Raw genomic sequence first — 115,343 nt, forward strand, 5'->3', positions numbered from 1 at the left:
TTTTAATGATACGGCGACCACCGAGATCTACACCAATACAATGTCCACCTACTAAACCTGGTTTAAAGGGTAAAAAATTCCATTTTGTACCAGCAGCTTCCAATACAGCTTGCGTATCTATATTTAATAAATTAAATATTTTAGCCAATTCATTTACAAAAGCAATATTGATATCTCTTTGTGAATTTTCTATAACTTTTGCCGCTTCAGCTACTTTAATTGTTGGTGCTAAATGTGTTCCTGCAGTGATTACCGAAGTATATAGATTGTCTACTTTTTTACCAATTTCAGGTGTAGAACCTGAAGTTACTTTTAGTATCTTTTCAACTGTGTGCTCCTTGTCTCCTGGATTTATACGTTCTGGAGAATAGCCTACAAAAAAATTTTTATTGAATTCAAGTCCTGAAATCTCCTCTAAAATTGGTACACAAACTTCTTCTGTGGCACCAGGATATACTGTAGATTCGTAAATAACAATATCGTGAGGTTTTAAAACACCTCCAACTGTTTCACTTGATTTAATAAGGGGCGTTAAATCTGGTTTGTTATTTTTATCTACTGGTGTTGGTACGGTTATAATATAATAATTACAGTCTTTTATGTTTTTAATTTCTGTTGTACAATAAAGTCCCTTTTCGCTTTCAGAATTGGTTACAAGCACTTGTTTTAATAAATGGTCTGAAACTTCTAAAGTATTATCGGTTCCTTTAGTTAATTCAGCAACTCTATATTTATTGATATCGAAACCAATAACATTGTATTTTGTAGCAAATAACCTTGCTAAAGGAAGACCCACATAACCTAAACCTATAATTGCTATTTTAACTTTTTCTTTCATTTTATTGTACAACTCTTCAACTTAATTTTTATACTTTTGAATATACCACTTAACTGTTTTTAATATTCCAGATTCGAAATTCTCGTCAGCATTCCATCCTAATTCATTTTCAATTTTACTGGCATCTATTGCATATCTATAATCGTGACCTGCACGATCTTTTACATAGGTAATCTGATTCTTATAACTAGTTTCTTTTGGTACTAACGTATCTAATAGTTCACATATTTTGGTTGCTATATAATTATTATCTCGTTCATTTTTACCACCAATATTATAAACTTCTCCACTTTTTCCGTAATCGTATACTAAATCAAGACCTTTACAATGGTCTAAAACATACAGCCAATCTCTAATATTTTTTCCATCTCCATAAATAGGAATTTCTTCGCCTGCTAATGCTTTTCTTATAACGGTAGGAATTAATTTTTCATCGTGTTGATGAGGTCCATAATTATTAGAACAATTTGTAATAACGGTATTCATACCATACGTGTGATGGTAACTTCTAACAATCATATCACTACTTGCTTTTGAAGCGCTGTATGGTGAATTTGGCGCATACGGTGTTTTCTCAGTAAACAATCCTGTTTCACCTAAAGAACCATAAACTTCATCTGTTGAAACATGTAAAAATCGTGCATTTTCAAACCCGTGCTTATAAACAAATGGTTTTTCCATCCAATATTTATAGGCAACATCTAACAATGTAAAAGTACCTTTAACATTGGTTTCAATAAAAACATCAGGCTCGCTTATAGAATTATCTACATGAGATTCTGCCGCTAAATGAATAACACCATGTACTATATAATGATGAAAAACACGCTCCATTAAACCACGATCAGAAATAGAACCATGTACAAAAGTGAAGTTTTTTAAATCTTTTACAGCGTTTAAATTCTCTAAATCACCTGCGTACGTTAAAGAATCTACAACTACAATTTTAAAATCAGGATACTTATTTACTAAGTATTCGACTAAATTTGAGCCGATAAATCCAGCTCCGCCAGTAACTAAAATAGAATTCATAATTTATTTATTTTATTTAAACATTGTTTTAAAGAATCTTGCCAAGATAGTATTTCGATATGAAAGGTTTGTTGCATTTTTTCAGTATTTAACAAACTATATTTTGGACGTTTTACTTTTGAATTAAAATCTTTTGATGAAATCGGAACAATATTACATTCACTTTTTGTGATGTTAGCAATTTCTTGTGCAAATTCAAACCAGCTACAAATTCCTTTATTTGAATAATGATATATTTCTACATTTTTATTATTAATATGTGGAATTATTGTAAATAACACATTTGCCAAATCTGTTGCATTTGTTGGTGAACCTTTTTGATCTGAAACAACTTTTACTGTCTTATTGTTTTTAAACAATCTTAACATAGTATTTACAAAATTGTTTCCGTGTAAAGAGTACAACCAAGAAGTTCTAATTATTAAAGCATTAGCAGGATTTATTTTTTGCAAAGCTTCTTCTCCTTTTAATTTCGTAAACCCGTACTTATTTTGTGGGTTTGTAATATCTGTTTCTAAATACGGTTTTTCTGAAGTTCCATCAAAAACATAATCGCTTGAAATATGAATTAATGTCACGTTGTGTTTTTTAGAAATTAGTGCCAAATTTTCTACAGCAACCTTATTAATTTCAGTAGCTAAACCCTCATTATCTTCTGCTTTATCAACATTTGTATAAGCGGCACAATTTATAATAACTTTAATATTATTGGTTGTTATAAATTCTTCAATAGTATTGGGTTTTGTAATATCTAATTGGTTCTTATCTGCAAAATAACAATTGAATTTTGGGTAATTTTGCTCGACATTTTGCAAAGCAAATCCCAATTGACCTTTTGAGCCTGTTATTAATATATTAGTCATTTACGTTTTACATTTATTCAAATAAATCAGCTTTTTTAAAAGGCACTTGGGCTTTATCTTTTTCTGAAATAATTAATTCATTAGCAGGGAAATTCCAATCAATAGCTAAATCAGTATCATTAAATAAAATTCCTCGTTCTGATTTTTGATTGTAATAAGCATCTACTTTATAACAAAAAATAGTGTCATCACTTAAAGTTACATATCCGTGCGCAAATCCTTTTGGAATAAAAAGTTGGTATTTATTTTCTTCACTTAATTCTACAATCACTTTTTCTCCAAATGTTTTCGAGTTTTTCCGAATATCAACCACCACATCTAATACTTTTCCTTTTACAACTCTCACTAATTTAGATTGTGCAAATGGTGGTAACTGATAATGCAACCCACGTAAAACTCCTTTTGAAGATTTTGCTTCATTATCTTGACAAAAATCTACGGCAAACCCAATAAAATCTTCAAAAGTTTCTTTTTTAAAAACTTCATAAAAATAACCTCTATCATCATTAAAAACAGTTGGTTTATAAAGTATTACATCTGGTATGTTTGTTCTTATAAATTTCATTAAAAAATATGTTCCTTTTTAAGTTTTAATAATAACTTAGACTCCGCTCAGCCGCTGTTAAATCTATCGCCTTTTTACTTATAACTATTAGCCCCTTAGTTATTTACCTCTTCACTAACTTTAGCAAATACTGTCCATAACTATTATTTTTATATTCGTTTGCCAATAAAAGCAGTTGTTCTTTCGTAATGTAACCCATTTGATAAGCAATCTCTTCTATACAAGCAATTTTTAAACCTTGTCTTTTTTCTATAGTTTGAATAAAATTAGATGCTTCTAATAAAGAATCTTGTGTGCCGGTATCTAGCCAAGCATAGCCTCTTCCTAATAATTCTAATTTTAAATTTTGTTGATTTAAATAGGTTTGATTTACCGTAGTAATTTCCAATTCCCCACGTTTGCTTGGTTTTATGTTTTTTGCAATTTTCACAACGCTATTTGGATAAAAATACAAGCCTACAACTGCGTAATTACTTTTAGGGTTGTAAGGTTTTTCTTCAATACTTAATACATTTTTATGACTATCAAATTCAGCAACTCCGTACCTTTCAGGATCTTGTACATAATATCCAAAAATTGTTGCTTTTTTATCTTCTTGCACCGTTCTAACAGCGTCATTTAAACGTTTTTCAATACCTGCACCATAAAAAATATTATCTCCTAAAATTAAGCAAACATCATCGTTTCCGATAAATTGTTCACCTAAAATAAAAGCTTGTGCCAAACCATCTGGAGACGGTTGCTCAATATATTCAAACTGCATTCCAATAGCTTTTCCATCGCCTAATAATTTTTTAAAATTTGGTAAATCTTGCGGAGTGGAAATTATTAATACTTCTGTAATTCCGGAAAGCATAAGAATAGAAAGCGGATAATAAACCATTGGCTTGTCGTAAATAGCCAACAATTGTTTGGAAGTACCTTTTGTTATTGGGTACAAGCGTGTTCCTGATCCACCTGCTAATATTATTCCTTTCATCTTTAACTATTTAAATTTTTAAATTTCAATAAAACACCTGTTTTTTATTTATTTTCAATTTAAAAACGAATACTCTAAACTTTAATTATTTAAAATATAGATTTCAACAAAAATAACTAATTAATATTTAAAAACAATTGCTTTTACGGAAAGTATAGTTTAGCATTTATCTGAACCTTTTTTAACAATTAAACAGTAAAAATTTTCCTTCAATATTCAAATTTTTAAAGAGAATGTAAAAAACATCTTAACATTATAAATGGAAAGTTTTTGCATATAAAAGGTGCTTAATACCTAATATTTGTCCTTTTTCTTTGATTTTTATATCTATTTTTGTAACTTTCAAATTCTTTAAAAGGGAAAACACTCTTTAAAGGTATTTAATAACATAATAAAAAACCCCAAATTCTATTATTATGAGTTCGATTTCTTTACAATATTCTTTATCTTCGGAAGGAATAAATCAAACCGCTTTAAAAAATTATAAAACGTATTTAAAACATTATTCTTTTAGAAATTTAAAGCCCATGTCTTTTGATGAATTTTTAAAAAATTACCGTAGTTAAAAATGTAGTTTTTGTGTTTTTAAGTTAGTGTAAATTTAGTTTGTTCAATAGTTTAAATACTTCTTATTTATTTTTAGTCGTTATTTTTTATTTTTTTTCGATACGCAATTTTAAATTCTTATTTATTATTCGCTAAATTTGTAAAAATTTATAAAAAACCTAGATGCTTATAATTGGAATTGCTGGTGGAACAGGAAGTGGTAAAACAACTGTTGTAAATCAAATATTAAACGAATTACCTGCTGATGAAGTTTGTGTTATTTCGCAAGATTCATATTACAACGAAACACATGGCTTAAGTTACGAAGAGCGTACAAAAATAAATTTTGACCATCCAAAAGCTATCGATTTTGAGTTGTTGGTAAGTCATTTAAATGCGCTACGAAAAGGCAAAATTATTGAGCAACCAGTCTATTCTTTTGTAACACATGACCGTACACAAGATGCCTTAATTACACACCCTAGAAAAGTTGTTATTGTTGAAGGGATTTTAATTTTTAATAATAAAGAATTACGCGATATTTTTGATATTAAAATATTTGTGCACGCAGATACCGATGAACGCTTAATTAGAAGAGTTAGGAGAGATATTGAAGAACGTGGAAGGGATATAAATGAAGTGTTAACCAGATATCAAAACACCTTAAAGCCTATGCACCAACAGTTTATTGAGCCAACCAAAAACTATGCGGATATTATTATTCCAAATGACAGGTACAATACTGTAGCTATAGATATCGTTAGAACTGTAATAAGTAATAAATTGTAATTAATGACTTTAAAGCAGTTTCGAAATAAACCTGTTGTAAAAATTATAACCAACAAATATGTGTTAATTCTAGGAACATTTATAGTTTGGATGGTTTTTTTTGATGAAAATTCATGGCTAAATCATAGAGAATTTAATAAAGAAATAGAAAAGCTTCAGAGCGAAAAAGAATACTACAAATCGGAAATTAAAAAAGATGATGCGCTCATTAAAAATCTTGATGATAAGGAGGAGCTGGAAAAATTTGCAAGAGAAGAATATAAAATGAAAAAAGAAAACGAAGATATATATATTATACAATATGATACTTTAGAAAAAAAATAAGGTAATTTTAAATTATCTTTCCTTGAACACTTAAAAATATGTCCGATTTTTTTATAAACGAATTTCCGCCAAGTTCCTCAGCAGCGTGGAAACAAAAAATTCAGTTTGAGTTAGATGGTGCAGATTATAATAAAACACTATTAACCAAAACAAATGAAGGCATAACCATCTCACCATTTTACCATCTAGATACTTTTGAAAAAGTAATTATTCCGCTTCCAAAAGAGGATTGCAAGATTTGTATAAAAATTAATATTTCTACTGAAGAAACGGCAAATATTGAAGCTTTAGCAGCTATAGATAAAGGAATATCTGCTATTTTGTTTGAAGCTTCAAAACCATTTAATGCAACATTATTATTTCATGATTTAGTACATAAAAATGTTGAATTTCATTTTAAATTTAACTTTTTAGAAGAGAGCTTTATCAATAAGTTGGCTTTAATATTAGCAGATGAAACAGTTTATTTTAATATTGATATTATTGGAAAATTAGCAAGAACCGGAAATTGGTATACGTCGATAAAAAAAGATAATAGCATACTTCTAAACCTCATCAAAAAGAATCCTGATTTATTTATTTTAAGTGTTGATGCAACTATTTATCAGAATGCTGGAGCAAATGCAGTTCAACAAGTTGCGTACGCCTTAGCACATGCAAATGAATATTTAACAATATTTGGAGCTGATATTGCTAAAAGAATTCAGTTTAATTTTGCGACAGGCAGTAATTATTTCTTTGAAATTGCAAAAATTAGAGCTTTCCGTTATTTATATAATTTGGTTTTAAGTGAATATAACACAACAGCAATTGCTAAAATTTATGCTGAACCAAGTTTAAGAAATAAAACGTTGTACGGTGCTGCAATAAATACCTTACGCAGAACTGCAGAAAGTATGAGTGCTATTTTAGGTGGTGCAACTACAATTGCAACTAATTTTACGTCTGATAAATTTACTCAGAATCAGCAACCAATTCTAAATGAAACACGTACGTTTAAAAACGCACAACATATTGCAACCGATACGTATTATATAGAATATGTAACAAAACAATTTGCGGAAAAAGCCCTAACTATTTTTAAAGATATTGAAAAAAGTGGTGGTTTTTTAAGTCAGCTTAAGGAAGGAACTATTCAACGAAAAATAAAAGAAAACGCTCAAAAAGAACAACAGCAGTTTGATACAAATGAACTCGTTTTAATAGGAGCTAATAAATATCCTGCTCAATTCGATTCCGAAGAAGATATTCAAGTAAGTACATTTTTAAAAGGAAAATCGTATAAAACTCTAATCATTCCATTACTACCAAAAAGACTTTCTGAAAAAGTGGAACAAAAAAATAGGAGAGATGAAGCGTAAAGATTTTTCAAATTTAGAAATTACGGTTCAAGATAAAAAAGACACAATTTTTGAGCACGAACAATATGTTGCAGGTATTGCTCCAAATTTGAGAGGAATACATGCAACTATGTATTTTCAAATACCGTTAGAAACCAAAATATCAACAAACTCTTTTTCTAAAGCAAATGTAGCTCCCGAAAATGAAATAGCAACTTTTTTAGCTGAATCTTTAAACTTCATTCAAAAAGGAATTAATTCGAACACGAAAATTGACAAAATTGTTTCTGAATTATCATTTGAAACAAAAATTGGAAAAAACCATTTTGATGAAATAGCGAAAATGAGAGCAGTAAGAATGCTTTGGTCAAAACTAATTAAACAATTCAACCCAAAAAATCAATCTTCATTTGCATTAGATATAAATGCAACAATAGAGACTTCTTTTGATGCTTTTCAAGCTATTTTCGGAGGTTGCCAATGTGTTATTTCAGGAGATAAAAAACATTTGTTTTTTCAAGAAGAAACCAGAATTTTAAAAACAATTGACCCTTGGGCAGGATCTACTTATGTTGAGAAAATGACTGAAGAAATTGCAACTAAAGCGTGGTTGTTGTTTGAAAAATAAGATTCAAAAAAACTTACTGAAAATTAGTATTAAAACTTTTGTAAAAAGTACTATTTCAGAGCAACTTTATAAAAATATTTAATTTTAAACAATACTATTTTAAAAACGTAAACAATGTCTGTAAATTATTTTAAAAATTATCCAAATAAAGAGGGTTTTTTTAATGAATATGGTGGTGCATTTATTCCACCGCAATTGGAAGAAGAAATCAAAAAAATAAACGATGCTTATTTTTCAATAAGTAAATCGCATAAATTCATTTCAGAACTGAGAAACATACGTAAACATTTTCAAGGTAGACCTACACCTGTTTATCATTGTCATAGATTGTCTCAAAAATACGGTGGACAGATTTATTTAAAACGTGAAGATTTAAACCACACAGGAGCGCATAAACTTAACCATTGTATGGGAGAGGCTTTATTGGCAAAACATATGGGCAAAAAGAAATTAATTGCAGAAACTGGCGCTGGCCAGCATGGTGTTGCACTGGCAACTGCTGCTGCATATTTCGGATTGGAATGTGAAATTCATATGGGTGAAGTAGATATTGCTAAAGAATATCCGAATGTATTACGAATGAAAATTCTTGGTGCAACTGTTGTTCCTGTAACGCACGGATTAAAAACGTTAAAGGAAGCTGTAGATAGTGCTTTTGGTGCTTATTTAGAAGATCCTATAACTTCAATTTACTGTATTGGTTCTGTTGTGGGACCGCATCCTTTTCCTATGATGGTGCGAGATTTTCAAAGAATTGTTGGAATAGAAGCCAAAGATCAGTTTTTTGATATGACTGGAGAATTACCAGATAATGTTGTTGCTTGTGTTGGTGGAGGAAGTAACGCAATGGGAATTTTTTCAGCATTTTTAGAAGATGAAGAATGTCATTTATTTGGAGTTGAACCTGGGGGAAAATCCTTAGATACCTTAGGAGAACATGCAGCAACTATGACTTTAGGAAAACCGGGAATTATACACGGCTTTAAATGTTATACCTTACAAGATGAAAAGGGAGAACCTGCACCAGTACATTCAATTGCAAGTGGTTTAGATTATCCAGGCGTTGGACCAGAGCACAGTATGTTAAAAGACTTAAATAAAGTATCTTATACTAACGTTTCAGATAAAGAATGCATTGATGCTTTTTTTGAATTGAGTAGATTGGAAGGAATTATTCCTGCACTTGAAAGTGCACATGCAGTGGCTTATGCTTTTAAATTAGCCAAAGAAAACCCAAAACAATCTATTTTAGTAAATTTAAGTGGTCGAGGAGATAAAGATTTAGATTATGTAGTAGAAAATTACGGTATACCAGAACAATCTTAATCATATTTTTTAAATCTTTTGAATATTAATTTTAAACCTGAATTTAGATAACTTGCCTTAAGCTATCCAAATTCAGGTTTATTAATATGTTTTTAAGTTTTTTAATACTTAAAATAAATTATTTATTATTTTCAACTATATATTGCATCATTTTTTCTACCAAATGCACTCTATCCATTCCTCTTACATTATGCTCGTGCATTGGATAGGTGAAAAAGTCTATTTGTGTTTTTTGTTTTATAGCTTCTTGTAATAAACTCATACTATGCTGAGGAACAACTACAGGATCTACACTTCCGTGTATAATCAACATTTTACCATCTAAATTTTTAATATAATTGGTAACTTTTGCTTTTTCGTACCCTTCTGGGTTTTCTTCTGGAGTATCCATATAACGTTCGCCATACATTACTTCGTAATATTTCCAATCAATTACCGGTCCACCAGCAACGGCGGTTGTAAAAATTCCTGGATTACGAAGCATTAAACTAGTTGTCATAAAACCACCGTAACTCCAGCCATTTACGGCAATGCGTTCAGCATCTACATAATTTAACGATTTTAAATATTCAACACCTATTAATTGATCTTCAATTTCTAAATTACCAAGGTTTCTATGAATACTACTTTCAAAAGCAAAACCTCTATTTGCAGACCCTCTATTGTCCAATGTAAAAATGATGTAATTCTCTAAAGTTGCAAAAGCTGGCATCCATAAACTTGCACCGCCAAGCCACGAATTTGTATTCATTTGTGCGTGCGGACCGCCATATACATAAATTAAAACTGGATATTTTTTTGAAGCGTCAAAATTCGCTGGTTTTATAATTCTAGAATATAAATCTGTTCCATCATTTCCTTTTAAAGTTAAAAATTCAGTAGTCCCAATTGCATAATCTTCAAGTGGATTTTTAGCCATATGGACTAAAGTTGATCTTTCTTTTTTTGTATCTATTATGAACGCATTATTTGGAGTCTCTAAATTACTATAACTATCAATTAAATAATTCCCATTTGTGCTTAATTGAGTTCTGTGTGTACCTACTTCGGAAGTTAATCTAATAAATTTACCATTCTTTAAATTTACTTTAAAGGTATGAGATTCTCTGGCATCATTTCCAGTTCCAGTAATAAATACATTTTTTCCTTTTTCATCAAAACCTAAAACTCCAGTAACTACCCAATCAAATTTGGTTAATTGTTTTACTAGTTTTCCTGCAGTTGTATAGTGGTATAAATTCATAAAACCATCACGTTCACTAAACCATAAGAAATTGGTATTGCTGTTTGGTAAAAAGACAGCATCGTGCTCTGGTTCTGTCCATTTATCGTTAGTTTCTTCGAAAAGGGTAGTAACTTTTTTACCAGTTGCTACATCATATTTATTATACCATACGTGATTTTGCCCTTTATTAATCTCTGCAACCAACACATATTTTTCATCTGGAGTCCAAGATAAATTTGTTAAATAATGTTCATCTGAAGTGTCGATATTTAAATAGGTAGTTTTTTTATTTTTCAAATTAAAAATTCCAATTTTTGCTTGTTCACTAGCCTGACCAGCCATCGGATATTTTATATTTTTTAATTTAGCAGGGTAGGAGTTGATATCCACTAAAGGGTAATCACTTACATTACTTTCATCTTTTTGATAAAATGCTAAAAAATTTCCTTTAGGACTCCAAAAAGTACCTTTAGTAATTCCAAATTCACTTCTGTGTATCGCTTGTCCTGATACTATATTTTTGTCTTCAATTTTAGTAACAGCAAGTTTTGGGTTTGAAGCAGTGGCAACGAATAAATTATTATCTAACGTATATGCAACGGCTTTCGCTTTTGAATTATATTCGTTGTTTTGAGCACTGTCATCAAAAGAAATTGAAGTTTCCTTTAAATTTGTTATATAATTAAAAACTTCGATAGTGTTTTTAGTTCTAAATGTTAAAGAACTTGCATCAACTTCTTGAATATAAGGCATTCTTTGTAGTTGGGGATATGCTTTTTGAAGATTTTCTAAATTGCTTTTTTTTACAATCTGCCCTGTTTTAGCAGCTGTAAAAACGAATTCGTTTTCTTTTTGAAAAATATAATTATTGGTGTTTTTCACCCATTGTAAATTTGATAGAGAACTTGGGTACAGTCCTTTATAATAGCCTAAAACGGCATCTTCAAGAGTTAATTCTTTTTGTTGAGAATAACCTAAAATAAACGTGCAAATAAATAAAAACGAAAGTATTTTTTTCATTGGAAAATATGGTATTTGTTATAAAGAGTAAAGTTAATTAATTCAGCTTTTTTTTTACTGAATTTTATCAGTTTGTTTGAAATTAATACGTGCCATTATTGGAAAATGATCTGAGTATTTTACAGGATAGGTTCTGTAATTGTTAACTTCAATGTTTTTATCTGTTAAAATAAAGTCTATTCTAAAAGAAAATTTATTACCGTATGTATTTCCAAAACCTTTTCCTGCTATTTCAAAGGCATCATTTTTTTCTCCTTTTAATGTATGATAAACCCAAGAAAAAGCATTGTTATTAAAATCGCCACAAATAATGGATTTATACTTACTTTTTTCTTGATGTTGCAGTATTAAAGAAGCCTGATTTGCTTGTTTTTTAAATGCATTTTCAACTCTAATTTTAAGTTTTTCAGAATTTTGTTGTGTTAAAATTTCTTTCTCAGGATTTATTTTTAGCGATTCTAAGTGCACATTATATACTCTAATAGTATCTTTTTCTTTAATTAAATCAATAAAAATAGCATTGTTAGTGCTGTTAGAAAAATTTAAAGAACCCGAATTAATAATTTTATATTTCGAAAAAATGGCGTGTCCAAAATTATTTTGATTCGTTCTTATCTTGACATAACTATACGGATATTTTAAATCAAGTTTTTTTGAAGGATGAAATTCTTGAATACATAAAATATCTGGAGATTTTTCATTGATAAAATCATATATTTTTTTATCAATATCTTTTTTATCAATCCAGTTGTACAGATTAAACATCCGTACATTATAGCTCATAATTTTTACATCATTAGTCAATAATACTTTCTTTTCAGAAAAACTGTAAAATTTCGTAATGTATTGGAAGCCTATAAGTAAAATTAAAGTTGAAAGAAGAAATTGTTTTTTAAATTTTAAAATCCAATAGATTATAAAAAGAAAATTTACAATAATTAAAAAGGGAATTACAAGACTTAAAAACGAAAATAGGGAATAGGTGTTTGGTGAAATATAATAGCCCAAATATGAAAAAAGTAATAATGCAGCTAAAAGGGAATTGATAATAAACAGCAATTTATCTAAAATTGATAATTTTTTCATGGCTCCTTTTATTATTTTTTTCCTGCTCTAAATAAAAAATCTTTCTCTTCTTGTGTTAAACTTTCGTAACCAGACTTGCTGATTTTATCTAAGATAGTGTCAATTTTACGCTGTCTAGAAGTTGATACTTCGTTTTCTGAAGCACGTCCTTTTGATTTATGAACTGTTCTTAAAGGAGTGTCTTCTTTTGACTTCATAAAATTAGTGAAATAATTTAAGATGGCTTCAAACCATTTGCCAATATCATTTCCTTTTTCTAATTGTTTTGCATAAATGAATCCAAAAACAGCACCGCTTAAATGTGCTATAGCTCCTCCATTGTCTGGATTTGCTAATTGCAATATACTCATAGCAACCCAAATTGCAGCTAATACCCATAATTCTACACTACCAATAAAACGTAACTTTAATGCATATCTTGGAACTTTAGTAGCAATAGCAACAAATATGGTACTAACAGCTGCTGAAGCACCGCCTAAAGGTGCACCGCTTTTAGCAGCAAAATAATTAAAGCTTAAAAATGCTATTGCACCAACAATAGCACCTAAAAAGTAAAAATTAAGAAATTGTTTTTTTGTAAAAAAATCTAAGAATAGATTACCTATATAATAGAGTACAAGTAAATTGGATAATATATGAAATAGCCTTTCGTGAATAAAAGCGTACGAAATAAGTGTCCAAGGTTTGAATAAAAAGTCATCTAAATTTGATGGTAATGCAAACCATTGTATAATAAATTCACTTTTAAAGGCAATTGAAAGTGCAGTAATTAAAAATAAGAATACATTTACGTAAATTATTTTTTCTACGGTATTTGCTTTGTAAAAAGCGTGTTTTATGTCGTTTATTATATTCAAGTTAATTCCAGCGTTTAAATTGGTTTTGTTTCCAATACCAAGCAATTAAAAATCCGATTAAAGCACCACCAACGTGTGCAAAATGAGCTACATTTCCAATAGAGTATTTTGTCATTCCAAAAAATAAATCTCCTAAGATAATTGCAGGAATAAAATATTTTGCTGCAATTGGAACTGGAAAAAATATCAATGCTAGTTTAGCATTTGGAAAACTCAGTCCAAAAGCAACTAAAATACCATAAACGGCACCCGATGCGCCAACTGCTGGCGTATGGTATGTTGCATAAAATTCATTCAGTTTAGTCTCAGAAAGCGTTTCTAAAATACGGTTATTATAACTTCCTGTATTTAATATATTTTGAATATCTGTACTAGATAATCCCATTCCAATTAGTTGGTCGTACACTCCATTAAATTGATAATAATTTACCAATGTATAAATAACTCCTGCTCCCAAACCTGCAGAAAGATAGAAAAATATAAACTTATTTTTCCCCCACATTTGTTCTAAAGGTGTTCCAAAAGCCCACAAACCGTACATATTAAAAAGAATATGTGCAAATCCACCGTGCATAAACATATGCGTTGCAAATTGCCAAAAGCCAAATTTTTCATTTTCAGGAAAATGAAGTGCAAACATACTTTGTAAATTAAACCCTTGAATAAGTTGAGGTGCAATAAATAAAATAACATTTATTATTATAAGGTGCTTAACGGCTTCAGTAATTCTTCCCATAATTTTAAATTTTTAGCAGCGTATTAGTTGTTAAACTTTCTATCAATTTCATCAATATTTATTGTTACAAAAGTAGTTTTTCCAAAGGGAGATAAATCTGGTTGTTTACAAGAAAATAGCTTATTCACTAATTCTTCTTGTTCTCTTAAGTCTAATTTATTTCCTGTTTTTATAGCTAAAGTTTTCGCTAAACTTTTAGACATAATATCTAGTTGGCTAAAACTTGTTTCTGGAACATCATTTTTTATATCTTCTAATAATTGTTCTATAATTATTGTTATCTGGCTTTCAACAATAGTTACAGGTATTCCTTTAATAATAATAGTATCATCTAATATTCTATCAAAAAGAAAGCCAATATTTTCTAAATCTTCTTTAATATTTTTTATTAATTCAATATCTGATTTATTAAATGAAATTTCTAAAGGAAATAATAATTGTTGACTCATTGCTTCCTTAACGGTAATATTTTCTAAAAATTCTTCATACAAAATACGTTGATGTGCTAGATTCTGATTGATATAAACGATTCCAGATTTTATACTACTTACAATGTATTTATTATGAATTTGATAAGTTTTACTGTTTGATGAAGTTTCAGAAAATAGAGCAGAATTAATGGTTTCAGATTCGACTTCTATATTGTCAACATTTATTCCAGTATACAAACTTTCCCATTTCGAAGTATTTTCTTTTTTATAAGGATATTTTAAAGTGCTTTTTTCTTCAGATTTAAAAGGATTAAAATTTGGATCTACTTGTACTTTTGGAGTGCTAGATTTTTTATTTTTAAACTCGTATGGAGTATCAAAAGAAGCACTTCTTTCAAAATCTAAAACCGGAGCAACATTATATTGTCCTAAACTATGTTTTATAGTGGAACGTAAAATTGCATATAATGTTTTTTCATCATCAAATTTAATTTCAGTCTTTGTTGGATGAATATTTATGTCGATACTTTTTGTTGGAACCGTTAAAAACAAAAAATATGTTGGGTAATAGCCTCCAGAAAGTAACTTTTCAAATGCACTTGTAACGGCATGATTTAAATAGGCATTTTTAATAAATCTATTGTTCACAAAAAAGAATTGTTCACCTCTTTTTTTCTTTGCAAATTCAGGTTTTGTTACAAATCCGTTAATCTCAACAACATCGGTTACTTCGTTAATTGGAACTAATTTTTCATTGGTTTTTTTACCTAATATAGCAACAATACGTTGACGTAAATTGCTAGAAACTAGGTTGTAAATTTCACTTTCATTATGGTAAAATGAAAAAGAAATTGTTGGATGTGCTAATGCTACACGTTGAAATTCGTTTACAATATGACGGGTTTCAATAGTATTAGATTTTAAAAAATTTCTGCGTGCTGGAATGTTGTAAAATAAATTTTTAACTGCAATAGAAGTTCCTGTAGTAGTTGCAATAGTTTCTTGTGAAACTAAGCTACTTCCTTCAATCTTTATTGAAGTACCTAAATCAGTATTTTCTTGTTTTGTTTTTAATTCTACATGTGCAATTGCAGCAATAGAAGCCAATGCTTCGCCTCTAAAACCTTTAGTATGTAAATTAAATAAATCTTCTGCTTTTTTAATTTTTGAAGTTGCGTGACGTTCAAAACTAAGTCTGGCATCGGTTTGGCTCATTCCTTTGCCATTATCGATTACCTGAATTAATAGCTTACCAGCTTCTTTAATTAGTAATTTAATATCTGTTGCATTAGCATCAATCGCATTTTCAAGTAATTCCTTAACTACAGAAGCAGGTCGTTGAACAACTTCTCCAGCTGCAATTTGGTTTGCAACATGGTCAGGTAAAAGTTGAATAATATCTGACATTAAAATAATTTATGTAATTCAAAAATATAGGCTACAATACCTACTAAAATAGCAATTATAATTGCCAATCTTAAATTTGTGCTTTTATCTGTAGCGCTTCTTTTATTTTTAACCCAATCGTTTTTTAGATTGCTTTTAGAAATAGATATTTTAGGAATATTTCCTTCTTCATCTTCTTTGGATCCGTGGTATTTTTCCTCTAACTTTTGCAAACGTTCTTTTCGCTCGTTATAATAACGAGGTTTATAATCAAAAACATAATGTGCACGAGGCTTAAATAATTTACCAAACATAAAAAATGGGTTCTACAGTAATTCTCAAAATTACTGAATTATAAAGTTGTGGTCAAGTTTTTTAAAAAAGAAGCGTGTTAAAACTCTCTTAAAGCTGCCATTTTTATTGCAGCAACAGCACTTTCTATACCTTTATTTCCGTGTTTTCCACCAGAACGGTCTAGAGATTGTTGCTTTGTATTGTCAGTTAACACACAAAAAATAATTGGAATATCGTATTTAATATTTAAATCTTTAATTCCTTGCGTAACACCATCACACACAAAATCGAAATGTTTTGTTTCACCCTGAATTACATTTCCAATGGCAATAATGGCATCTACATTTTGAGTTTCAATCATCTTTTTACAACCAAAAATAAGTTCAAAACTACCTGGAACATCCCATTTTATAATATTATCGTTGGTTGCTCCGTTTTCAATAAGGGCTTGTACTGCACCTAAATATAAGTTTTCAGTAATATCTGGATTCCATTCAGAAACAACAATCCCAAATCGATATTTCTTCGCATTTGGGATTGTAGCTTTATCGTAATAAGATAAATTAGTTGTTGCCATTACAACTTAGTTTTTTGATGCAAATGTTGCTTTGTTAATATAAATATCTATATTTTTTGCTTCCGTTGCATTAGGAAATTCTTCTTTAATTTGATTAAAAATATCTAAAGCTTTACTGTAATTTTCTAATTCCATAGCTGTATTACCGGCTTTAAATAAATATAAAGGAGTAGAAAAGTTATTTTCTCTTAATTTTGCAGCTTTTAAATAATAATCTAACGCTTCTTTAGGTTGATTAATATCAGCAAAAGCATCTCCAATAGCACCTTTAGCGGTTGGTCCTAATAATTCATCATCTGAAGAAAAATCTTCTAAATAATCAATTGCTTCTTTGTAATTTTTTAATTTTAAGTAAGAAATACCAGCGTAGTAGTTCGCTAAATTCCCTGCTTTTGTACCACTAAATTTATCAGCAATATCAACAAAACCATATTTTCCATCAGCACCTTCTAAGCCTAAAACTAATAAAGAATCAACAGAAACAGAAGTTGTTAGTGCATCTTCAAAATATGCTTTTGGAAAAGCCAATTCGTCTGCAGCAACTTTTTCTTGTGGTGCTTTTACAAATTTTTGATATGCCAAATAACCTAAAATACTTGCAACAATTAAACCTATTACAATAAAGATCGTTTTTTGGTTTTTTATTACAAATTGTTCTGATCTTGATGCCGTTTCATCTAATGTATTAAATACTTCAGCAGTTGTAGAATTAGTTTCTATAGCACCTTGAGTATTTTTTGCTTTATTCGGTTTCTTTTTATATGTTGCCATTTGTTGTAAAATTTGTAGGCGCAAAAATAGAATTTTTAATTGGAAAGTAAAAATGCAATTGTGTCTAAATTTTCATTTATTTTGAATAATTTTAAACTTTATAAAAAATTAGATGCATTTACAAAAAATTACATTAGTTAATTTTAAGAATTTTGAATCGCAAAGCTTTGATTTTGAGAATAAGATCAATTGTTTTGTGGGTAATAATGGTGTGGGTAAAACCAATTTATTAGATGCTATTTATTATTTATCTTTTGCAAAAAGTTACTTTAATCCGGTGGCTATTCAGAATATAAAGCACAATCAAGAGTTTTTTATGATTCAGGGAGAATATCTTTTAGATGAAAAAATAGACACAGTTGTTTGTAGTTTAAAGCGCGGAAATAAAAAAGTTTTAAAACGCAATGGAAAAGTTTATGAAAAATTTTCTGATCATATTGGACATTTGCCATTAGTAATTATTTCTCCAGCAGACAGAGATTTAATTATTGAAGGTAGTGATATTCGTAGAAAATTTATAGATAATGTTATTTCACAATCAGATAAAGACTATCTTCAAATTATTTTAAAATATAATAAGGTATTGGCACAGCGAAACTCACTTTTAAAATATTTTGCTGCAAATAGAACTTTTGATGCTTTAAATTTAAAAGTTTATGACGAACAATTAAAAACCTACGGAACTGTAATTTTTAAAAAAAGAAGTGTCTTTTTAGATGCTTTTATTCCAATTTTTAGAAGTAGGTATCAATCAATTTCTAATAGTAAAGAAGTTGTAGATATGTTCTATAAATCTCAATTAAAAGATGGTGATATAGTTGAATTACTTGACAAAAATTTAGAACGTGATCGCGTATTGCAATATACAAGTGTTGGGATTCATAAAGATGATTTAATTTTTGAAATTGATGGTTATCCAGTAAAAAAATTCGGTTCACAAGGGCAACAAAAATCATATTTAATTGCATTAAAATTAGCGCAATTCGATTTTATAACATCGAAATCTAATATAAAACCAATTTTATTGTTAGATGATATTTTTGATAAACTGGATGATCTACGCGTAGAGCAGTTAATAAATTTGGTGAATAACGATCATTTTGGACAATTATTTATAAGTGATACACACGAAGAAAGAACAGAGGAAGTTGTAAAACGAACAAAACAATCTTACAAAATATTTAAATTATAATGGCAAAAAGACAAAACGAATTTCATTCAATTGAAGATTTAATGAAAGATGTTATTAAAGAGAATAAACTTACAAAAGGAATGCATCAATTATCTGTTACCGAAGCTTGGGGAAAGCTTATGGGACAAGGTGTAGTTTCTTATACAAATAAAATAGAATTGCAACGAACTACATTAATTGTAGGGTTAAAGTCTTCTGTTTTAAGAGAAGAATTAAGTTATGGAAAAGAGAAAATAATTAAAATGATGAATGAAGAATTAGGTGAAAAATTAATTTCTAAACTAATTTTGTGTTAAAAAAGAGGCTGCTTAAAAAGTTTTTAAAACTAACGAAACAGCCTTTATTGAGCTTTTATTAAAAGAAATTTCCTGAAAAAACCTCCCTGCCAGAAAAATGAAAAGCACTTTCAATGGCAGCATTTTCATCGCTATCAGAACCGTGAATTGCATTATTACCGATAGATTCAGCATATAGTTTTCTAATAGTACCTTCAGCAGCTTCAGCTGGGTTTGTAGCTCCTATTAAAACTCTAAAATCTTCAACCGCATTTTCTTTTTCTAATATTGCAGAAACAATAGGTCCACAAGTCATATAATCAACCAGTTCACCAAAAAACGGACGGTCTTTATGAATTTTATAAAATTCTTCCGCACCAGCTCTTGTTAATCTAGTCATTTTCATAGCTACAATTTTAAATCCAGTAGCATTTATTTTTTCTAATATTGCTCCAATATAACCTTTGTCAACCGCATCAGGTTTAAGCATTGTAAATGTTCTATTTGTTGCCATTTTAATTTAAGTTTATTTTTTTAATTGGCGCAAATATAGTATTTTATAGACAAAGTTCTGTTATTTATTATACCTCTGGCTAAAGGTTTCATAAACAATATTAGTTTCTCCTCTCATTTCCATAACAACCGTATTTGTATTAAAGTTAAACTTTAAAATTCCAAAACTTTTTTCAGACACTACATTATCAACTCTAAATTTATTGGGTTCACCTGTAAAATTAGAATATGAATGAGTAAGACCACTAGAAGTAAAATCAATTAATGGGTAGGTTATTCCTTCAACTTCTTTTTTTGAAATTTCAGAAATGTGTCTATCACCAGAAAGAATAATAGTGTTTTTGGCGTTAGTAGTTTTAATTAAGTTTTCTAACTTAGCTACTTCATGAGGCATATTTCCCCAACTTTCATAACCATGTTCAGCAGATAAAAACTGAATGCTGCTTACAATAATATTAAATTGTGCTGTTGAATTTTTTAGCTGTTTGTGTAGCCAATCCCATTGTTTATTGCCCAAAATAGTTCCGTCTCCATAGTTGTTAGGTTTGTATCTCTTTTTGGTTTTTGTATCGAGTGTTAAATTTGTTCTAAAATAACGAGTATCTAATAAAATAACCTTTATTCGGTTATTATTAACGTTAAAGTCTTTGGCAAAATAGATGCCTTTTTGTTTTCTTCGTTCATCGTTTTTAGCAACATTTAAAAAATCTAAAAACAATTGTTGCGCTTCATTTTTTTTAGGGTATTCGACACCACCATCATTTGCACCGTAATCGTGATCATCCCAAGTTCCAAGTATTTCAACTTTTTTTGCAAAATTAGAATAGTTAGTGTCTTTTTTTTGCTTTAAATAGTTTTGCTGCATATAAGACATGTCTTCCGTATCTGAGTAAATAATATCACCTCCCCATATCCAAATGTCTGGATTTTGTTTTTGAATTTCTTTCCATAATACATTTTCTAATACCTGGTTGTTACATGAGCCAAATGCAATGGTGAAATTGGCGTCTATTTTTTTATTCTTGCAAGAAGTAAAAGTTAATGCTATTATTAAAATGATTAAATTATGTTTCATTAGATTTAATTTTGGGACTAATTTAAGGAAATATGAGTATTATAATGAAAAAAAATAAGTTATTAAATTGTATATTTGCAGCTTATGAATGTTAGAGAAATTATCGAAATAAAAGAATTATTGTCAACACCTAAAAATATTGTGATTGTTCCTCATAGAAATCCTGATGGAGACGCTATTGGCTCAAGTTTAGCAATTTATAATTATTTACAAAAAGAAGGCCATAACGCAACTGTAGTTGCTCCTAATGATTATCCAGATTTTTTAAAATGGTTGCCAAATTCTAAAGAAGTATTAAAATTTGATATGCAAAATAGACAATCTAAAAAAGCAATTGAAAAAGCTTCAATTATATTTTTATTAGATTTTAATGCCTTACATCGTGTTGGTTCAGATATGGAGAATACCTTAAATGAATTTGAAGGTGAATTTATTATGATAGACCATCACCAAGAACCAGATTCAGTTGCAAAGTATTTGTTTTCAGACACTTCTATTTGTTCCACCTGTCAAATGGTGTATCATTTTTTAGAAAAATTAGATGCTATTGATGAAATAGATGCACCAATTGCAACTGCGTTATATACAGGTATAATGACAGATACTGGGTCGTTTAGATTTGCATCAACAACAAGTACAACCCATAAAATTATTGCCGATTTAATAGATAAGGGAGCCAACAATGCATTAATTCATAATAATGTTTACGACACAAATTCTTATGGGAGGTTGCAACTATTAGGTCGTGCTTTAACTAACTTAACTGTTATAGAAAAATTAAAAACAGCATATATTATATTAACACAACAAGATTTAGACGATTTTAATTATCAAAAAGGAGATACAGAAGGTGTTGTTAATTATGCATTATCTTTAGAAGGCGTAATTTTTGCAGTAATTTTTATTGAAGATATAGAACAAAAAATTATTAAAATTTCTTTTAGGTCTAAAGGTAGTTTTTCAGTTAATAAATTTGCAAGAAACCATTTTAATGGTGGTGGACATGATAATGCAGCGGGAGGAAGGTCTGAAATTTCTTTAGAAGCAACTGTCTCTGAATTTTTAAACGTATTACCCGAATATAAAATCGAATTGTTAAATTCTTATGAAGCATAGTTTTTTTAGCTTTTTATTAATTTTATGTATCGTTTCTTGTAATAATCCAGAGGCAAGAAAACCTATATTAAGAAAATCTTCTTCAACAATGGAGCAGTCTATTTCATTTAATAAAGCCTTAATTACAGCAGAAGAAAATGCTTTTGAAAATTTAGTAAAACAAGATTCATTAAGTACTTATATTGTTAGTAATTATGGTTTTAATTATAAGTATAATATAAAATCAGATACTGGTTATTTTCCAGAAACAGGAGATGAAATCGTTTATTCCTTCGAAATATATGATATAAACATGCAACTTATTTATGATGAAAGCCAACTAGGCGTTCAAAGATATATTGTAGATAAACAAGAAATTGTTGAAGGATTAAGAGAGGGACTAAAATTAATGAATGTTGGAGACAATGTAACTTTTTTGTTTCCATCTCATAAAGTTTTTGGATATTTGGGCGATCAAAACAATATTGGTATTAATCAACCATTAATATATAAAGTTCAATTAATTAAAATAAATAAAAAAAATGAAAGTAATTAAATTCTTATTTCTAAGTGCAATTGTAATTTCACTAACATCTTGTAACAATCAGGCAAGTAATTTAAAATCATTAGACTCTGAAATCGATTCTGTAAGTTATGCTTTAGGATTGGATATGGGTGTTAAAATTAAAATGAATTTTGATGATATTAATCAAGATGCTTATATGCAAGGAGTGAAAAATGGAATTGATTCAACAAATATGTTGTTAGATGCTAAAGATCTTAACACAATAATTAATTCTTATTTTCAAAAAAAGCAGCAAGAAAAAATGAAAGAGCAACAAGAAGCTGCTGCAAAAAAAGCAGAAACAGATTTTGCTGAATCTAAAGCCGCAGGTGAAAAATTCTTAGAAGAAAATAAAACTAAAGATGGAGTTGTAACTACAGATAGTGGTTTACAATATATTGTAATGAAAGAGGGAAGTGGAGAAAAGCCAGTAGCAACTTCAAAAGTAAAAGTTCACTATCATGGTACTTTAACTGACGGTACAATATTCGATAGTTCTGTAGATAGAGGAACTCCTTCAGAATTTTTTGCAAATCAAGTAATAAAAGGGTGGACAGAAGGTTTACAGTTAATGCCTGTTGGTTCAAAATACAAATTCTTTATTCCTCAAGAATTAGGATATGGAGCTACACCAAGAGCAGGAGGAAAAATTAAACCATTTGATGTATTGGTATTTGAAGTTGAATTATTAGAGATTGTTCAATAATAACAATTAACATGAGAATATTACAGCTAGTTGTAATCTTACTATTTTTATCCATATCAGCTTGCAAACCAACTAAATATACAGACTTAGAAGATGGGATGTATGCTGATATGGTAACTAATAAAGGTACAATTTTATTAAAACTTGAATTTGAAAAGACCCCAATAACGGTGGCTAATTTTGTTTCATTAGCAAATGGAACTAATAAACAAGTTACAGATTCCTTAAAAGGAATTAAATTTTACAACGGGCTAACTTTTCATAGAGTACTCAATAATTTTATGGTTCAAACAGGTGATCCTTTAGCAACAGGTTCTGGTGGTCCTGGATATAAATTTATTGATGAGTTTCCTAAGGATATTGAAGGTGATTTAATTTTAAAACATGATAAGTCTGGTATTTTATCTATGGCAAATTGGGGGCCTCCAAACACTAACGGGAGTCAGTTTTTTATAACACACAAAGACACACCTTGGTTAGATGGTAAACATACAGTATTTGGAAACGTATTAAAAGGACAAGCTGTTGTTGATTCTATAGTTCAAAATGATACTATTAAAACACTTGATATTATTAAAGTAGGAAGGGCCGCCAAAAAATTTAAGGCTGCTAAAATATTTGATAGTTTTTATGTTGATTATGAAAAGCAATTAAAAGCAACTCAAGAAAAAATTGAGACGACAACTGCAAATGCGTTACAAAGATTTACCGAGAATAAATTAAAAGCTACAGAATTATCTTCGGGTCTTAAAATTTTTATAACCGAAACAAAAAACGGTGAAATTCCTGCAACTGGAGCTAAAGTTAAAGTTGCTTATGCTGGTTATTTTTCAAATGGTAAATTATTTGATACAAGTTATAGTGAAGTAGCAAAAGCTTATGGAACTTATGATGAAAATAGAGATAAAAAAAATGGATATGCTCCGTTTTCAACTGAATATGGGCCAGAAGCTCGTTTAATTTCGGGTTTTAGAGAAGGGTTACAGCAATTAAAAATTGGTGATAAGGCAATACTTTTTATACCCGCTCATTTAGGGTATGGTGCACAGGGAGCTGGTAAACTCATTCCTCCAAATACTGATTTAGTTTTTGAAATAGAACTGGTTTCGCTCGATACATCAAATAATTAATAATACAATTTAAGTATTTAATGATAGATTCAATTATTGATAAAGATATTGAATTACTAATTTTCCTAAATAATTTAGGAACAACACAATGGGATGGTTTTTGGCTTATTATAACAAATAAGTTTAGTGCCATCCCATTATATATTTTACTGCTTTATCTTATATTTAAATATTACGGTTTAAAAAGAACAGTAGTTTTAGTGCTCTTTGTTGTGGTATTAATAGCTGTTTCAGATCAAACTAGTAATTTGTTTAAATATGGTTTTAAAAGATTAAGACCTTGCCACGATGAAAATATTGCGCATCTAATTAGATTGGTTAAAGAACGCTGTGGTGGTTTATATTCTTATTTTTCGGCACATGCATCTAACGCAATGGCAATTGCAGTGTTTTTTAGTTTTCTTTTAAAAGATAAAGTAAAATACCTTTCTTATTTTTTAATAATTTGGGCAGTATTTGTGGCCTATAGTAGAATTTATATTGGAGTACATTTTACGTTAGATGTACTTACAGGAGCAATAATTGGGGGGCTTTATGCTACTTTATGTTACAAACTGTTTAAGTTGGTTGATCGAAAATTCTTTACTTAGAATAAATACTTTTATTTAAAGGATTTAAAAATATTAAGAAGAATATTACTCCAAAAGCTAACTCATACAGTTCCCATTTTCTATCTGATCTCATAAAAAGTAGCAATCCTGTACAAATTAAAAAAGCAATGGTTTGATGCCATTGCACAATTGGGACTGCAAATAGGTTCGCTAATTTTCTAATGCCCTCAAATTTTCTGTATAAAAAAGGAGCAATTATTAAATAAATAACGAGAATACCAGTTAATAATTGACTAAAAATTATTTTATTCACCTTTTTCCCATCTACAACTAAGTTGTGTAAGTTTGTTTCTGCTTGTGCATTATTTTCTTTAAAAAACTGCGTTGATTCTATATTAAAAATGCGTTGTCCCCAAGATATTTCCTCTCCAGCACCAAATAAAAACACAAAAGCAATTGCTAAAATCCCCAGTTTCCATAGGTTCTTTTTAAATTCCTGAAGTTTAATAAAACGACTGATTAATAATATACTTGAGCAAAGTAATAGAAAAGCGGTACAATATTCTGCAAAACCATCTTCTTTGGTGTAAAATTCATCAAAATATTCAAGGTCTGTATTTGCATAATAGATACCTAAACCAAATATGAGTATTAAAAAAAAGTAAGCAACTTTGTCGGTTCTTGTGAGCGTTTTCATCTGTAAATATTTTTTAAAGAGTTCTTTTTAAATTTGAAATCTTATTTGTCAAAAGTACTATTTTTTTGATACTAAATAAAACTGTCTTATTAAACGTTCTTTATTTTTTGAGCCTACATTCAGATTATAGGTTTCGGTTAATTTTAAGATATAATTTTCTGATAATTGTGTGGTAATTTTTTTAACATCTTCATTCATAATTAAAATGCCAAAATTAGCTTCCGAAGGGATATTTAATTGTTCATTCTTGTAGATGTCTTTTAAAAATCCGTTGTAATCCCAAAGAAGTTCAGGTGTAATTGCTCCTATAGAATAGGTGTTAATATTATGTTGATTTTCAATAGAATGCAATGTATTTATAGCTTTAAAATCTTCATTTTTATTAATCGATTTTGAAATTGGCAACCCAAATAAAAATATAGAAACCATAAATAAAACGGTTAGGTAAAACACAATTTTAAACTTCTTTGTAACCAAGAACTTTAGAATTAAAACACCAATTATTAAACTAGCAATTGAAGTTAAAATATAATTCAACATATAAGTATTAAAATTGTCTTTTAAAATTATATACAATCCAAATGGTAGCGCAATTGCAGTAACTGCGATCAGTCCAAAATTAAAATATACAGGAATTGTTTCTTTTTTTGATGTTAATAAAGGAAATTTCTGCATTAAATATTGAATATAAAACCCTGTATTTAGTGCTAATGGAATTAATACGGGCATTAAATAGCGCGCCTTCTTTTCAGGGATTGAAGACAATAATATAACAGCAATTATTGTCCACCAAAACGTAAATTTATATACTTTTTTGTTTTGTACTCGTTTTATTAAGTAAGGATATAATAAACTAATAAACGCAGGAATGGTCCATAAACCAGACTGTGTAAAAAAGCTCCAGTAATAATAAAAAGGCTTTACATTATAACTGCTCCAGTTTCCAGTTTCTTTGGTTGCAATTTCTAAAAAAGCTTGAGTATCCACAATTCTAACATATAAGAACCACCAACTTCCAATTGCTAAAAATAATATAACACACAGTACAAAAGGAATTATTTTTGGTTTAAAGTTTTTAAATTTAAAAACAATACCATAAGAAATTAGAAAAGGTAAAAAAACTGCAAATAAAGAAACAGGCCCTTTACTCATAATAGAAAATCCGATAAATATGGAGGCTAAAATTGCTTGTTTCCATTTAGATTGTTCTGCTTCAAAAAATTGATATAGATTATACAATCCTGCAAACATAAATCCGTGTGCAAAAATGTCCCAAGGAGCTTCGTTTATAATTCCAAAAACATAAAAAGAGGTTATTAAAATTAAACTATTCTGGAAACTATGCTTTTTTGAAAGTTCTAATTTTAATGAAAAATAATAACTAAAAATACCTAAAAATAATACCATTAATGCGGCAGGTAGTCGTAATACAAATAAGCTTTTCATGCCAAATATTAATCCAGAAATAGCTGTCAACCATGTTGGTAAAGGGGGTTTTTGGTACCTTGCTTCATCATTCATAGTAGTTAGTAACCAATTGTTGTCTTGAACCATTTCACGTGCCGTAATAAAATTACGTGCCTCCATAATGGTAACATTTGGAACGTCCAAATGGATTAATAACATCAGAACAATTACTATTGATAGTGTTGCAATTGGATATTTTTCTATAGTTTTGATCATTACAAATTAGTTGAAAATATAGATACTTTTTTTATAATTGGATTCTAACTCTTTTAATAATTTCATATTTTCCTTATCAATATTTTTAATTTTTTTATGAGGTATAATTATTAAAAAAGATTTTTTGGAATTTATGTTTTTTGATAAATCTGCATTATTTTCTATAGTTTTTAAACTTCCTTTTGAGTAAAACTGACCCGAATAACTTTTGTTTTCCCAATGATACAAAGGAAGGTTTTTATCACTATTATTTTCAATAAAAAATTTATCAGAATTAATATAAAAAGCTGGTTTTTTTGTAAAAACAGCAGCTGTGTATATAAAAATTGCCAATAATGGAATACTTAAAGCTATTTTAATAATTCTTTTTTTGTGCGTTGTTTCTTCCCAAAAATGTGTTATTAATAAGGCAATTGGAACCATAACAGGCATAATATAAGGGTGAATTAAACTCTTAGAAACAGTAAAAAATATTGGAGTCCATAAAATCCAAAAAAGTAAAAATGCAACCCATTTATTTTTTAATAAAATAGCTTTGTTTTTCCAAACTTTTATTGCAAGAATTTGAATCCAAGGAATTGCAAAAAGAAATAAAAAGACCCAAATCATTCCCATAGGTTGTGATTTTGGAAACCCGTATTTATCACCTTTCCAACCAGAGCTTAAAAAGCGTTTAAAATGTTCACCAACAATAAAATAATTAAAAAAACCAGGTGTTTTTTGTTCTGCTAAATAATACCAAGGTATTGCAACTAAACCTGTTATTAAAATTCCTAAAACCCAAGGAAGTGACTTCCAAACAGTTTTGTATTGTTTAAAAATAACCATCCATACAAAAATTGGAGGCGCAGTTAATATAATTATAATAGGACCTTTTGCTAATAAACCCAGTCCTAAACCAATAAAAAAGAGGTATTTCCAGAAATTTTGTGCTATATTATGGATGCCTTCCCAAAAAGAAATCATTACTAAAGTAACACAAAAAGCCAATGCTGTGTCTGTTGAAACTACACCAGTATGTAATAAAAATTCAGGTATCGTTAATAAAATTAAAGCTGGAAGTAAAAAATCCAACCCTTTGCGTTTTGCATATTTTCCAATTAATAAAACAATTATAATATTTAATAACAAATAGGGAAATCTGGCCGCAAATTCATTAACTCCAAAAATATTAAAACTTAAGGCAGAAAGCCACGTAGATAATGGTGGTTTCGCCCAAAATGGAACTCCGTAATCTATCTGTAAAGTAGTCCAATTGTTAGTTTCTGCCATTATTCTGGCAATTTCAGCATACCGAGCTTCTGTTTTATCCATTAAGGGAATGGCATAATTTAAGAAGGCCCTAATTAAAATTAATATGCTAACCCAAAAAGTATAAGGATTGATTTTTTTTGAGAATAACATCATAATTAAGTTACGTTATTTTTAAGTGGTCTATATGTTTTACGTATTTGATACAAATCGAGCCAAAGTTTAAAAAAATAAGTCATTTTTACTTTAGATTCATCGTAATCTATCCAAGATTTTAAGGGAATTTCTCTAGCAATAACAGACATTTGCTCTTCGTTGTATAGTTTAATGATACGATGAAATATCTCGACATCAAATAACCATTTAGAAATAAATTTTTCTGAAAAAACTTCTTTAGAGAGATCTCTATTAAATATTTTGCAACCACATTGTGTGTCGTAAATATTTAATTTTAATTGGTTAGAAATTAAAGTAGCAATTACTCTACCAATATAATGACGTGTTTTTTTTCGGTCTATTATAGTATCTATTTTTGAAATTCTTGAACCAAAAGCCAACACAATCTCAGAGTTAACATGTTCACTAATTTCAACACATTCTTCTAAAGTTGTTGCCAAATCAGCATCTAAATAAGCAATTTTTTGAAAATTATAGTTTGCGATACAATGCTTAAATCCAGATCTAACAGTTTCTGCCTTTCCCGAATTTTTAACCATAGAAATAGCAGCAACATTATTTTGGAAATTTGATTTAATTTTTTTGAGAACTTGCAATGTATTATCATTAGAACCATCATTTACGAAACAAATCAATACATGTTTATTAGTTTTTAAAAAAGAAGAATAACGTGCTATGTTGAGCCTTTTTTCTTCATTGTAACACGGAATTACAATGCATAATTGAAATGAATCTAGCATTCTTTAAATTGGTTTTAACATGTTTTAATTGCGTAGAAATTATCAAAAATTAAAAATATTCAAGAATTTTTAAATAATTCTAAGAAATTAATGATACAAATATAAAATTTACTATTTAATCTCTTTTCTTAATATTAAAATATTCCTAAAATATATTACGGAGCCCATTAAATGTCCTAATAAAAGTACAGGATCCTTTCTTAAAATAGCGTAAATTAAAATTAAAATAGACCCCATTAAACTCAATAACCAAAAACCGAAGGGTAAAGAGGATGCTTTATTTTTTTCTGAATATAGCCATTGATATACAAAACGTAAAGTAAAAATTACTTGAGCGACACTTCCTAAAATTAGTAGCCATAACGGAATTGCATCGTTTCTAAACAATTTATCAATATCGTATGTATTGTTATTGTAGGAGTAAATCACCAATAAAATAGGAAAAATTAATAAAAACCATTGTAATAATTTTGGTGCTTTATTCCATTGACCTTGTAGCTGTAAGTTTCTAATATAAATAAAATAGGTAAGTGCTTGACCAAGCATTATAGCAAAATCGTTCCGCAAATAACCATATACAAATAATAAAAACGAAGCGATTAAGCTTAATTTCCAAAATAGGGAAGGAGTTAATACTTTTTTACTTTTTTCAGATAATATCCATTGTAAAATTAACCTGCCCGAAAATAATAATTGTGCAAAAAAACCAACAGTGTATATTATCCAATCGCTCATTATCCTTTTTTAGCGATGTTGTAATTAATGTATTTTTTCTTCATCCATAAATATGCAAAACAATCCATTAATGGCCCAATAAGTCGGTTCCATAAACCATATTTTGCTTCGCCTGCAATTCTTGGAAAATGTTGTACCGGAATTTGTTTTATTTTGCCATTTTGCAATAAAATCATAGCTGGTAAAAACCGATGTAAACCTTTAAACATCGGTATGTTTTTAGCATATTGAGTTTTTATAACTTTTAGTGGACAGCCAGTATCGTCCATTCCGTCTTGTGTAAACGAGCGTCTAATTCCGTTTGCAATTGTAGATGACATATTTTTTATGAAAGAGTCTTTTCTATTTGCTCTTACACCGGTAACTAAATCGTAGTTTTCAATTTCTTTTAATAAAAGGTTAAAATCTTCTGGAGCAGTTTGTAAATCGGAATCTATATAACCAACCAATTCTGTATCAACATTTTTAAAACCAGCAGTGATTGCTGCACTTAGTCCACAATTTTTTTCAAAATTAATAAAGTCAAAATCAGAATTGTTAGTGCAAATTTCTTCAATTAATTGTTGGCTATTGTCTTTACTTCCATCATTTACAAACAATACTTTTGTTTTTTTTGAAGCAATTTTAATATAATTAGACAGTTCTTGTTCTACGCGTTTTAAATTGTCTTCTTCATTATAAACAGGAACAATTATTGTAAATTGATAACTCATTATTTATTGTATGATTTTATAATTTAGGCTGAACCTCAAGCTCAATAAAATTTCGGTAAATTTAAAATATTTATTTTGATAAAAATGCAACGCTTTAAATAATGTTTCGTCTTTATAAATAGAAGTAACCAACTAAATGAGTAAAACGTTTTTTTTAACTAACAAGATTGTTGAAGATTGCAAGCAAAACAATCGGAAAGCACAAATGCAATTGTACGATTTGTATTGTGAAGCAATGTTCACCATAGCACTCAGGTATGTGAAAGATAGTTTTGTTGCTGAAGATATGACGCAAGATGCATTTATAAAAGTTTTTAAGAGCATTAAAACCTTTAAAGGTGAAGTTACTATAGGCGCTTGGATTAAAAGAATTGTAATCAATCAATGCATTGATTATTTGAAAAAGAAAAGAATAGAGTTGGTGTCAATTGAAGAAAAAGAACTAACCATTTCGGATGATGCTAATTGGGCAGTTAACGAAGAAGTTACAACAGATATAGTAGTTTCAGCAATAAACAGTTTACCCGAAAAATACAAAGTAGTTTTAAACTTGTATTTAATTGAAGGTTATGATCATCAGGAAATTGCACAGGTGTTAAAAATTACTGAAGTTACTTCAAGATCGCAGTTAATGCGTGGTAAAAACAAATTAAAAAATGAATTAAAAGCGTATAATTATGTCTAAAGATTTAAGAGAAGTATTGAAAAAGAAGCCTATTGGTTCAGAGAAACTCTCAAAAAATCATAGAAGAAATTTTGAAGCAAAACTGAAGAATGAAATGCATACTTCAAGAAATAAAAACTATCAATTTTTAAAAACAGCAGCTTCATTTTTGATACTTATTGGCTTAGGAACAAGTATGTTTTATATTTTAAATTCAACAAAAGACATTCCAGTTGAAACAGCTAGAATTAAAAGTTTAGGAAGTATTTCGCCTGAATTTAGAAATATTGAAAATTACTATTTAGCAAGTATTCAAGCGGAAATTTCTGATTTAAATAAAACTTCAGAAAATAAAGAATTATTAGACAGTTATTTAGAAAAAATTAGTGAGTTGTCATTAGATTATAAGCAATTAACCAACAAGTTAAGTGCAGAAGGCTTAAATGAAAAAAACATTAATGCATTAATCGAAAATTTACAATTGCGGTTAAAATTAATGTATCAACTCAAAGAACAATTAAACGATTTAAAAAACCTTAACAATTCAGAAAATGAAAACATATCTATATAAATTAACAACTTTTTTATTATTGTTTACGGTTGTTATAAACGCACAAACTTTTGATAAAAAAATAAAAGAGAATTTTAAAGTAAACTCTGATGTGGAAATTGTGATAAACGCTTCTTATACAGATGTTGAAATAGAAACTTGGAACAGAAATGAAGTGTCTATTGAAGCAGTTATGGAAGTTTCTGGAGTAAAAAATAGTGAAGCAGATAAATTACTTAAAGAATGGAAGTTTGAAGCGCTAGGAAACAAAAATACTGTTAAAATAAATTCAGCTTCAGGTAATTTGGATTTCAGTTTCAACTTTGATTTTCCTGAATTTGAGATTTCCAATGTTGAAATACCTGAATTTGATTTTAATTTCCCTGAAATTGAACTTCCAGAGATGCCCGAATTTCCTGAAATGGAATTTGATTATGAAGCATATAAAATGGATTCTACGTATTTAAAAAAATATAAAATGCAAATTGCTGAACACGTAGATAAATTTAAAAACAGCGATTGGAAAAAACAATTAGATTCTATGAGAAATTCATCAGAGTTTAAAAAGGCAATGGAAGAATTAAAAAAAGCTTCAAAAGAAATGGCAAAAGAGGTGAAAGCATTTCAAAATTCAGAAGAATTTAAGCAAACAATGTTAGAAGCCAAAAAGTTATTAGAACAAGCCAGACTAGAAACTCTTGAAAATAGAGATGAAATTTTAGAACAAGTAAAATTAACTAAAGAAGTAACTAAAGTTGCAATTGAAGAGCTTAAGAGAATGAAAGATGAGGGTAAATTAGATTCACTTAAAAATTATAGCGAAACTACTTATTTTAACTTGAACAGAGCTCACAATTCAAAAGTAAAAATTAAAAAACACTTAAAAATTAAGGTTCCAAAAAAAGCAACATTTAATTTAAATGTAAGGCACGGTAAAGTAACTATTCCAGAGTCTAATAAGAAAATGTCAGCAAATATGAGCTATGGAAATTTTGTTGGAGGAATTATAAATGGAGAAAATAATGAACTTATGTTTGCTAATTCGCCAGTATCAATTAACTCTTTAATTTCAAGTAATATTACGTTAAAAAATGTTCCAAACTCAGTGTTTGGAACATTTGAAAATGTAAACTTATTTTCAAATTCATCAAATGTTGTAATTCATAAAATTAGTAATAATGTAACTTTAAATCAAAAATTCGGAAATATAATAGTCAATGATATTGATTTAGATTTTAAAATCTTAAATCTAAATTTTGAGTATACAAAAGCAACTATTCCATTAGAAAAAATAGAAGCAAATTATACGTTAGATACTTCAAAAAGTAATATAAATACGGTTTCAGAAAACTCAGATTTTTTAAAAAATGAATTTATGAAAATTTTAAAAAAACATGAAACTAGTATTGAAGGAAGTTTTAAGAGTACTAAAAAAACTGAAAATACTATTAAATTAAAATCTAATTTCAGCACAGTTACTATTATCTAATTATTATTAATCAATAGTTTAATTAAAAATTCATCTTTAAAATTTTATACTGTTAAAACCTTAATAGTATAAATTTTTCCGTTACATAATTGTTATTATCTTTACAAATTCTAAAACAAATTATTTTTAATGGAATTATACGAGTCAAATCAACTAAAAATATACAACTCTTTAAGTAAAACTAAAGAAATTTTCAAACCTGTAATACCTGGTAAAGTAGGAATGTATGTTTGCGGTCCTACTGTTTATAGCAATGTGCATTTAGGAAACGTGAGAACCTTTATGTCGTTCGATATGATTTTCCGTTATTTAAAACACTTAGGTTATAAAGTACGCTATGTGCGTAATATTACAGATGCTGGTCATTTAGAAAACGATGCAGATGCAGGTGAAGATCGTATTGCTAAAAAAGCACGATTAGAAGAAATTGAGCCAATGGAAGTGGTACAACGTTATACAGTGGATTTTCATGAAACCTTGCAAACTATTAATAATTTGCCACCAAGTATTGAGCCAACCGCAACAGGACATATTGTAGAACAAATTGAAATTATTAAAGATATTTTAGCCAAAGGTTTGGCTTATGAGATAAACGGTTCTGTGTATTTTGATGTCTTAAAATATAATGAAACCGAACATTACGGAATTCTTTCAGGAAGAAATATTGAAGATTCTATTCACAATACTAGAACTTTAGATGGACAATCTGAAAAGAAAAACCCACAAGATTTTGCGCTTTGGAAAAAAGCTGATGAACGCCATATTATGCGTTGGCCTTCTCCTTGGAGCGATGGTTTTCCAGGATGGCATTTAGAATGTTCAGCTATGAGTACAAAATATTTAGGTGAAACTTTTGATATTCACGGTGGTGGAATGGATTTAAAATTTCCACATCATGAATGTGAAATAGCACAATCTAAAACTAATAATGGTGTAAACCCAGTTAATTATTGGATGCATGCAAATATGTTGATTTTAAACGGTCAGAAAATGGCAAAATCAACAGGGAATTATATTCTACCAAATGAAATATTTTCAGGTAATAATAAAATTTTAAGTAAAGCGTTTTCTCCTAGTGCTACACGTTTTTTTATGTTGCAAGCTAATTATAGAAGTATTTTAGATTTTACAAGTACTGGTTTAGAAGCATCGGAAAAAGGCTATATTAAACTAATTGAGGCTGTTAGTAATTTAGATAAAATTGAAGTTAGTAAAACATCTTCAATAGATGTTAAAGCTTGGAAACAAAAATGTTACGACGCAATGAATGACGATTTTAATACACCAGTTTTAATCGCAAATTTATTTGAGGCTGTAAAATTTGTAAATCTTTTAAACGAAAAGAAAGCAACAATTATTGAAGAAGATTTAGAAGAATTTAAAGGAACAATTAACGCTTTTGTTTTTGATGTTTTAGGTTTGAAAAATGAACTTAAAGAAGATAGTTCAGATAAATTATCGGGCGTTGTTTCTATGCTAATTAAAATGCGTAAAGATGCACGAGATAATAAAGATTGGGCGTTATCTGACAAGATTAGAGATGAATTAGCTGATTTAGGAATTCAACTAAAAGATGGAAAAGAAGGAACAACTTTTTCTGTAAACTAAATTGAAAAGTGTAACAAAAATATTGGCAATACCTTTTATTTGGTTGGTGCGTTTTTACCAAGCTGCTATTTCGCCTTATACACCATCAGCTTGTAGATATTCTCCAACATGTTCTAGTTATACATTAGAAGCTTTAAAAAAACACGGAGTTTTTAAAGGTGGTTGGTTGGCAATAAAACGTATAGGTAGTTGTCATCCTTGGGGTGGAAGTGGTTACGATCCTGTTCCAGAAAAACTATCTAAAAAAGAGAAAAAATAATTACAATTAAATTTTATACATTTTAACAATGATATTACTTCAAATAGATTGGAACCCTTCACCAGAAATCTTTAAAATTGGCTCATTTGCAATTCGTTATTACAGTTTAATGTTTGTATTTGCATTTATGCTGGGATTGTATTTAATGAAAAAAATATTTATTAATGAAAAAATTCCAATTGAAAAATTAGACTCACTTTTTATTTATACGGTTGTTGCCATTTTATTAGGTGCCAGATTAGGGCATTTTTTATTTTACGATCCAGAGTTTTTAATAAAAAAACCTTTAGAAGTTATTTTACCGTTTCAATTTTCACCAACTTTTAAATTTACGGGTTTTGCTGGTTTAGCTAGTCATGGTGCTGCAATTGGAGCAATTATAGCTATGTATTTATATAGTAAAAAGGTATTAAAAAAACCTATTTTATACATTCTAGACAGAATTGTGATTCCTTCAGCTTTAGGTGCAATGTTTGTGAGATTAGGAAATTTAATGAATTCTGAAATTATAGGAAAAGCTACAAATAGCGATTATGGTTTTGTTTTTAAAAGGTTGGGCGAAGATTTCCCACGTCATCCGGCACAATTATACGAAGCAATTAGTTATTTAGCAATTTTTGTAATTTTATATTTTGTGTACTGGAAAACTGATAAAAAAGAAAAATCCGGATATTTATTTGGGTTGTTTTTTGTACTACTTTGGACAGTTCGATTTTTTGTTGAATTCTTTAAAGAAGCACAAGTTGAAGGCAGAGAAGATTGGATTTTCGGCTTAAATACTGGACAGGTTTTAAGTATTCCGCTAATTATTATTGGTTTGTATTTTATGTTTAAAAAGCAATCAGCTAAGTAAAATTTCAGAAGACTAAGTTTAAGCCTTTTTAATTTTGTAGTTAATCGAAGTAGACACACCCTTTAGCTATTTTTCTTTTTTAAAATTTCATTTTCAATTATTTTTATTGAAAATAATAATAGTTTTAAAATGAAAAAAACCTTTCAAATAAATAGCGTTATATTTATTGTAATGGCATTTGTATTTTTGCAATGTGGAGAGAATTCTGATTCAGAAGAGTTAATTCCAGATCCAATTGTAACAACAATTAAAACATTTGATAAAACACATCTTAGTTTTGGTGGAGAAGGAGTTCAATTTAAAGAAGCTACTTTTAATTTCCCAGTAAATTCTGAAAAAATTGAGGAAATATTAATGTTTGTTAAATTAGAATGTCCTAATGGTGTTTGTGGTGCTTGGGATGTTTTTGCCAATATTAAAGTTAAAGATCCATCAACAAATATGTGGTTAGAAATGGGAAGGTATATTACACCTTATGGTGTAGATAATTCTCAAAGAGTTGGTGGTTTTGTTTTTGATGTTACAGATTTTAAATCATTACTTACTGGAACAGTTCAATTAAAATCTTTTATTGAAGTTTGGACAGTTGAGGGATGGTTGTTAACAGTAGATTTTAAAGTAACTGAGGGTAACCCAGCGTTTAAATATTCTAAGATTGTTCCTTTAATAGACTACACCAATAATTCACAACAAATTCCTTATGGTGAACCTATTTCTGATAATATAAAATTAAGTGGAAGTGTTTCAATTCCAGAAAATTCTAAATCAATAAAACTAAGAAGTACAATTTCTGGTTGGGGACATGCAACTCCTCTAGATTCTGATGGTAGACCAAGTGCTGAATGGGGATTTAGAAACCATAATTTAACATTAGGATCTAAAGATTTTATACATAAAATGGAACCTATTGGCTGTGGTACAAATCCTGTAAGTCCTCAAAATGGAAACTGGGCTCCTGATAGAGCAGGTTGGTGTCCTGGACAAGAAGTGCCAATTAGAATAAATTCGCTTTTAGCTTTTGAAGCTGGTAAAACGGTTGAATATAGTTATCAATTTGAAAACTGGAATAATGATGGAAACAATGGAAGCGCATTTTATTCACTTTCTACTTATTTAGTTATTGAAAGCGATTCTCCAATTATAAAACCAGTAATTAATTAAATTTTAATAAATTAAAAGGCTGTATAAAAAGTAAAACGTTTATGAACTTTAAATAAAACTGCTAGCCTGCGGGTTAGTTCATAAAGTATAGGTTTTCATCTTTTTAGACAGCCTCTTTTTTGTAATTAAGTTTAATTTTTCTTCTTAACCGAACCAGAACCTACAGCTTTAGATTTTACAATTTCAGGGTTTCCAGTATAGATTACATTTCCTGAACCAGCAATTTTAGCGTGAACTTCATTTGAAATATCAATTTTTACATTTCCAGATCCTGCAATTTTAACGTTTGCAATACTTGTTTTAAGATTGTAGCCATTTAAATTTCCAGAACCAGCAATACTGCAAGAAAAATTGTCTGTATTTCCATGAAGTGTCATGTTTCCAGAACCTGAAATATTTGTATCTGAATTTTTAGCAGAAACTTTTAAATCCATATTTCCAGAACCTGCAAGACTTAATTTTAACTCGTTAGATTTTATTTCATCACTGGAGAAAATATTTCCAGAACCCGCAAGAGATACACCTTCAATATCATTAAATGGAACTGTTATTTCTATTTTTTGTTTTGATCTAAGTTGGTAGCCTTTTTTAGTTTTAATAGATAAATTTCCTTTTTTAACTTTAGTTTCTATATATTCTAAAATATTTTCATCAGCTTTTATTGTTATTTTTCCTTCTTTTCCTTTTACCAATGCTACCTCAAAATCACCTCCAATACCAATTTTATAATAATCTGAAGTATTTCTGGTTATGGTAGTAACCTCTCCATTTCCTTTAATTTTTTTTTGAAAGTATTGTGCATTTATCGTTGTACTTGCAAAAAAGAGAGATACTATAGTAATTCCAATCTTTGAAATAGATACGTTGTGTTTTATTGTTTTTAAAAAGTTCATAGTTTAGATTTTTTAATTAGTAAAAGGAAATTGTTCCATAACTGGATTTTATTGTAATATTGCTAACTGTATTATTAGAATTATAATACCCTTCATAATATTTAGAAGAAGTTTTTATAATTTCTTTATTAATAGTAAATCCACTTTTATATTTTAAATTACCATAGTTTAAAGTTGCATTTAGCGTAAAATTGATATTAGGTTGTACCCCAATTTTAGTGTTTGTATATGAAGATTTTACAATAAGATCTTTAAACTCTTTACCTAACTCTTCAATTTTTAAAGAACCGTAATCCATATCAAAATCACCTGTTCCTCTTAATTTTTCAACTGAAGTATGCATATAATCACTTTTTCCAGTTACATTACCAGAATCACCAATTTTTAAACTGCCGTAATCACAGTTATAGTCTAAAACAGCTACCATTCCAAATGACATATGCGAATAATCCGCATTCAAATCAATTCTGTTAGATCTGTCTATATGAAGCGTAGAATAATCCGCATTAACAGCTCCACCTTGCATAAGATCTATGGTAGATTTGTTGGTGTAATCAATATTTATGGAATTAGTTGTATTCCTTAATTCGCCAATCGTAATTTTACCGTAATCGCAATTAATTTGAGCGCTTCCTTCTAATTTATCTAAAGATATGGCTCCATAATCATTATTTAAATCAACATTATTGCTAATTGGCATTTGAATTAAATAATTAATTTCCATATTTACATTGTTCCTTTTTCCCCATAAATTCCAAGAGCTGGAGTTCTTTTCAATAATGGTTTTTGCAGAAACATTAGTTGTATTTCCACTAAATTCTACATCAATTTGTTCTATGCGTTTTGCAACTTTCTCTTCGTCATCACCATTAGTAGTAATACTTACTTTTATAACAATTCTATTTTCATTCCATGTGGCAATACCAATATTTCCGTATTTGTTAGACACGTTTAATGTGGCGTTTTTATGTACACTATATTCTTTAGTAAGCACCTTATTTTTGGTGTATTTTCCTTTTCTTTCTGTAGCAGAAATTGTTAGAGGAATTAAAATAAATATGAGTAATATTTTATACAAAGTTTTCATTTTTTTTTGTTTTTAATTGTTTTACTTTTTCTATTTGATTTAATACACTTTGCAAAATATCTATACGCTGTTGAAAATTTGAAATCATTGCATAAATAATTCGCTTGTCTTCCGTACTTTCTCTGAGCTCTAAAGTAAGTAGGTTGTATTGCTGTTCTAGTATTTTTAATTGATCTAAAGCATCGTTTATAAGTTGTTCGGTTGTGCTATTTCGTTGGTCTTCAATAAGCGAAAGTTCTTTTTGAATAGTACTTACAAAATAACTTTGAGTTTCCGCCATTTCATTTGAAACATTGGCCAATTCCATACCTTTGTTTGAAAACGAAGTACCTAACCAGATTCCAAAAAGCAATACTACAGATGCTGCAACTGCTATAAAGGAAAATAATTTAAAATTGTTTTTTTTGTTTGAAGTTTTAGGTTGATTTAATCTAGCCTCAAACCTATTAAAATGACCAATGGTTGGTTCTTCAATATCAAATTTTCCTTCTAAATTTTTAAATATGTTATCTAAATTGTCTTTCATTTTCGTAAGATAAAAGTTGTCTTAGTTTGTTTTTTGCTCTTGAAATTGTTGTTCTACTATTTTCATAAGATATATGCATTATTTCACCAATTTCTTCATAATCATAACCTTCTATTAAATGAAGTGTTAATGCAACTTTATAGTTGTTTTTTAATTCGTTTAATTTTGTTAAAATCTCCTTTGCATTTACGCCACTATAATCTTGTGGTTCTTCTTCAACTTCTTTAATAATAACCTTATCAATTTGCACAGTATTTAACCTATTATTTTTCTTTAAAGCTGTAATACTATTGTTTATAACTATTTTTTTTAACCATGCTCCAAAAGTTACAGTTTCGCTAAATGTATGTAATTTTGTAAAAGCTGCTAAAAACGATTCTTGCATTACATCTTCCGCTTCAAAACTATCGTTTACAATTCTTAAAGCAGCATTATACATGGCTTTATAATATTGTTTATAGATGGTAAATTGGGCAGCTTTATCACCTTTTTTACAGCGCTCTATAAGCTTATTAGTATGTTGATCTACTATCTTCAAAAATCTGATTTCTATTAAAAAGACTATTATTATTTCAAACTGTTACAGTTTTACATAAATTTACTAAAAATATTATGCAATGAGGTTACTTATTTGGCATAACTATTGAAATTTATTAGTAAACAACTAAGTGGTTGTTTATTTAATAAATTGATAATCAGAATTTTAAAATAATTTTGTTTAATGAGTTTTAGTTTTTCTAAAATTTTAAATGACAAAATGACCCAAAATATACTATGAGTAATTCAAAATTTTTAAACTTAGACAATATGTCACTTCAGCATATTTTAGATGAAGATGCTGATTTAATACCTTTAATGACTCCAGAGGATGAAGAGGAAATAAATAAAGAAGATGTGCCAGATATACTTCCAATATTACCTTTGCGAAATACTGTTTTGTTTCCAGGAGTTGTAATTCCTATTACGGCTGGTAGAGATAAATCTATTCAGCTTATAAAAGAAGCAAATAAGGGAAATAAAATAATTGGTGTAGTAGCACAAAAAAACGAATCTATTGAAGATCCAACAATTAACGATGTTCATAGAGTCGGTACAGTTGCACGTATTTTGCGCATGTTAAAAATGCCTGACGGAAATACAACTGTTATAATTCAAGGTAAAAAACCTTTTGAGATTGATAGTTTTGTTCAAGAAGAGCCTTATTTACAGGCAATAACAAAACCAAGAAAAGAGGATAGATCTGAAGAGCGTGAACCTGAATTTGACGCTATTATAGATTCAATTAAAGAAATGGCGATTCGTATTATTAAAGAGAATCCAAATTTGCCTTCTGAAGCTTCATTTGCTATTAAAAATATTGAAAGTAAGCCTTTTTTAATCAATTTTGTTTCTTCTAACATGAATTTAAATGTTTCAGAAAAGCAAGAGTTGTTAGAAATAGAAAATTTAAAAGAGAGAGCATTACTAACTTTAAAAAAGATGGATGAAGAATTGCAGCGTTTAGAGTTGAGAAATGTAATTCAGTCAAAAACACGTTCTGATATGGATCAACAGCAACGTGAGTATTATTTACATCAGCAACTAAAAACCATTCAAGAAGAATTGGGTGGTGTTTCATATGACGAGGAGTTGGATGAAATGCGCGAAAAGGCAAAATCAAAAAAATGGAGTAAAGAGGTAAGAGAAACTTTTGATAAAGAATTGGGTCGCTTGCAAAGAATGAATCCGCAGGTTGCAGAATATTCTGTGCAACGTAATTACTTAGATTTAATACTAGATTTACCTTGGAACGAATATTCTAAAGATAAGTTTGATTTAAAACGAGCTCAAAAAATATTAGATCGTGATCACTTTGGTTTAGAAAAGGTAAAAGAACGTATTATTGAGCATTTAGCTGTTTTAAAATTAAAAGGGGATATGAAATCTCCTATTATCTGTTTATATGGGCCTCCAGGTGTTGGTAAAACTTCTCTTGGAAAATCTATTGCAGAATCTTTAGGAAGAAAATATGTGAGAATGTCTTTAGGAGGTGTAAGAGATGAGGCTGAAATTAGAGGACATAGAAAAACATATATTGGTGCAATGCCAGGAAGAATTATAAAAGATTTAAAAAAAGCAGGAACTTCCAATCCAGTTTTTGTTTTAGATGAGATTGATAAATTGGCATCTTCAAGTCATAATGGAGATCCATCTTCTGCTATGTTAGAAGTGCTTGACCCTGAACAAAATACTGCTTTTCATGATAATTATCTAGAAATGGACTACGACCTTTCTAAAGTATTATTTGTAGCTACTGCAAACAGTTTGTCAACAATTCCGTGGGCCTTACGTGATAGAATGGAAATTATAAATGTTTCTGGATATACTATTGAAGAAAAAGTAGAAATTGCCAAACGTCATTTATTACCAAAACAATTAAAAGAACATGGTTTAACAACAAAACATGTTCAAATAGGGAAAAGACAATTAGAAAAAATAGTTGTGGCTTATACGCGTGAATCTGGTGTTAGAGGGTTAGAAAAGCAAATTGCTAAGATGGTGCGTTATGCGGCTAAATCTATTGCAATGGAAGAAACTTATGATGTGAAAATTACTAATGAAACTATTGAAAAAGTTTTAGGAGCTTCACATTTAGAGCGTGGTAAATACGAAAGTAATGATGTCGCTGGAGTTGTAACAGGATTGGCTTGGACAAGTGTTGGTGGTGATATTTTATTTATAGAATCAATTGTTTCCAAAGGAAAAGGATTTACAACAACTGGTAATATTGGTAAAGTAATGAAAGAATCTGCAACTATTGCCATGGAATACATAAGAGCAAATGCAGAAGATTTTGATATTGATCCTAAAATATTAGACGAATACAAGGTGCATATTCACGTACCAGAAGGTGCAACACCAAAAGATGGCCCAAGTGCTGGAGTTGCAATGTTAACGTCTTTAGCATCAGTATTTACACAACGAAGAGTTAAATCAAAATTAGCTATGACAGGTGAAATTACCTTAAGAGGTAAGGTATTGCCAGTAGGTGGTATAAAAGAAAAAATATTAGCAGCAAAAAGAGCTAATATTAGTGAAATTATTTTGTGTAAAGACAATGAAAAAGATATTTTAGAAATAAAAGAGTCTTATTTAAAAGGCTTAACTTTTCATTATGTTACCGATATGAGCGAGGTAATTAAAATTGCACTTACAAAACAAAAAGTTAAAAACGCTAAAAAATTATAATAAAAAAAGCAGCTATTTAGCTGCTTTTTTTTATTCTTATCATCTAATAATGAATAATTTAGAAGCCTAACAAAATTAAAAATTTGTTAGGTTTTTTGATTTAATTTTTAGTCTCAATCCATTTTCTAGCATTCACGAAAGCTTCAGCCCACGGAGAAACTTCATCTTTTCGTCCCACAGGATAATTTGCCCAATTCCATTGAAAAATTGAACGCTCAATATGTGGCATCATAACTAAATGACGACCATCTTTACTGCTCATCATTGCTGTATTATAATCTGAGCTATTTGGATTTGCTGGATAGCTATCATAACCATATTTAGCTATAATATTATACGCATTTTCTTCCATTGGTAAATTAAATTTACCTTCTCCATGTGAAATCCAAACTCCTAAAGTGCTTCCAGCCAAGCTAGATAGCATTACAGAATTATTTTCTTGAATTGTTACAGAAGTAAATCCACTTTCGTGTTTATGAGAATCATTGTGTAACATTTTTCCGTGAATTTTGTGCTCAGGGTTTATCACCTCTAATTCCATAAATAACTGGCAACCATTACAAATACCAACAGATAATGTATCTTTTCTTTTGAAGAAATTATCTAATGCGGTTTTAGCTTTTTCATTGTACAAGAATGCACCAGCCCAACCTTTTGCAGAGCCTAAAACATCTGAATTAGAAAAACCACCAACAGCACCAATAAATTGAATGTCTTCTAATGTTTCACGACCAGAAATTAAATCGGTCATATGCACATCTTTTACATCAAAACCTGCTAAGTACATAGCATTTGCCATTTCACGTTCAGAATTTGATCCTTTTTCACGAATAATTGCAGCTTTAGGTCTCTCTAATTTACTCGAAATGACAGGTAATTTACCAGTAAAATGATTCGGGAAAATATATTTTAAAGGTTGCTTTTTATAATTATCAAAACGATCTTTTGCCAATCCATTTGCGGTTTGTTTGTCATCTAATAAGTATGAAGTTTCATACCAAACATCGCGTAATTCAGGAATACTAAATTCTAATACTTCATCGTTATTGGTTATCTTTACAGATTCACTTCTAACAGCATTTCCTAATTCATAAAAGTCAACATTGTTTTCAGTTAAAATTGTTGGAACATCTTCTGAAATACTTTGGAAAATAATTCCGCTATTTTCAGCAAATAAAACTTTTACCGAATCAGATTCATTTAATTCTGAAATATCAATATTTAAACCTATATTTTCTTCAGCAAATGTCATTTCCAATAATGTGGTTAACATTCCACCAGCAGAAATATCATGTCCAGCTAAAATTTTACCATTCTTAATTAATTGCTGAATAGTATTAAATGCATTTTTAAATTTAGCAGCATCTTTTATAGTTGGTGTAACATTACCAATTTTATTTTGAGTTTGAGCAAAAGAAGAACCTCCTAATTTATAGGCATCATTTGATAAGTTAATGTAATAAATTTTGTTCATTCCGCTTTTTTGCAGCACAGGCTCAATAACTTTGGTAATATCATTACAATGTGCAGCAGCAGAAATAACAACTGTACCAGGAGAAATTACTTCTTCATTAGGATATTTTTGTTTCATTGAAAGCGAATCCTTTCCTGTTGGAACATTGATTCCTAATTCTATAGCGAATTCTGAAACAGTTTTTACCGCTTTATATAAACGAGTATCTTCACCTTCATTTTTACAAGGCCACATCCAATTTGCTGATAATGAAACCGAATCTAAATTATCTTGTAATGGCGCCCAAATAATATTTGTAAGTGCTTCTGCAATAGCATTTTTACTTCCTGCTACTGGGTCAATTATTGCACTAACAGGTGCGTGACCAATAGACGTTGCTATTCCTTCTTTTCCGTTATAATCCAACGCCATTACACCAACGTTATTTAATGGTAATTGTAATGGTCCAGCACATTGCTGTTTTGCAACTTTACCACCAACACAACGGTCGACTTTATTTGTTAACCAATCTTTACAAGCAACAGCTTCTAATTGTAAGACTTGTTTAATATAGTTGTATATTTTATCTTGAGTGTAAGAAATTTCTTTGTAATTTCTTACAACAGTTTTATCATTCATAATAGTTTTTGGAGAACTTCCAAACATATCATTTAATTCTAAATCCATTGGTTTTTCTCCAGTAGTTTTAGATTGAAATGTAAAACGATTATCACTTGTAACTTCACCTACTTCATAATAAGGAGAGCGTTCTCTTTCGGCAATACGTTTTAGGGTTTCAGCATCTTTTTTACCAATAACCAATCCCATTCGTTCTTGAGACTCGTTTCCTATTATTTCTTTTGCAGAAAGTGTAGGGTCACCAATGGGTAATTTATCTAGATCAATTAAACCACCAGTATCTTCAACCAATTCAGAAAGACAATTTAAATGTCCACCAGCACCGTGATCGTGAATGGAGACAATTGGATTTACATCACTTTCTACCAATCCACGAATTGCATTTGCGGCTCTTTTTTGCATTTCAGGGTTTGACCGTTGCACAGCATTTAATTCAATTCCACTTGCAAATTCACCAGTATCAGCAGATGAAACTGCAGCACCACCCATTCCAATTCTGTAGTTCTCACCACCTAAAATTACAATTTTATCGTGTTCTTTTGGAGTGTCTTTTATAGCTTGTTCAGCTTTTCCATAACCAACACCACCAGCTTGCATAATTACTTTATCGAATCCCAATTTACGTGCACCTTCATTTTCCGTTTCTTGATTTTCAAAAGTTAATACTGAACCAGAAATTAAAGGTTGGCCAAATTTATTTCCAAAATCTGAAGCTCCGTTTGATGCTTTTATTAAAATTTCTATTGGAGTTTGGTATAACCATTTACGTTCTTGCATTCCATTTTCCCAAGGGCGATCATCTTTTAATCGTGAGTAAGCAGTCATATAAACCGCTGTTCCTGCCAATGGTAAAGAGCCTTTCCCACCAGCCAAACGATCTCTAATTTCACCTCCAGATCCGGTTGCTGCACCGTTAAAAGGTTCTACTGTTGTTGGAAAATTATGTGTTTCAGCTTTTAATGAAATTACCGAATTGTAATCTTTTTTCTCATAAAAATCTGGTTTATCAGCCGATTTTGGGGCAAATTGTTCAACAGTTGGTCCTTTTACAAACGCAACATTGTCTTTATATGCAGAAACAATTCCACCAGGATGTTGTTTTGATGTTTCTTTAATTAATTTAAATAATGAAGAAGGCATTTCTTCACCATCAATGACAAAAGTTCCGTTGAAAATTTTATGACGACAATGTTCAGAGTTTACTTGGGAAAAACCAAATACTTCAGAATCGGTTAATTTTCTGCCAATTTTTTTACTAATTCCATTTAAATATTCAACTTCTTCGGTACTTAAAGACAATCCTTCTTGTTGATTGTAAGCTGCAATATTTTCAATATCTAATACCGGTTCAGGCCTTATATGAATATCAAAAATCTCTTGGTTTAGATTTTCAAACTTTTGAAAAATCATTGGATCAAATTTTTCGTTTTCATTTGAAGCCGAAAATTCTTCAATTCTTATAATCCCTTTAATTCCCATATTTTGGGTAATTTCCACAGCATTTGTACTCCAAGGAGTAATCATTGCTGCACGTGGGCCAATAAAAAAAGCATCAATTGATGCTTCTTCAAGCTTTGGTTGATTTCCAAAAAGCCAGTTTAACTTTTGTGTGTCTTCTTGCGCAAGTTCTTTATACGTTTGCACAGCATAAATTTTACTGTTTTGGTTTCCAAAGAAATTAATCATAAGTAGGATTTATTAGAAATTAGTTAGAAAATGCAAATTTAACTAAATTATTAGAAATTTCTTCGTTACTTTTTATAGAATTTAAACAGTTATTAAATGAGTTTTAAACAATTTTGTATAATAGTAATTGTATATTATAGAAAACCCTAATAGTAATAAAAACTATTAGGGTTTATATATAATTAAAATGAATAAGATTTTTTATTTTGCTCTTTCAGCTGTAAGTTCAGCAATTTTCACAATAACATCTGTAGCTAATTGTAAAGATTCTGCAGCAATATATTCATATCTTCCGTGGAAATTATGTCCACCAGCAAAAATATTAGGACACGGCAAACCTTTGTAAGACAGCTGAGAACCATCTGTACCACCACGTATTGCTTTAATTAGTGGTTTAATATTTAGTTGTTTCATTGCTTCTTCAGCAATATCTACAATATGCATTACAGGTTCAATTTTTTTGCGCATATTAAAATATTGATCTTTTATTTCAACTTGCACTAAATCACTTCCTAATTTTTTATTTAAAGTATCTGCTATTTTTTGAAAAGTAACTTTACGTTCTTCAAACAATTTAAAATCGTGATCTCTAATTATATATTCTAATGTAGATTTTTCAACCTCACCAGACATTCCGTGCAAATGATAAAAACCTTCGTAACCTTCCGTTTCTTGTGGAATTTCATTTTTTGGTAATGCAGCTATAAATTCATTTGCTATTAACATAGAGTTTATCATTTTACCTTTAGCATATCCTGGATGTACAATTTTACCATTAATAGTTACTTTTGCTCCAGCAGCGTTAAAATTCTCATATTCAAGTTCTCCAACCTGACTTCCGTCCATTGTATAAGCCCATTCTGCACCAAATTTCTCAACATCAAACATGTGTGCACCTTTTCCAACTTCTTCATCTGGGGTAAAGCAAATTCTAATTTTACCGTGTTTAATTTCTGGATTATTAATTAAATGTTCCATTGCAGAAACTATTTCAGTAACTCCAGCTTTATCATCAGCACCTAAAAGGGTAGTTCCGTCGGTAGTAATTATTGTTTGACCTTTATATTGTAATAAATCATCAAAATAACTAGGAGAAAGTACAATGTTTCGTTCTTTGTTTAAAACAATATCTTTTCCGTCGTAATTTGGATGAAATTGAGGATTAACATTAGTACCTGAATAATCCGGACTTGTATCAATATGCGCAACAAAACCAATAGTTGGTACATTAAAATCTACGTTTGAAGGTAAGGTAGCCATTACATAACAATTATCGTCTAAAGTAACGTCTTGCATACCAATTTCATTTAGCTCTTCAACTAAAACTTTTGCTAAATCCCATTGTTTTTCAGTACTTGGAAAAGCAGGGTTGTTTTCGTCAGATTGTGTGTCTATTTTGACATATTTAACGAATCTATCTATTATTTTTTGCATTTTATTTAATTTTTTATCAAAAGTAAGTATTCAATTAAGGATTTGCAATCTAATTATCTTAATTTATTGTAAAAATTCAATATTCTCAAGTATTAAAATAGACTCACAAATTCGTTCATCAATTTTATCAGTTCCATATATTTCTGAATATGCTGTAAAATAAGTTTCTTTTGAAAGTTTAACCATAAGATTAAATTGATTGTAATTAAACCCTTTTTTAGTTCCCGTTACAAGATACCAATAAGCCGATTTTGATTTAAATTGAATAGTTCCATCTTTTACTTTTTGAAGATTTGAAACTGCTAAAATTGAATCTGTTTTTTTATAAAAATCTTTATTAAATTCTAAACTTCCATAATTAAACGCAGCATCTAAAATATAGGTCTCCGATAATTGTTTTGTTGTATCTGCTGTAAATATTTCAGATTGAAAATCATCGTAGTACAATTTTGTTTTCCAATTAGTTGGTATTCTTATTTTAAAGTTTTTCTTAAAGTCTGAGAATATCTCCGAATTATTTATTTTGGAAATGTTACAGTTGAACGTTTCACTTAATTCTGATTGTTTTTTACAACTAAAAACTAGAAATAATACAATAATAAAGACGATATTTTTTTTCATTATTAATATTAATTTATAACCATTTTAGCAACTACATTATTGCTTGATAACCACGCCGTATTTTTATCGTAAATCCGAATGGAATAAAACCCTTCATCGCTTACTTTTTCCCATAGTTTTCCATAGTTTTTGGAATAAAATATTCCGTTTGTAGAAACTGCAAAAACTTCTTTTCCAGCTGTATCAGGAACATACTGTACACAGCTAACATATTTTGGAGGTAAATTTCCTGAAACAACTTGCCAAGTTTTACCTCCATCTTTAGTAATTGCTTTATTTGCAGAATTTCCAAATTTATCTAAATAATTGCCACCGCAAATAATTCCTTGTTTTTCATTGTAAAAATCGACAGAATAAATTCCAGTAGTATTTTCGCCTTGTACAATTGGTGTATTGTACACATTCCAAGTTAATCCCATATCTGAAGTATGAAAAACTCTGGCTTTTTTTCCACCAGTTACAATCCAAGCATTTTCACCAACAATGGCTATATTTGTGTTACTTGCAGCAAAGGCTGCTTCTCCTTCTTCAATCAACGGTAAATTTTCACATTTTATTTTCCCCCAAGTATTGCCACCATCACGTGTAATTAAGATAGATAAACAAGTGTCCGTTGGATCTCCCATTGCAATACCGTTTAATTCATCAAAAAACTTTAAAGCATCATAAAACACTTTTTTATTTTCTTCTTTATAAACAATTTCAATATTAGTATTTTGATATTTATAAAGTAGAGCAGGATTACCAATATTTAAAGCAAATACAGCATCTTTTGTGTATGCTAAAGCTCTAAAATGCGGAATAATTGTATCTGTAACAATATTTTTTGTTCCTATAAATTTCCCTGAACTCGTTAAAATTCCTAAATCTCCTTTAGAACCTGCATAAACAATTGAAGAATCGTTTACAATTTCAATCGCACGAATACTGGTACTGTCTATTTTGAATTTTTTTATTGAAATAGTGATGTTTTCACGAGGTTTATAGACGTCATTACAAGCAATTAAAAAAAATAAGATTGGAATTACTAATGTTGTTCTTTTCATTTTTAATATTTTTATGCGTCTAAATTAATTAAAACATTGGTATTTTAATGAAGAAAGCGTTGGTAATTTCAGGAGGCGGTAGCAAAGGTGCATTTGGAGGAGGAGTTGCCCAATATTTACTAAAAAATAAAAAAAATAAATACGATTTGTTCGTAGGTTCTTCCACAGGAAGTTTAATGGTTTCTCATTTGGCTCTTGGAGATGTGGATGGTTTAAAAAGAATATATACTTCTGTAAATCAACGTTCTATATTTAGTAATAATCCGTTTGTAATTAAAAAGAGACACGGAGAAAAGGTGATTACAATTAACCATTTAAACACTTTATGGAATTTTATTAATGGTAGGAGAACTTTTGGTGAAAGTAAAAATTTAAGAAAGCTTATTAAAAATGAAATTACTGAAGAGATTTATAATCAGATACTTAAAAGTGAAGTAGATGCAGTTGTTTCTGTTTCAAATTTGTCTTTAAATCAGGTAGAATATAAATCTATTAGAGATTGCAGTTATAACGATTTTTGTGACTGGATTTGGGCTTCGTGTAATTATGTGCCTTTTATGAGTTTGTTGGTTAAAAACGGTTGTCAATATGCAGATGGTGGATTTGGTTGTTTGGTTCCTGTTAAACAAGCAATTATGCGTGGTGCTAAAGAAATAGATGCAATAATTTTGGAAACTGAAGTCACTCAAATTAATAGAATGCAAGCCAAAAATGCTTTTTCTTTGCTATTTAATGTATTTGATTTTATGTTAGAGCATGTAGAACGACATAATATTACAATTGGTAAATTATCAGCAAAACACCACGATGTAAAGTTGAATTTATACTACACTCCCACAGTTTTAACAACAAATTCGCTAATTTTTGATAAAAAATTAATGACAAAATGGTGGAAAGCAGGGTTTGACTATGCTAAAAATAAAGAAGATGAAACTATGAATGCTTTTAGAGCTGATGTGTTAGATTAAATATAAAAAAGTAGTTCTTGAACTAGAATAACTGCTTTACTAATTTTTATGTAAATATAATTCTCAACTTTAATTTCCTTCGTTTTTTTTGTTCTATATTTTAATGTTTATTTGTAATCTAAAACTATTAATTAATGCTATTTAGAAACGACAGAACACTTATATTATATGCATTGCTTTTATTTATTTTTTCAGCTATTTATGGCCTAATATTACGTTGGAATTTTGCATTTCCATCTGCATTAATTTCTTATAAAAATCTATTACAAGGCCATTCTCATGTGGCTTTTTTAGGGTGGGGTTATTTAGCTGCTATTTATGGAGTTTTAAAATTGTTTATTCCGAAAGAAAAAAGAAATTTATCTATTTATAAAGTAACAATAAGTATAATTATTATAACAATAACTTTAATGTTATTTAGCTTTATATTAAGTGGTTATAAGGTTTTTTCTATAGTGTTGCTTTCAGTTTTTGGAGTAGCAACTTATGTCTTGTTTTTTAGAATATTAAAGGATTTAAAAGGCAAAAGTACTTCAACTATTATGGTTAAATATGGCATCTATTATTATTTAATTTCAAGTTTAGCAACTTGGTTTTTAGCCTTTGTAATTGTAACACAAGGCAAAACAAATTTGTATTATAATTCAGTTTATTTTTACTTGCATTTTTTGTACAATGGTTTCTTTGTTTTTACGTTGTTTGGTTTGCTATTTAAAATTCTTAAAAATCAAAAAATAATTATCTCAACTTTATTAAAAAAGTATTTTTTTATTTTCTTAAATTTAGCTTGTATTCCAGCGTATATATTATCTGTTTTATGGAGTACAACATCTTTAACTTTTAATGTAATCGGTTTTTTAGCTTCGTTTTTGCAGTTAATTTCGTTATTATTTCTTTTTAAAATATTAAAACAAGCCTTGGTTCAAATTAACTGGAGTTATACTTCGAAATTATTATTAAAAGTTGCAATAATTGCATATTCTTTTAAGATTTTAACGCAATTAGCTTCTTCATTTCCATATTTTGTTGAAAAATCGTTAGCTTTAAAACCTTATTTTATTATTGGTTATTTGCATCTTTTTACCTTAGGTTTTATGAGTGTTTTATTGCTTTTAATATTAAAGCAGTTGAAAACCATTTATAGTAACTCAGTTATTTTAAAAGTTGGAATTGGTTTTTTTTTAACAGGAATCACTTTTACAGAATTATTGTTATTTCTTCAAGGATTTTTACTTTTAATGAATCAAAAACTAATTCCTAATTACACAATTATTTTACTTATTTTTAGTTTCTTTATTGTAGTAGGCATTATTAATATTTTTATAAGTCAGTTTGTAAAACCTGCACTTTCAAATAAATAATTATTTGTCGATAACTTTTATTGTTTAACTTAATTTGTAATAGTACTTTTGACTTTTAAAGAATTCCTGTGATAAATTACTTAAAAAACCTTAACGAATCTCAAAAAGCGGCGGTTGTTCATAAAGAAGGGCCAATGATTATTATTGCTGGTGCTGGCTCCGGTAAAACGCGTGTGTTAACCTATAGAATAGCTCATTTAATGAATCAAGGTGTTGATTCGTTTAATATTTTATCGTTGACTTTTACCAATAAAGCTGCACGAGAAATGAAAGATAGAATTGGTGATGTTGTGGGTACTTCTGAAGCTAAAAACCTTTGGATGGGAACATTTCATTCAGTTTTTGCAAGAATTTTACGTTCAGAAGGATCTCATTTAGGCTATCCCTCAAACTTTACAATTTATGATACCCAAGATGCTGTAAGATTGCTTTCTTCAATAATTAAAGAAAAACAATTAGACAAAGATAAATATAAGCCAAAACAGGTTTTAAGCAGAATTTCATCTTTTAAAAATAGTTTAATTACTGTAAAAGCATATTATAATGACCCAGAGTTAATAGAAGCTGATAAAATGGCGCAGCGTCCTAAAATGGGTGAAATTTATCATCAGTATGTAGAACGATGTTTTAAAGCTGGAGCAATGGATTTTGATGATTTATTGTTGAGAACTAATGAGTTATTAACACGTTTTCCAGAAGTTTTGGCTAAATATCAAGATAGGTTTAAGTACATCTTGGTTGATGAATATCAAGATACAAACCATTCTCAATACTTAATTGTAAGAGCATTGGCAGATCGTTTTCAAAATATTTGTGTTGTTGGAGACGATTCTCAAAGTATTTATGCATTTAGAGGTGCAAACATTCAGAATATTTTAAATTTTCAACGCGATTATGATAAAGTACAAATTTTTAAATTAGAGCAAAATTACCGTTCTTCAAATAATATTGTTCAGGCTGCAAATTCTGTAATTGAAAAGAACAAAACAAAATTAGATAAAGAAGTTTGGACGGAAAATAGTGAAGGTCCAAAAATTAAAGTGATGCGCACTTATACCGAAGGTGAAGAAGGTAGATTTATTGCAGATTCTATTTTTGATAATATGATGAATTTGCAATTAAAAAATTCTGATTTTGCAATTTTATATAGAACAAATGCGCAGTCCAGAGCACTTGAAGATGCACTTAGAAAAAAAGATATAAAACATAGAATTTATGGTGGGCTGTCTTTTTACCAACGTAAAGAAATAAAAGATACATTAGCTTACTTACGTTTATTAATTAACCCAAACGATGAAGAAGCACTTAAAAGAGTTATAAATTACCCAATGCGTGGTATTGGAGTAGCTACCGTTGATAAATTATCCGTTGCTGCAAATCATTATAAAATATCAATTTTTGAATTACTTCGAGATTTAAACAATTATGATTTAAACTTAAACTCAGGAACAAAAAATAAGCTAGTTGGATTTATTACAATGATGCAGCATTTTCAAATTGAAGCACAATCTAAAAATGCTTTTGAAGTCGCCGAATTTGTTGTAAAACAAACACGTTTAATACGCGATTTAGAAAAAGATGGTACTCCAGAAGGAGTTAGTAGAATTGAAAATGTACAGGAATTATTAAATGGTATTAAAGATTTTATTGAAGTTCAGAAAGAAAAAGATGAAGACGATTCTTTAGCCTTTTTTTTAGAAGATGTTGCGCTTGCAACTGATTTTGATAATGATAAAAAAGATGAAACACCAAGAGTTTCTTTAATGACAATCCACTTGGCGAAAGGTTTGGAGTTTCCTTATGTTTACATTGTTGGGTTAGAAGAAAATTTGTTTCCTTCTGCAATGAGTATGAATACGCGAAGCGAACTTGAAGAAGAACGAAGATTGTTTTATGTAGCCCTTACAAGAGCTGAAAAACAGGCCTATTTAACCTATGCACAAACGCGCTACCGTTGGGGTAAGTTAGTGGATTGTGAACCTAGTAGGTTTTTAGAAGAAATAGATGAGAAGTTTTTAGAATATTTAACAGTAAAAGAGTCTAAACATACTCAAACTAAATTTATTAATGAAGATATTTTTGGAAGTGTTCCTCAAAATAAAATAAGATTTAAAAAACCAATTCAGCGCAGTCCTGCTAAAAGTAAGACAGCTCAAAAAATAGAGTTTCAACCTCCAAAAAATTTAAAGAAAGTTACCAACCCTGCAAGTCCGAAAGCAAATTTATTTGACAATAATATTGTTGTTGGTAATATTGTAAATCACACAAAGTTTGGTAAAGGTGAAGTCTTAAGTGTAGAAGGTAATGGTGCAAATCAAAAAGCTGAAATTAGATTTGCCTCAGTTGGTGTAAAAAAGTTACTACTACAATTTGCTAGGCTTACAATTATTAGCTAGAATAACATTGTAAAACAAATATTTATATTGTAATTTGCATAAAATAAAAAGAGAAAAGATAGATGGAATTTGATTTAGAATACAATGGGGAACGACCTCATTTAATAATACCAGAATATGGAAGGCATATTCAAAAGTTAGTAGATAATTGTGTTGCGCTGGAAGATGTTGAAGAACGCAATAAAATGGCAAAAGCTATTGTAGATGTTATGGGAAATTTACAACCTCATTTGCGAGATGTGCCAGATTTTAAACATAAACTTTGGGATCAGTTATTTATAATGTCAGATTTTAAATTGGAAGTAGATTCTCCTTATGATAAACCTTTAAAAGAAGAACTGCAAGCAAAACCAGAACCTTTGGCATATCCAAAATCTGCCTCTAAATACAGGTTTTATGGAAATAATATCCAAACTATGATTGATGTTGCTTTAACCTGGGAAGAAAGTGATGAGCGAGATGCATTGTACTATGCAATTGCCAATCACATGAAAAAATGTTACTTAAACTGGAATAAAGATACCGTTGAGGATAAAGTAATATTTAAACACTTGAAAGAATTGTCCCATAATAAAATTGATCTTACTGAAAGTACGGAAACGTTGTCTGAAGTAAAAGACCTAATGCGGAAAAGAAAAACGGCAACTAAAGGAAGGCAACAAGATTCAAGAAAAAAGACTCATAAATATAAATAAACCAGTAAAATAATGGCAACATTTGTAATTGAAGGAGGTCATAAATTAAGTGGCGAGATAACTCCGCAAGGAGCTAAAAATGAAGCTTTACAAGTACTTTGTGCAGTTTTATTAACAGAAGAAAAAGTTACAATAAGTAATATTCCAGATATTAGAGATGTTAATAAGTTAATTTATATTCTTGGAGAGCTAGGTGTCAAAATTGAACAAATAGCGAACGATACTTATACTTTTCAAGCGGATGCAATAAATCTTGAATATTTAGAATCTGAAAAATTCAAGCAAGATGGAAGTTCTTTAAGAGGTTCTATTATGATTGTTGGTCCGTTATTAGCTCGTTTTGGAAAGGGATACATTCCAAGACCAGGAGGTGATAAAATTGGGAGAAGAAGGTTAGATACGCATTTTGAAGGTTTTATAAAATTAGGTGCAACTTTTAGGTACAATAAAGACGAAAAATTCTACGGTGTTGAAGCAGATTATTTAACAGGTACAAATATGTTGTTAGATGAAGCTTCTGTAACCGGAACAGCAAATATTGTAATGGCTGCGGTAATGGCAAGAGGAATTACTACAATTTATAACGCAGCTTGCGAACCATATTTACAGCAATTATGTAAAATGCTGAACAGTATGGGAGCAAAAATTAGAGGTGTTGGTTCTAATCTATTAATTATTGAAGGTGTTCAAGTTTTAAAAGGTTGTTACCACAGAATTTTACCAGATATGATTGAGATTGGTAGTTGGATAGGAATGGCGGCAATGACAAAATCTTCAATTACAATTAAAAATGTAAGTTGGGACGATTTAGGTTTGATTCCTCGTGTTTTTCAAAAAATTGGAATAAATTTAGAAAGAAGAGGAGATGATATTTTTATCCCTGAACAAGATAGCTATGAAATTCAAAATTTTATTGATGGTTCAATTTTAACAGTATCAGATGCACCTTGGCCAGGTTTTACACCTGATCTGTTAAGTATTATTTTGGTGGTTGCTACCCAAGCAAAAGGAAGTGTTTTAATTCATCAAAAAATGTTTGAAAGTCGCTTGTTCTTTGTAGATAAGTTAATTGATATGGGTGCTAAAGTTATTTTATGTGACCCGCATAGAGCAACCGTAATTGGTATGGATCACGAATTTAGTTTAAAAGGAACGGTTATGACTTCGCCAGATATTAGGGCAGGTATTTCTTTATTAATAGCTGCGCTTTCAGCAAAAGGAACAAGTACCATTCACAATATTGAGCAAATAGATAGAGGGTATCAAAATATAGATACTCGACTGCGAGCCATAGGAGCAAAAATTACTAGAGTAGAATAGTAGTGTTCTATGATTGGTTCTAAATTAAAATTAAAAAATTATTGTCGTTTTTATAAAGGCAATAATTTTTTTTTGAAGATGTGTTTTTTAATGAATACAAATGTCATATTGGCATAAATAAATAAAATGGCAATACTTTTGCTATTCTAATTGTTGATAAATTTTTTAAATAAAATTATGAGTACAAAGAAAGATTCTAAAAAAGAAAAAGAAGTTTTAGATAAAGAAGCAGCACAGCAAGAAACTAAAGAAATTAGTATCGAAGAGCAATTAAAACTTGAAGTAAATCAAGAAAGAGATAAGTTTTTAAGATTGTTTGCTGAATTTGAAAATTATAAAAAAAGAACTTCTAAAGAACGTATTGAGTTGTTTAAAACTGCCAATGAAGATTTAATGACAGTTTTACTACCTATTTTAGACGATTTTGACAGAGGTTTGAATGAGATAAAGAAAGCCAAAGATAAAGAACTTTTAAAAGGTATGGAGCTTATTAAAAATAAGTTAAATAATACGCTTAATCAGAAAGGTTTGAGTCTAATTAAAGTGGAACAAGGTGAAGTTTTTGATGTTGAATTACACGAAGCTATTACGCAAATTCCAGCCCCATCAGAAGATTTAAAAGGAAAAATAATTGATGTTGTAGAGCAAGGTTATAAGTTAGGGGATAAAATTATACGATACCCTAAAGTTGTTATTGGACAATAACAAGAATTATAAATTATGAATTACGAAGTTTAAATTAATGGCAAAACAAGATTTTTACGAGATATTAGGTGTTTCAAAAAATGCAACTCCAGCAGAAATAAAAAAGGGATATAGAAAGATGGCAATCAAATACCATCCAGATAAAAATCCTGGGGATAAAGAAGCTGAAGAAAACTTTAAAAAAGCTGCTGAAGCTTATGAAATTCTAAGTGACGAAAATAAAAAAGCACGTTACGATCAATATGGACACGCAGCCTTTGAAAATGGCGGTGGTACCGGTGGTTTTGGCGGTGGTGGAATGAATATGGATGATATATTCAGTCAGTTTGGAGATATTTTTGGTGGCGGAGGCTTTGGTGGATTCGGTGGCGGAGGTTTTGGCGGAGGATCTAGAGGAAGAGCTCGTGTAAAAGGAAGTAACTTAAGAATTAGAGTAAAGCTTACTTTAGAAGAAATTGCCAGTGGTGTAGAAAAGAAAGTAAAAGTAAGAAGAAAAGTAAAAGCATCAGGGTCGACTTTTAAAAGTTGTTCAACGTGTAATGGTAGTGGTCAAGTAATGAGAGTTACAAACACTATTTTAGGAAGAATGCAGTCAGCTTCTACTTGCCCTACCTGCCATGGAGCAGGAGAAACTCTAGATAAAAGACCTAAAAATGCAGATGCACAAGGTTTAGAGCCAAAAGAAGAAACTGTTTCAATTAAAATTCCTGCAGGAGTTACAGAAGGGGTTCAGTTAAAAGTAAATGGAAAAGGTAATAGTGCACCAGGAAATAATGCAGTAGATGGTGATTTAATTGTTGTAATTGAAGAAGCGAAGCACGATACATTAAAGAGAGAAGGAACTAATTTACACTATGATTTGTATATTAATTTTTCCGAAGCAATTTTAGGTATAGATAAAAATATTGATACAGTTACTGGTAAAGTGAAAATTAAAATTGAACCAGGAACACAATCTGGTAAAATATTAAGATTAAGAGGAAAAGGTTTGCCAAGTATAGATCACTATGGAAATGGTGATTTATTAGTACATGTTAATGTTTGGACTCCTCAACAAATTTCAAAAGAACAAAAAGAGTTTTTTGAAAGAATGAAAACTGATGAAAATTTTACGCCAAATCCTTCTAAATTAGATAAATCATTTTTTGAAAAAGTAAAAGATATGTTTTCATAAAATAATTGAAGTATTATTTGTATAAGTTATACAAAATAAATTATATTTGAAAAGTTATTAGTGAAATACCTAATAACACTTTTTCTTTTTCATAGCAATTTTCCCACTCAAATTTTGAGTGGGTTTTTTTATACTAATTATATTTTATAGTGTACTTTTGCAACCTAAAAGTAGGTCGTCTTATCGCTTCATTGTTTTGAAGAGGAAAGTCCGGACACCATAGAGTAGCATAGCGGATAACATCCGTCCAGCGTAAGTTGAGGACAAGTGCAACAGAAAGCAAGTACAGTTCGGCTGTAGTGAAACCAGGTAAACTCTATGCGGTGAAATGCCACGTATATTAAAATTTTAGAGTTACTCGCTCTATTTTAAGGGGTAGGCAGCTCGAGCTATAAAGTAATTTATAGTCTAGATAAATGATAAGAGCTTTTTTTAAGAACAGAATCCGGCTTATAGACCTACTTTTTTTATCATATTCTTAATATTTACAACGTTTTCGCTCTTGATTTTTATAGAATAAAAAAAAATAGCCTGATAAACTATTTATATTGAAAAAGACACCTTCAATTACGAATTTTTTTATTCAAAACATCATTTTTTGTACCTTCGCTAAATTAAAAATAACTAAATAAAATATAAATATGGCTTTTGATATTGAAATGATTAAAGGTGTCTATTCTAGAATGACAGAACGTGTTGATGCTGCAAGAGAAATAGTTGGAAAACCTTTAACCTTAGCTGAAAAAATATTGTACAATCACTTGTGGGATGGGAACGCAACCAAAGCGTTTACAAGAGGAAAAGATTATGTAGATTTTGCACCTGACCGTATAGCTTGTCAAGATGCAACAGCACAAATGGCATTATTACAATTTATGCAAGCTGGTAAAAGTAAAGTTGCAGTGCCAACAACAGTGCATTGTGATCACTTAATTCAAGCAAAACAAGGTGCTAATTTAGATTTAAAACGAGCAAATGATGTAAGCAAAGAGGTGTTCGATTTTTTAGCATCTGTTTCTAACAAATATGGTATTGGGTTTTGGAAACCAGGAGCCGGAATTATTCATCAAGTTGTATTAGAAAACTATGCATTTCCAGGTGGAATGATGATTGGAACAGATTCTCATACAGTAAATGCTGGTGGATTAGGAATGGTTGCAGTTGGAGTTGGTGGTGCAGACGCTGTAGATGTTATGGCTGGTATGGCTTGGGAACTTAAATTTCCAAAGCTAATTGGTGTTAAATTAACTGGAAAATTAAACGGCTGGACTTCAGCAAAAGATGTAATTCTAAAAGTAGCAGGAATTCTTACTGTAAAAGGTGGAACAGGTGCAATTGTAGAATATTTTGGTGAAGGTGCAAAAAATTTATCGTGTACTGGAAAAGGAACTATTTGTAATATGGGTGCTGAAATAGGTGCAACAACATCTACTTTTGGTTATGATGCATCTATGGAGCGCTATTTACGAGCTACGGATAGAAATGATGTTGCAAATGAAGCAAATAAAATAAAAGAATATTTAACTGGAGATGCTGAAGTATATGCTGATCCAGAAAAATATTTTGACCAAGTAATAGAAATAAATTTAGATACGTTACGACCACATTTGAATGGTCCATTTACACCAGACTTAGCAACACCAGTTGGAGAATTAGGAGCTAAAGCTAAGGAAAACGAATGGCCTTTAAAAGTGGATTGGGGGCTAATTGGATCTTGTACAAACTCTTCTTATGAAGATTTATCTCGTGCAGCTTCTATTGCCAAACAAGCAGTAGATAAAAAGTTAGTAACAAAAGCAGATTTTGGAATTAATCCAGGGTCAGAGCAAGTGCGTTATACAGCAGAAAGAGATGGGATTCTTAAAATATTTGAAGATTTAGACGCTACTATTTTTACAAACGCCTGTGGTCCTTGTATTGGGCAATGGGATAGAAGTGATTTAAAAGGGGAAGAAAAAAACACGATAGTTCATTCATTTAATAGAAACTTTTCAAAACGTGCTGATGGAAATCCAAATACGCACGCATTTGTGGGATCGCCAGAAATGGTTGCAGCAATTGCAATATCGGGTCGTTTAGATTTTGACCCAATGAATGATACACTTATTAATGAAGATGGCGAAGCTGTTAAATTAGACGAGCCAAAAGGAATAGAACTTCCACCTTTAGGTTTTGATGTAAAAGATTCAGGTTATGTAGAGCCAGTTGAAGATGGTAGTAATGTTGATGTTTCTGTAAGTCCAACTTCAGAACGTTTACAATTATTAACACCTTTTCAACCAATTGGAAAAGAAATTAATGGGGCTAAATTATTAATAAAAGCCTTTGGAAAATGTACAACAGACCATATTTCTATGGCAGGACCATGGTTACGTTTCCGAGGTCATTTAGATAATATTTCTAATAACTGTTTGATAGGTGCCGTAAATGCTTTTGGTAAAAAAACAAACTTTGTTAAAAATCAGTTAACAGGTGAGTTTGGAGGTGTGCCAGATGTTGCTAGAGCTTATAAAGCTGCAGGTGTAAAATCTGTAGTTGTTGGAGATCATAATTACGGAGAAGGATCGTCTCGAGAACATGCAGCTATGGAGCCTAGACATTTAGGTGTTGTAGCGGTAATAGTAAAGTCATTTGCTCGTATTCATGAAACAAATTTAAAAAAACAAGGTATGTTAGGACTTACCTTTAATAATGAAGCAGATTACGATTTAATTCAAGTAGATGATACTTTTAACTTTGTTGATATTAATGAATTTGCTCCAGAAAAGCAATTAACTTTAGAATTAGTGCATAACGATGGAACTAAAGATGTAATAAAATTAAACCACACTTATAATCAAAGTCAAATTGATTGGTATAATGAAGGTTCTGCATTAAACTTGATAAAAAAAGAGAATGCTAGCTAAGAATTGATTTTTAGTTAAAATTGAATTTAAAAAAAGACGTATTTATACGTCTTTTTTTATGTTTAAAATTCAATAAAATGGGCGCAAGTTAGATAATAACACATATAAATCATTGAAAAACAATACAAAACAAAATATATTCCAACCTTTTCGTAAATATAACAGTTGTTTTCTAATTTTTTTGTAACTTTTTATCTTAATTTTAAACAATATATGAAGTACAAAATTGAGTAAAACACTAAACATTTAGAGACGAATGGAACAGTTAATACTCATAATTCCTTTCCAAGATTCGCATCAACTTTTATTTCAAAATAGTACTTTAAATTTTTATAAAAAACAATTAATTAAATTATTTTCTTTGATACCATATTTATGAAAGCATTATTTTATACAAAAGAATTTCCACCATATGTATACGGAGGAGCAGGAGTAGTTGTCGAATACTTAGCTAATGAATTAGAAAAATTAATGGAAATTGATATAAAGTGTTTCGGTGATCAAGAATCAACTTCAGGAAACATGCACGTAAAAGGTTTTCCTTATAATAATCCAGTATTTGAGAAATCAGACAATAAATTAAAAGCTGTATTTAATAGTCTGAATACTTGTCTTCATATGAATGCTGAAATTCTTGATGCCGATATAGTTCATTGTCATACTTGGTATGCTCATTTTGCTGGAATTGTTGCAAAACTATGTTATGGAGTTCCATTGGTAATTACTACACATTCTTTAGAACCGCTAAGGCCTTGGAAAAGAGAACAATTAGGAAGAGGTTATGATGCTTCGTCTTGGATTGAAAAAACTGCTATTGAGATGGCAGATGCTTTAATTGCGGTTTCAGAGGAAACAAAAGTTGATGTTCTGAATCATTTTAACGTTGATGAGAAAAAGGTTAAAGTTATTTACAATGGTATTAATCTTAGTGAATATAATGTAACTACTAAAACTTCAACTTTAGAGAGATATAACATAGATACTACTAAACCTTATGTGCTTTTTGTTGGTAGAATTACACGTCAAAAAGGAATAATTCATTTGGTAAATGCAATTAAATATATAGATCCAGATACACAAATAGTTTTATGTGCTGGCGCTCCAGATACTCCTGAAATTGCAAAAGAAATGGAAGCGAGCGTAAATGAAGTTAAAAAAACAAGAAACAATGTTATTTGGATAGACGAAATGTTGCCTAAAAAGGAGGTAATACAATTATACTCTCACGCCACTGTATTTTGTTGTCCTTCAATTTATGAACCATTTGGAATTATTAATATTGAAGCCATGGCTTGTAATACAGCAGTTGTAGCAAGTGCTGTTGGTGGAATTAAAGAAGTAGTTGTTAATGGAGAAACAGGTATTTTAATTCCTGTAGACCAACAAACTGAAGCGCCGTTTGAACCTATAAATCCAGATAAGTTTGCTAAAGATTTAGCATATGGAGTTAATTTGGTTATAAACAATAAAGAATTGCGCAATAAAATGGAATTAAATGGACGAAAAAGAGTAGAAGAAAACTTTGATTGGGTAGCAATTGCAGCTCAAGTAGAAGAGCTTTATAAGTCGTTAATTTAACTCATGTTAAAGTACAAAAGAATATTTATAATAATAAAATAGTTAGTTATGCCAAAGAAAAAAGTTTTATCCATTATTTTAGGAGGAGGACAAGGATCAAGATTACATCCATTAACAGAAACAAGGTCTAAACCAGCAGTTCCAATTGCTGGTAAATACCGTTTAGTAGATATTCCAATTTCAAATTGTATTAATTCAAGTTTAAAGCAAATATTTGTTTTAACACAGTTTAATTCAGCTTCTTTAAACAGGCATATTAAAAATACGTATCATTTTAGCTTTTTTAGTGAGGCTTTTGTTGATGTATTAGCTGCTGAACAAACTCCGGGAAATAAAGGTTGGTTTCAAGGTACAGCAGATGCTGTTCGCCAAAGTATGCATCATTTTTTAAGACATGATTTTGATTATGCACTTATTTTATCTGGAGATCAATTATATCAAATGGATTTTGAAGAAATGGTTAAAGCCCATGTTAAAGCAAAAGCATCTATTTCAATTGCAACAATTCCTGTAAATGCTAAAGATGCTACATCATTTGGAATTTTAAAAGCAAATGATAATAATAGAATTACATCTTTTATAGAAAAACCAGATGAATCGTTATTACCAGATTGGACATCGGATGTAAGTGAAAATATGAAAGCTGAAGGGAGAAATTATTTAGCTTCTATGGGTATTTATATATTTAATAGAGATTTATTGGTTAAATTAATGGAAAACCCAGATACTATTGATTTTGGAAAAGAAATTATACCACAATCCATTGATGAGCATTTAACATTAAGTTACCAATATGAAGGTTACTGGACAGATATTGGTAATATAGACTCTTTCTTTGAAGCAAATTTAGGGTTAACAGATGATTTTCCTAAGTTTGATTTATATAGTAAGAAAAGACGTATATATACACATGCTAGAATGTTACCTACAACAAAAATTTCTGGAACAATTTTAGATAAAACAGTTATAGCCGATGGTTGTATTATTAATGCAGGTAAAATTGAACATTCTGTTATAGGAGTTCGCTCTAGAATAGATAAAGAATCAACTGTTATTAACACTTATATGATGGGAAGTGATTTTTATCAACCTTTAGAAGATATTATTAACAAAGATATTGTATCTATGGGAATTGGAAGTAGATGTTTTATTAAAAACGCTATTTTAGATAAAAATTGTTGTATTGGTGATGAGGTTAGAATTAATGGAGGGACCCATTTAGAAGATACCGAAACAGATACTTATGCGATTAGGGATGGTATTGTAGTTATTAAAAAAGGTGCAATTATTCCTAATGGATTTACAATTTAACAAAAATTAGATTTTAATTATTTTATATGCAGAAAAATCAAAGAAGGGTTGTAATTGAAAATATTTCACCTCAGTTAAATAATGGAGATTTTCAAATAAAACGTGTTGTAAATGAAATTGTTACCGTTAATGCAGATGTGTTAACAGACGGACATGATATTATTGCTTCTGCTGTTCTTTATAAACACGAAAAAGCGAAGGAATGGAGTGAAGTAAGAATGCAATCAAGAGAAAATAACAATTGGCAAGCATCTTTTACAGTTGAAAATCAAGGATCATACACCTATAAAATTATAGGCTGGGTAGATTATGCTTTAAACTGGCAACAAGGAATACACAGAAAAATTGATGATAATCAAATAGTACATTCTGAATTATTAGAAGGTATAGATTTTTTAAAAAAATGTAGCAGAAAGGCAACTGCTTCCGAAAAAAAATATTTAAAAAGTTTAGAAGTTGTTTTTGCAGATTCAACTAAATACGATAATGCTGTTAGTGAGGCTATAAGTGATAAATTACATACTATTTTTCTGAAATATCCTGAGAAAAAATTAGTAAATACTTCAAAAGAACTACCTGTATATGTAGATAGAATAAAAGCTAGATTTAGCACCTGGTACGAGTTTTTTCCACGTTCTGCTTCACAAAATGATAGTGTTCACGGTACTTTTAAAGATTGTGAAAAATTACTGCCTAAAGTTGTAGAAATGGGCTTTGATACATTATATTTTCCTCCAGTTCATCCAATAGGTGAGGTAAAGAGAAAAGGTAAAAATAATACAACAGAAGCTAAAGATGGTGATGTAGGTTCTTGTTGGGGAATTGGTTCAAAACTTGGGGGGCATAAATCAATACATCCTCAATTAGGTACTGTTAAAGACTTTAAAACCTTAATTAAAAAAGCTTCAAATTTAGGAATTGAAATTGCTATGGATTATGCATTGCAAGCTGCACCAGATCATCCTTGGGTTAAAGAATACCCATCTTGGTTTAAATGGAGACCAGACGGAACGGTGCAATATGCAGAAAATCCACCTAAAAAATACCAAGATATTTTACCAATTTATTGGGAAAGTGAAGATTATAAAAACTTGTGGGACGAATGTCTAGATACATTATATTACTGGATTGATTGCGGAATTAAAGTATTTAGAGTGGATAATCCACATACAAAACCTTTTTATTTTTGGAATTGGATTATTTCAGAGGTAAAAGCAAAACATCCGGATACGTTATTTTTAGCAGAAGCTTTTACCGCACCAAAAATAATGCAACAACTTGCAAAACAAGGTTATACGCAATCTTATACATATTTTACTTGGAGAAACAATAAACATGAACTGACTGAATATGTTGAGGAATTAACAAAAACAGATCAAAAAGAGTATATGAGACCAAATTTTTGGCCTAATACACCCGATATTAATCCGTTCCATTTGCAAGGAGCAAATGAGTCTAAATATATTCAACGTTATGTTTTAGCAGCAACATTAAGTTCTAATATTGGAATTTATGGACCTGTTTTTGAACAAATGATAGATGAACCAATAATTGGTAAGGAAGAATATTTAAATTCAGAGAAATTTCAAATTTGTAAGTATGATTGGTTTAAACAAAATAAATTAACATCTATAATTTCAAAAGTTAATAAAATTCGTAACAATCATAAAGCACTGCAACAAACAAATAATATAAAGTTTTGCAGCATTAATAATGATAATTTAATTGCTTTTTATAAATGGGATGATACCAAAGAAAACGAATTGTTAATTATTATTAGTTTAGATGAATACCATACACAACAAGGTATGCTAAAAGTACCATTGCACGAACTTGGTATAGGACATGGACATCACCTAAAAGTAACGGATTTAATTACCGAAATAACGTACGATTGGCACGATGAATGGAATTTTATACAATTACAAACTTCAATACCATTTCATATATTCAAAATAACTAAATAAAAATAATATGTCGGAAAATGCTAAAGATTCTAAATTAGCAGCCAAATATAATTTTGATGTTTCTTGGGAAGAACTGTTAGATAATAAAGATTTTTTAAATGTTTTTTTATCAGATGTACTTGAAAATTATATTGTTAAACAACGTTGGTTCGGAGGTAAGTCTAGTAAAATTAAATACATAGAATTAGCTGAGTACTTTAGAATCCAACAAAATAATGAAGTTTATTTTGGATTGATTTTAGAAGTAGATTTTGTTGAGGCATTTTACCATCATTATTTTATTCCAATTGCATTTGTTTCTGACGAAAATTTTGCTAAAAAAGATAGAATTCTTCCCATAAGTATAAAAAATCAAGAAGGTTTTATTATTGATGCAGTTAACTTAGAAGCTTTTAGGAAACTTGTTTTTGAGCGAATTTCTAATGCAGAATTAATAGATAGAACAAAAGTACAATATCATAAAAGTGAATTATTTTCAAATATTGAATATAACTCATCTAAATTATTGGGGTTGGAGCAAAGTAACACGTCATTAGTATTTAATGATAAATTTGTTTTAAAATTTTTTAGAAGAATTTTCGCAAATAAAAACCCTGATTATGAAATGAATAGGTTTTTAACTGACAAAAAAGATTTTAAAAATACACCACGATATTTGGGAAGTATCAACTTTATAGATCAAGAAAAGGAAGTAGTAACAATTGCTGTTATGCAAGAATTGGTACAAAATGAAGGAGATGCTTGGGATGTTTTTTTAATTGAAATTGACAAAGTTTTTGAAACCTTAGAAATTAAAAATATTGAGATTGATAATTTACCAGAACCGGAACTCTATAATAGTTTAAGAATACATGATATTCCTCATAGAATTATTGACTGGGTAGGGTTAAATTTATTTTTAAAAATTAAAGTATTGGCAAAACGAACTGCCGAAATGCACATAAACTTAGGTTCCGAGTTTGAAGATACTGCTTTTACACCAACTCATTTTAATGGAGATTATGCTGTTTGGTTAAAAAATAGAATGATCTATCAATTTCAAAATAGATTAAATAGTATTGAAAATAATTTACATAAGCTAGATAAAAATAGTATAGAAATGGCAAAAGATTTACTGAGTAAAAAAAGTTTAATACGAAGTAAATTTTTAAAATTCGACTGGACTAAATTAAAAGGAGAACGCATTAGAGTACACGGTGATTATCATTTGGGGCAAATTTTAGTACAAAACGACGATTTTTATATTTTAGATTTCGAAGGAGAACCAGAAAGTACTATTAGAGACAGACAAGTAAAACAGCCACCAATGAAAGATGTTGCTGGGCTTTTTAGATCTTTTCATTATGCAATCTATGCAACAATCTTTAATAATAAAGATAAGTTTAAACAGTCTGAAAATAAGCTTTTTAAAGCAGCTGAATTATTATATGGATATTTTACAGGAGTATTTTTAGAAACTTATATTAACACCGTAGAACAAGCTAATTTAAATATTGGCTATAGCCAAGAGCGTATTTTTATGCTCGAATATTGTTTATTGGAGAAAGCAATTTACGAACTAGGCTACGAATTAAATTCGCGCCCAAGTTGGGCAGTAATTCCATTAAAAGGAATTTCAAACCTTATTAACAATTAATTTATGACACAAGTAAAATCATATAGTTTATTTACTGATTTTGATATTTCATTATTTAAAGCAGGAAAACATTATCGTTTATACGAAAAATTTGGATCACATATAACCACCTTAAATGGAGTAGAAGGCTCTTATTTTGCCGTTTGGGCACCAACAGCAAATCAGGTTTCTGTAATTGGAGATTTTAATCATTGGAAAGATGGAGAACACAAATTAAATGTTCGCTGGGATTCTTCAGGTATTTGGGAAGGCTTTATTCCTTTAGTAGAAAAAGGAATGGCGTATAAATATAAAATCCATTCAAATAATAATGGGTATATTTCAGAAAAAGCAGATCCTTATGCCAGACGTTGCGAACATCCTCCAAAAACAGCTTCTATAGTTTGGGAAGATAATTATCAATGGAAGGATAAAAATTGGTTAAAAATAAGAAAAGAACACAATGCTTTAGATGCACCCTATTCTGTATATGAAGTACATTTAGGTTCTTGGAAAAGACACGCAACAGAAGATCGCTTTTTATCGTATTTTGAACTTGCAGAGGATTTGGTAAATTATGTAAAAGAAATGAATTTTACCCATGTAGAATTTATGCCTATTATGGAATATCCGTACGATCCTTCATGGGGTTATCAAATAACAGGATATTTTGCCCCAACTTCACGTTTTGGCTATCCAAACGAATTTAAATATTTAGTAGATAAACTGCACGAAAGTGGAATAGGAATAATTTTAGACTGGGTGCCTTCACATTTCCCTGAAGATGCCCACGGTTTGGGTTATTTTGATGGATCAAATTTATACGAGCATCCAGATAAACGAAAAGGCTATCATCAAGACTGGAAAAGTTTAATATTTAATTATGAACGTAATGAAGTGCGTTCATTTTTAATAAGTAATGCCATATTCTGGTTAGAACAATATCACGTAGATGGTTTAAGAGTAGATGCAGTTGCTTCTATGTTATTTTTAGATTATTCACGTGAAGATGGTGAATGGGAACCAAATATATATGGTGGAAATGAAAATTTAGCGGTAGTTTCATTCTTAAAGGAATTAAATGAAGAGGTTTATAAATCGTTTCCAGATGTACAAACTATAGCTGAAGAATCTACAGCATTTCCAATGGTTTCTAAACCAACAAATATGGGTGGTTTAGGTTTTGGAATGAAATGGATGATGGGTTGGATGCACGATACATTAGAATATTTTGGCAAAGATCCAATATATAGAAAATTCCATCAAAATGAGATTACTTTTAGTCTAGCGTATGCATTTACAGAAAATTTTATGTTACCACTTTCACATGATGAAGTTGTATATGGTAAAAAATCTATTTTGGGAAGAATGCCCGGAGATGAATGGCAGCGTTTTGCAAACCTTAGATTAATGTATGGATACATGTTTACACATCCAGGAACAAAATTATTGTTTATGGGAAGTGAATTTGGTCAACAACAAGAATGGAATTTTCAAGAAAGTTTAGATTGGCATCTGTTGGAGTATAAATCGCATAAAGATGCACAAAATTATTATAAGGAATTAAATAAATTTTATAGATCTAGACCAGCTTTATTTGAAAAAGCATTTAGTGATGAAGGTTTTGAATGGATAAGTTTAGATGATGCTGAAAATTCGGTTATATCTTATATAAGAAAAGGTACTAATGAAGCTGAAAATTTGGTTGTTGTATGTAATTTTACTCCAAATATTATAGAAAAATATAGAATTGGACTTCCATCAAAAGTAAAATTAAAAGAAGTTTTTAATAGTGATAATAAAGACTTTGGTGGTAGTGGTGTTGGAAACCCAAGAATGTTAACTAGTAAAGCTGTTTTTTGGAACAATAAACCTTATTCTGCTGAAATTAAGTTATCTCCCTTGGGAATTACCATTTTTGAGATAAAATAGCATCAATTTAAATAATAACTAATTTACACTATTAATTTTTAATTTTTTTAAGAATTAATGGTGTTTTTTTTGAATAAAAAACACGCCTAAATATTTAAAAATTAGTACGTTTGCACAGCTAAAAAAATGAATTTAGATATATGATTTTAAGTACAGAATTAGAATATAAAGGGAATTTATATCCTTCAAAAATAATTTTTTATAAAAAGCACGTAAATATTCTCTATTTTAAAAGTGAGAATAATGTAGTATTACAACTTACCGTTGAACGAGATAGTGTTTTACGTTTTAGATATAGTACAACTGGTTTGTTCGAGAATGATTTTTCTTATGGAATAACTATGTACGCAAGTAAAGGCTATAACCATTTAGAAATTACTGAAGACGATAAAAAATATATAATTACAACATCTAAATTAATTTGTCATATTTCCAAGGTAGATATGAGAAAATCAATTTTTGATGCCAAAGATAATTCGTTAATTATAGAAGATGAGATTGGTTTTCATTGGGAAGAAAGTTATAAATTTGGTGGCGATATTGTAAAAATGTCATTAGCTTCTCAACAAGGAGAAAATTTTTATGGTTTAGGAGATAAACCTGTGGAAAATAATTTAAAAGGAAAGCGTTTTCAAAATTGGGTTACAGATTCTTATGCATATGTTAGAGGCACTGATCCCATTTATAAGGCAATTCCATTTTATACAGCATTGCATAAAAATAAATCCTACGGAATCTTTTTTGATAATACCTTCCGATCTTTTTTTGATTTTTGTAAAGAAAAAAGAAATGTAACCAGTTTTTGGGCAGATGGAGGTGAAATGAACTATTACTTTATTTATGGCCCAGAAATGACTGATGTTGTTTCAAATTATACAGATTTAACTGGGAGACCACAGCATATGCCACCTTTATGGGCTTTAGGTTATCACCAGTGTAAATGGAGTTATTATCCAGAATCTAAAGTAAAAAAGCTTGCAGCAAAATTTAGAGAACTACAAATACCATGTGACGCTTTATATTTAGATATTGATTATATGGAAGGTTTTAGATGTTTTACTTGGAATAAGGAATATTTTCCAGATCCAAAAAGAATGGTGAAAGAGCTTGCTGATGATGGATTTAAAACTATCGCAATTATTGATCCAGGAATTAAAATTGATACTGAATATAGTATTTTTAAAGAAGGTCTAGAAAATGATTATTTCTGTAAACGTGCAGATGGTCCATATATGAAAGGAAAAGTTTGGCCAGGAGAGTGTTATTTTCCAGACTATACAAACCCAAAAGTACGTGATTGGTGGTCTGATTTATTTAAAGAATTAATTGAAGATATTGGTGTAAATGGTGTTTGGAATGACATGAACGAACCTGCTGTAATGGATGTTCCGGGCAAATCTTTTCCAGATGATGTGCGTCATGATTATGATGGAAACCAATGCAGTCATAGAAAAGCACATAACGTTTATGGAATGCAAATGGCGCGGGCAACATATCATGGTTTAAAGAAGTTTAGTTACCCTAAACGTCCGTTTGTTATAACAAGAGCCGCTTATTCTGGAACACAACGGTATTCATCGACTTGGACTGGAGATAATGTTGCAACTTGGGACCATTTATCTATTGCAAACCAACAAGCCCAACGTATGTGCATGTCTGGATTCTCGTTTGTAGGTTCAGATATTGGTGGTTTTGCAGAACAACCAACAGGAGAATTATTTGCACGATGGATTCAGTTAGGGGTTTTTCACCCATTTTGTAGAGTGCATTCTTCTGGAGATCACGGCGATCAGGAACCTTGGGTATTTGGCTCAACAATAACAGATATTGTTCGAAAATTTATTGAAATTAGATATCAATTATTACCTTATTTGTATACAACTTTTTGGAAATATGCAAACGAAGGAATTCCAATCTTAAAATCATTGGTGTTATTCGATCAAAAAGATCCGCATACACATTATAGAAATGATGAATTTATTTTTGGTGAAAAAATATTAGTATGCCCCATTATTGAAGCAAATTCAAAAGGTAGACGTATGTATATACCAAAAGGAAGATGGTATAATTTCTGGGATAACAACATTCTTATTGGAGGTGAAGAGATGTGGGTGGACGCAGATATTGATAGTATGCCAATTTTTGTAAAAGAAGGGGCTATAATTCCTAAATACCCCATTCAACAATATGTTGGAGAAAAAGTGATAGAACAATTAGAATTAGATGTATATTACAAAGAAGGTAAAGAAATTTCAGAAGTTTATGAAGATGCCCATGATGGATATGATTATAAAAAAGGAAGGTACAGTTTAAGAAATTTTAATCAAGTTGGTAAGAAGCATTCCTTAACCCTTCAGCAATTTAAATCTGGAAAATATATTTCAAGTTACGATACTTTTAAAATTAATATTCATGGGTTACCATTTAAAATTACGAATATTGAGGTTGATAATGAAAAAATAGATATTTCTAAAATAAATGGAAATGTTACTTTTATTGTAACTAAAGAATTTAGAGAAATTTATATAACAAGTAAATAATAACAAAAAAGAAGTAAAGAGACTCTTTGAAAAAGCAGTCTCTTTTATCTCAATTATGTATATTTGATTTATAATTATGAACAAAAATTAAAATTATAATAAGAATGAAACTTTTAGAAAATAAAACAGCTTTAATAACTGGAGCTACTAGAGGAATTGGTAAAGGAATTGCAGAAGTTTTTGCAAAACAAGGTGCAAATGTAGCTTTTACATATAGCTCATCTGTTGATGCCGCAGTTGCCTTAGAAAATGAGTTAAAAAACTATGGAGTAAAAGCAAAAGGTTACCAGTCAAATGCTGCAAATTTTGATGCCGCACAAGAATTGGCTGCTGAAGTTTTAAAAGAATTTGGAACTATAGATATTTTAATAAATAACGCAGGGATTACTAAAGATAATTTGTTAATGCGCATTTCTGAGGATGATTTTGATAAAGTAATAGAGGTAAACTTAAAATCTGTTTTTAATTTAACAAAAGCCGTTATTAGACCAATGATGAAACAACGTGCAGGGTCAATTATTAATATGAGTTCTGTAGTTGGTTTAAAAGGAAATGCTGGGCAATCTAATTATGCAGCTTCTAAAGCTGGAATTGTTGGTTTCTCTAAATCGGTTGCGTTAGAATTGGGTTCTCGTAATATAAGAAGCAACGTAATTGCACCTGGTTTTATTGAAACTGAAATGACTGCTAGTTTACCAGAAGATACCGTTAAAGAATGGAGAAACTCTATTCCATTAAAAAGAGGTGGTACTCCAGAGGATATTGCAAATGCCTGTGTATTTTTAGCATCGGATATGAGTTCTTATATTACTGGACAAACATTAAGTGTTGATGGTGGAATGTTAACCTAAACCTAAATTAATTTAGAAAAGAAGCGATAATTAAACATGAAAACAGTCACTATTCTACTTATAATTTTAGCTGTTTTTATCTCAGTATTTGTAGCTTTTTTTCAATATATTTTTAACAATAAAGAGAAAAGCCAATTAAATTATTGGCTTTCTTTTTTGCGATTTTCTTCAATTTTTACTCTTTTATTATTAATTATTAATCCAACAATTAATAAAAATAATATTACTATAATAAAACCAAATTTACTTGTTGCAGTTGATAATTCGGCATCTATAAAACATAGTTTACAGAGTAAAAATGTTAAAGATTTAGTACAACAATTAAAAAATGATGCTGAATTAAATAACAAATACAGTATTAATTTTTACGGTTTTGGATCTGATTTATATACATTAGATTCATTAAGTTTTAATAATACGAATACCAATCTATCGAAACCTTTTTTAGAATTTTCTAATGTATATAAATCTGAAAATAACCCCGTTGTTTTAATAACTGATGGAAATCAGACTATTGGAAATGATGTTGAGTTTATAAATTACAAGAGTCCTGTTTTTTCTTATATAGTTGGAGATACCGCCGCTTTTGAAGATATTACAATAAGTAAAGTAAACATCAATAAATATACTTATATAAATAATAAATTGCCAGTAGAATTATTTATCAATTACACTGGAACTAAAACAATTTCTAAAAAATTAACTGTTTTTGATAAGAATACAAAGGTATATTCTAAAAACTTGGATTTTTCATCAACTGAAAATGTACAAGAGGTTTTCTTTTATTTATCGGCAACCACTGCAGGAACACATTATTATACTGCAACAATTGAAACACTTGAGAATGAAAAAAATATAGTTAATAATACTAATAATTTTAGCATTAATGTTATAGAAGATACTTCTAAAATTTTAGTTTTATATTCAGTAATTCATCCTGATTTAGGGATGTTTAAAAAATCTATTGAAAGTGACAAACAACGAAAAGCAACTATTAATTCTATTGAAAAATTTAAGGGTAATATATCAGATTATCAGCTAGTTATAGTATATCAACCAAACAGTTCATTTAAGGATGTGTTTAATACTATTTTAGAAAAAAAAATAAATTATTTTGTAGTATCTGGATTGGCTACCGATTGGAATTTTTTAAACAATAATCAAAACGATTTTAGAAAAAATGCACTTTCACAATCCGAAGAATACCATCCATTTTTTAACCAAAATTATGCAAGTTTTATAAGTTCGGATATTGGTTTTTTTAGTTTTGCACCTTTAGAAGATTATTTTGGTGAGATTAATTTTTCTATTCCAGTAAACACATTGTTGTTTCAAAAGATTGGGACTATAGAAACTGAACAACCTCTATTAGCAACTTTTCAAAAAGGCAATCACAAAGGAGCAGTTTTATTTGGCGAAAATAGCTGGAGATGGAGAATAAATAGTTTCTCAGAAAACAAAACTTTTGAACTATTTGATGGATTTATGTCCAATTTAATGCAATATTTGTCTTCAGGTTTAAATAATAACAGGTTAAATGTTACTGTAGATCCTTTGTTTTATGCCAATGAAACAATTAAAATTTCAGCTAGTTATTTAGATGAAAATTATAATTTTGATGATAGAGCAAAATTATGGATTACAATTACAAACAAAGCTACTAATTTTATAAAAAAAGTTCCTTTTGCTGTTTCAAATAATCAGTTTAATGTAGAATTAACAAATGTTCCTTCAGGCGAATACATTTATTCTGTTTCAGTGGAAAATCAAAATGTTAATGATTCAGGAAGTTTTAAAATAGTTCCTTTTGAGGTTGAGCAACAATTTACTAATTCTAATTATAAAAAATTAAAAATCCTTTCATTAAATACAAATGGGGAGGTTTATGATTTAAATTCTTCCAATCAGTTAATTTCCGATTTAAAATCAGACCAGCGTTTTAAAAGTGTTCAAAAATTAAAAATAACTAAAACTCCATTAATAAACTTTAAGTGGCTTTTAGGTTTAATTTTACTTTTCCTTACAATAGAATGGTTTTTACGTAAATATTTCGGAAAAATTTAAAGCTTGAAATTTTTTTTAAAAATTACCGTTATTTATATTTATAAATTTTATTTATAGAGTTATAAAAAAAAGCACTATTTATAACAATTAAACTATTCATATTTCATTTAATTTGTATTGTTAAAGATTATGACTAAAATTTCAGCAATTATATTATCACTTACTATTTTATTTCAAAGTTTTAATTTTGATTTAGAGGATTTGAATAATATACCTGCACTTGCTGATCATATTTCTTGTCATTTAGATAGTGGAGATAGTTTTGTTGATTTTTTTGAAATGCATTATGGCAGTGAGTCAAATAATCACGAACAAGAGCACAAAGAACATAAGGAGCTTCCTTTTAAACATCAACATTTAGAATCCCATTTTCAAATGGTTTATATTTTATGTGTTCAAAATTATCCCTTTAATTTTAATGAGGTTAAGTTAGAAACTAATAATTTCACATACAAAGAACCAACTACAAACCTATTTATCAATAATTTATTTCAGCCTCCACAAAAGTTACATAGTTAAATTTTATTATTAATAAATTTGAGAATCAATTCTTTGGTTTTCAATAATATTCATTACTAATTTATTAAATTATGTTACATAAGATTATTAAACTAAGTATTGATAATAAACTTATCATACTTTTAATAACTGCTGCAATCGCAGGTTTCGGAATATTTTCCTTAACTCAAATACCAATTGGAGCAGTGCCTGATATTACAAATAACCAGGTGCAAGTGATTACAACTTCAAAAAATTTATCTACACAAGATGTAGAGCAATTTATTACATATCCTGTTGAATTAGAAATGGCAAATTTACCAGGAGTTACAGAAATTAGATCTATTTCAAAATTTGGATTATCGGTTGTTACTATTGTATTTGAAGATGCAATGGGAACCTATTTACCACGACAATTAATTTCTGAGAAAATTAAATCGGCTTCTGAAAAAATTCCAGAAGGTTTTGGAACCCCTGAAATGGGACCAATTACAACTGGTTTAGGAGAAATTTATCAATATACTTTAGATACCAAACCAGAATTTAAAGATCGCTATTCTGCAATGGAATTGAGGACGCTACAAGATTGGGTAGTAAAACGTCAATTATCAGGAATTCCAGGCGTGGTGGAAGTAAATACTTGGGGAGGGTTTTTAAAGCAATATGAAGTTGCTTTAAATCCAGAAAAATTAAAATCTATGAACATTACACATTTACAAGTGTTAGATGCTTTAGAAAGAAATAATAGTGTTGCAGGCGGTGGTTATATTGAAAAAGCTAGCGAAAGTTATTTTGTTCGTGGAGAGGGAATGATTAAATCCTTAAGCGATATTGAAAATGTAGTTGTGAAAAATGTAGACGGTGTTCCAATTTTAATTAAAAACATCGCTGAAGTAAATTTTGGTTTTGCCAACCGTTTTGGTGCTATTACTGGAAATGGAGAAGGTGAAAAAGTACTTGGACAAGTAATGATGCTTAAAGATGGTGATTCTAATTTAGTAATTGAAGCTGTTAAAGAACGTGTTGCCGAAATTCAAAAAACTTTACCTGAAGGTGTGTTTATTAACGGTTTTTTAGAGCGAAGCGAATTAATTGGTAAAACAACCTTTACTATAGCAGAAAACTTAATTATTGGGATAATTATAGTAATTTTTGTGGTTATTTTATTATTGGGAAGCATGCGTTCGGGCATGGTAGTTGCTTCTGTAATTCCATTATCGCTACTTTTTACTTTGTCTATGATGTATATTTTTGATGTAGATGCCAATTTAATGAGTTTAGGAGCTATTGATTTTGGTATTATTATAGATGGAGCAGTAATAATTGTTGAATTTATTGCCTTTAAAATAACAAGTAGTAGAAAAGAATTAATGTTACTTTCAAAAAGTGAACGGCAAGAAAATATTGACGAAATAACCTGGAGTAGTAGTTCAAAAATGATGACTTCTGCAATATTTGGACAGTTAATTATTTTAATTGTATTTATCCCAATTTTGTCGTTAAGCGGCGTTGAAGGTAAAATGTTTAAACCAATGGCAATGGCTTTCAGTTTTGCTTTAATTGGTGCCATGTTTTTATGTTTCACATACGTACCAGTAATTTCATCCATATTTTTAAAACCAGAAAAGGTTACTAAGAATAATGTTTCAAAACGTTTAATGGCATTTTTTTATGCTATGTACCAACCTGTAATTAAATGGTCTTTAGTAAATAAAAAAATAGTTATTAGTTTATCGGTAGCCCTTTTAATAGTTACAGGAATTCTATTTAATCGAATGGGTGGAGAGTTTATTCCAACCTTAGATGAAGGAGATTTTGTAATTCAACCAGTTTTAAAAACAGGAACTACTTTAACTAAAACTGCAGAAATTACAACACAAATTGAACAAATTTTATTAGATAATTTTCCGGAAGTTTCACAAGTAGTTTCGCGTATTGGAGCAGCTGAAGTTCCAACCGATCCAATGTCTATGGAAGAAAGTGATGTTATTATAAAATTAAAACCAAAAAGAGAATGGGTTTCAGCTGACTCAAAAGACGAATTAGCTGATAAATTTAAAGAAAAATTAACCATAATTCCTGGGATCGATTTCGAGTTTACACAACCTATTGAAATGCGTTTTAACGAATTAATTACAGGTGTAAGGGCAGATGTAGCTGTTAAAATTTTTGGTGAGGATTTAGCTGTTCTAGCTGATAAAGCCGATGAAATTAAAAGTAAAATTGCCAATGTGGAGGGCGCATCAGATATTATTGTTGAAAAGATTGATGGATTACCTCAAATGACAGTGACGTACAACAGAAAAAAAGTAGCACGTTATGGTTTAAATATTCAATCTTTAAATGAAATTGTTTCTATGGGGTTTGCAGGTAATACTGTTGGAAGTGTTTTTGAAGGTGAACGTAGATTTGATTTAGTGGTGCGTTTGCATCCTGAATATCGAAAAAATATTGAGAACCTTAAAAATCTTTATGTAGACACACCAACGGGAACAAAAATTCCTTTACACGAAGTAGCTACCATTGAATATACAAAAGGACCTGCAAAAATTTCAAGAGATGATACTAAAAGACGTATTGTAATTGGTATTAATGTTCGTAATAGAGACATGGAGTCTGTGGTACAAGATGTTAGAGAAATTATTGAAACACAAGTTAAATTACCTGTAGGATATACAATTTCTTATGGAGGACAATTTGAAAATTTAAATAGTGCAAAAGCACGTTTAAAAATTGCGGTACCAATTGCCTTATTTTTAATATTTATTATGCTTCATTTTGCATTTAATTCTATAAAAGAAGCATTGATGATCTTTTCAGCAATTCCTTTATCTGCAGTAGGTGGTGTGTTGTTTTTATGGATTAGAGGTTTACCTTTTAGTATTTCTGCAGGAGTTGGGTTTATTGCTTTATTTGGTATTGCCGTGCTAAATGGTATTGTACTTATTGAGCATTTAAAATCATTAAAAGAACAAGGATTTGATGATGTTAACGAACGAATTTTAAAAGGAACAAAAGAACGTTTACGACCAGTAATTTTAACTGCTGCCGCCGCCGCCTTAGGTTTTTTGCCAATGGCAGTTTCAACCAATGCAGGTGCCGAAGTTCAGCGTCCGTTAGCAACAGTTGTAATTGGAGGTTTGGTAACAGCTACTATTTTAACAATGGTTGTTTTACCTGTGCTGTATGCTATTTTTGATACTAAAAAGTTTAAAATGAAAAAAAGAAAAGTTTCACCAACGGCAATAATTGTATTATTTATGTTAATTCCATTTTTTGGGTTTTCGCAAGAAAAAACTATTTCATTAGAGGAATTAATAGCAATGGCTGTTAAAAATAATAAAGAGTTGACTATTAAAAGTTTAGAAGCTGATGAAAGTAATAAGCTTATTGGTAGCGCATTTGAAATAGATAAAACTAAGTTATATTACACCAATGATGAAACCAATTTAGGTGCTGATGGAAAACCTTTTAAAACCTATGGAATTGATCAAACTATTGAGTTTCCTACCTTATATTTTGCAAGAAAAAAAGCGCAAAAGATTACATCAAATTTAGCCGGATTAACGTATGAAATGGCTAAAATTAATTTAACTAAAGAAGTTACAAAAGCGTTTTATAAATTAGTGTATTTGAATAAAAAATTGTCGTACATAAAACATGTAGATAGTTTATATTTTAATTTTTCCAATGCCGCAAAAAGAAAATTTGAATTGGGTGAGTCCAATTATTTAGAAATGATTACGGCACAATCTAAATATAAACAATATGCTGCGCAATTAAGTCAGGTAAATACAGATATTTCAATTGCATATACATTGTTAAATGGATTGCTTCAAAATGAAGAAGCTATTAAAATAATAGAAACTAAGTTGATAAAAATTAAAGTAATTAAACCTAATTTGGAGCAACATTTATTAACTGAATACTCGTTGCAAAACAGTAAATTATTTCAAGTTAAAAAAGGAATTTCAACTCAAGAATTATTACCAGATATACAATTTAATTATTTTAATAGTAAAGATGTAAAAGCAAATACTTCGGTAAATAGTTTTCAAGCAGGTGTTTCAATTCCACTGTTTTTCTTTGGGAAATCATCTAAGATAGCAGCTTCAAAAATAGCTCAAGATATTGCGAACGAGCAAGCTGTTGACTTAAATTTTAAGCTACATTCTAAATACAAAATTTTGATAGACGAACTTAAAAAAAGTGAATCTCAATTGGTTTATTTTTATGAAAGTGGTAATAAGGTTGCAAAAGAAATTTTAAAAACCGCAACATCAAGCTATAAAAATGGAGAAATAGATTTTTTCCAATACATACAGAGTATTGAAACTTCAAATCAAATTACATTAGATTATTTATCCAATTTGAATTTATACAATCAAATTGCTTTAGAAATTAATTATTTAAACTTATAGAAAATGAAAAGACTACATATATATTCAAAACTATTTGTTGTAATTGGGCTAATTATAAGTTCGTGTACAACTTCAAAAAAAGAAGAAATAGTGCCAATTAAAACAGAGGAGAAAGTTAGTTATACTAGTATATCAAAGGCGCAATTTGAAAACTCAAATATGGAATTAGGTACTATTGCATTGCAAACTTTTTCTGAAGGAATTGTTACAAACGGATTTATAGATGTTCCACCAGCAAGCAAAGCAAAAGTGAGTGCTATTATGGCAGGTTTTATTAAAGAATCTCCGCTTTTAATTGGTGATAAAGTTAAAAAAGGTCAGTTATTATTAACGATTGAAAATCCAGATTTTATTGAAATTCAACAAAATTATTTAGAAGTTTTCGAAAAACTAAAGTATCTAAAGAGTGAATATGAACGTCAGAAAATTTTGCTTGATGAACAAATTACTTCACAAAAGAACTATTTAAAAGCGGAGAGTGATTATAAAAGTGGTGTGGCTCAAGTTAATTCTTTAGAGCAAAAATTAAGATTAATGAATATTGGTATTTCAAATGTAAAAGCCGGAAAATTTACTTCGATTATTCCAATTTATGCTCCAATATCAGGAAGTATAACACAAGTAAATGCAAGTGTAGGTAAATTTATGAATGCTTCGGATGTTATTTTAGAAGTAATTAATAGCGATCATAAACATTTAGAATTAGTGGTTTTTGAAAAAGATGTTTTGAACGTTAAAGAGGGGCAATTAATTAAATTTCAGATTCCTGAAAACTCTCTAAAAATTTACAATGCTAAAGTACACTTAATTGGTAAATCTATTGATGAAATTAAACGAACGGTTAAAGTACACGGACATTTAGAAGATGAATCTGAACCGTTTTTAGTGGGAATGTTTGTAGAATCTGAAATTATTATAGAATCAAAAGAAAAATTGGCCTTACCAATAAGTTCACTTTTAGAAGAAGGTGGTAATTATTTTGTTTTGGTATTAAACTCAACAACAGAAGATGCTTACAATTTTGAAAAAATAGCGATAAAAATAGGTTTAAAAAACGAAAATTGGGTTGAAATAATTGATAATGATAATTTATTTTCAGATAAGCAAATTTTAATAAAAGGCGCTTTTACTCCTTTGGAAGATGGTTAAATAAGAGATAGTTGTTAAATAAAACTTAAAACAGATTTTATCTAAATTCTGTTTTGTATTTTTGTAAATCAAATTTAAATTAAAACTAATAAAAATGAGCAACGGACAATTACAATTACCAAAATCTTTAATGCCACTAATTTTTTTAGGCATTGTAGCAATAATATTTTTATCAAAATCAACAGTTACATTAGATTCTGGAGAAGCAGGTGTTTTATGGAAACGTTTTGATGGTGGTGTAGTTACGGGTGAGGCACCTTTAGGAGAAGGTTTTCATATTGTAGCACCTTGGAATGAGGTTATCGTTTATGAAGTACGTCAACAAGAATTATACGAGAAAATGAAAGTACTTTCATCGAACGGATTAGATATTCAATTAGAAACTTCTACTTGGTATTTACCAAAAGCACAAGAATTAGGAAAATTGCATCAGCAAATTGGAGAAAATTATTTAGAACGTATTATTAAACCAGCTTTGCGTTCCGCGGCTAGAAGTGTGGTTGGACGTTATACTCCAGAACAATTATACTCAAGTAAAAGAGATGTTATTCAAAATGAAATTTATGAAGAAACTAAAATTATTTTAGACGATCAATTTATTCAATTAAATGAAGTTTTAGTGCGTGATGTTACTTTGCCAGCAACTATTAAGGATGCTATTGAGCGTAAATTAAAACAAGAGCAAGAATCTTTAGAATATGAATTTAGATTGGTTACAGCATCAAAAGAAGCTGAAAAAGTTCGTATTGAAGCCCAAGGTAAAGCAGATGCAAACCGTATTTTAAGTGCCTCATTAAACGATCAGATTTTACGTGATAAAGGAATTGAAGCAACTTTACAGTTGTCAAGTTCACCAAATAGTAAAGTAATTGTTATTGGAAGTGGAAAAGATGGAATGCCTATTATTTTAGGTAATCAATAACGAATAATCTTCTAGAAAAGAGGTTCTTAAAAAGATAATTTTAACTGTATAATTACATTAAATTTACTTTAAAAGAGCCTCTTTTTTTACATTTTAATGTAAGGTTTTAAATAAAAAAAATAACATTGACACATGAAATTTAAACTAAACAAAAAGTCTATCTCAAACATAATATTTGTGTTGGCAGTTGCTTTATTATTATATCCTCCTTCGCGCGAATGGTTTATGCGTCAAATAGCATTTTCACCTTCAATTAAAACAGAAAGTACTGAAAAAATAGATACTTATAATTGGCAATTAAATGGTTTAAATACAGAAAGTATAAACTTTAATAAATTAGAAGATAAAGTTGTTTTTGTAAATTTTTGGGCAACTTGGTGCCCGCCTTGCAGAGCAGAAATGCCTATGATACAAAATTTGTATAACGATTATAAAGATAAAGTTGCATTTGTATTTGTAACCAATGAAAATTTGGAAACGGTAGAAAAGTTTTACTTAAAAAATAAATACAACCTACCAACTTATAACTCTATTAGTTTACCTCCTCAAAAATTCACTGAAACCAATAGTATTCCTGCTAGTTATTTGTTAGATAAAGATGGTAAAATTTTAATTTCTAAAACAGGAGCCGCTAACTGGAATAGCGATAAGGTTAGAAATTTGTTAGATGAATTAATACTAAAATAAATTAACGTTAATGTAGCGTTTTGCTTTTTTAGTTCGTATTGAAACTGTAACAAGTGAATAATCTCTTGTTACTAATTTATATAAACATTAAAAGACAAAAAATGAAAAGACTTTTACAGCTAACTTTAGTATTATTTATAGCTATTTCTTGTGAACTTAAAAAAGATGATTCATGTTTTTCACCACCACGTCAATTTAACTTTGATTTAGTAGATGCAACAAGTTTAGAAAATTTATTTGTAAATGAAACATTTACAGAAAGTGCAATTAAAGTGTATGATGAAACCGATGAAGAAGTTGAATTTAGTTTGGTTTTTCACGATGGAAGATATATTTTATTTTTAGTTGATATTGGGTGGGAATTAGACCCAAAAACATATACAATAGAATTAAATTCAGAGATTTCGATTGTTTTTACGTTAGACGTAGATCAAATACAATCTGGTAGTTGTACTTATTTTGAAGTAAAAGAGTTTGATGTTGAAGATTATGAATATGAAGAACTATGGCCTTCAGGAATTATTCAAATAAAAATGGATTTAAATTAAAATGAAACAAAATATTCACTTCTTTTTATATCTGGCTGTTATTTTTTTGACTATAAATTCGTGCAGTACCTCATCAGATGATAGCGAAAATCCTTTATTTAATGATAGTGCAGTAGCATCTTATGGCTCGCAAGTATTACTTCGAATCAATTCTGAAGTTTTCGAAAGCATTAATACCAATCGTTTAAATAGCATAAACACTGGAGATTCGTTTAAAATTAATAGTGCAACAAGAATAGACGATAACTTAGAAGTAAGTATTTCTTATGGAGGTGGCTGTAAGCAGCACTCCTTTGAAGTTATTTGGGATGGAGTAGTTTATACAGATCCTCCATGCCAAATGAATTTATTTATTATACATAATGCCAATAATGATGAATGTGAAGCATTAATTACAGAAACAATTTCAATTAATTTAAAAAATTTAATAGGAGAAAATGCTTATAAAGATAGTTGTGCATATAATATTTTTACCAGCTATAATTCTACCGAAATAGCCGATACAACCGTTGATAGCAGTAACTAATAGAATGGCTAAAATTTAATATAAATGGTTAGTTAAGTTGGTTCAAATTGAAAAAAGAGATAGATACAAAAACATATCTGGAAAAAATTATTATTGGATGTAAAAAGGGGAATGTATTACATCAAGAATTGCTGTACAAGCATTTTTACGGCTATGCACTTAGTATTTGCCGGTTGTACACCTATTCTAACGATGATGCCGTAAGTATTTTAAATGATAGTTTTTTAAAAGTTTTTTCTTCAATTAAAAAAAAAGGATTTAATAATAATATACCGTTTAAAAATTGGCTGAGAAGAATTTTAATAAATACAGCAATAGATAATTATCGAAAAAATGTAAAACATTATTATCACCTAGAAGTTGAAAACGAAGAGCATATATATGCGGATAGTGATGTAATAGATGATCTAGCATTTAAAGATATTTTAAAATTATTAGATCAATTACCTGAAATGCATAGAATTGTTTTTAATTTACATGAAATTCAAGGATTTAACCATAAAGAAATTTCAGAAAAATTAAAAATTGCTGAAAGTACCTCTAGAGTATTTTTAACTAGAGCAAAAAAGAAATTAAGAATTTTAATTGATAAAAACTTTTAAAATTTATGAAAGATAATTTTGATAAAAAATTAAGCGATAGAATTAAAGAGGTTTCAAATAATAATGAAATACCTTTCAATCCTACACATTGGAATATGATGCAGGATAAAATGAATAATAATAAGAAACGGGTGTTTTTTTATTGGAAAATTGCGGCTGTTCTTTTAATTTCTTTGTTAGCTAGTGGTATTGGAATGTATTTATTTAATGACAATGCTTTAAACTTTAATCATGAAAATCCTCAAATTATCTTAGACATCAAAAATGATTCTTTACGTATAGATTCGCTAAAAACAAACAACCATATATTTATAACGTCCAGCGACTTTGATAGCATTACTAATAAAACAAAACTCAGTAAAATTGACTCTATTACCTTTATAAATAAACAAAATTCGAAATATAAAAAATTTAAGAACACTATTAAAGTAGAAAATAGTGTTGCAAATAATATTAATACGGTTAATCCTAAAGAAAGAAGTCATCGCATTAATATTGAAACAGCTAGTTTAAATGAATTACCAGATAATAATTTAGAAATTAAGGTTTTAACTGATATTGTTATGAATTCAAATACTAATATTAATTTAGAATTAGATAGTATTATTAGCTCTAAAAATTTAGCTGAGGAGGCTTTTATTGAACATTCAAGAAAGGATTCTTTAGCATTTAAAAAAGAGTTACTTGCGGTTCTAGAAGAGGAAAAAGAAACGATTAAACAAGATTCAAAAAAAAGTTTAAAATTTGGATTGGAAATATCGCCAATTTTTGATTATAATCAAGATAACGGAAATTCAAATGTTGGTTTTGCTGGTGGTATTACCGTTGAAATACCAATTTCCAATAAATTTTATTTAAATACTGGAGTTTCTTATGCAGATCAAAAATTGAATTTAAATCAATCTTCAATACTTTACTCAGATGCTATTAGTGCGAGAAGTAACAGCCAATTAATTAATGAAGAGGCAGTTATAAAAGGTATCGAAATTCCTTTAAATGTAACATATAATTTTTCAGTAGCAAAAAAGGACTTCTTTATAGCTGCAGGAGTTACTTCTACATCTTATATTAAAGAAAATATAGAATCCAATTATTTAGTAAATGGCAGAACAGAAACTAGTTCTCAAGATTATTTAGGAAATAATATTGTAAAATATGAATTGGTTCAAACACACTCAAAAATCACTACACCTGCAAACTCAAGTACATTTAATTTTGCAAATTATTTTAATGTATCATTAGGAGTTAAATTACCAATTAATAATCAGGGTCAGGCTATTATTATTGCGCCCTATTTTAAATATTCGTTAAAACCTCTTACAAAACAACAAATAGATTTTAACAGTGGTGGTGTTCATTTAAGATATAATTTTAGCTTTTCTAAAAATTAATAACTTAAGTGAAGCGTTTTGCTAATTTACACCGTATAGTTAGTAAGTAGGTTACTAAATAAAAATTTAATTACAAATTAGAAAATCTAAAGAGGCTTACTTTAAAGTAAAATAATTCGCTATTTTAAAATACTAGATTCAGTAGCTAGTTTTAAGTTAGTAAACTTATACTTTTTAAGAAAGTCTCTAGGATTTTGTAAACAATTATTAAAATGAAAAAAATTGTTAGTATACTTTTTATAATCAGTTTGATAGTTTCTTGTTCAAAAGATAAAGAATTAGAAACTATATCCAATTTTTCAGAATATTATGAATTGGTAAGAATGACAGGAAGTTTTTCAGGTTCAGAAACTACTGGATCTCAAATGGAATGGCAAGAAACCTATGTATTAAATACCAAAGAAGGTACTTTTAGTAAATCTCGTTTGTTTAATAATATTTTAACTGAAGAAAGAGGAACTTATACCTATATCACTATTGATAATCAAAACTATATTGAATTTACTTTTAATAATGATTCAGATATTATAGGTAATTGTACAGGTAATTTAAAAGAAACATTATTAGTTTTAGAAGATGGAAATAAATTAGTTTCCACTTGGGGAGCTTGCGATGGACCTGGATTAGAGTACCAAAAAGGATTTGAGTTTTGTGGGACTATATAAATTATAATTTCTAAATATGAAAAATAAAATTTACGTTATAGCATTAGTAACTTTAAGCAGTATAATTTTTTCTTGTAAGTATTCTGAAGATCTAGATTATCAATACGATTTTAATAATAGTAAGAAAGCTTGGTTAGAATTTAAAGAGTTGACTAATAATTCTTATAAATACACAACAGTTAAAAGTAGTTGGGTTGGAATTTCTTGGGAAACCACTATAACCGTATCTAATGGTAAAATTATAGAGCGATACTTTAAATATTTTGTAAAAGATGGATTGTTAGAAGATATTCCAGAAGATGAGCTAGAATGGACTGAAAACGAAAATGAAATAGGCAATCATAAAAATATAGGTGCAACGCCATTAACTTTAGACCAAATATATGCTAAAGCAGAAACTGAATGGTTAACTAAAAGTGATAATTTTAAAACATATTTTGAAACTAAAAATAATGGGTTAATTTCAACTTGTGGTTATACACAAATTGGTTGTATGGACGATTCTTTTATAGGAATACATATTAAAAGTATTGAGAGTTTATAGAATAAAAAATCTACAACAATTATTATGAAACAACTAAGTCTAATACTAATTTTAAGTGTCTTATTTATTTCTTGTGATAAAAATAATGATGATAAAGATGTAGGCTCTAATAATGTTGTACTTCTAAAAGTTGATTATTTAACCAATACATTTGAAGGAGGGAAGGTGCTCAAATTTTCGGAGTCAACTAGTTTTACTATTTCATCAAAATATAATTCACCTGGAGATTTTGGAAGTGTTGCTTTATATTATGAAGAATTAAATAAAAAATTATTTGAAGGTACTATAATTTGGATGGGATTAGGTGAAATGAGCTATCCTTCAAGTATGGATTTACCAGCACATTTTTCAAAAACAGATACTAATGTTACCCTGCCTGATACTGAGATGTTTAAAAGGATAATGTACACAGAGAATGCGTATTATCCTGATTCGATAAATTATGAAAGTCTTTGGAATGCTATAAATAATTTAAGGATTGTTTCAAGTTGTAGAAATTCAAATCCTCATGAGAAGGTACAATTGTTTTTGTATACACCAAGTCTTGGAGTTGGAGATCCGGCAGATTGGGATTGGTTTGTAATTCTTAGGAGTTAATCTAGATACAGCTTATTATTACTTTTTTTTAATATATATTATATAAGAAAAAACCTATAGAATTAAATTCTATAGGTTTATTATCTTGGTTTCATATGTATATTTTTGAGTAATTGGATGAATAATTATGCGTGAATTCCATATCTTCTAAATCTATCCCACTGGATTCTTTTTGTATTTGTAAAATTGATAATTACTGCTTTTTTCTTTTTTTGTTCTGTTAATGTTAAATTTAAAGTTTTCATAATATTTGTTTTTTAATTAGTTACTTACACTTAAATGACGTCTCTATTTATATTTTGTTACGCTATTATGTATTGCATAGTACTATATTAACAAATATTTAACGAATAACATGTGACTCATTGACTTTTTGTTAAAAGAAAGTTAATGTAACTAATTCTTAATCAGCTAAGATTTTATTTAAAGATTCAATAATAATATTACAACCTTTAATAATTTCATCTTTAGTAATGGTAAGAGGAGGTGTAATTCTAATTGCTTTTCCTTCAAACAACAACCAAAAAAGTAGTAATCCTTTGTCCAAACATTTTAAAATAACCTTTGATGCAATTTCAGGAGTTTCAACCATTGCAGCAAGCATTAATCCTTTTCCCCTAATTTCGGTTATTAGTGGATGTATTAATAATTTTCGAAATAAAACTTCTTTAATAAGTGTTTCTTCAATTAAGTTAGCATTTAAAAGTTCTTTTAAAGTTGCATTTGCAGCCGCGGCAATAACCGGATGTCCGCCAAATGTAGTTATATGCCCAAGTTTAGGATGTTGTTTTAAGCAATCCATTATTTCAAAAGAAGAAATAAATGCTCCAATAGGCATTCCGCCTCCTAATCCTTTTCCCGCAATAATAATATCTGGTGTTATATTATAATTTTCAAAACCAAATAGTTTTCCGGTTCTACCTATACCAGACTGTATTTCGTCTAAAATTAACAATGCACCAACTTTGTTACATTTAGCTAGTACTTTTTGCAGATAATTATTTATAGGCTCAATAAAACCGGCACCACCTTGGATAGTCTCTAAAATTACGGCTGCAGTTTTAGTAGTGATTTTATCTAGATCTATACTATTATTAAATTCAATAAATCTAATCCCAGGAATTAAAGGTCTAAATGCATTATTTTGTACTTCTGCACCACAAACACTCATTGCTCCCTGTGTATTGCCATGGTATCCATTTTTAGCTGCAATAATTTCACTTCTTCCTGTAAAACGTTTTGCTAATTTTAACGCACCTTCCGTAGCTTCTGTTCCAGAGTTAGTTAAATAAACAGTTTCTAATTTGTCTGGTAAATTATCAGCTAATAATTTACAAAGTGTTACTTGCGGCTGCTGAATAAATTCACCATAAACCATAACATGTGTATAATTATCAACTTGATCCTTAATGGCTTGTGATATTTTAGGGTAATTATGTCCTAATGTATTTGCAGAAACCCCAGCAATAAAATCTAAATATGCTTTTTTATTAGAATCATACACATATGATCCATTTGCATGCGATATTTCTAAAGCTAACGGATGCGCACTTGTTTGTGCTTGATGTTTAAAAAAATGCTTTTTCAATTTTATTTTTTGTGAATTATTTAGAAATAATTTATTGTCTTGTCATAATTTTTTCTTTTAGAGGCTCTTTAATTAATGGGACCTTCACTTTTGGTTTTTCCTTTTTATTTATTGTTTTTTCAGGAACATCTAAATCAATTTCATCTTTTATAAAAATGTCATCTTTTGTTAATGGCCTTTCTTCTTCCCTCCAAATAAATCCGGTTAAAAATTTATCTTCTTCTCTCAATTCTTCAAAATCAGAAGGAGGATAGGTTTTACCAGTTATTGCTTTATAATAATCGATACTTTTTACATCGTCGTTTTCAAAAAGAATTAAAATATGGTCGCTAGATTGTTTTTTATCAATTCCAAAAAGTTTATCGTTTTCATCTCTTAAAAAAAATAGCGTTTCACTATTTCCAATAGCATCTAGAGATACAATATTGTTGTTTTTAAACTTACCATACATATTTTTACCTTTAAGTTGACTGAATCCTGCAGTATCTTTTTTAACCATTAAAGCATTGTTCAATATTTTTAAAGAATCTAATTGTTCTGTTTTTATATTAGATAAAAAATGAATTGTATCTCCTGTTATTTGATTGCCTTCAGCCCACAGTACTGGTTTTGTGAACATTTTAGTAATTCCAGATTTTTCATCGGTAACTATAGAATCGCATTTCCCTTGTAAGTCGGATTTAAAAATTTTAACTCTATTAAAAGCTTTAATCAATCTTTCATCAGTTTTACCTGTAACCAATAATTTATCTCCATGAATATACATAGAGTCTTTTTCCATTACTGAAATTGCAACCGCCTTATCTGTAATAAATACAGAATCTAAGAGCTTAAAATATTCTGCATAACCACCTTTTATAATAGTCTCATTTATAGTATCTAGAACTTTAATGTTTCCGGTAGCCGATGCAAATTCGATGTTTTTATTGTAGTACAAACTATCTCCGGAAATTGTTCTATCACCATAAAATATTTTCGATTTCTTTAAAAAATGCGATATGTTAGTTTTTGTATTATGATGTCCTTTTTCCGTATAAATAGCATTCTCTTCATTAGTAATTGTTGATGGTCCAAATAATTCTGCTATTCCAGTACTTGTATAATAATCTAAATGGTCGGAAATTAATTTACTATCTTTATTGGTAATATCTACTTTGGTAAAGGCTTGAAATTTATTGGTTTGCAAATAATAATTTCCAATTCTACTTTTAAGAAGGTTTGTAGTATCTTTTATTGTTCCTCCACTTCTATAAAATAAATGTTGTTTTTCTCTATCAAAATAAAGGGTATCTGTTTTAAGAACCATTAATTCATCTTTTAAAATAACATCACCCCAAGAAGTTGCTAATTTTTTTTTGGCGTCATAATCTACATATTTACTATATTGAATAATGGTATCACCTTGATTGATAATAACATTTCCCATAGCTTTGATAAGATCTTTTTCTGAATATATGTACGCTTTATCGCAACGTAAAGTAGCACCTTCGTGCTCAACAAAAACATTTCCTAAAGAAATAGTTGCTCCAGGATAGTTAGAATCAACCATAGTATTATCGGCTTTTAATATTTTAATTTTTTTAGATTGTGAAAATCCTTGAATACTAAAAAGCAAAATTAATATGAATAATATATTTTTCAAGTGTTAAAAATTTAAATACAAAACTAACTAAAAAGTACTTGGTAACTTAAAATAGTATGTTAAAAAAAACTGTCTAATAAATATTAAAAACAATCATCCTTTTCTTGAATTCTAATTTCAAGATCTTGATTATAAACCATTAAAAGTTTTTGAATCAAGTTTAGGTTGATGTAGATGATACTTTTTAGACAGTCCTATTTGTTATCGTGTAATTGTTTGTTTTCTATCAGGTCCTACCGAAACAATCTTTACAGGAACTCCAACAAAATCTTCAATAAATTTAATATACTCATTCAATTCTTTAGGAAGTGTATCTTCACTTATCATTGAAGTTAGATCTTCTTTCCAACCTTTAAATTCTTTATAAATTGGAGTTACATTATGTGCTTCAATATTATATGGTAAGTGGTGAACTTCTGTACCTTTATAATTGTAAGAAGTACACACTTTTAATGTTTTAAATCCAGAAAGTACATCTCCTTTCATCATCATTAATTGTGTAACACCGTTAATTTCAACAGCGTATTTTAATGCAATTAAATCTAGCCATCCACATCTACGTGGTCGTCCTGTTGTTGCCCCAAATTCGTGCCCAACTCTAGACATTGTTTCACCATCTTCATCAAATAATTCGGTAGGAAATGGGCCAGAACCAACGCGTGTTGTATACGCTTTAAAAATTCCAAAAACATCACCAATTTTATTTGGAGCTACACCTAAACCAGTACATGCACCTGCAGCAGTAGTAGTAGATGAAGTTACAAATGGATATGTTCCAAAATCTACATCCAATAAAGAGCCTTGAGCTCCTTCAGCCAAAATTGTTTTTCCATTTTTAATGGCATTATTTAAGTATTCTTCGCTATCTATAAAAGTAAGTTCTTTTAAAGTTTTAATTGCGTTGAAAAACTCAGCTTCTAATTCTTTTAAATTATATTGAATATCAACATTAAAAAAGTCGATCATTTTAATATGCTTCTCTGTTAAAGCAGCGTATTTATCTTTCCAGTCTGCTAATTCTAAATCTCCAACACGCATACCGTTTCTTCCAGTTTTATCCATATAAGTTGGACCTATTCCTTTTAAAGTAGAGCCAATTTTAGCTTTTCCTTTTGACGCTTCACTTGCTGCATCTAATAAACGATGTGTTGGTAAAATTAAGTGAGCTTTTCTAGAAATTAATAATTTAGTATTAAAATTTAGGTTGAATTCTGATAAATTATCTAATTCTTTTTTGAAAATTACTGGATCTATTACAACACCATTTCCAACTATATTAATAGCATTTTTATGAAAAATACCAGAAGGAATTGTATGTAGTACGTGTTTACGTCCATCAAAAATTAAAGTATGTCCTGCGTTTGGACCACCCTGAAATCGAGCAATTATATCATAATTTGAGGTAAGAACGTCTACAATTTTTCCTTTACCTTCGTCTCCCCATTGTAGTCCTAATAATAAATTTACAGCCATGTTGTGTTGCTTAATAATATGTTAGTGTTAGTTATTTTTCTGTTTTTTTTGTTCCATAGAAATAGAGCGAATGATTGTGAATTTCTACATTAAAAGTATCTTCAATTGTTTTTTTAATTATTTGAACTCGTGGGTCACAAAATTCAATAACTTCACCAGTATTTGTTAGAATAAGATGATCGTGTTGTTTATCAAAATAGCATTTTTCGTAATGGGCTTGACTTTGTCCAAATTGGTGTTTTCTAACCAAACCACATTCTAGTAGTAATTCTATAGTATTATAAAGTGTAGCTCTACTGACTCTATAATTTTTATTTTTCATTTGAATATATAAGGATTCCACATCAAAATGATCATCTAAATCATAGATTTCTTGAAGAATTGCAAATCGCTCTGGAGTTTTTCTATGAAGATTTGTTTCTAGAAATTTAATAAAAACGCTTTTTACAATTTTCTGATTTTCAATACTCATAAGTTCCTTATTTTAATGAAAAAAATTAAACAACAAAGTTAAGTCTATTTTTTGAAAAAAATACTTGATTATTTTATATTTATTAACTTTGATTGTGAATAAATTAATGTTTGTAAATTCTATCTACCTTATCTATTCCTTCAATTTTTTTAATACTGTCACTTAATTTTTGAAGTTGCGATTTATTTTTAACACTTACGGTTATGCTACCTTCAAAAATACCATCGTTTCCTGAAATATTTAAATTGTGAATGTTCACAGTCATATTTCTTGAAATAACCTCCGTAATTTCATTTACCATTCCTACGTGGTCTACACCATACAGTCTTAAAATTGCTTTAAATTCTTGATTTGTAGAGTCTATCCATTTAGCACTTAGTATTCTATAAGCATAATTTGCTTGTAGGCTTATGGCATTAGGACAATCTTTTTTATGTACTTTTATACCATCATTAATAGTAATAAAACCAAATACCTTATCGCCAGGTATTGGATTGCAACACTGAGACATTTTATATTCTAAACGTTCTTCCTCAGCTCCAAAAACTAAAGAGTCGTAATTTGCAATTACTTCATCTTTATCAATATTTTCTTGTTTGCTTGAGCTTCTTCTAATTCTATTTTTAAAGAAACTAACAAAAGCATTATTTCGTTTTGATATAAAATCTTTTAGTTGGGTGTTGTCTATAGCGCCACTTCCCATTCTGTAGAATAAATCTAAACTGGTTTTTAATTTAAAATACACTACCAGTTCATTCACCACTTTTTCATTTAAAGTTATTTTTAAATGTTTAAGTTTTCGGGTTAATACTTCTTTACCTTCTTCGGCAATTTTCTTTTGATCTTCTTTTAAAGCATTCTTTATCCTGGTTCTAGCACGTGCTGTTACAACAAAATCTAACCAACCAATATTTGGTTTTTGATTTTTAGCGGTAATAATTTCTACTTGATCGCCACTAAATAATTCTTGACTAATAGGTTTTAGTTTTCCATTAATTTTTGCACCTCTACAATTCATCCCAACTTGTGTGTGAATTGAAAAAGCAAAATCAAGGGCAGTTGCATGTTTTGGAAGTGCTTTTAAATCGCCATTTGGAGTAAAAATAAAAATTTCTTTTGCATACAAATTCAACTTAAAATCTTCAACAAAATCAATAGCGTTACCATCTGGATTTTCTAAAGATTCTTTAATTTTATTTAACCAATCGTCTAAACCAGTTTCTCGTTCGCTTTGGTTTTTATACTTATAATGCGCTGCGTAGCCTTTTTCAGCAATTTCATCCATTCTTTCTGAACGAATTTGAACTTCAACCCATTTTCCTTTTGGTCCCATTACGGTAATATGAAGTGATTCATATCCTGTAGATTTAGGTTGACTTATCCAATCTCGTAATCTACTTGGGTTTGGTCTAAAATGGTCAGTTACAATAGAGTATATTTTCCAAGCATCAAATTTTTCTTGTTTTACGGTAGATTTATAAATAATTCTAATGGCAAATTTATCGTAAATCTCATCATAAGTAACTCCTTGAGAAAGCATTTTTTTTCTAATAGAATAAATAGATTTTCTACGTCCTTTAATCGTATATTCAAAACCTTCTTGATCTAAAGATTCTTTTATAATATCAGTAAATGTATCTATGTAAATTTTCTGTTCTTCCTTGCTTTGCGTTACCTTATTTGCAATATCTATATAAACATCTGGTTCTGTATATTTTAACCCTAAGTTTTCGAGTTCAGATTTTATATTGTAGAGGCCAAGTCTATGTGCTAATGGTGCGTAAATGTATAATGTTTCAGAAGAAATTTTTATCTGTTTATCGTGTGGCATTGCATCCATAGTTTGCATATTGTGCAAACGGTCTGCAATTTTTATTAAAATAACCCGAACATCATCATTTAATGTAAGTAGCATTTTTCTAAAGTTCTCAGCTTGTACAGAAGCATCTTGATCTTTTTTTAAATGCGATATTTTAGTTAAGCCATTAACAATTCTAGCAACATTTTCTCCAAATAAACGCTCAATATCTTCTAACGTATAATCGGTGTCTTCAACAACATCATGCAATAATGCAGCAACAATAGAAGTAGTATCTAAACCAATTTCGTACGCTACTATTTTTGCAACCGCAATTGGATGAAAAATATAAGGTTCTCCTGTTTTTCTTCTTTGGGAACTATGCGCCTCTAATGCAATATCAAACGCCTTTCTAATTTCCTTTTTATCGGTATCAGTAAAAGTTTGGTACGCACCTTTAAGCAAATCTTTATATCGTTTTGCTATTTCTTTATTTTCTTCTTCTTGGCTTAAGTTGTATGTCATTACTTAAAAATAGTATTTTTTAATTATTAAACAATACATAAAGTTTATTTTTTTAAGTTTAAAATTCGTTCTAAAAGAGTAGGGTGCGAGTAGTGAAATTTTACATACAAGTTACTAGGTGTTAAATTACTTAAACTATTTTTGGATAATTTTTTTAATGAAGAGATTAACGATGCTGCATTGTAATTATTTTTAGCATAATCATCGGCTTCATATTCGAACTTTCTTGAAATAATATTCATTAAGAAACCTGTAATTTCTGAAATAGGACTGTATAAAATTCCGAAAGCTATTAAACCAATATGAAAACTAGTAATTTCTACTCCCAAAGCTTGTGAAAGTAATTGATTTCCAATAAAAAGGGATAAAATATAAAATGTAAATCCGGTTAAAATTAAAGATAATATTAAATTATAAATAATATGTTTTTTTGTATAATGACCAATTTCGTGTGCTAAAACAGCAACAATTTCATCAGTTTTTAAATCGTTTATTAGTGTATCGTATAAAGTAACTCTTTTTTGAGAACCAAATCCTGAAAAATAGGCATTTGCTTTTGTAGAACGTTTAGAACCGTCTATTATAAAAATATTATCCAACTTAAAACCTACTTTTTTTCCAAAATTATTAATAGCTGATTTTAATTCTCCTTCTTCTAAACTTGTTTGTTTGTTAAAAATAGGGACAATTAATTTTGAATAGAAAAGGTTCATGAATACTGTAAAAACGGCAATTAATCCCCAAGCATATAACCAAAAATTTGAGGTTGTTAACTGGTAAAACCACGTTAATAAAGCTAAAATGCCGCCTCCAATAATTAATAATAATAACCAACCTTTAACTTTATCGAAAACAAATGTTTTTATGGTAGATTTATTAAATCCAAATTTTTCTTCAATAACAAATGTTTTATAATAGGAAAAAGGTAAGGTTAGAATGTCACTTACAAATAAAATAATTCCGAAGAAAATAAGGGTTATTAAAATAGTATTACTGGTAATCCTTCTTGCAATTTCATCAACAAAAGCAAATCCATCAAATATAAAAAAGAGCAATGTTAATAGCAATGAAAAAGTACTTGTTATTTGAGAAAATTTATAGTTAACTTTTTTATAAGCTTGTGATTTTTCGTATTCTTCAGTATTATAAATACCTTTTAATTCTTCAGGAATAGGATCGTTAAAATGTTTTGCATTTTGAGCATCTAAAAAAGTATCAAATAAAAATTTTGCTAAAATTATGCCTATTAATATGTAAAAAAGTAATTGTGGAGTCATTTATAAATGTTTAATAATGTACTTGTAAAATGTTTATTTATGAAATTTTCGATTAACAATTTCTTTGTCTTACTGCTTCAAATAATATAATTGCTGCACTTACAGAAACATTCATAGAATCTATAGCGCCTCGCATTGGAATTATAATGTTTTTTGTTGTATTTGAAAGCCATTCATTTGTTAATCCTGTAGCTTCAGTTCCAACAACAATTGCTGCAGATTTTTTAAAATCAATTGTTTGATATGCTACAGAAGCTGTTAAAGCTGCACCATATATATTAATATTCCTTTCTTTTAAAAATGAAATTATTTCTGAAGTTGTACCAGTAGCTATGGTAGTTGTAAACAAACATCCAACACTAGATCTAATAATATTTGGGTTATAAAGATCTGTTTTCGGATTTGCAATAAAAACGGCATCAATTCCAACAGCGTCTGCGGTTCTTAATAAAGCACCAATATTACCGGGTTTTTCAGGTGCTTCTGCAACTAAAATCAATGGATTTTCAGATTTAAATTCAATAGTTTCTAATAGTAAATTTTTAGAATTTGCAACTGCCAAAATACCTTCGGTTGTTGTTCTTGTTGCTAATTTTTGATGTACTTTACTTGTAATTTCAATAACTTCAATTTCAAAAGGGGCGCTTTCTAACAAGTTATTCAAAGCAGCTTCATTAAGTATAGACATATCAACCAATAAAGTTTTTATTGTATAACCACCATTTAAAGCTAAAGAAATTTCTCGTAAACCCTCAATTATAAAAGTTTGCGTTCTTTTTCTAGTACGAGATTTCTCTTTTAATAAAAAAAGTTCTTTTATATAAGGATTCTGTACACTCGAAATCTGTTTCCGCATAGTTGTTTAAATAAGATGCAAAGATAGTAATAATTAAAATTCAGTATACCGTTGATTATTTATAAACTTCAAAATATTACAACTCAAAATCATTATTTTTATGATAATTAATTAAAAGCACTACCATTTTACTATACCCTTTAATTCCATCTACTTGTTTGTTGGCTTTTAAATAGTTATCGTAGAAAGTTTTAAAGTATTTTTCTGACCAATTATTATATGATTGCCAAAATGTTTGACTTTGTTGCATATCTTTTAAAATTCCTTTATTTATAAGTGGTTTCAGTACTTCAAAACTTGCTGGGTCTTTTCTATAGATTTCAGAAATACAATAACGCAATGCCATTAAATAACCAGAATATTTAAAGTATGCATTATTAGAATTTGTAGTTGCCAAGTAGCCTACAAAATTTGCTTCGCTTTCCGATGCAATTCCTATTTGATGTGCAGCTTCATGGCAAACAGTAGCTGCATAATTATTTTTTGGAATTAGTGAATTTACTTGTGCTTCATTTGTAATTGGATTTAAATAACCTCCAAAACCCATATAAGTTAAAGGCATACTAAAAAGCGAATGTTTAACTTTTGGATTGGTATATTTAAATTGCGGGTATTTTTTTTCTAACTGATTGTAAGCCAAACCAACATTAGATTTAATTTCTTTTTTTGATAATGGATTTTCAACAATTACGGTATCATTTTTTGTAATTGAAACTTGACTTTCATTCGTTTTGGTAATTAATTTTTTTGTAAAATCTATTAATTCTGTATTGGAATAATTACTTGTTTTAAAATTTAAAGAAGCATTAATAGGAAGTCGCACATAATTAAGTCCCCAATTGAAATGAAAAACAAAAAAGACTATTGAAATAATTCCAGTAATTTTAAAAAAAGTAGCTTTTAATGATAGATTTTTGTATTTTATAGCTTTATAAATCCCGCTTAAAATAAAAAGAATTATGGCAGCATAAAGTAAATCTCCAATAGAAAAAGGAATCCAACCGAACAATATTCTTAAAAATTGGGAAATAAAAACATACAGACCATTAGAATAGTAGGTTTCAATAATGTTTGGGAATTGTACAATTATTTTGATAAAGGCCCATTGCATTATCAATAGTATAGTAAGAATTTTATAACGTTTTTTAGAATCCATTTTGTAAAAATATGAAATAAATTTTGAGTAATTCAGTATGTAATAGTTATTAACAAAAATTACACTTGTTAACAAAAAATGTGTAAATTAAATCGAGTTTTATAGCACATATTAGTATTAAAAATATACATTTGTTTTCGTTAAAAAATTTCGTTTTTACACTTTAATAATTGCAATTTTCAACAAGAAATACATAAGTTTAATAGTATAAATCATAAATTATCCCTTGAAAAATTTACAACCAACACCCGCTAAAAAATTCAAAAAAAGTAATGTTATAAGTTTGGAGAAAGGAAAGTTGCCACCACAAGCGCTTGATTTAGAGGAGGCTGTGTTAGGAGCGATGATGATTGATAAAAAAGGTGTTGATGATGTAATTGATATTTTACATTCAGAAGTTTTTTACAAAGAAACACATCAACATATTTACGAAGCAATTTATACATTGTTTCAAAACTCTGAACCTACTGATTTATTAACCGTTTCAAATCAATTACGTAAAACAGGAAATTTAGAATTGGTTGGTGGTGATTTTTATTTAATTGGTTTAACTCAAAAAGTATCCTCATCTGCACATATAGAGTTTCACGCACGTATTATTCTTCAAAAATATATTCAACGAAAATTAATTTCAATTTCTGCTGAAATTATTCAAGAAGCTTACGATGAAACAGTTGATGTTTTTGATTTATTAGACGATGCGGAGACAAAACTTTTTGAAGTAACGCAAGGAAATCTTAAAAAAGGATCAGAAGATGCACAAGGACTTGTTACACAGGCAATAAAAAAGATTCAAGAAATATCTAATAAAAGTGGAATGAGTGGTGTAGCCACTGGTTTTAATCGTTTAGATGAGTTAACTTCTGGTTGGCAACCTTCAGATTTAGTTATTTTAGCTGCACGTCCTGGTATGGGAAAAACAGCTTTTGTAATGTCTATGGCAAAAAATATGGCGATAGATTTTGACACTCCGGTTGCTATATTTTCATTAGAGATGTCATCAGTTCAGTTAATAACACGTATGATTTCTAGTGAAACTGGAATTTCTTCAGGAAAATTAAGAAAAGGAAATTTAGAACCACACGAATGGGAGCAATTAAATGTAAAGGTTAAAAACTTATCTAAAGCACCTATTTTTATAGATGATACTCCATCATTATCTATTTTTGATTTACGTGCAAAAGCGCGTCGTTTAGCGTCCCAGCACGGTATTAAAATTATTGTAATTGATTATTTGCAGTTAATGACCGCAGGAAGTTCTTCAAACGGAAATAGAGAACAAGAAATTTCTACAATTTCTCGAAATTTAAAGGCATTAGCAAAAGAATTAGCCATTCCAGTAATTGCACTTTCGCAATTATCTCGTGCTGTTGAAACCCGTGGAGGAAGTAAAAGACCATTATTATCCGATTTACGTGAATCTGGTGCAATTGAGCAAGATGCCGATATTGTATCGTTTATTTTTAGACCTGAATATTACGGACTTACAGAGTGGGATGATGAAGAAAGAACACCTTGTGAAGGTCAAGCAGAATTTATTGTTGCCAAACACAGAAATGGTGGTTTGGAAAATATTCGCTTAAAATTTACAGGACACTTAGCACAATTTAGTAATTTAGACGAAGATTTTGGAAACGAATTCCATTCTAAAATGAATAGTGCAATTTCAGCAGGAAATATTCCAAACCCTGAAGATGCTTTTGGAGCACCTGATAATTTAGATGATGGAGATGTTCCATTTTAAAAAATAAATTAATTGAATTTTAGCTATAATTACATTCTTAAAAAAATATTAGTTGTTGTAACATTATTGTTTACAACCTTTAGTTACGCATCATTTATTTTAATTCCAATGGATGACGTTACACAAACCAATCATTTAAAAGCTTACGGAATTACTTTTTGGTCTTTAGAAAGAGGAAATACAGCCCAATGGTTGTTAAATTATGAAGGGGGCTCTTTTTTATTAGAAGATAATGAGGCAACCAGAAATGAATGTAAAATTAGAGGAGTAACATTTCAACTAATTTCAGATACACAAGCAGCAAGTATTTTACAAAAAATTAGCAGTCCGTCTAAAAATATGGAAGCGGTTATATTAGAAAAAGCACCAAAAATTGCTGTGTACTCTCCAAAAGATAAAATGCCATGGGATGATGCTGTAACAATGGTTTTAACATATGCTGAAATTCCTTTTGATGTTGTTTATGATGAAGATGTATTAAATGAAAAACTACTGTTATATGAGTGGCTACACCTACATCACGAAGATTTTACGGGTCAGTTTGGTAAATTTTATGGCTCTTACAAAACAGCACCTTGGTATATTGAACAAAAGAAATCAGCAGAAAATTTAGCTGCAAATTTAGGCTATTCAAAAGTTTCTGAAGCAAAATTAGCCGTAGCACTAAAAATTAGAGATTTTGTGATTGGTGGCGGATTTATGTTTGCAATGTGCTCTGCAACAGATAGTTTTGACATTGCATTGTCTGCCGAAGGTGTTGATATTTGTGAAACAATGTTTGATGGAGACTCTTCAGAAATTGACTATCAAAATAAAATAGATTACAACAAAACATTTGCCTTTAAAGATTTTACCTTGGTAAGAAATCCTATTGAATATGAATTTTCTTCAATAGATATGACTCGAAAACGGCAAAATATAAAGCGCACTGCTGATTATTTTTCATTAAAAGAATATTCGGCAAAATGGGATCCAATTCCAACTATGCTATGTCAAAACCATACACAATTAGTAAAAGGTTTTATGGGACAAACCACTTCTTTTGATAGAGATGCCGTAAAATCTAATGTGCTGGTTATGGGAGAAATAAAATTAAATAGAGAGGCGCGTTATATTCATGGTGTAAAAGGGAAGGGAATGTTTACTTTCTACGGAGGTCATGATCCAGAAGATTATCAGCATAGAGTAGGAGATCCGAAAACTGAATTAGATTTACATCCAAATTCACCGGGATACCGTTTAATACTAAACAATGTACTGTTTCCAGCTGCTAAAAAGAAAAAGCAAAAAACTTGATAAGACTTTAAAAGTTAAAAGGTTTAACGTTCCCAAGTCTTAAAGTTTCAAAATAACAAAATTTATAGCTTAAGGAGAAAAACTGTTAATAAAGCACTTAAAACTTTATTCGTAAAAGTTATTGCTTCATACTTCTAAAATAGTATTTTTGCTTTTTTAAACAAAAACATACAATGTCAACTACACAACAACTGCAAGATTTTGCACAACAAGTAAGAAGAGATATAGTTAGAATGGTACATGCCGTTAATTCTGGACATCCAGGAGGTTCTTTAGGCTGTAATGAATTTCTAACGGTTTTATATCAAGATACCATGAAATATTCAACCGATTTTACAATGGATGGTAAAAATGAAGATTTATTCTTTTTATCAAACGGACATATTTCTCCTTTATTTTATAGTGTTTTGGCAAGAAGTGGATTTTTTCCAGTTTCAGAATTAGCAACTTTTAGAAAGTTAAATACACGTTTACAAGGGCACCCAACCACACACGAAGGGCTGCCTGGTGTTAGGATTGCATCTGGGTCTTTAGGACAAGGTATGAGTGTTGCAATTGGTGCAGCTCAAGCAAAAAAATTAAATGGAGATACACGTTTAGTCTATTCATTGCATGGTGATGGTGAATTACAAGAAGGACAAAATTGGGAAGCAATTATGTATGCTGCAGGAAAGAATGTTGATAATTTAATTGCAACTGTAGATTATAATGGTCAGCAAATTGATGGTTCTACAGACCACGTTATGCCTATGGGGGATTTAAAAGCTAAGTTTGAGGCTTTTGGATGGATTGTTTTAGAAGTTGAAAATGGAAATAATATTGATGCTATTAAAAGTGGTTTAGGAGAAGCTAAAGCATTAACAGGTAATGGAAAACCAGTTTGTATTTTACTAAAAACAGTTATGGGAAATGGTGTTGATTTTATGATGCATACACACGCTTGGCACGGAAAAGCCCCAAATGATGCGCAATTAGAAGATGCGCTTTCTCAAAATCATGAAACTTTAGGAGATTATTAGAGATTAATGTTTATGCATTTAATTGTTTAAATGTGTAATTATTTTTTGATTGATATAAATAAAGGCTATTTAGAAGGTTTAAAACTTTATAAATAGCCTTTTCATTTTTTAAGATTTATTTATAAGTTTTAATACCGCTAATTGTAAGTTTCAATTTATATTTACAACTAATAGCAGGGTTAAAGTTTTTTAACCTAAATTTTTAATATTTTATTCATTAATATGAAAATAGGAATTGTTTGTTATCCAACATTTGGAGGAAGTGGAGTAGTAGCAACTGAATTAGGAATGGCTTTGGCTCAAAAAGGAAACCACGTTCATTTTATTACCTACAAACAACCCGTTAGGTTGGACTTTATTTCAAATGATATTCATTTTCATGAAGTTTTTGTTGAAGAATATCCGTTATTTCATTTTCAACCTTATGAATTAGCACTTTCCAGTAAAATTGTTGAAGTTGTAGAAATGTATAATTTAGAAATTTTACATGTACATTATGCAATTCCACATGCGTACGCTGCTTATATGGCAAAGCAAATGTTGAAAGAAAAGGGAATTGATATTAAGGTAGTTACAACTTTACACGGTACGGATATAACCTTGGTAGGTAGCCACCCTAACTACAAAACTGCTGTAGAATTTAGTATTAATAATTCTGATGTTGTTACTACAGTGTCTGAGAGTTTAAAAGGAGATACTTTAAGATTATTCAATATTAAAAAGGACATTCATGTAATTTATAATTTCATTGATTTTGAGAAATATCCAGAAATTACAGATGAAGAATGTCAGAGAAGTGGTATTGCGAAAGAAAATGAAAGAATAATTACACATATTAGTAATTTACGTCCTGTTAAAAGAGCTGCAGATGTAATTGATATCTTTTATAAAATTCAGAACAAAATTCCTTCAAAATTATTATTGGTTGGAGAAGGACCGGATAGAGAACAAATTGAAGGTCAGGCAAAAGATTTAGGAATTTTAGATAAAATACTTTTTTTAGGAAATAGTAATGAAGTAAATAAGTTATTATGCTACTCCGACTTGTTTTTATTACCATCTGAAACTGAAAGTTTTGGATTGGCAGCATTAGAAGCTATGGCGGCAAGAACACCAGTTATATCTACAAATTCTGGAGGGTTACCAGAGGTTAATATTCAAGGTGTTACAGGTTTCTTAAGCAACGTTGGAGATACCGATGATATGGCAAAAAATGGAATTTATATTTTAGAATCCGACGAAAGGTTACAACAGTTTAAACAAAATGCTTTAGCACAAGCAAAAAGATTTAGTTTACAAAATGTACTGCCAAGCTATAAAGAAATGTATAAAGAAGTATTGGTGGATTGTTGTTAGTCTTCTTATAAAACGGATTTTATGAATTACTCTGATGTATGAATAGAACATTTTTTAATGCACTCATCAATTTAATAAATTTTTCATAACCTTTATTTTCAATAACCATTACTCTTGTATTCAGAAAGTCATTACCTTCGTACTTTCTAATCTATTCATTAATAGTTGTAGGAGAAATTCCATAAAGTTTAACAAGTTGATATTTATGGTATTTTTCAGTGCTAAGTTCGGCTAAAATTTTTAATTTGGATGGTTCGCTGTAACGTCTGGTTACTCTGTCGTTTCTATACATAATGTTTAAAATTATGTAGCCTTATTTCAGGGCGGGTCAGGTTAGAAATTGAGAGGAGTCTGCTGTTGCTCTAAAAAATAAGCCCCTTAAAATGGAGCTTATGAAATATGATGTTTGTGTTTTAAGGTCTTGTACAACTACTGCCGTTGTTAGCCAAAGTTTTCATTATTTATAACATCTGTCGTAATTGCTTCTACACTCAATAGTTCCTGTATTAAACTATAAACTTCTACTAAATCCCATATTGGCTCCATTAGTTGTCTTATGGAGGTTAGCGTTATGTATTCCTCCTTATTCAACTGACCAATTAATTGAGGTAGCATGGGATGGTTTTTTAAAACTATGCGATGACCTCTTGCGAAAATCAAAGTTTTTTTGGTATCTGGTACATCTAAATGGATTGGAAATATTTCTTTGCCTTTAATCGAAAAATTTTCCATTTGAGGGATTAGAGCACGTTTTTTATTTGATTTTCTTCGAATACCTCCGTTACTTTTCAAACTTAGTATTTTTCTAGCTAACGTAATTTCCATCTTTTTCTGAATGGAATGTAAATCGAGCACATCATTCAATGCAGAATGAGGTGCATTCAATCTTATTGGTTTTTCATATTCAACATGTTTTATTAATACTTCTTCTGCTGTTTCCTTTATTAGTTCATTTTCGAATCGATCTTTCGGAGGATTGACATAATCCAATACAAAACTTAAAGAAAATTTTGGAGTGTTACCAATATGATATACATAATGTGGAATAACCATGGCATCACCGGGCTCTAATTCATAAGCCTTACCTTCTGCGAGCATTTCATAAATATTATGAAAAACTTCAGAATTATGTTCGATTGAGTTGTATTTTGGTTTATCCCATGTATAGAATTCTTTATTTTCTGGTCCTAAATGAAATAAGATTCCATCCTCTCCAGTAGATTCTTTATGAACGCCAAATGGGGTGAAACCATAGTTTCCCATAAAAAAAAGAAAAGATAAACCATCCAGAGGCAATCCTGCATTTTCTAACAAGGGACGAACAATAGTGGCCGCTTTTTCGGCAAAGGAATTACTGTATTCTTCCAAACCTATAAGAATTATACCAAACTTCTGGTCACCAAAAATTTGTTGAGACCAATCTTCAAAGGAATGCTCTAAACTGGGTGGATTAGCTACCATTTTTTCAATAAGATCATTTCGAAGTTCATTATTGATATAGGTTTTCAAACCAACGTGCAGGTCTTCCTTAGCCAAAAAGCCTCTCAAAACCTTAATTAACAACAACTTTATTTCGGCGATATCCTTCGTTGAAATTAATTGTTTTCCTTGCGCAGGTTTACTAAGATTATCAGAGTCATATAAAAGAGATTTCCAAGTACTCGAATTCATGATTTATTAGTTATTTGCTTGTTGTTAAAGTTGGCCAACGGTTTTATATAAATGGTCGTTTTAATGTCGTTTATATTTTGTTGTGTTTTCGTTTAATTCGGATAATTTTTGCAATAATTCATTAATCAATTGTTTGGCGAATGGTTCATTACTTCGTTTTAATTCTTCAATAATTCGTTTAATCGTCTCTGGAGAATCATTTTCTTCAGGCATTGGCTGGAAACTTTCCTCAGGAACTAATGAGAAAAATAAATGATCAGACCATTCGTTTCTCTTTCCGTCAATTACCAAATGAACACGATCAGATTCGCCCGAATTTTTAACAGAATGCACATAGTTTACATTTGTATACCAGCATTCTCCGGGTAACATTGTTAATTCACTGCCATCTAGAATAAATTGGACCTGTGAATTAGTGACAATTGGTATGTGTAAACGAAAATTCCCATCCTCATAGCCTAATTCGTGATCTCTATGCGGTTTAATTTTAGCACCAACTCCTAGTCGTAAAATACGAGCGGTTAGTATGGGACACTTAAAAGAGTCAATAACTTCTTTGAAATATTGACATTTTTTAAGTGTTGATGTTTCTCTAATTATTGAATTAGGTGTTGAAAGTGCGAATATATTAGATTCTTCCCCGTTAGGAGCATACAATGAAATGACTTTCCAATCTCCAATATAACCAGCAGTGTTAAAATGCGAAATCCAATTTCCCTCAAGAATTAATGATAAGTCATGAACCAGTTTTTCTTTGTTAAACTGAAAAGGAAGCTTTAAATAAGTAGTATTCTTTTGCATTAATAATCTTAAGATCTATAGGTATTATTTTTAATGAACGGGTTTTTATAAGATTTGTGCGACTGGAAAATCGGAGATTTTTCGGACGTAGCAAATCGTTTGTTGAATGTTTGTCGGTTCGTTATTTAGTTTAAATGTAAGCATAAATTTTATGAGGTGTTGGCATATGTTTTTTCTCAGTCAATATTCTATTTAATCATTATTATCAAAATATATAAAAAAGGAGCAAGGCTTATGAAAATCCAAAAATAATTCTCTGTAAGCTCAAATCTGGAATAATTCGAAATTGCTCCGATATTTTGCCAATAATCATAGAACTCAATAATATTCGAATAATCAAAAGTGAATTTTTTCTGTTTTGAGTTAATTCTAAAAATGATTTTTTTAATTTATCCATTTCTCATTATTCTTGATTTTTCATTTATTTTAAAATAATTCCAAAAAGAAATTTAGTAAAATAATTCCTAAAGTTAATTCGATTATTCCCCAAAATAAATTATGCCATTTGTCAAAATTTTCACCAAATATCCATTTTGAAATATATGTAGTCGAAGGTAATTCAAAATGAATTGTCTTTTTATTTTTATAAACTGCATAAAGAGAATATAATCCGTGTAAAATCAGATAAATACTTATTAAAATTTCAATCGTTTTCATTTAAATCTTAGGTTCAATTTGTTTATTCTATTTTTTTTCGGAAATATATGCCAACTGGTTATATCATTTAATTTATAAGTGTTTATACCTATATATTTCCGGATAAACGCAGGTTTTATAAATTTTATTAGTTTGTTTGTATGGTTTGAAATGCAATTTTTTTAATGATTGTCTAAATTAATTAATTATCAGCAAATAGACATCCTTTTTTTATAATTTTTGTTTTAGAATAAACAAAAAAGCTTCGTAAATCTTGAATCTTAAAAATTAACTTTCTCTTTTATAACTTTTGAAATTAATGCAAGCAATTTTTGTTTATTAACAGGTTTTGAAATAAATGCATTACATCCAGCGTCTTTAGCCCTTTGTTTATAATTTTCTTGTGTAAATGCAGATTGAGCAATAATTATTACATCTTTATTAAATTTCCTAATTTCTTCCGTTGCTTCAAAACCATTCAGTTGCGGCATTTTAATATCCATAAAAATTAAATCTATGACTTTAGTACGTTTGGCAAGTTCAACCGCAGTAAGACCATCTTTAGCTCTATATAAGTTTGCTATAATATCTTCTAATACACTTTCTAAATAAACAAACGAAATTTCATCATCTTCAGCAATAAGTATATTGTATTTTTCTAGAATAGATTGTTCAGGAATTACTTTTTGTGTTGTTTTATTTAATAATTGTTGACTGTTAATATTGTTTGGAATACGCACATAAAATGTTGAACCCTCATTTGGTTCCGACTCTAATGTTATATGTCCTTTTAATAAATGAACATATCCTTTACAAATTGATAACCCGAGCCCTGAACCTTCAAAACCACTGGTGTGTGAAAAATCAGCTTGCACAAATTGCTCAAAAATTGTGGCTTGCTTGTCTTGCGAAATCCCAATTCCTGTGTCTTTTATCCAAAATTCTGCATAATTATTGTGCAATGCGTAGCTAACTTCAATACCACCTTTCTTAGTAAACTTTAATGCATTTTTAATTAAATTTGTAAGTATCGAGTTAAGTTTATACTCATCGGTATAAAATGGTTGATAGATGGTTGAATCCGTTTCTTTAAAAACAAAACTCAACCCCTTTAAAGCGGCTTCAGGATGAAAGAAATTATAAAGTTCGTTTAAAATATTTTTAATAGTAACCTCTTTAATAATAGGTTTTTCTATGCCAGACTCTAGTTTAGAAACTTCAATAATATTATTTATTGTATCTAACATTCTATGACCACTTTGCTGAATAATAGAAATAAACTTAGCGTGTTTTTCCGAAGAATAATCAGTATTCTTTAACAATTCGGCAAAACCTAAAATACCATTCATAGGTGTTCTAATTTCATGACTCATATTGGCTAAAAAGGCAGTTTTAATTTTGTCGCTTTCTTCGGCTTTATTCTTTTGCTCCTCAAGTTCTTCCATTATTTGAGAATTTAAAGCCAATTGCTTTCTAAGGTCTTCAGTTTTAGATCGAACTCTATTTTGTAAAACCCTATTTACTACAACCAGTAAAATAATTACCAGTAAAATAAGACCACTAATTAATACTATGTATTTAAAATAGATGCGCCAATTGTTACTGTTTTTATCATATTCAGCTAATGAATTATCAAATATCTTTTGATATTCTCCATTGGCTAAGATTACTTCTAGTCCATTGTTTAAAATTGCTGCTAACGCTGTGTCTTCTTTTGAAACTTTAAACCCCATAGAGCGTTCTAAAATTCTATGATCTAGAGGCTCTACATAATCTTTGTTTAATTTTTCCGCATAATACATAGAACATATGCGCTGACCAAATAAACCTGAAACATCTTCTCTGTCTATAGCATTTATAAAATCGGTATAATTAGTTATAAATAAAAATTTAGCCGATGGATTAATAGATTTTATATAGTGTATAAGTACATCATGCTCCCACATAACAATAAGCGGTTCTTTTAAAGTACGTATATATTCCAGTGAAAATTTATTATGAAATTTTGAATTGTATAAAAAACAATGCGAGGTGTTTATAGCAGATCGTGTATAAATAAAATTAGGATCAAAACTTCCAGGAAAGTGAATACCTCCAATGGCATCTATCTTATTACTATTAAGGGCATCATTAATAACATTCCATTCACCTGAAGTAATTTGAATATCAGTTTTATAAATATCTTTTATGGCATTTAAAATATCCACATTAAAACCAACAAGCTCTCCTTTGTCATTTAAATAATTATAAGGAGGGTAATTATTGCTGAACATTATTTCATATTGCGCGTGTAACTTATCTGTTGTCAAAATGATAAGTAAGAGTAGGACGAAAGAAAAACTTCTCATGTAAGGCTTGTTTTCGCAAAATTAAAAATTATTTTATCATTAAAAGTAAAAAGTATTCAATTTTAATTTAAAAAAGAATTTTACACACTTTTAACCATTCTATATAAGTTTAAAATCTTTAAAATCACCGCTTATATTAGAAAATACTGTTTATAAAATAGTTATTAGTTATACTTTAATATTTTTTTTTGGAACCGTTTTAATTTATTTTTTTTAGCTACAAATAGTTAAATAGCCTCACTAAAAATATCACCAATTAAGGTCTTATAAATCTTGCAGTATAAATGTTGTTGTTTTGTATAATAAGTTTTGTCAAACACTTAATAAATCCTGTTAAAGTGAAAGGAGTTTACATTTATTGTATAAATAAACTAGAATTCTTTTTAAGAAATAGTAGAATTAAATTAAGAGGTTATAAAATAGGTCTTTTTATAATTTTATAAATATAGAAAATAAATAGATTAATTTTAAAGAATAACAACTAATAAAAAATAATTGTATACCTATACGATACCGAATTACGAAAAGAAGCAATACCATTGCAAATAACAAAGCACCACAGCATATTATGCAAGTTGTAAGTACTGGTGTTGTAAACTTAGATCAAATTAGTTATCAAATTAGTAAGGAATGTACATTAAGTAAAGTTGATGTTAAAATGGTGTTATATGCCTTAGGTGAAAAATCACAATTTCATTTAGAAGGTGAAAAAATACCATTTAAATTTTCAGCCTTCGGTAGTATTAAAACGATGGCTTAAAAAAGGAATTAAAACCTATAAAGAGGGCAGTAGAAGTGCCTAAATTAATAATTTTCTGAAAGGTGTTCATATTTATTTGGAAGTTCATTTTTTGAAATACTTTTTACAGCAATATCTAACAGACTTTCTATATGCAATAAATCTTTTTTAGAAACATGCGTGTAAATCATAGTTGTTTCAGGTTTAGCATGTCCTAATAATTCTTGAATATAACGTAAATCTATACCGTTTTCTAATAAATGTGTTGCATAGCTGTGGCGCAAGGTATGTGGTGTTACTCTTTTTTTTATTCCAGCAGCTTTACTCGATTTATGCAAAAAAGACCTTACACTTGTTGCGCTATATTTTTGATAAGGTTTTCCTTCAATAAAATATTTTTTTGGCTGGTAACTAGCCATATAATTTAGCATTAAAGGAATAAAACTTTTTACCAAAATAATAACTCTATCTTTTCTTTCTTTACTGTTTTTTACAATAATTTGTCTCCGGTCAATATCTATGTGCTCTATTTCTAAATGCAACAATTCGCTAATTCGTAAGCCAGCTGAATAAATCATTGCCAAGGCAGCTCTATGTTTTAAATTTCTGGTAATGCGAAGTAAATCTATCACTTCTTCTTTAGACAAAACTACAGGTAATATGTTACTTTTTCTAGGGCGCTCTAACTTTAACTCATCTATTGCACATTCTGGATAAAATCCTTTAAATAATTTAACAGCACTAATAAATTACCTGTAAGTACTAATACTATACTTTCTAGGTACAAAAACGGTTTCAATAAATTGTTCAACAGTTCTATTTGTTATTGATGAAATTGGTATATCTTGTACATAATCAAAAAAATCGGCAATAAATGTAAAATTGGTTTTTATAGTACTCTCACTATAACATTTACCTTGTAAATATTTTACATACATTCTAATAAGTACTTTATTTTTTTCAGAAATAGTACGTTTTTTTCTAATAGGCTTAACATGATGTTTCTTATATATGGAAGCATCTAATTTGAAATTTGCCTCATGTTGTAATGTATTTTTTAAAATGCTAATATTGTCTGAAGTAAATTCTATATACCAGCCTTTTAGGGTTTTGCTTCAAAAGTAACCAAGATCGCTAAGAATGGTCTTTATTTTATAATTATAGCTAAAAAGTAATACTAATTGTAGCTTATTTCTATGAGATACTTTTTTTACTAAAATAGAAGGTTTTGTTTTTTTTTTAAGCATAGCAACTAAAAAATACAATTTTTTATACAATTGTAATCAATTTAAATAAATAAAGTATGGCTATTTACTTGCTAAGAAAGAAATTAAATATTTAAAATTTCAGAAATACCATACTGTAATTAATACATTTATTATCTTTGATAAAAATTAATTGAATATTCTTTTTAAATACTATGCAATTACTAAATAATAAGAAGGCCTATAAAAACCAAGCAAAAATACTTATAGCTGTTGATTGCATTATTTTTGGTTTTGACTCTGAAGAGCTTAAGCTGTTACTTTTTAAAAGAAAAGTAGCACCCTTAAAAGGTTCTTGGTCACTAATAGGTGCTTTTGTAGATGAAAATTTAAGTTTAAATAATGCTGCTAAACAAGTAGTTTCTAACTTAACAGGTCTTAACAATATATTTTTAGAAGAATTACAAACCTATAGCGATGTTGATCGAGATCCAGGTGAACGTGTAATTTCTGTTGCACATTACAGTTTAATTAGAATCAACGATTTTGATTTAGATAGTGTCGAAAAATATGATGCGCGTTGGTTTAAAATAGATGAAATTCCAGAACTAATTATAGATCATAAACAAATGGTAGACGATGCTATTTTAAAGATTAGAAAAAAAGCTAGATACCAACCAATTGGTTTTGAGTTGCTTCCTGAAAAATTCACCATACCACATTTACAAATTTTATACGAATGTATTTATCAAAAAAAATTAGATGATCGTAATTTTAGAAAAAAAATACTTTCTTTTAATATTTTAACTAAAACGGACGAAAAGGATAAATCTGGTTCTAAAAAAGGTGCATTTTTGTACAAGTTTAATAAAGAAAAGTTTACTAGTTTTATTTCTAAGGGATATAATTTTGAACTTTAATGAAACATTTTTATCAAGTATTTAACAAAAAATAATTTTTTGTGAATTTTTACACAAATGCGCTTTTGTTTTATAAACTTATTTATATATTTGTCTTTCAATAAAAAAAATGAATAATACACAAACTCATTATCATCATTTACATACTTGCAATCAAGCGAGCTGAAGATGTATTGAGTAAATTATAAATATATTTTAAACCCGTTTGATAAATTCAAGCGGGTTTTTTATTGAGCTCATTTTAATTTATCAAACACAAGAAATCTAAAAATGAATAAAATTAAAATCGCAATTCAAAAATCAGGGAGATTAAATGAAGACTCTCTAAAATTATTAAAAGATTGTGGAATTTCTATAGACAATGGAAAGGACCAATTAAAAGCTGCTGCAAGTAATTTTCCAATGGAAGTTTTATACTTAAGAAATGGTGATATTCCGCAATATTTAAGAGATGGAGTAGTAGATATTGCCATTATTGGAGAAAATGTATTAATTGAAAAGGGAGAAGATATTAATATTGCGGAACGTTTAGGGTTTTCTAAATGTAGAGTGTCTATAGCAGTTCCAAAAGATGTTGCATACACAAGCATTCAAGATTTAGATGGAATGCGCATTGCAACTTCATACCCAAATACAGTGCGTAATTATTTTAAAAAATTTAATATAAATCCAGACATTCACCTTATTAATGGTTCGGTTGAAATTGCACCAAATATTGGGTTGGCAGATGCTATTTGCGATATTGTTTCAAGTGGAAGTACCTTATTTAAAAACAATTTAAAAGAAGTAGAAAAAATGTTAACAAGTGAAGCTGTTTTAGCGGTTTCACCAACAATTTCTTCAGAAAATCAACAAATATTAAATAAGTTACAATTTAGAATTCAGGCTGCTTTAAAAGGTAGAAAATCTAAATATATTTTAATGAATGCGCCAAATAATAAAGTAGCAAGTATTATTAAATTGTTACCTGGTATGCGAAGCCCAACAGTATTGCCTTTGGCTGAAGAAGGATGGAGTTCTATTCACACAGTAGTAGAAAAAGATTCTTTTTGGGAAGTTGTAGACGCATTAAAAGCAAACGGAGCAGAAGGATTGTTAGTAGTTCCTATTGAAAAAATGGTACTTTAAAAACATTGTCATTCCTTTGCGGTCACTGAGCGGAATCGAAGTGTAGGCAGGAATCTCATAACTAAAAAACGACATACAGAATGAATACAATTATAAATCCTCCAAAAACCGATTGGTTAAAAATTTTACAAAGACCAACACAAACTGTTGAAGCAATTGAGGAAACTGTAAACGCTATTTTCGATGATGTAAAACTAAATGGTAACGATGCCGTTAAACGTTATACGTCTATTTTTGATGGTGTAGCATTAAACGATTTATTTGTTTCTAATGAAGAAGTAATTGAAGCTGAAAAATTGGTTTCTAACGATTTAAAAGCTGCAATTCAGCTTTCAAAGGAAAATATTTTTAAGTTTCATAACGCACAAAAAACTAAAAAAGTTTTAATTGAAACTACAGAAGGTGTTGCCTGTTGGCAAGAAAAAAGGTCAATTCAAAAAGTTGGATTGTACATTCCTGGAGGAACTGCTCCCTTGTTTTCATCGGTGTTAATGTTAGCAATTCCTGCCAAAATAGCGGGTTGTAGAGAAATTATATTAGCTACACCACCCAATAAAAAAGGAAAAATTAATCCAGCTATAATTTATGCAGCACAGCAATGTGGTGTAACTAAAATTATAAAAGTTGGTGGTATACAAGCCATTGCCGGGTTGACTTTTGGTACAGAAACGATCCCTAAAGTTTATAAAATATTTGGACCAGGAAATCAATATGTAACCGTTGCAAAACAATTGGCAACTAAATATGGTGTAGCTATTGATATGCCTGCAGGTCCGAGTGAATTGTTAGTAGTGGCAGATGAAACTGCAGATGCAAGTTTTGTTGCTTCAGATTTATTAAGTCAGGCAGAACACGGAACAGATAGTCAGGTTATTTTAGTTGCCAATTCTATGCAAATCTTAAATGAAGTAGCTGTAGAAATTGAAAAACAAATAGAAAATTTATCAAGAAAGAAAATTGCATCAAAAGCAATAGAAAATTCAAAGTTAATTTATGTTGAAACTAAAGAAATTGCACTTGAATTAATTAACGAGTATGGCCCTGAACATTTTATTGTTTGTACGAATGATAACGATTTTTATGTTTCAGGAATTGAAAATGCAGGTTCTGTTTTTATCGGAAATTACACACCAGAAAGTGCAGGTGATTATGCTTCTGGGACAAATCATACATTACCAACAAATGGTTATACAAAAGCATATTCGGGTGTAAATTTAGATTCGTTTTTAAAAGCTATCTCGTTTCAAAAAATATCTAAAAAAGGAATTAAAAATATTGGAAGTGCTATTGAAATTTTAGCAGAAGCAGAGGGGCTAGATGCTCATAAAAATGCAGTAACTTTAAGGTTGAAGAGTTTAGAGTAACAAGCAGCATTGTCATTCCTGCGTAGGCAGGAATCTATTTTACAATGTATAGATTTCTGTTTTCACAGGAATGATAAAAGTAAAAAATAAGAGATTGCCACAGCAATGAAAAATTTGCTTCGCAATGACAAAAATAAACAGCACAAAAATGAACATAACTAAACTAGTTAGAGAAAATATAAAATCTTTAAAACCTTATTCTTCAGCGAGAGACGAATTTAAAGAGTTTACAAGTGAAATGGTATTTTTGGATGCTAACGAAAATCCGTTTGATAATGGTGTAAATCGCTATCCAGATCCGCAACAAATTACTGTTAAAGATACTTTGTCTAAATTAAAAGGAGTTTCAGTACCTCAAATTTTATTAGGTAATGGAAGCGACGAAGTGTTAGATTTAATTTTTAGAGCTTTTTGTGAACCAAAACAAGACAATATTATAACTTTGCCACCAACATACGGAATGTATAAAGTATTGGCAAATATTAATA

The 115,343-nt window shown here is 29.3% G+C and carries 101 protein-coding genes and 1 other RNA gene (1 of these 102 only partly in view); 58 read left to right on the top strand and 44 right to left on the bottom strand.

The window, feature by feature from the left end:
• The 5 genes from IEW75_RS16055 to rfbA form a co-directional block, all read right to left on the bottom strand.
• A partial coding sequence (locus IEW75_RS16055) for a nucleotide sugar dehydrogenase (protein WP_188704036.1) occupies window positions 1–838 on the bottom strand: 838 nt, incomplete at its 3' end.
• Between the two features lie 21 nt (window positions 839–859).
• Complete coding sequence (rfbB, locus tag IEW75_RS08530; RefSeq protein WP_188704017.1) at window positions 860–1,870, bottom strand: dTDP-glucose 4,6-dehydratase; 1,011 nt, start codon at window positions 1,868–1,870, stop codon at window positions 860–862.
• Window positions 1,867–2,733 carry a dTDP-4-dehydrorhamnose reductase gene (gene rfbD, locus IEW75_RS08535; RefSeq protein WP_134246887.1) on the bottom strand — a complete coding sequence of 289 codons (867 nt, stop codon included), beginning with the start codon at window positions 2,731–2,733 and terminating at the stop codon, window positions 1,867–1,869. Before rfbD ends, rfbB begins: the two co-directional genes overlap by 4 nt.
• A gap of 13 nt (window positions 2,734–2,746) precedes the next feature.
• Window positions 2,747–3,298 carry a dTDP-4-dehydrorhamnose 3,5-epimerase gene (gene rfbC / locus IEW75_RS08540; RefSeq protein ID WP_134246886.1) on the bottom strand — a complete coding sequence of 184 codons (552 nt, stop codon included), beginning with the start codon at window positions 3,296–3,298 and terminating at the stop codon, window positions 2,747–2,749.
• A 103-nt stretch (window positions 3,299–3,401) separates the two neighbouring features.
• The gene (gene rfbA / locus IEW75_RS08545; protein ID WP_134246885.1) at window positions 3,402–4,277 is read right to left on the bottom strand and encodes a glucose-1-phosphate thymidylyltransferase RfbA; all 876 of its coding nucleotides are present in this window, start codon (window positions 4,275–4,277) and stop codon (window positions 3,402–3,404) included.
• A gap of 729 nt (window positions 4,278–5,006) precedes the next feature.
• Between rfbA and udk the strand changes: the two genes are divergently transcribed.
• The 5 genes from udk (at window position 5,007) to trpB (ending at window position 9,230) form a co-directional block, all read left to right on the top strand.
• Window positions 5,007–5,612, top strand: a complete 606-nt coding sequence (udk, locus tag IEW75_RS08555; RefSeq protein WP_134246884.1) for a uridine kinase — start codon at window positions 5,007–5,009, stop codon at window positions 5,610–5,612.
• Between the two features lie 3 nt (window positions 5,613–5,615).
• Window positions 5,616–5,936 carry an FtsB family cell division protein gene (locus IEW75_RS08560; RefSeq protein ID WP_134246883.1) on the top strand — a complete coding sequence of 107 codons (321 nt, stop codon included), beginning with the start codon at window positions 5,616–5,618 and terminating at the stop codon, window positions 5,934–5,936.
• Between the two features lie 38 nt (window positions 5,937–5,974).
• Window positions 5,975–7,297, top strand: a complete 1,323-nt coding sequence (locus IEW75_RS08565; RefSeq protein WP_134246882.1) for a methylmalonyl-CoA mutase family protein — start codon at window positions 5,975–5,977, stop codon at window positions 7,295–7,297.
• A complete protein-coding gene (locus IEW75_RS08570) occupies window positions 7,287–7,904 on the top strand; it encodes a methylmalonyl-CoA mutase family protein (protein ID WP_134246881.1) in 618 nt (205 codons plus the stop codon). Before IEW75_RS08565 ends, IEW75_RS08570 begins: the two co-directional genes overlap by 11 nt.
• Before the next feature lie 114 nt (window positions 7,905–8,018).
• Complete coding sequence (trpB, locus tag IEW75_RS08575) at window positions 8,019–9,230, top strand: tryptophan synthase subunit beta (protein WP_134246880.1); 1,212 nt, start codon at window positions 8,019–8,021, stop codon at window positions 9,228–9,230.
• A 118-nt stretch (window positions 9,231–9,348) separates the two neighbouring features.
• Here trpB and IEW75_RS08580 read toward each other — a convergent pair whose 3' ends face one another.
• The 8 genes from IEW75_RS08580 to IEW75_RS08615 all read right to left on the bottom strand — a co-directional run bounded on the left by IEW75_RS08580 (window position 9,349) and on the right by IEW75_RS08615 (window position 17,613).
• On the bottom strand, window positions 9,349–11,475 hold the full coding sequence (locus IEW75_RS08580; protein WP_134246879.1) for a S9 family peptidase: 2,127 nt from the start codon (window positions 11,473–11,475) through the stop codon (window positions 9,349–9,351).
• Window positions 11,476–11,529: 54 nt separating this feature from the next.
• Window positions 11,530–12,561 carry an endonuclease/exonuclease/phosphatase family protein gene (locus IEW75_RS08585; protein ID WP_134246878.1) on the bottom strand — a complete coding sequence of 344 codons (1,032 nt, stop codon included), beginning with the start codon at window positions 12,559–12,561 and terminating at the stop codon, window positions 11,530–11,532.
• A gap of 11 nt (window positions 12,562–12,572) precedes the next feature.
• Entirely contained in the window at window positions 12,573–13,418 is an 846-nt protein-coding gene (locus tag IEW75_RS08590) for a rhomboid family protein (RefSeq protein ID WP_134246877.1), read from the bottom strand.
• 1 nt (window position 13,419) lies between these two features.
• The gene (locus IEW75_RS08595; RefSeq protein WP_134246876.1) at window positions 13,420–14,154 is read right to left on the bottom strand and encodes a rhomboid family intramembrane serine protease; all 735 of its coding nucleotides are present in this window, start codon (window positions 14,152–14,154) and stop codon (window positions 13,420–13,422) included.
• 23 nt (window positions 14,155–14,177) lie between these two features.
• A complete protein-coding gene (mutL, locus tag IEW75_RS08600) occupies window positions 14,178–15,992 on the bottom strand; it encodes a DNA mismatch repair endonuclease MutL (RefSeq protein ID WP_134246875.1) in 1,815 nt (604 codons plus the stop codon).
• A complete protein-coding gene (locus IEW75_RS08605; protein WP_134246874.1) occupies window positions 15,992–16,285 on the bottom strand; it encodes a hypothetical protein in 294 nt (97 codons plus the stop codon). Before IEW75_RS08605 ends, mutL begins: the two co-directional genes overlap by 1 nt.
• Before the next feature lie 77 nt (window positions 16,286–16,362).
• Window positions 16,363–16,842 (bottom strand): 6,7-dimethyl-8-ribityllumazine synthase, encoded by a 480-nt coding sequence (gene ribH, locus IEW75_RS08610; protein ID WP_134246873.1) that lies wholly within the window; start codon window positions 16,840–16,842, stop codon window positions 16,363–16,365.
• 6 nt (window positions 16,843–16,848) lie between these two features.
• A complete protein-coding gene (locus tag IEW75_RS08615; RefSeq protein ID WP_134246872.1) occupies window positions 16,849–17,613 on the bottom strand; it encodes a tetratricopeptide repeat protein in 765 nt (254 codons plus the stop codon).
• A gap of 112 nt (window positions 17,614–17,725) precedes the next feature.
• Here IEW75_RS08615 and recF point away from each other — a divergent pair, with 112 nt between their 5' ends.
• The gene (gene recF, locus IEW75_RS08620) at window positions 17,726–18,805 is read left to right on the top strand and encodes a DNA replication/repair protein RecF (protein ID WP_134246871.1); all 1,080 of its coding nucleotides are present in this window, start codon (window positions 17,726–17,728) and stop codon (window positions 18,803–18,805) included.
• Window positions 18,805–19,101, top strand: coding sequence for a DciA family protein (locus IEW75_RS08625; protein WP_134246870.1), 297 nt, complete (start codon window positions 18,805–18,807; stop codon window positions 19,099–19,101). The genes recF and IEW75_RS08625 overlap by 1 nt, the downstream gene beginning before the upstream one ends.
• A gap of 58 nt (window positions 19,102–19,159) precedes the next feature.
• On the opposite strand, the gene IEW75_RS08630 is transcribed toward IEW75_RS08625, so the two are convergent.
• Window positions 19,160–19,594 (bottom strand): nucleoside-diphosphate kinase, encoded by a 435-nt coding sequence (locus tag IEW75_RS08630; protein WP_134246869.1) that lies wholly within the window; start codon window positions 19,592–19,594, stop codon window positions 19,160–19,162.
• Between the two features lie 60 nt (window positions 19,595–19,654).
• On the bottom strand, window positions 19,655–20,668 hold the full coding sequence (locus IEW75_RS08635) for an alkaline phosphatase D family protein (RefSeq protein WP_188704021.1): 1,014 nt from the start codon (window positions 20,666–20,668) through the stop codon (window positions 19,655–19,657).
• 84 nt (window positions 20,669–20,752) lie between these two features.
• On the opposite strand from IEW75_RS08635, the gene IEW75_RS08640 reads away from it, so the two are divergent.
• From IEW75_RS08640 to IEW75_RS08660, 5 genes are read left to right on the top strand one after another with little or no spacing between them, the layout of a single operon-like run.
• Complete coding sequence (locus IEW75_RS08640; RefSeq protein WP_134246868.1) at window positions 20,753–21,784, top strand: DHH family phosphoesterase; 1,032 nt, start codon at window positions 20,753–20,755, stop codon at window positions 21,782–21,784.
• Window positions 21,774–22,319, top strand: a complete 546-nt coding sequence (gene gldI / locus IEW75_RS08645) for a gliding motility-associated peptidyl-prolyl isomerase GldI (RefSeq protein ID WP_134246867.1) — start codon at window positions 21,774–21,776, stop codon at window positions 22,317–22,319. The genes IEW75_RS08640 and gldI overlap by 11 nt, the downstream gene beginning before the upstream one ends.
• On the top strand, window positions 22,306–23,034 hold the full coding sequence (bamJ, locus tag IEW75_RS08650; protein WP_134246866.1) for a BamJ family beta-barrel-assembly machinery protein: 729 nt from the start codon (window positions 22,306–22,308) through the stop codon (window positions 23,032–23,034). Before gldI ends, bamJ begins: the two co-directional genes overlap by 14 nt.
• 11 nt (window positions 23,035–23,045) lie before the next feature.
• Complete coding sequence (locus tag IEW75_RS08655; protein ID WP_134246865.1) at window positions 23,046–24,164, top strand: peptidylprolyl isomerase; 1,119 nt, start codon at window positions 23,046–23,048, stop codon at window positions 24,162–24,164.
• 20 nt (window positions 24,165–24,184) lie between these two features.
• Entirely contained in the window at window positions 24,185–24,754 is a 570-nt protein-coding gene (locus tag IEW75_RS08660) for a phosphatase PAP2 family protein (RefSeq protein ID WP_134246864.1), read from the top strand.
• Here IEW75_RS08660 and IEW75_RS08665 read toward each other — a convergent pair.
• The 6 genes from IEW75_RS08665 to IEW75_RS08690 form a co-directional block, all read right to left on the bottom strand.
• On the bottom strand, window positions 24,747–25,412 hold the full coding sequence (locus IEW75_RS08665) for a hypothetical protein (RefSeq protein WP_134246863.1): 666 nt from the start codon (window positions 25,410–25,412) through the stop codon (window positions 24,747–24,749). The genes IEW75_RS08660 and IEW75_RS08665 overlap by 8 nt on opposite strands.
• Window positions 25,413–25,469: 57 nt before the next feature.
• The gene (locus IEW75_RS08670; RefSeq protein WP_134246862.1) at window positions 25,470–27,095 is read right to left on the bottom strand and encodes an ArnT family glycosyltransferase; all 1,626 of its coding nucleotides are present in this window, start codon (window positions 27,093–27,095) and stop codon (window positions 25,470–25,472) included.
• Between the two features lie 6 nt (window positions 27,096–27,101).
• Window positions 27,102–28,409 (bottom strand): ArnT family glycosyltransferase, encoded by a 1,308-nt coding sequence (locus IEW75_RS08675; protein ID WP_229714419.1) that lies wholly within the window; start codon window positions 28,407–28,409, stop codon window positions 27,102–27,104.
• Window positions 28,410–28,504: 95 nt separating this feature from the next.
• On the bottom strand, window positions 28,505–29,263 hold the full coding sequence (locus IEW75_RS08680; protein WP_134246861.1) for a glycosyltransferase: 759 nt from the start codon (window positions 29,261–29,263) through the stop codon (window positions 28,505–28,507).
• Window positions 29,264–29,374: 111 nt separating this feature from the next.
• Complete coding sequence (locus tag IEW75_RS08685; RefSeq protein WP_134246860.1) at window positions 29,375–29,998, bottom strand: lipid-A-disaccharide synthase N-terminal domain-containing protein; 624 nt, start codon at window positions 29,996–29,998, stop codon at window positions 29,375–29,377.
• Complete coding sequence (locus IEW75_RS08690) at window positions 29,998–30,711, bottom strand: glycosyltransferase (RefSeq protein ID WP_134246859.1); 714 nt, start codon at window positions 30,709–30,711, stop codon at window positions 29,998–30,000. Before IEW75_RS08690 ends, IEW75_RS08685 begins: the two co-directional genes overlap by 1 nt.
• 136 nt (window positions 30,712–30,847) lie before the next feature.
• On the opposite strand from IEW75_RS08690, the gene IEW75_RS08695 reads away from it, so the two are divergent.
• The 7 genes from IEW75_RS08695 (at window position 30,848) to IEW75_RS08725 (ending at window position 37,295) form a co-directional block, all read left to right on the top strand.
• Window positions 30,848–31,396 (top strand): RNA polymerase sigma factor, encoded by a 549-nt coding sequence (locus IEW75_RS08695; protein ID WP_134246858.1) that lies wholly within the window; start codon window positions 30,848–30,850, stop codon window positions 31,394–31,396.
• Window positions 31,389–31,946 (top strand): hypothetical protein, encoded by a 558-nt coding sequence (locus IEW75_RS08700; RefSeq protein ID WP_134246857.1) that lies wholly within the window; start codon window positions 31,389–31,391, stop codon window positions 31,944–31,946. The genes IEW75_RS08695 and IEW75_RS08700 overlap by 8 nt, the downstream gene beginning before the upstream one ends.
• Window positions 31,927–33,414: a hypothetical protein gene (locus tag IEW75_RS08705; RefSeq protein WP_134246856.1), complete on the top strand. Its 1,488-nt coding sequence runs from the start codon at window positions 31,927–31,929 to the stop codon at window positions 33,412–33,414. The genes IEW75_RS08700 and IEW75_RS08705 overlap by 20 nt, the downstream gene beginning before the upstream one ends.
• 129 nt (window positions 33,415–33,543) lie before the next feature.
• Complete coding sequence (gene cysS, locus IEW75_RS08710; RefSeq protein WP_134246855.1) at window positions 33,544–35,022, top strand: cysteine--tRNA ligase; 1,479 nt, start codon at window positions 33,544–33,546, stop codon at window positions 35,020–35,022.
• Between the two features lies 1 nt (window position 35,023).
• Window positions 35,024–35,281, top strand: a complete 258-nt coding sequence (gene yidD / locus IEW75_RS08715) for a membrane protein insertion efficiency factor YidD (RefSeq protein ID WP_134246854.1) — start codon at window positions 35,024–35,026, stop codon at window positions 35,279–35,281.
• 28 nt (window positions 35,282–35,309) lie between these two features.
• Window positions 35,310–36,134, top strand: a complete 825-nt coding sequence (lgt, locus tag IEW75_RS08720) for a prolipoprotein diacylglyceryl transferase (RefSeq protein ID WP_134246853.1) — start codon at window positions 35,310–35,312, stop codon at window positions 36,132–36,134.
• Window positions 36,135–36,263: 129 nt separating this feature from the next.
• On the top strand, window positions 36,264–37,295 hold the full coding sequence (locus IEW75_RS08725; RefSeq protein ID WP_134246852.1) for a peptide-N-glycosidase F-related protein: 1,032 nt from the start codon (window positions 36,264–36,266) through the stop codon (window positions 37,293–37,295).
• Between the two features lie 131 nt (window positions 37,296–37,426).
• On the opposite strand, the gene IEW75_RS08730 is transcribed toward IEW75_RS08725, so the two are convergent.
• The 4 genes from IEW75_RS08730 to IEW75_RS08745 are packed head-to-tail and all read right to left on the bottom strand — an operon-like array spanning window position 37,427 to window position 40,339.
• Window positions 37,427–38,188: a head GIN domain-containing protein gene (locus tag IEW75_RS08730; RefSeq protein WP_134246851.1), complete on the bottom strand. Its 762-nt coding sequence runs from the start codon at window positions 38,186–38,188 to the stop codon at window positions 37,427–37,429.
• 16 nt (window positions 38,189–38,204) lie between these two features.
• A complete protein-coding gene (locus IEW75_RS08735) occupies window positions 38,205–39,275 on the bottom strand; it encodes a hypothetical protein (RefSeq protein ID WP_134246850.1) in 1,071 nt (356 codons plus the stop codon).
• Window positions 39,259–39,801 carry a hypothetical protein gene (locus tag IEW75_RS08740; RefSeq protein ID WP_134246849.1) on the bottom strand — a complete coding sequence of 181 codons (543 nt, stop codon included), beginning with the start codon at window positions 39,799–39,801 and terminating at the stop codon, window positions 39,259–39,261. The genes IEW75_RS08735 and IEW75_RS08740 overlap by 17 nt, the downstream gene beginning before the upstream one ends.
• Window positions 39,782–40,339 (bottom strand): RNA polymerase sigma factor, encoded by a 558-nt coding sequence (locus IEW75_RS08745; RefSeq protein WP_134246848.1) that lies wholly within the window; start codon window positions 40,337–40,339, stop codon window positions 39,782–39,784. Before IEW75_RS08745 ends, IEW75_RS08740 begins: the two co-directional genes overlap by 20 nt.
• Before the next feature lie 236 nt (window positions 40,340–40,575).
• Here IEW75_RS08745 and lon point away from each other — a divergent pair, with 236 nt between their 5' ends.
• The gene (gene lon / locus IEW75_RS08750) at window positions 40,576–43,029 is read left to right on the top strand and encodes an endopeptidase La (RefSeq protein ID WP_134246847.1); all 2,454 of its coding nucleotides are present in this window, start codon (window positions 40,576–40,578) and stop codon (window positions 43,027–43,029) included.
• 100 nt (window positions 43,030–43,129) lie between these two features.
• On the opposite strand, the gene purL is transcribed toward lon, so the two are convergent.
• The 4 genes from purL to IEW75_RS08770 form a co-directional block, all read right to left on the bottom strand.
• Window positions 43,130–46,807: a phosphoribosylformylglycinamidine synthase gene (gene purL / locus IEW75_RS08755; protein WP_134246846.1), complete on the bottom strand. Its 3,678-nt coding sequence runs from the start codon at window positions 46,805–46,807 to the stop codon at window positions 43,130–43,132.
• Between the two features lie 201 nt (window positions 46,808–47,008).
• Window positions 47,009–48,241 (bottom strand): peptidase T, encoded by a 1,233-nt coding sequence (gene pepT, locus IEW75_RS08760; RefSeq protein ID WP_134246845.1) that lies wholly within the window; start codon window positions 48,239–48,241, stop codon window positions 47,009–47,011.
• A 63-nt stretch (window positions 48,242–48,304) separates the two neighbouring features.
• Window positions 48,305–48,862 (bottom strand): hypothetical protein, encoded by a 558-nt coding sequence (locus tag IEW75_RS08765; RefSeq protein WP_134246844.1) that lies wholly within the window; start codon window positions 48,860–48,862, stop codon window positions 48,305–48,307.
• Window positions 48,863–48,870: 8 nt separating this feature from the next.
• Window positions 48,871–49,908 (bottom strand): WD40/YVTN/BNR-like repeat-containing protein, encoded by a 1,038-nt coding sequence (locus IEW75_RS08770; RefSeq protein WP_134246843.1) that lies wholly within the window; start codon window positions 49,906–49,908, stop codon window positions 48,871–48,873.
• A 47-nt stretch (window positions 49,909–49,955) separates the two neighbouring features.
• On the opposite strand from IEW75_RS08770, the gene IEW75_RS08775 reads away from it, so the two are divergent.
• The 29 genes from IEW75_RS08775 (at window position 49,956) to IEW75_RS08915 (ending at window position 87,841) form a co-directional block, all read left to right on the top strand.
• Window positions 49,956–50,876 carry a patatin-like phospholipase family protein gene (locus IEW75_RS08775; RefSeq protein ID WP_134246842.1) on the top strand — a complete coding sequence of 307 codons (921 nt, stop codon included), beginning with the start codon at window positions 49,956–49,958 and terminating at the stop codon, window positions 50,874–50,876.
• A 134-nt stretch (window positions 50,877–51,010) separates the two neighbouring features.
• Window positions 51,011–52,237, top strand: a complete 1,227-nt coding sequence (locus tag IEW75_RS08780; protein ID WP_134246841.1) for a hypothetical protein — start codon at window positions 51,011–51,013, stop codon at window positions 52,235–52,237.
• A gap of 68 nt (window positions 52,238–52,305) precedes the next feature.
• A complete protein-coding gene (locus IEW75_RS08785; protein WP_134246840.1) occupies window positions 52,306–54,633 on the top strand; it encodes an ATP-dependent helicase in 2,328 nt (775 codons plus the stop codon).
• 62 nt (window positions 54,634–54,695) lie between these two features.
• Window positions 54,696–55,328 carry a DUF4290 domain-containing protein gene (locus tag IEW75_RS08790; RefSeq protein WP_134246839.1) on the top strand — a complete coding sequence of 211 codons (633 nt, stop codon included), beginning with the start codon at window positions 54,696–54,698 and terminating at the stop codon, window positions 55,326–55,328.
• Window positions 55,329–55,340: 12 nt separating this feature from the next.
• Complete coding sequence (murA, locus tag IEW75_RS08795) at window positions 55,341–56,648, top strand: UDP-N-acetylglucosamine 1-carboxyvinyltransferase (RefSeq protein WP_134246838.1); 1,308 nt, start codon at window positions 55,341–55,343, stop codon at window positions 56,646–56,648.
• A 177-nt stretch (window positions 56,649–56,825) separates the two neighbouring features.
• Window positions 56,826–57,353: a nucleotide exchange factor GrpE gene (locus IEW75_RS08800; RefSeq protein ID WP_134246837.1), complete on the top strand. Its 528-nt coding sequence runs from the start codon at window positions 56,826–56,828 to the stop codon at window positions 57,351–57,353.
• Window positions 57,354–57,390: 37 nt separating this feature from the next.
• Window positions 57,391–58,527 (top strand): molecular chaperone DnaJ, encoded by a 1,137-nt coding sequence (gene dnaJ, locus IEW75_RS08805; protein ID WP_134246836.1) that lies wholly within the window; start codon window positions 57,391–57,393, stop codon window positions 58,525–58,527.
• 167 nt (window positions 58,528–58,694) lie between these two features.
• An RNA gene (rnpB, locus tag IEW75_RS08810) (RNase P RNA component class A) lies at window positions 58,695–58,996 on the top strand.
• A 172-nt stretch (window positions 58,997–59,168) separates the two neighbouring features.
• Window positions 59,169–61,433 (top strand): aconitate hydratase, encoded by a 2,265-nt coding sequence (locus IEW75_RS08815; RefSeq protein ID WP_134246835.1) that lies wholly within the window; start codon window positions 59,169–59,171, stop codon window positions 61,431–61,433.
• 375 nt (window positions 61,434–61,808) lie between these two features.
• Window positions 61,809–63,011, top strand: a complete 1,203-nt coding sequence (gene glgA / locus IEW75_RS08820; RefSeq protein WP_134246834.1) for a glycogen synthase — start codon at window positions 61,809–61,811, stop codon at window positions 63,009–63,011.
• Window positions 63,012–63,059: 48 nt separating this feature from the next.
• The gene (locus tag IEW75_RS08825; protein ID WP_134246833.1) at window positions 63,060–64,322 is read left to right on the top strand and encodes a glucose-1-phosphate adenylyltransferase; all 1,263 of its coding nucleotides are present in this window, start codon (window positions 63,060–63,062) and stop codon (window positions 64,320–64,322) included.
• A 26-nt stretch (window positions 64,323–64,348) separates the two neighbouring features.
• Window positions 64,349–66,289, top strand: a complete 1,941-nt coding sequence (locus IEW75_RS08830) for an alpha-1,4-glucan--maltose-1-phosphate maltosyltransferase (protein WP_134246832.1) — start codon at window positions 64,349–64,351, stop codon at window positions 66,287–66,289.
• A 7-nt stretch (window positions 66,290–66,296) separates the two neighbouring features.
• Window positions 66,297–67,925, top strand: coding sequence for a trehalose synthase (locus tag IEW75_RS08835; RefSeq protein ID WP_134246831.1), 1,629 nt, complete (start codon window positions 66,297–66,299; stop codon window positions 67,923–67,925).
• A gap of 3 nt (window positions 67,926–67,928) precedes the next feature.
• Window positions 67,929–69,836, top strand: a complete 1,908-nt coding sequence (gene glgB / locus IEW75_RS08840) for a 1,4-alpha-glucan branching protein GlgB (protein ID WP_134246830.1) — start codon at window positions 67,929–67,931, stop codon at window positions 69,834–69,836.
• Window positions 69,837–69,976: 140 nt separating this feature from the next.
• Complete coding sequence (locus tag IEW75_RS08845; RefSeq protein WP_134246829.1) at window positions 69,977–72,376, top strand: glycoside hydrolase family 31 protein; 2,400 nt, start codon at window positions 69,977–69,979, stop codon at window positions 72,374–72,376.
• A 104-nt stretch (window positions 72,377–72,480) separates the two neighbouring features.
• Window positions 72,481–73,227, top strand: a complete 747-nt coding sequence (gene fabG / locus IEW75_RS08850) for a 3-oxoacyl-[acyl-carrier-protein] reductase (protein ID WP_134246828.1) — start codon at window positions 72,481–72,483, stop codon at window positions 73,225–73,227.
• Window positions 73,228–73,263: 36 nt separating this feature from the next.
• Complete coding sequence (locus IEW75_RS08855; protein WP_134246827.1) at window positions 73,264–75,291, top strand: VWA domain-containing protein; 2,028 nt, start codon at window positions 73,264–73,266, stop codon at window positions 75,289–75,291.
• Between the two features lie 129 nt (window positions 75,292–75,420).
• Window positions 75,421–75,810 (top strand): hypothetical protein, encoded by a 390-nt coding sequence (locus IEW75_RS08860; protein WP_134246826.1) that lies wholly within the window; start codon window positions 75,421–75,423, stop codon window positions 75,808–75,810.
• A 71-nt stretch (window positions 75,811–75,881) separates the two neighbouring features.
• The gene (locus IEW75_RS08865) at window positions 75,882–80,210 is read left to right on the top strand and encodes a CusA/CzcA family heavy metal efflux RND transporter (RefSeq protein WP_134246825.1); all 4,329 of its coding nucleotides are present in this window, start codon (window positions 75,882–75,884) and stop codon (window positions 80,208–80,210) included.
• Between the two features lie 3 nt (window positions 80,211–80,213).
• Entirely contained in the window at window positions 80,214–81,359 is a 1,146-nt protein-coding gene (locus IEW75_RS08870) for an efflux RND transporter periplasmic adaptor subunit (protein WP_134246824.1), read from the top strand.
• A gap of 94 nt (window positions 81,360–81,453) precedes the next feature.
• Window positions 81,454–82,281 (top strand): prohibitin family protein, encoded by an 828-nt coding sequence (locus IEW75_RS08875; RefSeq protein WP_134246823.1) that lies wholly within the window; start codon window positions 81,454–81,456, stop codon window positions 82,279–82,281.
• Window positions 82,282–82,413: 132 nt separating this feature from the next.
• A complete protein-coding gene (locus tag IEW75_RS08880) occupies window positions 82,414–82,968 on the top strand; it encodes a TlpA family protein disulfide reductase (protein WP_134246822.1) in 555 nt (184 codons plus the stop codon).
• 101 nt (window positions 82,969–83,069) lie between these two features.
• Window positions 83,070–83,516: a hypothetical protein gene (locus IEW75_RS08885; RefSeq protein WP_134246821.1), complete on the top strand. Its 447-nt coding sequence runs from the start codon at window positions 83,070–83,072 to the stop codon at window positions 83,514–83,516.
• Between the two features lies 1 nt (window position 83,517).
• The gene (locus IEW75_RS08890) at window positions 83,518–84,042 is read left to right on the top strand and encodes a hypothetical protein (RefSeq protein ID WP_134246820.1); all 525 of its coding nucleotides are present in this window, start codon (window positions 83,518–83,520) and stop codon (window positions 84,040–84,042) included.
• Between the two features lie 47 nt (window positions 84,043–84,089).
• A complete protein-coding gene (locus tag IEW75_RS08895; RefSeq protein WP_204744141.1) occupies window positions 84,090–84,644 on the top strand; it encodes an RNA polymerase sigma factor in 555 nt (184 codons plus the stop codon).
• Window positions 84,645–84,649: 5 nt separating this feature from the next.
• Window positions 84,650–86,035 (top strand): outer membrane beta-barrel protein, encoded by a 1,386-nt coding sequence (locus tag IEW75_RS08900; RefSeq protein WP_134246819.1) that lies wholly within the window; start codon window positions 84,650–84,652, stop codon window positions 86,033–86,035.
• A gap of 212 nt (window positions 86,036–86,247) precedes the next feature.
• A complete protein-coding gene (locus IEW75_RS08905; RefSeq protein WP_134246818.1) occupies window positions 86,248–86,700 on the top strand; it encodes a hypothetical protein in 453 nt (150 codons plus the stop codon).
• A gap of 16 nt (window positions 86,701–86,716) precedes the next feature.
• Window positions 86,717–87,244, top strand: coding sequence for a hypothetical protein (locus tag IEW75_RS08910; protein WP_134246817.1), 528 nt, complete (start codon window positions 86,717–86,719; stop codon window positions 87,242–87,244).
• 24 nt (window positions 87,245–87,268) lie between these two features.
• Window positions 87,269–87,841 (top strand): hypothetical protein, encoded by a 573-nt coding sequence (locus IEW75_RS08915; RefSeq protein WP_134246816.1) that lies wholly within the window; start codon window positions 87,269–87,271, stop codon window positions 87,839–87,841.
• Window positions 87,842–88,244: 403 nt separating this feature from the next.
• On the opposite strand, the gene IEW75_RS08920 is transcribed toward IEW75_RS08915, so the two are convergent.
• The 8 genes from IEW75_RS08920 to IEW75_RS08955 form a co-directional block, all read right to left on the bottom strand.
• The gene (locus tag IEW75_RS08920; protein WP_134246815.1) at window positions 88,245–89,429 is read right to left on the bottom strand and encodes an aspartate aminotransferase family protein; all 1,185 of its coding nucleotides are present in this window, start codon (window positions 89,427–89,429) and stop codon (window positions 88,245–88,247) included.
• A gap of 31 nt (window positions 89,430–89,460) precedes the next feature.
• Window positions 89,461–91,071, bottom strand: a complete 1,611-nt coding sequence (locus IEW75_RS08925) for an OstA-like protein (RefSeq protein ID WP_134246814.1) — start codon at window positions 91,069–91,071, stop codon at window positions 89,461–89,463.
• Between the two features lie 201 nt (window positions 91,072–91,272).
• Window positions 91,273–92,544, bottom strand: a complete 1,272-nt coding sequence (locus tag IEW75_RS08930; RefSeq protein WP_134246813.1) for an adenylosuccinate synthase — start codon at window positions 92,542–92,544, stop codon at window positions 91,273–91,275.
• A 31-nt stretch (window positions 92,545–92,575) separates the two neighbouring features.
• Complete coding sequence (locus IEW75_RS08935; RefSeq protein WP_134246812.1) at window positions 92,576–93,016, bottom strand: Fur family transcriptional regulator; 441 nt, start codon at window positions 93,014–93,016, stop codon at window positions 92,576–92,578.
• A gap of 103 nt (window positions 93,017–93,119) precedes the next feature.
• The gene (locus IEW75_RS08940) at window positions 93,120–95,339 is read right to left on the bottom strand and encodes a RelA/SpoT family protein (protein WP_134246811.1); all 2,220 of its coding nucleotides are present in this window, start codon (window positions 95,337–95,339) and stop codon (window positions 93,120–93,122) included.
• Window positions 95,340–95,383: 44 nt separating this feature from the next.
• Window positions 95,384–96,616, bottom strand: a complete 1,233-nt coding sequence (locus IEW75_RS08945) for a M48 family metallopeptidase (protein WP_134246810.1) — start codon at window positions 96,614–96,616, stop codon at window positions 95,384–95,386.
• Window positions 96,617–96,668: 52 nt separating this feature from the next.
• Entirely contained in the window at window positions 96,669–97,472 is an 804-nt protein-coding gene (locus tag IEW75_RS08950) for a TrmH family RNA methyltransferase (RefSeq protein WP_134246809.1), read from the bottom strand.
• Window positions 97,473–97,548: 76 nt separating this feature from the next.
• On the bottom strand, window positions 97,549–98,628 hold the full coding sequence (locus IEW75_RS08955) for a DUF3810 domain-containing protein (RefSeq protein ID WP_134246808.1): 1,080 nt from the start codon (window positions 98,626–98,628) through the stop codon (window positions 97,549–97,551).
• 226 nt (window positions 98,629–98,854) lie between these two features.
• Between IEW75_RS08955 and dnaB the strand changes: the two genes are divergently transcribed.
• From dnaB to bshA, 4 genes are all read left to right on the top strand, one after another.
• Entirely contained in the window at window positions 98,855–100,372 is a 1,518-nt protein-coding gene (gene dnaB, locus IEW75_RS08960) for a replicative DNA helicase (RefSeq protein ID WP_134246807.1), read from the top strand.
• Between the two features lie 33 nt (window positions 100,373–100,405).
• Complete coding sequence (locus tag IEW75_RS08965; protein WP_134247195.1) at window positions 100,406–101,668, top strand: asparagine synthetase B; 1,263 nt, start codon at window positions 100,406–100,408, stop codon at window positions 101,666–101,668.
• A 173-nt stretch (window positions 101,669–101,841) separates the two neighbouring features.
• Window positions 101,842–102,687, top strand: a complete 846-nt coding sequence (locus tag IEW75_RS08970) for a transketolase (RefSeq protein ID WP_134246806.1) — start codon at window positions 101,842–101,844, stop codon at window positions 102,685–102,687.
• Window positions 102,688–102,909: 222 nt separating this feature from the next.
• The gene (bshA, locus tag IEW75_RS08975) at window positions 102,910–104,043 is read left to right on the top strand and encodes an N-acetyl-alpha-D-glucosaminyl L-malate synthase BshA (RefSeq protein ID WP_134246805.1); all 1,134 of its coding nucleotides are present in this window, start codon (window positions 102,910–102,912) and stop codon (window positions 104,041–104,043) included.
• 151 nt (window positions 104,044–104,194) lie between these two features.
• On the opposite strand, the gene IEW75_RS08980 is transcribed toward bshA, so the two are convergent.
• The 5 genes from IEW75_RS08980 to IEW75_RS09000 all read right to left on the bottom strand — a co-directional run bounded on the left by IEW75_RS08980 (window position 104,195) and on the right by IEW75_RS09000 (window position 109,460).
• Window positions 104,195–104,335, bottom strand: a complete 141-nt coding sequence (locus IEW75_RS08980; protein WP_188704024.1) for a hypothetical protein — start codon at window positions 104,333–104,335, stop codon at window positions 104,195–104,197.
• Between the two features lie 149 nt (window positions 104,336–104,484).
• A complete protein-coding gene (locus tag IEW75_RS08985; RefSeq protein ID WP_134246804.1) occupies window positions 104,485–105,714 on the bottom strand; it encodes an RNA methylase in 1,230 nt (409 codons plus the stop codon).
• A gap of 60 nt (window positions 105,715–105,774) precedes the next feature.
• Window positions 105,775–106,515, bottom strand: a complete 741-nt coding sequence (locus IEW75_RS08990; RefSeq protein WP_134246803.1) for an aspartyl/asparaginyl beta-hydroxylase domain-containing protein — start codon at window positions 106,513–106,515, stop codon at window positions 105,775–105,777.
• Between the two features lie 426 nt (window positions 106,516–106,941).
• Complete coding sequence (locus IEW75_RS08995) at window positions 106,942–107,172, bottom strand: hypothetical protein (RefSeq protein WP_134246802.1); 231 nt, start codon at window positions 107,170–107,172, stop codon at window positions 106,942–106,944.
• A 260-nt stretch (window positions 107,173–107,432) separates the two neighbouring features.
• The gene (locus tag IEW75_RS09000; protein ID WP_158283762.1) at window positions 107,433–109,460 is read right to left on the bottom strand and encodes an ATP-binding protein; all 2,028 of its coding nucleotides are present in this window, start codon (window positions 109,458–109,460) and stop codon (window positions 107,433–107,435) included.
• Window positions 109,461–110,064: 604 nt separating this feature from the next.
• On the opposite strand from IEW75_RS09000, the gene IEW75_RS15785 reads away from it, so the two are divergent.
• Entirely contained in the window at window positions 110,065–110,259 is a 195-nt protein-coding gene (locus IEW75_RS15785) for an HU family DNA-binding protein (RefSeq protein ID WP_229714434.1), read from the top strand.
• Window positions 110,260–110,303: 44 nt separating this feature from the next.
• Here the strand turns inward: IEW75_RS15785 and IEW75_RS15790 are convergent, their stop codons facing one another.
• Window positions 110,304–110,885 (bottom strand): tyrosine-type recombinase/integrase, encoded by a 582-nt coding sequence (locus IEW75_RS15790; RefSeq protein ID WP_279345157.1) that lies wholly within the window; start codon window positions 110,883–110,885, stop codon window positions 110,304–110,306.
• Window positions 110,886–110,987: 102 nt separating this feature from the next.
• Window positions 110,988–111,176, bottom strand: a complete 189-nt coding sequence (locus IEW75_RS15795) for a phage integrase N-terminal SAM-like domain-containing protein (RefSeq protein WP_134246799.1) — start codon at window positions 111,174–111,176, stop codon at window positions 110,988–110,990.
• Window positions 111,177–111,658: 482 nt separating this feature from the next.
• Between IEW75_RS15795 and IEW75_RS09015 the strand changes: the two genes are divergently transcribed.
• The 4 genes from IEW75_RS09015 to hisC all read left to right on the top strand — a co-directional run.
• Complete coding sequence (locus IEW75_RS09015; protein ID WP_134246798.1) at window positions 111,659–112,363, top strand: NUDIX hydrolase; 705 nt, start codon at window positions 111,659–111,661, stop codon at window positions 112,361–112,363.
• Window positions 112,364–112,633: 270 nt separating this feature from the next.
• Complete coding sequence (hisG, locus tag IEW75_RS09020) at window positions 112,634–113,491, top strand: ATP phosphoribosyltransferase (protein WP_134246797.1); 858 nt, start codon at window positions 112,634–112,636, stop codon at window positions 113,489–113,491.
• 80 nt (window positions 113,492–113,571) lie between these two features.
• Window positions 113,572–114,855, top strand: coding sequence for a histidinol dehydrogenase (gene hisD, locus IEW75_RS09025; RefSeq protein ID WP_134246796.1), 1,284 nt, complete (start codon window positions 113,572–113,574; stop codon window positions 114,853–114,855).
• Window positions 114,856–115,003: 148 nt separating this feature from the next.
• Window positions 115,004–115,343: the 5' end (the start) of a histidinol-phosphate transaminase gene (gene hisC, locus IEW75_RS09030; protein WP_134246795.1), read on the top strand. It continues 695 nt past the right edge of the window; the window shows 340 of its 1,035 coding nt (coding positions 1–340); the start codon lies at window positions 115,004–115,006; its stop codon lies off the right edge, out of view.

Origin of the sequence: Lutibacter litoralis, from assembly GCF_014646675.1 — a bacterium.
In the GTDB taxonomy this organism is placed as follows: Bacteria; Bacteroidota; Bacteroidia; order Flavobacteriales; family Flavobacteriaceae; genus Lutibacter; species Lutibacter litoralis.

What these genes read in the sequence shown, in the direction of transcription:
- rfbB (WP_188704017.1), bottom strand. Translation starts at nt 1,870, where the DNA reads ATGAATTCTATTTTAGTTACTGGCGGAGCTGGATTTATCGGCTCAAAT.
- rfbD (WP_134246887.1), bottom strand. Translation starts at nt 2,733, where the DNA reads ATGACTAATATATTAATAACAGGCTCAAAAGGTCAATTGGGATTTGCT.
- rfbC (WP_134246886.1), bottom strand. Translation starts at nt 3,298, where the DNA reads ATGAAATTTATAAGAACAAACATACCAGATGTAATACTTTATAAACCA.
- rfbA (WP_134246885.1), bottom strand. Translation starts at nt 4,277, where the DNA reads ATGAAAGGAATAATATTAGCAGGTGGATCAGGAACACGCTTGTACCCA.
- udk (WP_134246884.1), top strand. Translation starts at nt 5,007, where the DNA reads ATGCTTATAATTGGAATTGCTGGTGGAACAGGAAGTGGTAAAACAACT.
- IEW75_RS08560 (WP_134246883.1), top strand. Translation starts at nt 5,616, where the DNA reads ATGACTTTAAAGCAGTTTCGAAATAAACCTGTTGTAAAAATTATAACC.
- IEW75_RS08565 (WP_134246882.1), top strand. Translation starts at nt 5,975, where the DNA reads ATGTCCGATTTTTTTATAAACGAATTTCCGCCAAGTTCCTCAGCAGCG.
- IEW75_RS08570 (WP_134246881.1), top strand. Translation starts at nt 7,287, where the DNA reads ATGAAGCGTAAAGATTTTTCAAATTTAGAAATTACGGTTCAAGATAAA.
- trpB (WP_134246880.1), top strand. Translation starts at nt 8,019, where the DNA reads ATGTCTGTAAATTATTTTAAAAATTATCCAAATAAAGAGGGTTTTTTT.
- IEW75_RS08580 (WP_134246879.1), bottom strand. Translation starts at nt 11,475, where the DNA reads ATGAAAAAAATACTTTCGTTTTTATTTATTTGCACGTTTATTTTAGGT.
- IEW75_RS08585 (WP_134246878.1), bottom strand. Translation starts at nt 12,561, where the DNA reads ATGAAAAAATTATCAATTTTAGATAAATTGCTGTTTATTATCAATTCC.
- IEW75_RS08595 (WP_134246876.1), bottom strand. Translation starts at nt 14,154, where the DNA reads ATGGGAAGAATTACTGAAGCCGTTAAGCACCTTATAATAATAAATGTT.
- mutL (WP_134246875.1), bottom strand. Translation starts at nt 15,992, where the DNA reads ATGTCAGATATTATTCAACTTTTACCTGACCATGTTGCAAACCAAATT.
- IEW75_RS08605 (WP_134246874.1), bottom strand. Translation starts at nt 16,285, where the DNA reads ATGTTTGGTAAATTATTTAAGCCTCGTGCACATTATGTTTTTGATTAT.
- ribH (WP_134246873.1), bottom strand. Translation starts at nt 16,842, where the DNA reads ATGGCAACAACTAATTTATCTTATTACGATAAAGCTACAATCCCAAAT.
- IEW75_RS08615 (WP_134246872.1), bottom strand. Translation starts at nt 17,613, where the DNA reads ATGGCAACATATAAAAAGAAACCGAATAAAGCAAAAAATACTCAAGGT.
- recF (WP_134246871.1), top strand. Translation starts at nt 17,726, where the DNA reads ATGCATTTACAAAAAATTACATTAGTTAATTTTAAGAATTTTGAATCG.
- IEW75_RS08625 (WP_134246870.1), top strand. Translation starts at nt 18,805, where the DNA reads ATGGCAAAAAGACAAAACGAATTTCATTCAATTGAAGATTTAATGAAA.
- IEW75_RS08630 (WP_134246869.1), bottom strand. Translation starts at nt 19,594, where the DNA reads ATGGCAACAAATAGAACATTTACAATGCTTAAACCTGATGCGGTTGAC.
- IEW75_RS08635 (WP_188704021.1), bottom strand. Translation starts at nt 20,668, where the DNA reads ATGAAACATAATTTAATCATTTTAATAATAGCATTAACTTTTACTTCT.
- IEW75_RS08640 (WP_134246868.1), top strand. Translation starts at nt 20,753, where the DNA reads ATGAATGTTAGAGAAATTATCGAAATAAAAGAATTATTGTCAACACCT.
- gldI (WP_134246867.1), top strand. Translation starts at nt 21,774, where the DNA reads ATGAAGCATAGTTTTTTTAGCTTTTTATTAATTTTATGTATCGTTTCT.
- bamJ (WP_134246866.1), top strand. Translation starts at nt 22,306, where the DNA reads ATGAAAGTAATTAAATTCTTATTTCTAAGTGCAATTGTAATTTCACTA.
- IEW75_RS08655 (WP_134246865.1), top strand. Translation starts at nt 23,046, where the DNA reads ATGAGAATATTACAGCTAGTTGTAATCTTACTATTTTTATCCATATCA.
- IEW75_RS08660 (WP_134246864.1), top strand. Translation starts at nt 24,185, where the DNA reads ATGATAGATTCAATTATTGATAAAGATATTGAATTACTAATTTTCCTA.
- IEW75_RS08665 (WP_134246863.1), bottom strand. Translation starts at nt 25,412, where the DNA reads ATGAAAACGCTCACAAGAACCGACAAAGTTGCTTACTTTTTTTTAATA.
- IEW75_RS08670 (WP_134246862.1), bottom strand. Translation starts at nt 27,095, where the DNA reads ATGATCAAAACTATAGAAAAATATCCAATTGCAACACTATCAATAGTA.
- IEW75_RS08675 (WP_229714419.1), bottom strand. Translation starts at nt 28,409, where the DNA reads ATGGATAAAACAGAAGCTCGGTATGCTGAAATTGCCAGAATAATGGCA.
- IEW75_RS08680 (WP_134246861.1), bottom strand. Translation starts at nt 29,263, where the DNA reads ATGCTAGATTCATTTCAATTATGCATTGTAATTCCGTGTTACAATGAA.
- IEW75_RS08685 (WP_134246860.1), bottom strand. Translation starts at nt 29,998, where the DNA reads ATGAGCGATTGGATAATATACACTGTTGGTTTTTTTGCACAATTATTA.
- IEW75_RS08690 (WP_134246859.1), bottom strand. Translation starts at nt 30,711, where the DNA reads ATGAGTTATCAATTTACAATAATTGTTCCTGTTTATAATGAAGAAGAC.
- IEW75_RS08695 (WP_134246858.1), top strand. Translation starts at nt 30,848, where the DNA reads ATGAGTAAAACGTTTTTTTTAACTAACAAGATTGTTGAAGATTGCAAG.
- IEW75_RS08700 (WP_134246857.1), top strand. Translation starts at nt 31,389, where the DNA reads ATGTCTAAAGATTTAAGAGAAGTATTGAAAAAGAAGCCTATTGGTTCA.
- IEW75_RS08705 (WP_134246856.1), top strand. Translation starts at nt 31,927, where the DNA reads ATGAAAACATATCTATATAAATTAACAACTTTTTTATTATTGTTTACG.
- cysS (WP_134246855.1), top strand. Translation starts at nt 33,544, where the DNA reads ATGGAATTATACGAGTCAAATCAACTAAAAATATACAACTCTTTAAGT.
- lgt (WP_134246853.1), top strand. Translation starts at nt 35,310, where the DNA reads ATGATATTACTTCAAATAGATTGGAACCCTTCACCAGAAATCTTTAAA.
- IEW75_RS08725 (WP_134246852.1), top strand. Translation starts at nt 36,264, where the DNA reads ATGAAAAAAACCTTTCAAATAAATAGCGTTATATTTATTGTAATGGCA.
- IEW75_RS08730 (WP_134246851.1), bottom strand. Translation starts at nt 38,188, where the DNA reads ATGAACTTTTTAAAAACAATAAAACACAACGTATCTATTTCAAAGATT.
- IEW75_RS08735 (WP_134246850.1), bottom strand. Translation starts at nt 39,275, where the DNA reads ATGAAAACTTTGTATAAAATATTACTCATATTTATTTTAATTCCTCTA.
- IEW75_RS08740 (WP_134246849.1), bottom strand. Translation starts at nt 39,801, where the DNA reads ATGAAAGACAATTTAGATAACATATTTAAAAATTTAGAAGGAAAATTT.
- lon (WP_134246847.1), top strand. Translation starts at nt 40,576, where the DNA reads ATGAGTAATTCAAAATTTTTAAACTTAGACAATATGTCACTTCAGCAT.
- purL (WP_134246846.1), bottom strand. Translation starts at nt 46,807, where the DNA reads ATGATTAATTTCTTTGGAAACCAAAACAGTAAAATTTATGCTGTGCAA.
- pepT (WP_134246845.1), bottom strand. Translation starts at nt 48,241, where the DNA reads ATGCAAAAAATAATAGATAGATTCGTTAAATATGTCAAAATAGACACA.
- IEW75_RS08765 (WP_134246844.1), bottom strand. Translation starts at nt 48,862, where the DNA reads ATGAAAAAAAATATCGTCTTTATTATTGTATTATTTCTAGTTTTTAGT.
- IEW75_RS08770 (WP_134246843.1), bottom strand. Translation starts at nt 49,908, where the DNA reads ATGAAAAGAACAACATTAGTAATTCCAATCTTATTTTTTTTAATTGCT.
- IEW75_RS08775 (WP_134246842.1), top strand. Translation starts at nt 49,956, where the DNA reads ATGAAGAAAGCGTTGGTAATTTCAGGAGGCGGTAGCAAAGGTGCATTT.
- IEW75_RS08780 (WP_134246841.1), top strand. Translation starts at nt 51,011, where the DNA reads ATGCTATTTAGAAACGACAGAACACTTATATTATATGCATTGCTTTTA.
- IEW75_RS08790 (WP_134246839.1), top strand. Translation starts at nt 54,696, where the DNA reads ATGGAATTTGATTTAGAATACAATGGGGAACGACCTCATTTAATAATA.
- murA (WP_134246838.1), top strand. Translation starts at nt 55,341, where the DNA reads ATGGCAACATTTGTAATTGAAGGAGGTCATAAATTAAGTGGCGAGATA.
- IEW75_RS08800 (WP_134246837.1), top strand. Translation starts at nt 56,826, where the DNA reads ATGAGTACAAAGAAAGATTCTAAAAAAGAAAAAGAAGTTTTAGATAAA.
- dnaJ (WP_134246836.1), top strand. Translation starts at nt 57,391, where the DNA reads ATGGCAAAACAAGATTTTTACGAGATATTAGGTGTTTCAAAAAATGCA.
- IEW75_RS08815 (WP_134246835.1), top strand. Translation starts at nt 59,169, where the DNA reads ATGGCTTTTGATATTGAAATGATTAAAGGTGTCTATTCTAGAATGACA.
- glgA (WP_134246834.1), top strand. Translation starts at nt 61,809, where the DNA reads ATGAAAGCATTATTTTATACAAAAGAATTTCCACCATATGTATACGGA.
- IEW75_RS08825 (WP_134246833.1), top strand. Translation starts at nt 63,060, where the DNA reads ATGCCAAAGAAAAAAGTTTTATCCATTATTTTAGGAGGAGGACAAGGA.
- IEW75_RS08830 (WP_134246832.1), top strand. Translation starts at nt 64,349, where the DNA reads ATGCAGAAAAATCAAAGAAGGGTTGTAATTGAAAATATTTCACCTCAG.
- IEW75_RS08835 (WP_134246831.1), top strand. Translation starts at nt 66,297, where the DNA reads ATGTCGGAAAATGCTAAAGATTCTAAATTAGCAGCCAAATATAATTTT.
- glgB (WP_134246830.1), top strand. Translation starts at nt 67,929, where the DNA reads ATGACACAAGTAAAATCATATAGTTTATTTACTGATTTTGATATTTCA.
- IEW75_RS08845 (WP_134246829.1), top strand. Translation starts at nt 69,977, where the DNA reads ATGATTTTAAGTACAGAATTAGAATATAAAGGGAATTTATATCCTTCA.
- fabG (WP_134246828.1), top strand. Translation starts at nt 72,481, where the DNA reads ATGAAACTTTTAGAAAATAAAACAGCTTTAATAACTGGAGCTACTAGA.
- IEW75_RS08855 (WP_134246827.1), top strand. Translation starts at nt 73,264, where the DNA reads ATGAAAACAGTCACTATTCTACTTATAATTTTAGCTGTTTTTATCTCA.
- IEW75_RS08860 (WP_134246826.1), top strand. Translation starts at nt 75,421, where the DNA reads ATGACTAAAATTTCAGCAATTATATTATCACTTACTATTTTATTTCAA.
- IEW75_RS08865 (WP_134246825.1), top strand. Translation starts at nt 75,882, where the DNA reads ATGTTACATAAGATTATTAAACTAAGTATTGATAATAAACTTATCATA.
- IEW75_RS08870 (WP_134246824.1), top strand. Translation starts at nt 80,214, where the DNA reads ATGAAAAGACTACATATATATTCAAAACTATTTGTTGTAATTGGGCTA.
- IEW75_RS08875 (WP_134246823.1), top strand. Translation starts at nt 81,454, where the DNA reads ATGAGCAACGGACAATTACAATTACCAAAATCTTTAATGCCACTAATT.
- IEW75_RS08880 (WP_134246822.1), top strand. Translation starts at nt 82,414, where the DNA reads ATGAAATTTAAACTAAACAAAAAGTCTATCTCAAACATAATATTTGTG.
- IEW75_RS08885 (WP_134246821.1), top strand. Translation starts at nt 83,070, where the DNA reads ATGAAAAGACTTTTACAGCTAACTTTAGTATTATTTATAGCTATTTCT.
- IEW75_RS08890 (WP_134246820.1), top strand. Translation starts at nt 83,518, where the DNA reads ATGAAACAAAATATTCACTTCTTTTTATATCTGGCTGTTATTTTTTTG.
- IEW75_RS08900 (WP_134246819.1), top strand. Translation starts at nt 84,650, where the DNA reads ATGAAAGATAATTTTGATAAAAAATTAAGCGATAGAATTAAAGAGGTT.
- IEW75_RS08905 (WP_134246818.1), top strand. Translation starts at nt 86,248, where the DNA reads ATGAAAAAAATTGTTAGTATACTTTTTATAATCAGTTTGATAGTTTCT.
- IEW75_RS08910 (WP_134246817.1), top strand. Translation starts at nt 86,717, where the DNA reads ATGAAAAATAAAATTTACGTTATAGCATTAGTAACTTTAAGCAGTATA.
- IEW75_RS08915 (WP_134246816.1), top strand. Translation starts at nt 87,269, where the DNA reads ATGAAACAACTAAGTCTAATACTAATTTTAAGTGTCTTATTTATTTCT.
- IEW75_RS08930 (WP_134246813.1), bottom strand. Translation starts at nt 92,544, where the DNA reads ATGGCTGTAAATTTATTATTAGGACTACAATGGGGAGACGAAGGTAAA.
- IEW75_RS08935 (WP_134246812.1), bottom strand. Translation starts at nt 93,016, where the DNA reads ATGAGTATTGAAAATCAGAAAATTGTAAAAAGCGTTTTTATTAAATTT.
- IEW75_RS08940 (WP_134246811.1), bottom strand. Translation starts at nt 95,339, where the DNA reads ATGACATACAACTTAAGCCAAGAAGAAGAAAATAAAGAAATAGCAAAA.
- IEW75_RS08945 (WP_134246810.1), bottom strand. Translation starts at nt 96,616, where the DNA reads ATGACTCCACAATTACTTTTTTACATATTAATAGGCATAATTTTAGCA.
- IEW75_RS08950 (WP_134246809.1), bottom strand. Translation starts at nt 97,472, where the DNA reads ATGCGGAAACAGATTTCGAGTGTACAGAATCCTTATATAAAAGAACTT.
- IEW75_RS08955 (WP_134246808.1), bottom strand. Translation starts at nt 98,628, where the DNA reads ATGGATTCTAAAAAACGTTATAAAATTCTTACTATACTATTGATAATG.
- IEW75_RS08970 (WP_134246806.1), top strand. Translation starts at nt 101,842, where the DNA reads ATGTCAACTACACAACAACTGCAAGATTTTGCACAACAAGTAAGAAGA.
- bshA (WP_134246805.1), top strand. Translation starts at nt 102,910, where the DNA reads ATGAAAATAGGAATTGTTTGTTATCCAACATTTGGAGGAAGTGGAGTA.
- IEW75_RS08980 (WP_188704024.1), bottom strand. Translation starts at nt 104,335, where the DNA reads ATGTATAGAAACGACAGAGTAACCAGACGTTACAGCGAACCATCCAAA.
- IEW75_RS08985 (WP_134246804.1), bottom strand. Translation starts at nt 105,714, where the DNA reads ATGAATTCGAGTACTTGGAAATCTCTTTTATATGACTCTGATAATCTT.
- IEW75_RS08990 (WP_134246803.1), bottom strand. Translation starts at nt 106,515, where the DNA reads ATGCAAAAGAATACTACTTATTTAAAGCTTCCTTTTCAGTTTAACAAA.
- IEW75_RS08995 (WP_134246802.1), bottom strand. Translation starts at nt 107,172, where the DNA reads ATGAAAACGATTGAAATTTTAATAAGTATTTATCTGATTTTACACGGA.
- IEW75_RS15795 (WP_134246799.1), bottom strand. Translation starts at nt 111,176, where the DNA reads ATGTATGTAAAATATTTACAAGGTAAATGTTATAGTGAGAGTACTATA.
- IEW75_RS09015 (WP_134246798.1), top strand. Translation starts at nt 111,659, where the DNA reads ATGCAATTACTAAATAATAAGAAGGCCTATAAAAACCAAGCAAAAATA.
- hisG (WP_134246797.1), top strand. Translation starts at nt 112,634, where the DNA reads ATGAATAAAATTAAAATCGCAATTCAAAAATCAGGGAGATTAAATGAA.
- hisD (WP_134246796.1), top strand. Translation starts at nt 113,572, where the DNA reads ATGAATACAATTATAAATCCTCCAAAAACCGATTGGTTAAAAATTTTA.